Annotated in this window: 95 protein-coding genes, 8 tRNA genes and 7 pseudogenes (1 of these 110 running past the window's edge); 32 read left to right on the plus strand and 78 right to left on the minus strand. The window is 43.7% G+C overall.

Annotated elements, in window-relative coordinates; translation table 11 throughout:
- Positions 1–21 precede the first annotated feature (21 nt).
- The 4 genes from BAE46_RS09375 to gltX all read right to left on the minus strand — a co-directional run bounded on the left by BAE46_RS09375 (position 22) and on the right by gltX (position 1,940).
- A tRNA-Glu gene (locus BAE46_RS09375) sits at positions 22–97 on the minus strand.
- A gap of 152 nt (positions 98–249) precedes the next feature.
- Positions 250–325: transfer RNA gene (locus BAE46_RS09380), tRNA-Glu, on the minus strand.
- Positions 326–337: 12 nt separating this feature from the next.
- A tRNA-Ala gene (locus tag BAE46_RS09385) sits at positions 338–413 on the minus strand.
- A gap of 117 nt (positions 414–530) precedes the next feature.
- Positions 531–1,940 (minus strand): glutamate--tRNA ligase, encoded by a 1,410-nt coding sequence (gltX, locus tag BAE46_RS09390; RefSeq protein ID WP_070112525.1) that lies wholly within the window; start codon positions 1,938–1,940, stop codon positions 531–533.
- Positions 1,941–2,285: 345 nt separating this feature from the next.
- Between gltX and BAE46_RS09395 the strand changes: the two genes are divergently transcribed.
- Together BAE46_RS09395 and BAE46_RS09400 are read left to right on the plus strand one after the other, a co-directional pair.
- A tRNA-Val gene (locus BAE46_RS09395) sits at positions 2,286–2,361 on the plus strand.
- A 28-nt stretch (positions 2,362–2,389) separates the two neighbouring features.
- Positions 2,390–2,465: transfer RNA gene (locus tag BAE46_RS09400), tRNA-Val, on the plus strand.
- 374 nt (positions 2,466–2,839) lie between these two features.
- Here BAE46_RS09400 and BAE46_RS15215 read toward each other — a convergent pair.
- The 3 genes and pseudogenes from BAE46_RS15215 to BAE46_RS09415 all read right to left on the minus strand — a co-directional run bounded on the left by BAE46_RS15215 (position 2,840) and on the right by BAE46_RS09415 (position 4,749).
- Positions 2,840–3,504, minus strand: a pseudogene (locus BAE46_RS15215) (IS6 family transposase).
- A 105-nt stretch (positions 3,505–3,609) separates the two neighbouring features.
- The gene (gene ppnP, locus BAE46_RS09410) at positions 3,610–3,894 is read right to left on the minus strand and encodes a pyrimidine/purine nucleoside phosphorylase (protein ID WP_006005212.1); all 285 of its coding nucleotides are present in this window, start codon (positions 3,892–3,894) and stop codon (positions 3,610–3,612) included.
- A gap of 147 nt (positions 3,895–4,041) precedes the next feature.
- A pseudogene (locus BAE46_RS09415) lies at positions 4,042–4,749 on the minus strand (IS6 family transposase).
- Between the two features lie 372 nt (positions 4,750–5,121).
- On the opposite strand from BAE46_RS09415, the gene putA reads away from it, so the two are divergent.
- Together putA and BAE46_RS09425 are read left to right on the plus strand one after the other, a co-directional pair.
- Complete coding sequence (gene putA, locus BAE46_RS09420) at positions 5,122–8,952, plus strand: bifunctional proline dehydrogenase/L-glutamate gamma-semialdehyde dehydrogenase PutA (RefSeq protein ID WP_070112527.1); 3,831 nt, start codon at positions 5,122–5,124, stop codon at positions 8,950–8,952.
- Positions 8,953–9,110: 158 nt separating this feature from the next.
- Positions 9,111–9,590 carry a hypothetical protein gene (locus BAE46_RS09425; protein WP_070112529.1) on the plus strand — a complete coding sequence of 160 codons (480 nt, stop codon included), beginning with the start codon at positions 9,111–9,113 and terminating at the stop codon, positions 9,588–9,590.
- 159 nt (positions 9,591–9,749) lie between these two features.
- On the opposite strand, the gene BAE46_RS09430 is transcribed toward BAE46_RS09425, so the two are convergent.
- The 14 genes from BAE46_RS09430 to BAE46_RS09495 all read right to left on the minus strand — a co-directional run bounded on the left by BAE46_RS09430 (position 9,750) and on the right by BAE46_RS09495 (position 24,495).
- A complete protein-coding gene (locus tag BAE46_RS09430) occupies positions 9,750–10,436 on the minus strand; it encodes an NAD(P)-dependent oxidoreductase (protein ID WP_070112531.1) in 687 nt (228 codons plus the stop codon).
- A 197-nt stretch (positions 10,437–10,633) separates the two neighbouring features.
- Positions 10,634–11,926: an MFS transporter gene (locus BAE46_RS09435; protein WP_070112533.1), complete on the minus strand. Its 1,293-nt coding sequence runs from the start codon at positions 11,924–11,926 to the stop codon at positions 10,634–10,636.
- Positions 11,927–12,200: 274 nt separating this feature from the next.
- Positions 12,201–13,085, minus strand: a complete 885-nt coding sequence (locus tag BAE46_RS09440) for a ZIP family metal transporter (RefSeq protein WP_006005195.1) — start codon at positions 13,083–13,085, stop codon at positions 12,201–12,203.
- 9 nt (positions 13,086–13,094) lie between these two features.
- Positions 13,095–13,277 carry a hypothetical protein gene (locus BAE46_RS09445; RefSeq protein WP_006005193.1) on the minus strand — a complete coding sequence of 61 codons (183 nt, stop codon included), beginning with the start codon at positions 13,275–13,277 and terminating at the stop codon, positions 13,095–13,097.
- Positions 13,278–13,345: 68 nt separating this feature from the next.
- Complete coding sequence (locus tag BAE46_RS09450; RefSeq protein WP_238528948.1) at positions 13,346–15,619, minus strand: heavy metal translocating P-type ATPase; 2,274 nt, start codon at positions 15,617–15,619, stop codon at positions 13,346–13,348.
- Complete coding sequence (locus BAE46_RS09455; RefSeq protein WP_040520612.1) at positions 15,588–16,181, minus strand: c-type cytochrome; 594 nt, start codon at positions 16,179–16,181, stop codon at positions 15,588–15,590. The genes BAE46_RS09450 and BAE46_RS09455 overlap by 32 nt, the downstream gene beginning before the upstream one ends.
- Before the next feature lie 3 nt (positions 16,182–16,184).
- A complete protein-coding gene (locus BAE46_RS09460) occupies positions 16,185–16,790 on the minus strand; it encodes a cbb3-type cytochrome c oxidase subunit II (RefSeq protein ID WP_006005186.1) in 606 nt (201 codons plus the stop codon).
- Positions 16,787–18,403 (minus strand): cbb3-type cytochrome c oxidase subunit I, encoded by a 1,617-nt coding sequence (locus BAE46_RS09465; protein WP_006005184.1) that lies wholly within the window; start codon positions 18,401–18,403, stop codon positions 16,787–16,789. The genes BAE46_RS09460 and BAE46_RS09465 overlap by 4 nt, the downstream gene beginning before the upstream one ends.
- 321 nt (positions 18,404–18,724) lie before the next feature.
- Entirely contained in the window at positions 18,725–19,435 is a 711-nt protein-coding gene (locus tag BAE46_RS09470) for a Crp/Fnr family transcriptional regulator (protein ID WP_006005180.1), read from the minus strand.
- 159 nt (positions 19,436–19,594) lie between these two features.
- Positions 19,595–20,311: a Crp/Fnr family transcriptional regulator gene (locus tag BAE46_RS09475; protein ID WP_006005178.1), complete on the minus strand. Its 717-nt coding sequence runs from the start codon at positions 20,309–20,311 to the stop codon at positions 19,595–19,597.
- 37 nt (positions 20,312–20,348) lie between these two features.
- Positions 20,349–21,338 carry a protease modulator HflC gene (hflC, locus tag BAE46_RS09480; RefSeq protein ID WP_070112534.1) on the minus strand — a complete coding sequence of 330 codons (990 nt, stop codon included), beginning with the start codon at positions 21,336–21,338 and terminating at the stop codon, positions 20,349–20,351.
- Positions 21,335–22,330, minus strand: coding sequence for an FtsH protease activity modulator HflK (hflK, locus tag BAE46_RS09485; RefSeq protein ID WP_244885003.1), 996 nt, complete (start codon positions 22,328–22,330; stop codon positions 21,335–21,337). The genes hflC and hflK overlap by 4 nt, the downstream gene beginning before the upstream one ends.
- A gap of 890 nt (positions 22,331–23,220) precedes the next feature.
- Positions 23,221–24,174 (minus strand): patatin-like phospholipase family protein, encoded by a 954-nt coding sequence (locus BAE46_RS09490; RefSeq protein WP_006005169.1) that lies wholly within the window; start codon positions 24,172–24,174, stop codon positions 23,221–23,223.
- Positions 24,175–24,315: 141 nt separating this feature from the next.
- On the minus strand, positions 24,316–24,495 hold the full coding sequence (locus tag BAE46_RS09495) for a hypothetical protein (RefSeq protein ID WP_070112537.1): 180 nt from the start codon (positions 24,493–24,495) through the stop codon (positions 24,316–24,318).
- Between the two features lie 58 nt (positions 24,496–24,553).
- On the opposite strand from BAE46_RS09495, the gene BAE46_RS09500 reads away from it, so the two are divergent.
- Complete coding sequence (locus tag BAE46_RS09500; RefSeq protein WP_006005164.1) at positions 24,554–25,174, plus strand: SRPBCC family protein; 621 nt, start codon at positions 24,554–24,556, stop codon at positions 25,172–25,174.
- A 281-nt stretch (positions 25,175–25,455) separates the two neighbouring features.
- Here BAE46_RS09500 and nhaD read toward each other — a convergent pair.
- Positions 25,456–25,683, minus strand: a pseudogene (gene nhaD, locus BAE46_RS09505) (sodium:proton antiporter NhaD); the annotation flags it as partial.
- Between the two features lie 101 nt (positions 25,684–25,784).
- Here nhaD and BAE46_RS09510 point away from each other — a divergent pair.
- Both BAE46_RS09510 and BAE46_RS09515 read left to right on the plus strand, forming a co-directional pair.
- Positions 25,785–26,915, plus strand: a complete 1,131-nt coding sequence (locus BAE46_RS09510) for a DUF418 domain-containing protein (protein ID WP_070112652.1) — start codon at positions 25,785–25,787, stop codon at positions 26,913–26,915.
- Positions 26,916–27,291: 376 nt separating this feature from the next.
- Positions 27,292–29,124 carry an ABCB family ABC transporter ATP-binding protein/permease gene (locus BAE46_RS09515; RefSeq protein ID WP_006005155.1) on the plus strand — a complete coding sequence of 611 codons (1,833 nt, stop codon included), beginning with the start codon at positions 27,292–27,294 and terminating at the stop codon, positions 29,122–29,124.
- A 95-nt stretch (positions 29,125–29,219) separates the two neighbouring features.
- On the opposite strand, the gene BAE46_RS09520 is transcribed toward BAE46_RS09515, so the two are convergent.
- From BAE46_RS09520 to BAE46_RS09530, 3 genes and pseudogenes are all read right to left on the minus strand, one after another.
- Complete coding sequence (locus BAE46_RS09520; RefSeq protein WP_070112539.1) at positions 29,220–30,560, minus strand: class II 3-deoxy-7-phosphoheptulonate synthase; 1,341 nt, start codon at positions 30,558–30,560, stop codon at positions 29,220–29,222.
- A 107-nt stretch (positions 30,561–30,667) separates the two neighbouring features.
- Positions 30,668–31,447 (minus strand): ATP-binding cassette domain-containing protein, encoded by a 780-nt coding sequence (locus tag BAE46_RS09525; protein ID WP_070112541.1) that lies wholly within the window; start codon positions 31,445–31,447, stop codon positions 30,668–30,670.
- A gap of 59 nt (positions 31,448–31,506) precedes the next feature.
- Positions 31,507–31,689, minus strand: a pseudogene (locus BAE46_RS09530) (FAD-dependent oxidoreductase); the annotation flags it as partial.
- Between the two features lie 210 nt (positions 31,690–31,899).
- On the opposite strand from BAE46_RS09530, the gene glpK reads away from it, so the two are divergent.
- Positions 31,900–33,384, plus strand: coding sequence for a glycerol kinase GlpK (gene glpK / locus BAE46_RS09535; RefSeq protein WP_006005146.1), 1,485 nt, complete (start codon positions 31,900–31,902; stop codon positions 33,382–33,384).
- Positions 33,385–33,389: 5 nt separating this feature from the next.
- Here the strand turns inward: glpK and BAE46_RS09540 are convergent, their stop codons facing one another.
- Together BAE46_RS09540 and BAE46_RS09545 are read right to left on the minus strand one after the other, a co-directional pair.
- Complete coding sequence (locus BAE46_RS09540; RefSeq protein ID WP_006005144.1) at positions 33,390–34,352, minus strand: FecCD family ABC transporter permease; 963 nt, start codon at positions 34,350–34,352, stop codon at positions 33,390–33,392.
- The gene (locus BAE46_RS09545) at positions 34,337–34,696 is read right to left on the minus strand and encodes a low molecular weight protein-tyrosine-phosphatase (protein ID WP_070112543.1); all 360 of its coding nucleotides are present in this window, start codon (positions 34,694–34,696) and stop codon (positions 34,337–34,339) included. Before BAE46_RS09545 ends, BAE46_RS09540 begins: the two co-directional genes overlap by 16 nt.
- 27 nt (positions 34,697–34,723) lie before the next feature.
- On the opposite strand from BAE46_RS09545, the gene BAE46_RS14815 reads away from it, so the two are divergent.
- The 3 genes from BAE46_RS14815 (at position 34,724) to bioA (ending at position 37,054) form a co-directional block, all read left to right on the plus strand.
- A complete protein-coding gene (locus BAE46_RS14815) occupies positions 34,724–34,885 on the plus strand; it encodes a hypothetical protein (protein WP_158309264.1) in 162 nt (53 codons plus the stop codon).
- 79 nt (positions 34,886–34,964) lie between these two features.
- Complete coding sequence (pepE, locus tag BAE46_RS09550; RefSeq protein WP_070112545.1) at positions 34,965–35,657, plus strand: dipeptidase PepE; 693 nt, start codon at positions 34,965–34,967, stop codon at positions 35,655–35,657.
- A 122-nt stretch (positions 35,658–35,779) separates the two neighbouring features.
- Positions 35,780–37,054 carry an adenosylmethionine--8-amino-7-oxononanoate transaminase gene (bioA, locus tag BAE46_RS09555; protein ID WP_070112655.1) on the plus strand — a complete coding sequence of 425 codons (1,275 nt, stop codon included), beginning with the start codon at positions 35,780–35,782 and terminating at the stop codon, positions 37,052–37,054.
- Between the two features lie 107 nt (positions 37,055–37,161).
- Here bioA and BAE46_RS09560 read toward each other — a convergent pair whose 3' ends face one another.
- Positions 37,162–37,377, minus strand: a complete 216-nt coding sequence (locus BAE46_RS09560) for a hypothetical protein (RefSeq protein ID WP_070112547.1) — start codon at positions 37,375–37,377, stop codon at positions 37,162–37,164.
- A 169-nt stretch (positions 37,378–37,546) separates the two neighbouring features.
- On the opposite strand from BAE46_RS09560, the gene asnS reads away from it, so the two are divergent.
- From asnS to BAE46_RS09575, 3 genes are all read left to right on the plus strand, one after another.
- Positions 37,547–38,944, plus strand: coding sequence for an asparagine--tRNA ligase (gene asnS / locus BAE46_RS09565; RefSeq protein ID WP_006005129.1), 1,398 nt, complete (start codon positions 37,547–37,549; stop codon positions 38,942–38,944).
- A 236-nt stretch (positions 38,945–39,180) separates the two neighbouring features.
- Positions 39,181–40,374: an efflux RND transporter periplasmic adaptor subunit gene (locus BAE46_RS09570; protein ID WP_070112549.1), complete on the plus strand. Its 1,194-nt coding sequence runs from the start codon at positions 39,181–39,183 to the stop codon at positions 40,372–40,374.
- 11 nt (positions 40,375–40,385) lie between these two features.
- Positions 40,386–43,574: an efflux RND transporter permease subunit gene (locus tag BAE46_RS09575; protein ID WP_070112551.1), complete on the plus strand. Its 3,189-nt coding sequence runs from the start codon at positions 40,386–40,388 to the stop codon at positions 43,572–43,574.
- Positions 43,575–43,682: 108 nt separating this feature from the next.
- Here BAE46_RS09575 and BAE46_RS09580 read toward each other — a convergent pair whose 3' ends face one another.
- From BAE46_RS09580 to BAE46_RS09620, 9 genes are all read right to left on the minus strand, one after another.
- Positions 43,683–44,339 (minus strand): 3-oxoacid CoA-transferase subunit B, encoded by a 657-nt coding sequence (locus BAE46_RS09580; protein WP_006005123.1) that lies wholly within the window; start codon positions 44,337–44,339, stop codon positions 43,683–43,685.
- 10 nt (positions 44,340–44,349) lie between these two features.
- Positions 44,350–45,051 carry a CoA transferase subunit A gene (locus BAE46_RS09585; protein ID WP_006005121.1) on the minus strand — a complete coding sequence of 234 codons (702 nt, stop codon included), beginning with the start codon at positions 45,049–45,051 and terminating at the stop codon, positions 44,350–44,352.
- 239 nt (positions 45,052–45,290) lie between these two features.
- Positions 45,291–48,425 (minus strand): efflux RND transporter permease subunit, encoded by a 3,135-nt coding sequence (locus BAE46_RS09590; protein ID WP_006005116.1) that lies wholly within the window; start codon positions 48,423–48,425, stop codon positions 45,291–45,293.
- Positions 48,422–50,068 carry an efflux RND transporter periplasmic adaptor subunit gene (locus BAE46_RS09595; RefSeq protein WP_070112553.1) on the minus strand — a complete coding sequence of 549 codons (1,647 nt, stop codon included), beginning with the start codon at positions 50,066–50,068 and terminating at the stop codon, positions 48,422–48,424. The genes BAE46_RS09590 and BAE46_RS09595 overlap by 4 nt, the downstream gene beginning before the upstream one ends.
- A 1-nt stretch (position 50,069) precedes the next feature.
- Positions 50,070–51,548, minus strand: coding sequence for a TolC family protein (locus BAE46_RS09600; RefSeq protein ID WP_083256850.1), 1,479 nt, complete (start codon positions 51,546–51,548; stop codon positions 50,070–50,072).
- A 166-nt stretch (positions 51,549–51,714) separates the two neighbouring features.
- The gene (locus tag BAE46_RS09605; RefSeq protein ID WP_006005109.1) at positions 51,715–52,125 is read right to left on the minus strand and encodes a hypothetical protein; all 411 of its coding nucleotides are present in this window, start codon (positions 52,123–52,125) and stop codon (positions 51,715–51,717) included.
- Positions 52,126–52,332: 207 nt separating this feature from the next.
- Positions 52,333–52,983 (minus strand): DsbA family oxidoreductase, encoded by a 651-nt coding sequence (locus tag BAE46_RS09610; protein ID WP_006005107.1) that lies wholly within the window; start codon positions 52,981–52,983, stop codon positions 52,333–52,335.
- Positions 52,984–53,077: 94 nt separating this feature from the next.
- The gene (locus BAE46_RS09615) at positions 53,078–55,546 is read right to left on the minus strand and encodes a DUF305 domain-containing protein (protein WP_006005105.1); all 2,469 of its coding nucleotides are present in this window, start codon (positions 55,544–55,546) and stop codon (positions 53,078–53,080) included.
- A gap of 77 nt (positions 55,547–55,623) precedes the next feature.
- Positions 55,624–56,295 (minus strand): nitroreductase, encoded by a 672-nt coding sequence (locus tag BAE46_RS09620; protein ID WP_070112555.1) that lies wholly within the window; start codon positions 56,293–56,295, stop codon positions 55,624–55,626.
- A gap of 113 nt (positions 56,296–56,408) precedes the next feature.
- Here BAE46_RS09620 and BAE46_RS09625 point away from each other — a divergent pair, with 113 nt between their 5' ends.
- Positions 56,409–56,969, plus strand: a complete 561-nt coding sequence (locus BAE46_RS09625; RefSeq protein ID WP_006005102.1) for a CBS domain-containing protein — start codon at positions 56,409–56,411, stop codon at positions 56,967–56,969.
- 50 nt (positions 56,970–57,019) lie between these two features.
- Here the strand turns inward: BAE46_RS09625 and BAE46_RS09630 are convergent, their stop codons facing one another.
- The 6 genes from BAE46_RS09630 to BAE46_RS09655 all read right to left on the minus strand — a co-directional run bounded on the left by BAE46_RS09630 (position 57,020) and on the right by BAE46_RS09655 (position 64,004).
- A complete protein-coding gene (locus tag BAE46_RS09630) occupies positions 57,020–57,649 on the minus strand; it encodes an SOUL family heme-binding protein (RefSeq protein ID WP_006005100.1) in 630 nt (209 codons plus the stop codon).
- Between the two features lie 25 nt (positions 57,650–57,674).
- Positions 57,675–58,226: a cytochrome b gene (locus BAE46_RS09635; protein WP_006005098.1), complete on the minus strand. Its 552-nt coding sequence runs from the start codon at positions 58,224–58,226 to the stop codon at positions 57,675–57,677.
- A gap of 30 nt (positions 58,227–58,256) precedes the next feature.
- A complete protein-coding gene (locus BAE46_RS09640) occupies positions 58,257–59,300 on the minus strand; it encodes a catalase family peroxidase (RefSeq protein ID WP_070112557.1) in 1,044 nt (347 codons plus the stop codon).
- A gap of 225 nt (positions 59,301–59,525) precedes the next feature.
- A complete protein-coding gene (locus BAE46_RS09645; RefSeq protein ID WP_070112559.1) occupies positions 59,526–60,140 on the minus strand; it encodes a trimeric intracellular cation channel family protein in 615 nt (204 codons plus the stop codon).
- 4 nt (positions 60,141–60,144) lie between these two features.
- A complete protein-coding gene (locus BAE46_RS09650) occupies positions 60,145–60,441 on the minus strand; it encodes a hypothetical protein (protein WP_006005092.1) in 297 nt (98 codons plus the stop codon).
- A 329-nt stretch (positions 60,442–60,770) separates the two neighbouring features.
- Positions 60,771–64,004, minus strand: coding sequence for a DEAD/DEAH box helicase (locus BAE46_RS09655; protein WP_070112561.1), 3,234 nt, complete (start codon positions 64,002–64,004; stop codon positions 60,771–60,773).
- Positions 64,005–64,477: 473 nt separating this feature from the next.
- On the opposite strand from BAE46_RS09655, the gene BAE46_RS09660 reads away from it, so the two are divergent.
- From BAE46_RS09660 to BAE46_RS09690, 8 genes and pseudogenes are all read left to right on the plus strand, one after another.
- Positions 64,478–65,569: a sensor histidine kinase gene (locus BAE46_RS09660; protein ID WP_070112563.1), complete on the plus strand. Its 1,092-nt coding sequence runs from the start codon at positions 64,478–64,480 to the stop codon at positions 65,567–65,569.
- Positions 65,562–66,392 (plus strand): LytR/AlgR family response regulator transcription factor, encoded by an 831-nt coding sequence (locus BAE46_RS09665; RefSeq protein ID WP_141567245.1) that lies wholly within the window; start codon positions 65,562–65,564, stop codon positions 66,390–66,392. The genes BAE46_RS09660 and BAE46_RS09665 overlap by 8 nt, the downstream gene beginning before the upstream one ends.
- Positions 66,393–66,634: 242 nt before the next feature.
- Complete coding sequence (locus BAE46_RS09670; RefSeq protein WP_051987317.1) at positions 66,635–69,517, plus strand: glycoside hydrolase family 16 protein; 2,883 nt, start codon at positions 66,635–66,637, stop codon at positions 69,515–69,517.
- A 13-nt stretch (positions 69,518–69,530) separates the two neighbouring features.
- A complete protein-coding gene (locus tag BAE46_RS09675; RefSeq protein ID WP_070112565.1) occupies positions 69,531–72,515 on the plus strand; it encodes a TonB-dependent receptor in 2,985 nt (994 codons plus the stop codon).
- Positions 72,516–72,770: 255 nt separating this feature from the next.
- A complete protein-coding gene (locus BAE46_RS09680) occupies positions 72,771–74,036 on the plus strand; it encodes a sugar MFS transporter (protein WP_006005075.1) in 1,266 nt (421 codons plus the stop codon).
- Positions 74,037–74,046: 10 nt separating this feature from the next.
- Positions 74,047–76,617 carry a glycoside hydrolase family 3 protein gene (locus BAE46_RS09685; RefSeq protein ID WP_070112568.1) on the plus strand — a complete coding sequence of 857 codons (2,571 nt, stop codon included), beginning with the start codon at positions 74,047–74,049 and terminating at the stop codon, positions 76,615–76,617.
- 291 nt (positions 76,618–76,908) lie between these two features.
- Positions 76,909–77,019, plus strand: a pseudogene (locus BAE46_RS15025) (branched chain amino acid aminotransferase); the annotation flags it as partial.
- Between the two features lie 28 nt (positions 77,020–77,047).
- Complete coding sequence (locus BAE46_RS09690) at positions 77,048–77,656, plus strand: hypothetical protein (RefSeq protein WP_006005071.1); 609 nt, start codon at positions 77,048–77,050, stop codon at positions 77,654–77,656.
- A 221-nt stretch (positions 77,657–77,877) separates the two neighbouring features.
- Here the strand turns inward: BAE46_RS09690 and BAE46_RS15220 are convergent, their stop codons facing one another.
- The 3 genes from BAE46_RS15220 to BAE46_RS09700 all read right to left on the minus strand — a co-directional run bounded on the left by BAE46_RS15220 (position 77,878) and on the right by BAE46_RS09700 (position 81,564).
- Entirely contained in the window at positions 77,878–78,021 is a 144-nt protein-coding gene (locus BAE46_RS15220) for an IS66 family transposase (protein WP_081483924.1), read from the minus strand.
- A gap of 521 nt (positions 78,022–78,542) precedes the next feature.
- The gene (locus BAE46_RS09695; protein ID WP_070112570.1) at positions 78,543–79,979 is read right to left on the minus strand and encodes a GTPase/DUF3482 domain-containing protein; all 1,437 of its coding nucleotides are present in this window, start codon (positions 79,977–79,979) and stop codon (positions 78,543–78,545) included.
- Complete coding sequence (locus BAE46_RS09700) at positions 79,972–81,564, minus strand: DUF2868 domain-containing protein (RefSeq protein WP_070112572.1); 1,593 nt, start codon at positions 81,562–81,564, stop codon at positions 79,972–79,974. Before BAE46_RS09700 ends, BAE46_RS09695 begins: the two co-directional genes overlap by 8 nt.
- A gap of 52 nt (positions 81,565–81,616) precedes the next feature.
- On the opposite strand from BAE46_RS09700, the gene BAE46_RS09705 reads away from it, so the two are divergent.
- Together BAE46_RS09705 and BAE46_RS14820 are read left to right on the plus strand one after the other, a co-directional pair.
- Positions 81,617–81,949, plus strand: coding sequence for a hypothetical protein (locus BAE46_RS09705; protein WP_070112574.1), 333 nt, complete (start codon positions 81,617–81,619; stop codon positions 81,947–81,949).
- A gap of 9 nt (positions 81,950–81,958) precedes the next feature.
- Positions 81,959–82,123 carry a hypothetical protein gene (locus BAE46_RS14820; RefSeq protein WP_158309262.1) on the plus strand — a complete coding sequence of 55 codons (165 nt, stop codon included), beginning with the start codon at positions 81,959–81,961 and terminating at the stop codon, positions 82,121–82,123.
- A gap of 178 nt (positions 82,124–82,301) precedes the next feature.
- Here BAE46_RS14820 and bhcA read toward each other — a convergent pair whose 3' ends face one another.
- On the minus strand, positions 82,302–83,480 hold the full coding sequence (bhcA, locus tag BAE46_RS09710) for an L-aspartate--glyoxylate aminotransferase BhcA (protein WP_006005059.1): 1,179 nt from the start codon (positions 83,478–83,480) through the stop codon (positions 82,302–82,304).
- Between the two features lie 196 nt (positions 83,481–83,676).
- Here bhcA and bhcR point away from each other — a divergent pair, with 196 nt between their 5' ends.
- Positions 83,677–84,507: an HTH-type transcriptional regulator BhcR gene (gene bhcR, locus BAE46_RS09715; RefSeq protein ID WP_070112576.1), complete on the plus strand. Its 831-nt coding sequence runs from the start codon at positions 83,677–83,679 to the stop codon at positions 84,505–84,507.
- 182 nt (positions 84,508–84,689) lie between these two features.
- Here bhcR and dgt read toward each other — a convergent pair whose 3' ends face one another.
- The 5 genes and pseudogenes from dgt to BAE46_RS15105 all read right to left on the minus strand — a co-directional run bounded on the left by dgt (position 84,690) and on the right by BAE46_RS15105 (position 90,405).
- A complete protein-coding gene (gene dgt / locus BAE46_RS09720; RefSeq protein WP_070112579.1) occupies positions 84,690–86,165 on the minus strand; it encodes a dGTPase in 1,476 nt (491 codons plus the stop codon).
- 264 nt (positions 86,166–86,429) lie between these two features.
- Positions 86,430–86,531: pseudogene (locus BAE46_RS14640) on the minus strand (class II glutamine amidotransferase); the annotation flags it as partial.
- 171 nt (positions 86,532–86,702) lie between these two features.
- Complete coding sequence (locus tag BAE46_RS09725; protein WP_070112581.1) at positions 86,703–89,108, minus strand: TonB-dependent receptor; 2,406 nt, start codon at positions 89,106–89,108, stop codon at positions 86,703–86,705.
- Positions 89,109–89,257: 149 nt separating this feature from the next.
- Complete coding sequence (locus tag BAE46_RS09730; protein WP_070112583.1) at positions 89,258–89,851, minus strand: Z-ring associated ZapG family protein; 594 nt, start codon at positions 89,849–89,851, stop codon at positions 89,258–89,260.
- A 419-nt stretch (positions 89,852–90,270) separates the two neighbouring features.
- Positions 90,271–90,405 (minus strand): hypothetical protein, encoded by a 135-nt coding sequence (locus BAE46_RS15105; RefSeq protein WP_280513157.1) that lies wholly within the window; start codon positions 90,403–90,405, stop codon positions 90,271–90,273.
- A 392-nt stretch (positions 90,406–90,797) separates the two neighbouring features.
- Between BAE46_RS15105 and BAE46_RS09735 the strand changes: the two genes are divergently transcribed.
- Positions 90,798–91,091 (plus strand): hypothetical protein, encoded by a 294-nt coding sequence (locus BAE46_RS09735; RefSeq protein WP_070112585.1) that lies wholly within the window; start codon positions 90,798–90,800, stop codon positions 91,089–91,091.
- Positions 91,092–91,230: 139 nt separating this feature from the next.
- Positions 91,231–91,431 carry a DUF1289 domain-containing protein gene (locus BAE46_RS09740; RefSeq protein ID WP_006005044.1) on the plus strand — a complete coding sequence of 67 codons (201 nt, stop codon included), beginning with the start codon at positions 91,231–91,233 and terminating at the stop codon, positions 91,429–91,431.
- Between the two features lie 219 nt (positions 91,432–91,650).
- On the opposite strand, the pseudogene BAE46_RS14375 reads toward BAE46_RS09740, so the two are convergent.
- Positions 91,651–91,836, minus strand: a pseudogene (locus BAE46_RS14375) (ATP-binding cassette domain-containing protein); the annotation flags it as partial.
- A 138-nt stretch (positions 91,837–91,974) separates the two neighbouring features.
- On the opposite strand from BAE46_RS14375, the gene BAE46_RS09745 reads away from it, so the two are divergent.
- Entirely contained in the window at positions 91,975–92,658 is a 684-nt protein-coding gene (locus BAE46_RS09745; RefSeq protein ID WP_083256853.1) for a hypothetical protein, read from the plus strand.
- Positions 92,659–92,817: 159 nt separating this feature from the next.
- Here the strand turns inward: BAE46_RS09745 and BAE46_RS09750 are convergent, their stop codons facing one another.
- From BAE46_RS09750 to BAE46_RS09780, 7 genes are all read right to left on the minus strand, one after another.
- A complete protein-coding gene (locus BAE46_RS09750; RefSeq protein ID WP_070112589.1) occupies positions 92,818–93,051 on the minus strand; it encodes a hypothetical protein in 234 nt (77 codons plus the stop codon).
- A 146-nt stretch (positions 93,052–93,197) separates the two neighbouring features.
- Entirely contained in the window at positions 93,198–94,367 is a 1,170-nt protein-coding gene (locus BAE46_RS09755) for an aminotransferase class I/II-fold pyridoxal phosphate-dependent enzyme (protein ID WP_006005038.1), read from the minus strand.
- A 337-nt stretch (positions 94,368–94,704) separates the two neighbouring features.
- Positions 94,705–96,480, minus strand: coding sequence for an amidohydrolase (locus BAE46_RS09760; RefSeq protein WP_083256854.1), 1,776 nt, complete (start codon positions 96,478–96,480; stop codon positions 94,705–94,707).
- A gap of 328 nt (positions 96,481–96,808) precedes the next feature.
- Positions 96,809–97,330 (minus strand): rhodanese-like domain-containing protein, encoded by a 522-nt coding sequence (locus tag BAE46_RS09765; RefSeq protein WP_006005031.1) that lies wholly within the window; start codon positions 97,328–97,330, stop codon positions 96,809–96,811.
- Positions 97,327–97,638 (minus strand): ArsR/SmtB family transcription factor, encoded by a 312-nt coding sequence (locus tag BAE46_RS09770; protein WP_070112592.1) that lies wholly within the window; start codon positions 97,636–97,638, stop codon positions 97,327–97,329. The genes BAE46_RS09765 and BAE46_RS09770 overlap by 4 nt, the downstream gene beginning before the upstream one ends.
- A gap of 385 nt (positions 97,639–98,023) precedes the next feature.
- A complete protein-coding gene (locus BAE46_RS09775; RefSeq protein ID WP_006005027.1) occupies positions 98,024–98,491 on the minus strand; it encodes a DUF2721 domain-containing protein in 468 nt (155 codons plus the stop codon).
- A gap of 424 nt (positions 98,492–98,915) precedes the next feature.
- The gene (locus BAE46_RS09780; RefSeq protein ID WP_070112594.1) at positions 98,916–99,458 is read right to left on the minus strand and encodes a ZrgA family zinc uptake protein; all 543 of its coding nucleotides are present in this window, start codon (positions 99,456–99,458) and stop codon (positions 98,916–98,918) included.
- A 147-nt stretch (positions 99,459–99,605) separates the two neighbouring features.
- On the opposite strand from BAE46_RS09780, the gene BAE46_RS09785 reads away from it, so the two are divergent.
- Genes BAE46_RS09785 through BAE46_RS09795 form a run of 3 tightly spaced genes read left to right on the plus strand, consistent with a single transcriptional unit; the run spans position 99,606 to position 100,871 of the window.
- Positions 99,606–99,965, plus strand: a complete 360-nt coding sequence (locus tag BAE46_RS09785; RefSeq protein ID WP_070112596.1) for a MerC domain-containing protein — start codon at positions 99,606–99,608, stop codon at positions 99,963–99,965.
- 52 nt (positions 99,966–100,017) lie between these two features.
- Positions 100,018–100,245, plus strand: coding sequence for a hypothetical protein (locus tag BAE46_RS09790; RefSeq protein ID WP_070112597.1), 228 nt, complete (start codon positions 100,018–100,020; stop codon positions 100,243–100,245).
- The gene (locus BAE46_RS09795) at positions 100,242–100,871 is read left to right on the plus strand and encodes a DUF1826 domain-containing protein (RefSeq protein ID WP_070112599.1); all 630 of its coding nucleotides are present in this window, start codon (positions 100,242–100,244) and stop codon (positions 100,869–100,871) included. The genes BAE46_RS09790 and BAE46_RS09795 overlap by 4 nt, the downstream gene beginning before the upstream one ends.
- Before the next feature lie 311 nt (positions 100,872–101,182).
- Here BAE46_RS09795 and BAE46_RS09800 read toward each other — a convergent pair.
- From BAE46_RS09800 to BAE46_RS09885, 18 genes are all read right to left on the minus strand, one after another.
- Positions 101,183–101,272: transfer RNA gene (locus BAE46_RS09800), tRNA-Ser, on the minus strand.
- 136 nt (positions 101,273–101,408) lie between these two features.
- On the minus strand, positions 101,409–102,467 hold the full coding sequence (gene nadA / locus BAE46_RS09805) for a quinolinate synthase NadA (RefSeq protein ID WP_070112601.1): 1,059 nt from the start codon (positions 102,465–102,467) through the stop codon (positions 101,409–101,411).
- 156 nt (positions 102,468–102,623) lie between these two features.
- A tRNA-Lys gene (locus BAE46_RS09810) sits at positions 102,624–102,699 on the minus strand.
- Positions 102,700–102,725: 26 nt separating this feature from the next.
- Positions 102,726–102,801 (minus strand) — tRNA-Lys (locus BAE46_RS09815).
- A 166-nt stretch (positions 102,802–102,967) separates the two neighbouring features.
- Positions 102,968–103,810, minus strand: coding sequence for a tol-pal system protein YbgF (ybgF, locus tag BAE46_RS09820; RefSeq protein WP_070112603.1), 843 nt, complete (start codon positions 103,808–103,810; stop codon positions 102,968–102,970).
- 13 nt (positions 103,811–103,823) lie between these two features.
- Positions 103,824–104,402, minus strand: a complete 579-nt coding sequence (pal, locus tag BAE46_RS09825) for a peptidoglycan-associated lipoprotein Pal (RefSeq protein WP_006005020.1) — start codon at positions 104,400–104,402, stop codon at positions 103,824–103,826.
- A 73-nt stretch (positions 104,403–104,475) separates the two neighbouring features.
- Entirely contained in the window at positions 104,476–105,822 is a 1,347-nt protein-coding gene (tolB, locus tag BAE46_RS09830) for a Tol-Pal system beta propeller repeat protein TolB (protein WP_238528949.1), read from the minus strand.
- Between the two features lie 53 nt (positions 105,823–105,875).
- Positions 105,876–106,751: a cell envelope integrity protein TolA gene (gene tolA, locus BAE46_RS09835; RefSeq protein WP_070112604.1), complete on the minus strand. Its 876-nt coding sequence runs from the start codon at positions 106,749–106,751 to the stop codon at positions 105,876–105,878.
- On the minus strand, positions 106,741–107,163 hold the full coding sequence (tolR, locus tag BAE46_RS09840; RefSeq protein ID WP_006005017.1) for a protein TolR: 423 nt from the start codon (positions 107,161–107,163) through the stop codon (positions 106,741–106,743). The genes tolA and tolR overlap by 11 nt, the downstream gene beginning before the upstream one ends.
- On the minus strand, positions 107,164–107,859 hold the full coding sequence (tolQ, locus tag BAE46_RS09845; RefSeq protein WP_006005016.1) for a protein TolQ: 696 nt from the start codon (positions 107,857–107,859) through the stop codon (positions 107,164–107,166). It lies immediately after the preceding gene.
- Positions 107,860–107,870: 11 nt separating this feature from the next.
- Positions 107,871–108,263 (minus strand): tol-pal system-associated acyl-CoA thioesterase, encoded by a 393-nt coding sequence (gene ybgC / locus BAE46_RS09850; RefSeq protein ID WP_006005015.1) that lies wholly within the window; start codon positions 108,261–108,263, stop codon positions 107,871–107,873.
- 264 nt (positions 108,264–108,527) lie between these two features.
- Positions 108,528–109,532, minus strand: coding sequence for a Holliday junction branch migration DNA helicase RuvB (gene ruvB, locus BAE46_RS09855; protein WP_006005014.1), 1,005 nt, complete (start codon positions 109,530–109,532; stop codon positions 108,528–108,530).
- A gap of 62 nt (positions 109,533–109,594) precedes the next feature.
- A complete protein-coding gene (ruvA, locus tag BAE46_RS09860) occupies positions 109,595–110,218 on the minus strand; it encodes a Holliday junction branch migration protein RuvA (protein WP_006005013.1) in 624 nt (207 codons plus the stop codon).
- A gap of 45 nt (positions 110,219–110,263) precedes the next feature.
- A complete protein-coding gene (gene ruvC, locus BAE46_RS09865) occupies positions 110,264–110,785 on the minus strand; it encodes a crossover junction endodeoxyribonuclease RuvC (protein ID WP_006005012.1) in 522 nt (173 codons plus the stop codon).
- Positions 110,786–110,848: 63 nt separating this feature from the next.
- Positions 110,849–111,316 (minus strand): dihydroneopterin triphosphate diphosphatase, encoded by a 468-nt coding sequence (nudB, locus tag BAE46_RS09870; RefSeq protein WP_006005011.1) that lies wholly within the window; start codon positions 111,314–111,316, stop codon positions 110,849–110,851.
- A 52-nt stretch (positions 111,317–111,368) separates the two neighbouring features.
- Positions 111,369–113,147, minus strand: coding sequence for an aspartate--tRNA ligase (gene aspS, locus BAE46_RS09875; RefSeq protein ID WP_070112606.1), 1,779 nt, complete (start codon positions 113,145–113,147; stop codon positions 111,369–111,371).
- A gap of 245 nt (positions 113,148–113,392) precedes the next feature.
- Positions 113,393–114,457 (minus strand): ABC transporter ATP-binding protein, encoded by a 1,065-nt coding sequence (locus BAE46_RS09880; protein WP_006005009.1) that lies wholly within the window; start codon positions 114,455–114,457, stop codon positions 113,393–113,395.
- Positions 114,454–115,343: the 3' portion of an ABC transporter permease gene (locus tag BAE46_RS09885; protein ID WP_006005008.1), read on the minus strand. Its footprint extends 736 nt past the window's final position; the window shows 890 of its 1,626 coding nt (coding positions 737–1,626); the start codon falls outside the window, past its right edge — the gene reads right to left on this strand; it ends in the stop codon at positions 114,454–114,456. Before BAE46_RS09885 ends, BAE46_RS09880 begins: the two co-directional genes overlap by 4 nt.

A 115,343-nucleotide genomic window follows, 5' to 3' on the forward strand; every position in this document is an offset into this window, starting at 1 on the left:
GTGTTTTTTTGTTTATTAAAATGGCGTCCCCTAGGGGATTCGAACCCCTGTTACCGCCGTGAAAGGGCGGTGTCCTAGGCCTCTAGACGAAGGGGACAAAAAACGCTGTTCTTGCCGGTACGCAACATTTCAAACTGTTAGTGGATTTCAGTAATGCTGCTGATATTCACATAAACTTAACCTTGAGCCTAGTAACGGTTAAGTTATTAGATGCCATATTTTAAAAGCTGATTAACAACTCACAAAAAGTGGCGTCCCCTAGGGGATTCGAACCCCTGTTACCGCCGTGAAAGGGCGGTGTCCTAGGCCTCTAGACGAAGGGGACACAATATGTCCTTGGTGGAGCCAGGCGGGATCGAACCGCCGACCTCTTGCATGCCATGCAAGCGCTCTCCCAGCTGAGCTATGGCCCCATGCGTCGCCACATAATGCCAAATGCAAGCTCTACGCTAAGCGCTTCATTTAATACTATTCTTACGTGACAGCGGGGCGCATTTTAGGCATGGCGCGCCTTCATGTCAACGATTTTTTTAAGAATTTTCACGATTATTGATGAATTCAATCGCCTTGTTTATTCTTTGAACAACTTGGGTTTGCTTTAACAGCGCAAGGGTTACATCAAGCGCAGGTGAATTACCACTTCCGGTTACCGCAACACGCAGAGGCATACCAATTTTGCCCATGCCTATATCTAAATCGGCAGCGGTGTCGTTTATTGCTTGTCCAATAATGGCTGAATCCCATGATGTTAAAGCTTCTAATTTAGCCTGCACGGCAATTAAATTAGCTTTAGCCACTACTCGTAAATGCTTCTTTGCAGCGCTTGGGTCAAATTCAGCAAAATCTTCGTAAAAATAGCGACTCACGCTCGCAAGCTCTTTCAAGGTGTCAACCCTATCGGCCTGAACACGAATAAGATCGCTCAAGTCTGGGCCAGTGCTTGTATCAATGTTTTGGTCCTCAAAGTGCCATCGAGCATGCTCAGCCACTTCTGCTGGCGGCAATGTCTTTATATAATGCTGGTTAAGCCAAATCAGTTTTTCGGTATTAAATGCACTGGCCGACTTACTAATATGATCTAAGCTAAATAAGTTTATCATTTCGTCAACGCTAAATATTTCTTGATCGCCATGCGACCAGCCCAAACGCAATAAGTAATTAAGCACTGCTTGCGGAAGGTAGCCAGAGTCTCGGTATTGCATTACGCTAACCGCACCATGGCGCTTTGACAATTTCTTGCCATCATCACCCAAAATCATGCTTACATGTGCATACTCTGGCACTGGTGCACCAAGGGCTTTTAATATGTTAATTTGGCGTGGGGTATTATTGATATGATCTTCGCCCCTTACCACATGGCTTATACCCATTTCCCAGTCGTCAATCACCACACAAAAGTTGTATGTGGGCGCGCCATCGCTTCGACGAATAACCAGGTCGTCTAACTCTGTGTTTGAAATACAAATTTCGCCGCGTACGTGGTCGTCAAACACCACCTCGCCACTCTTAGGGTTTTTAAATCGTATAGCGTAAGGCTGGTTTTCAGGATGATCGTTGCGATCTCGCCACGTGCCTGGGTACCTAGGCTTTTCGCCCTGCTCTTCTTGTTGCGCGCGAATAGCATCTAATTCTCCACTGCTCATAAAACATTTGTAAGCATGACCTTGCTTGAGCAATTGATCTATAAATTTATTATACGTGTCAAATCTATCTGTTTGATAGTAAGGGCCTTTATCGTGATTGAGGCCTAGCCACTGCATGCCGTCAAGAATTGCCTGCTTTGCTTGGGGGCTTGAACGCTCAATATCGGTGTCTTCGATGCGTAATATAAATTCTCCCCCTAGGCTTTTAGCATATAACCATGAATAAAGTGCTGTGCGGGCTCCGCCCACGTGCAGGTAACCAGTTGGGCTTGGGGCAAATCGAGTAACTACAGACATGTTTTTTCCTGAATATGTATGATTAATAGCAATTCTATATTCTACAGCGTTGGATGCCGCTTCTAAAGGACTTCACTTAATTATTTACGATAAAAGATAGTAAACGTTTAGTCTATACTGATCTTAGTTACCCTATGGCACAAATGACGCTTATGACGGGCTTTGTAGCAGTGTTTTAAAGGAATTTGCGTTATTTTTGTGCAAACACACTTTTTTTTACAAAATCGGGTTGACAGTTATGAAGGCAACTCTATAATATCGCTCCTCTTGGTAAGTATTACTTTCTCTTTATAATGTGTATTACTAAATCATTAATAAAGGCAACATCAAGAGATTTTAGGAAATGGACGCTTAGCTCAGTTGGGAGAGCATCGCCCTTACAAGGCGAGGGTCACTGGTTCAAGCCCAGTAGCGTCCACCACTTCTTCTCTAATAAAATCAAGTACTTCGGACGCTTAGCTCAGTTGGGAGAGCATCGCCCTTACAAGGCGAGGGTCACTGGTTCAAGCCCAGTAGCGTCCACCACCTTACTTTTCAAGCACTTAGCTTCAATTCTCTGTTCAAATATTAAGCACGAAAAAGTCTGTGGGACGCCAGTGGGCCATTTGTGGGGCGCCAGTGGAACTTTTGTGGGACTATTGGAAATGACTAATCTTCTGTATCTCGCGTTATACGTGACCTAAAAAGAATCTCCCGTGGGGCAAAGCTGTTTTAGTTAATATCATCAGTTGGGCTAAAATAGTGCACAAGAGATTTTTATAATTTATGAGCTTACTCTATTATTGCACCCGTTATGGCATTGTCAACTTATCGAATTAAGATGGTAAGAACAAATTTTCGGTAGCTCATGCCAAATTCTGGACGCAACTAACCCCAGCCCATTCATTAAATGCTCGTTCTCACAGTATCCTGTCATTATTGGCTTGCATTTTATGGCGGCCATGCCTAAACAGATTATTTACAATGCCATGACACGCTAAAAATCGTTGTGCTTGGCCTTGGGATGTAAAACGCCGCATTTGCCGTTCTTGTTGTTTACCCGGATGATGAGACAATTCAAAGCGATTGTTTTCGTATTGTTGGCTTGAATGATCCACGCTGGGCATAATTTCCCTTCTCGCAGCCGAATAGCTGCGCAGTTTATCGGTGACTATCTTCAATGGCCTTGCCTGCTGGCCCTTCAATAACTTTTTAAAGAACTTCATGGCGGCCTTTTTGTTTCTGCGTTTTTGAACGAGAATATCTAGCTCATCGCCATCTTGATCGACAGCTCGTCAAAGGTAATGCAAAACACCATTGATCTTAATAAATACCTCATCCAAGTACCACATATCACCGAGTTGACCGCGCTTTTTCCTGATCTGACTACAATATTGATTGCCGTCTAATAGCCGAACTTTATGCACCAATTTCTAACGGTCTCGTAACTTACTCTGATCCCTCTGGCGGCCAATAACTCTTCAACATCTCGAAAGCTAAGTGTAAATCGATGGTACAGCAAAACTGCATGACTGATCACTTGAGGTGGGTAGCGATAACCCGCGTACATTTTAGTATTTTTCATACTCGAATTATCTCATCGTTACTGGTGTCTGCGATAACTTGACAGTACCAACTGTTGCGTTACTGTGTTGAGGCTGAGCAAAGACAAAAAGTTTTCCCCTAACAATCACTTACCATAAGTACAAAGATAAGCGGTATCAACAGTGGTTGTGACCTTAAACTTCTTATTGGCTTCAATCGTAAACACTTCTAAGGCTGTAAACGTTTTCCACTCTTGTTGTTCTGGTAGTAACACCGTTAATGCCCCGCTAACAACCGTCATAGTTTCAAACTCGCTAGTATCAAACTCATACTCGCCCGGAGCCATAACCCCAACCGTTGCAGACTGAACAGCAGTATTAAAGGCAATTGATGCTACCTTGCGCTCAAAATATTCGTTTACGTTAAACATATTTATCTTTCCAATTCAAAACTAAAGAAGCCAATAGTCTACATTTTTGCGACCTGACTGTAAGCAATGGCAATCAATTTAATTTATTCAGTACTCAGGCATTGTCAACTTATCGAATTAAGATGATAAGAACAAATTTTTAGTAGCTCATGCCAAATTCTGGACGCAACGAACCCTAGTCCATTCTCTAAATGCTCGTTCACGCAGTATCCTGTCATTATCGAATTGCATTTTATATCGGCCAAGCCTAAACAGATTATTAATAGTGCCATGACACGCTAAAAATCGTTGTGCTTGGCCTTGTGATGTAAACCGCCGCATTTGCCGTTCTTGTTGTTTACCCGGATGATGAGACAATTCACAGCGATTGTTTTCGTATTGTTGGCTTGAATGAGCAACGCTGGGCATAATTTTCCTTCTCGCAGTCGAATAGCTGCGCAATTTATCAGTGACTAACTTTAATAGCGTTGCCTGCTGGCCCTTCAATAACTTTTTAAAGAACTTCATTACGGCCTTTTTGTTTCTGCGTTTTTGAATGAGAATATCTAGCTCATCGCCATCTTGATCGACAGCACGCCAAAGGTAATGCAAAACACCATTTTTCTTAATAAATACCTCATCCAAGTACCACATATCACCGAGTTGACTTCGCTTTTTCCTGATCTGACTAGAATATTGGTTACCAAACTTTACGCACCAATTTCTCACCGTTTCGTTACTTACAATGATCCCTCTGGCAACAAATAACCCTTCAATATCTCAAAAGCTAAGTGTAAACCGATGGTAAAGCCAAACTGCATGACTTATTACCTGCGGTGGGTAGCGGTAACCCGCGTACATTTTAGTGTTTTTCATACTCGGATTGCCTCACAGACACTGGGGTCTGCGATAACTTGACACTACCTTAATTATATATATTAGTTTTAAGTCTAACGGTAATTATAGCTTAATTTTACATTTTAACTACCTCGGCTTAGTTTATTTTAGTTTTAAAACATATTAATTCATTCACTTAAAATTAATTTATGTTCAAGTAACAGTCTCCGACAATAAATTATTAGATTGAACTATAATTAACTTTAATTCATCTTGTTCTGGATTGAATAGGATGTGATATTCTCAAGTTTGGGATTAAATAACTTTTATATTCACTGGAAACAGTAAATTAAATTGTAATCGACTTATGTAATTCCAAAACACTATTTACATTTTTTTAAGGTGAAGTTTATGCTTTTTGACAATTCGAACATCGCAGAATCTCCTATTCGTCAAAAAATTCGTGAATTCTATCGTATTGATGAAAGTGTTGCTGTAGAGCATGTTTTACCGTTGGCAGAAGTTAACGATGATGCTGCAAGCAGAGCTTGGGAAAAAGCCCGTAAAATTTCCTTAAAAATACGTAGAGATGAATCGGGAAACGGTGCAGTAGATGCCTTATTGGCAGAATACACACTGTCTAGTGAAGAAGGTGTGGTACTGATGTGTCTGGCTGAAGCCTTACTGCGTGTGCCAGATAAACGTACTCAAGATGCCCTAATTGGTGACAAAATATCTAAAGGGCAGTGGAGCAAGCATATAGGCAGCAGTGATTCTCTGTTCGTTAATGCCTCATCGTGGGGCTTAATAGTGACCGGCACCATGGTTGACTACGCTGATGAACGCGAAAAAGATAGCTTTGGTCTATTGAAGAAAGTTATCGGTCGTTTAGGTGAGCCTGTCATTCGCAAAGCAATGAACTATGCCATGAAAATTATGGGCGAGCAATTTGTCATGGGTGAAACTATTCAAGCTGCAACTGAGTATGCCGCCACCATAGAGGTTAAGAATTTTGAGTATTCCTACGACATGCTTGGTGAGGGTGCGCGCACCATGAGTGATGCTGATAAGTATTTTAACGCTTATCAAGTTGGTATAGATGCTATTGGGGCAGTTGCTCGTGCGTCGGGTAAGAACGATCCTCGCAGAGTTCCTGGCATTTCAGTTAAGCTTTCTGCTATTCACCCTCGTCACGAGTTTGCACAAAAAGAACGGATAATGACTGAAGCGGTGCCTAGACTTAAAGCGCTTTGTTTGCAGGCCAAAAGCTATAATATTGGCTTAACTATAGATGCGGAAGAATCCGAGCGATTAGATATATCCCTTGATATTATTGAGGCGGTATTTAGTGATCATGCGTTAGCCGGTTGGAATGGCTTTTCAATGGCCCTGCAAGCTTATCAAAAACGCGCTATTTTTATCGTTGACTGGCTACGTGAACTAACCTTGCGTGTTGACCGAAAGATGATGGTGCGCTTAGTGAAAGGTGCTTATTGGGATACTCAGATTAAAATTAGCCAAAAAGGCGGTTATAAACATTTTCCCGTATTCACTCGCAAGGCTTCTACTGATGTATCTTACCTCGCTTGTGCAAAAAAATTATTAGAATATAGAGATACTATCTATCCACAGTTTGCTACGCACAATGCTTACACTGTTACCACTATTCTTGAACTCGCAGGCAATGACAAAACAAGCTTTGAATTTCAATGTCTATACGGCATGGGTGGTTCTTTATACGAGCAAATTGTTAAAAATGAAAATGTTCAATGTCGTGTTTACGCACCCGTTGGTCCTCACAAAGAGCTATTAGCCTATTTGGTGCGTCGTTTGTTAGAAAATGGCGCTAATTCTTCTTTTGTCAATGCCATTATTGATGAGTCACAACCGGTCGAATCTTTACTTGTCGACCCCGTTAAAAAAATGCAGCGCCTGAAAGACAAATATAATGGCCAGATAACCAAACCCATCGCGCTATACCATGATGAACACGGTATCGGTCGAGATAATTCTAAAGGCCTAGACTTGACAGATAGCAATACAGTAAGGTCTTTAAAAAAATCACTAGATCAATGGAATCAAGACAACTTGTTTTCTGAAAATGACGTGCCAGACGGGTCTATCGCCATTAGAAACCCAGCAAAGCATAGTGAAATTATTGGTTTTCAACGACATCACAGCAAGAATGAAATGCTCGCGATGATTGAAACGGCTCAACACGCATTTGCTTCATGGTCACAAACGCCTGTATCTGAACGCGCTGCCTTATTATGCCGTATAGCTGATGTTCTTGAACATCATATGGATGAGTTAATTGCCTTATGCATCAAGGAAGCAGGGAAAACGACTCAAGATGGTATTGATGAAGTCAGAGAGGCGGTCGACTTTTGTCGCTATTATGCACATCAAGCAATTGAACTTGCACAAGATGATCGTTTAGAAGCCCGTGGCGTGGTGTTATGTATCAGCCCATGGAACTTCCCATTAGCTATATTTATCGGACAAGTGACGGCTGCGATTGCTACTGGTAATACGGTATTAGCGAAACCAGCTGAGCAAACAAGTTTAATTGCACTGCGCGCTATTGAACTAATGACGTCTGTTGGATTACCACATGGCGTTGTACAAGCAGTTATTGCACAGGGTAGTGATGTTGGTACTATTATTATTCCTAATGCACGTATTCAAACGGTTATGTTTACTGGTTCTATTAAAACAGCCACTATAATTTCGCAAACATTGGCTGATAGAGGTGGCGATCAAGTGCCCTTTATTGCTGAAACGGGGGGCCAAAACTGCATGATAGTTGACTCTACCGCCCTACCTGAGCAAGTCGTTGATGATGTTATTTCCTCAGGTTTTCAATCTGCAGGTCAACGTTGTTCTGCGCTTCGCGTGTTATTTTTACAAGAAGATATTGCTGATAATGTTATTACAATGCTTAAAGGCGCATTAGCAGAATTGCATGTGGGTAACCCTGAAAAACTGCGTACTGACGTAGGTCCAGTCATTGATCAAAAAGCGCTAGATTCACTCAATGCTCATAGTGACTATATGAAAACCCATGGTCAACTATTATACCAATGCGCTATTTCTGATGAGATAACAAATGAAATAGCAGAGAAAGAACATTTCTTTTTTGCGCCGCGACTTTATGAAATAGAGAATATTAGCGCGCTGAAGCAAGAAGTATTTGGCCCCTGTGTCCATATTGTTCGCTTTAAAGGCGATGAAATAGAAAAAGCCATTGATGATATTAACGGCACAGGTTTCGGCTTAACCATGGGTATACACACTCGCATAGAGCAGCGAGCCATAAATTTGGCGAAGTTATCACGAGCAGGTAATGTATATATAAATCGCAATATAATTGGCGCTATTGTGGGTGTGCAACCTTTTGGTGGTCGTGGTCTTTCAGGTACTGGGCCAAAAGCGGGTGGTCCATATTATTTACCCCGTTTAGTTAAAGAAAAAACAACGCCCGGTGCCAAGGAACTTAATGTATTACCACGGCAAGTAGAAGACTTAAACGGCGATACAAAAGCGCAAGCAGTATTATTTATGGATAGAGCTAGTGCGGCAGAAAAAATCTGGCGCTTGACCAAGTTAAATACCCGGATATCTCTTGTTAGCGAAGTGTTAGCAAAAATTGCCCGTATCGATATTATTGATAATTTAGCAGACGATTTAACGCTCACTTTAACGGCGGCGCGTTCACAATTAATTGATATTGAAAAACACTTGAATGAGCCAACGGTTTTACCAGGTCCAACAGGTGAATCTAATATTCTCTATTTAGAAAATCGTGGCAACATCATCTGTTTTGCTGACGAAAATGTTACTTTTCACTTTTGGTTGCTTTCTGTTGTAACGGCGTTGGCAACCGGTAATACAGTTATTACCGTGGTATCTGATTTATTTTATGATGAAGCGATAGCCTTTAGAGATAAGTTTGTTACAAGCGGCGAAAACGAAAATGTTTTTCAAGTGGCCCGCTTATGTCATTTAACAAGTTTGCTGTCACACCCTGCATTATCGGGTGTTGTTGTTGATAGTCATTGTGACCGTAAACATTATATCAGTGAGATGTTGGCTAAACGTCAAGGCGCAATTTTACCGGTGATCAGTTCAAAGTATTTTGATAATTTAACTCAGCGTTTATTAACAGAAAAAACAATTAGCATTAATACCACTGCTTCTGGTGGTAATACATCACTCATGACCTTAGATGAAAAAGATTAGCTATTCAGGGGTGAGCTTACGGTGAGACAATGCGACTTTCTAAATTCCATGTCATTCGTGGCCTAAACACAACTGAGCCTAAGCACTCGGTCTATCATTAATCATAGAACGAGTGAATCTGCAGCCTCGTTATGCATTACTTAACGTTTGGAGTTTTTGTGACGGATAAGATAATTGTTCCGGTATCACTGCGCGTATTGAATAAAATAGCAAAGCACTATTTAGTGACTGTGATTAGTATCGTTTTATTTAATGTATGCTCTTTGTTTGCTTCAATAGTCCTAAAAGATTTTAATTGGTTAGCTGCATCCGGTGGTGTTACAACTATATTTGGTGTATTACTGACAGTTAGCCATTCAGTGCCAAAAAATGATGAAGAGGTTCAATATTATGTAGCTTCAATATTCCCAAAGTCCCGAGATGGGATAATGTCTGAGCTTCCAACAGCAAGAGGCGTTAATCTATCAATCCCTGAAGTTAGTGATGATGATGAAGCGCTAATGAAAAATACAGCCAAAAAAATCCTTAAAATTGAGTCCATCGGTGTAACGTTAACTATTATAGGTACTTTACTATGGGCATATTCTGGTTTTTTAACAAACTTTATATATCCGGTTAAATGTATAACAAGCTGTTAAGTAAGGACAAAAAATAATTTTGGTGGCTTACTGTTAAACGGAAAACAAGCCAAGCCTTAGAGCGTTTGTAGCCGATGCGACTGCACCTTGTAATAATATTAGTGTTTTCATGAAAGATACTTTCATTGTTGATTTATAGAAATAGTGGTGATAATTGGTTTAGCCCAAAATGTCTTTCACAACTGCAGATAACGATGTTGCTTCTGGCGCTTCTTTACGCGCCAGCGCTGGAGTCTGGCGAGACCATGCGCCTGTTTGCGCTAGCTGTAACATGAAATGCGCGACGTCGGCCATTCGGGTACGGATCAAATCCTGAGGGATCACATCTTCGGTGACCACATAGTCGCCAGTAATTTCTCCCTCCATTAGCCAACCCGGACGCACCGCAGTCCAATTTATCGCCGATGCTCGCAGCTGCGTTTCCATTTCTGCCATATCATCTAGCACATTGTGAAGGGCAGCCATCATAGGAAGTTTGAAGTATACTGGACCACGATTTTTGGCCTCAACAAAGCTAGCAGAAATCACTATCAATCTATCCACCTTTGCCTCGCGCATCCCCGTAATTATGTTTGTCGTCCCTTGCGTATATAACGGCGGCGGATCCAATAAAACTTTAGGCGCTTTGCCCACGCCAAGACACGACAGCACCGCATCGCATCCCGAAAATGCGTCTGATAGCTCATCTGTTAGCACATTGGCTTCGACCAATCTTATATTGCTTTGAAGCGCTGGCGCGTCTGACCAGTCTAATTCAATCGCAACAACATGGTGACCACCGTCCAGAGCCAATTTAACTAGATTTTGTCCAACCGCACCCTTGGCGCCCAAAATTGCAAGCTTCATCTGTTACTCCCGTTTTTTAGCTACTGATAAAAGAAATGTCACGCTTGAGACACGTAATAAGCATTGATTTGGTTGAATTTAATGTCATAAACTAAACGTTTGCTCAAAATCTTTATGCAATGCTCAATTAAGCTGCGTCAGAAACACACACCCTGATATTATTGCCTTGGTCTTGCCAGTCAGTTGTAAACTCTGATTTAACTTGCATTTGAAACATCCAGCAGCTTAAATGCGTAGAGTAAACCGGCTAAACTGGTGGCAAAGAAAAACCACAGCACTGCCAGTAGTGACCACCAAGCAATAGCGCTACTAACTGCGCCGACGATTAATAATAGCACGCCAATTACCGAGTTACTAACCGACACATAGTCGGTGCGTTTGTTACCCGACGCCATATCGAGCAAATAGGTTTTGCGGCCCACCCTAACACCAGCATGACCAATACTGAGCAGTAAAAACAGCAGCAAATAGACGACAAGCGTAACTTCTTGCAACATCATATGCAACACGGCCAATAAGCCACAGCCCAGTAATGCAAGACCAGCCGCAATAATAATAACGTTGCGGCTGCTGCGATCCGCGGCCTTGCCCCAAATAAAGGTACTAATCGCGCTGGCCAAGCTGGCGCTGGCTAAAAACCATCCAAGAGTTTGACCAGTGTTATGTTGTTGCTGGGCCAGCAAGACCAAAAAAGGCGTAACTAACGCCGAGCCCAACAGTAAAGCACGGCAAATTACAAACTGCCGAAAATGCAGGTCGGTTTTGAGCAGGCTTAAATTTTGCCATGCCTGCTGCAGCGCGTTAACACCACCGTCAGTTTCACCCGCCTTCTCCTGCACCTGGCTAAATAATGCCGCAGCACTAAACCACAACAATCCAGCGACAATCAGCAACACCAGATAAACCCACAAAATGTTTGGTTCCTGTGCCACCAGCCAAAATGACACCAGCAGAGTCAAAACGCCCGATACCGTGCCAGCAATGCCGATAAGCTGGCCACGTTGGCCTTTAGGGACTGTTTTGCCCTGCACATCTTTCATGGCAACTGAGCACAGACCACGCCCTAGGCTAAACAGTATGAGCAAACCAATGATAGCTGAGCCTGCAGCAGCGCCGCGCAAATGACTAACAGCAAATGCCATCGCTAGCACACAACTGCCCTGAATAATACTTCCGGTAATCCAAAAGGTTTTGCGGATCGCGTAGCGACGCACCCACGCACCAATTGCCAACTGCGGCAACATTGAACCTGATTCGCGAATAGGCACCAACAAAGCGACCATAGCAGGCGGCGCACCGACCACTGTCATCAACCAAGTTAACACCGTTTTGGGACTGGTAAGGGAATCCCCCAAGCTCAGCAATATCTGGCTAAATAGCACCACCATAAAGTTTTTGGGTACTTTAGTGCAGGCGCTATCTGGAATATCGCGGCAAGCACGGGCATCCTCTTCATTAATTAACAGTTGATATATTGTTTTAGCTGCCATTATTAATTCTCTTTGTTCTATCCAATAATGTCTACCTTAACCAACCACCAATCCTCCCGAAATTAACAATTTAAATACGGTAACAGTCGCTCGAATCGAAGTCCTTGTTAAACTTATTGTCAAGGTCGTCTGATCTAGCGGAATAGTGTTTCTAAGATCTCTGACTCATCAGCATTGGCATTGGCAAACTACTTTGCACAAAGTGCCTGCGTCAAACGAAAAACCAGAAGTATTAGCTAATTGACCATAGCAATGCAGCTCGAACACTTGGCACTCAAAGCGCTGTATCAAGAAGCATCATCAGCACAAACCCAATTATAAGCCCACCCGTTGCCCAGCTTTCATGCCCGGCGCGATGGGATTCAGGAATGATTTCATGGCTGATGACAAACAGCATAGCACCCGCCGCAATCGCCAGTCCCCAAGGCAGAAGGTGAACCGAAAGGCCGATCAATGCAACGCCCAACACGGCCGCAATAGGCTCCACCAGACCAGAAAAAATACCAACGCCAAGGGCTACACCTTTACTGTAACCAACGCTAATCAGGGCCAAAGCCACCACAAAGCCTTCGGGAATATCCTGTATCGCAATACCCACCGCTAGGGCTTTTGCACCCACCAGATCCGGCCCAGCAAATGAAACACCAATCGCCATGCCTTCAGGAAAGTTGTGCAACACGATTGCTGTGACAAAAAGCCAGACCCGCTTGAGCTTTGTTGCCTGCTCGATATTGATTTCAGATCGGGCGCCACCTTCAAGGCCTTTCACAAAATGCTCATGGGGCACAAGCCGCTCAATCATCAGCAGACCCAGAGCGCCCAATATGATGCCACCGCCAACAATGCCCCCGGCCAGCCAGGAACCTGCACCCTGATCAGCGGCAGTATCCAATGCCGGTATGATCAACGAAAACGACGTTGCTGCCAGCATCACTCCAGCACCAAACCCCATTAACGTATCGATAAAGCGCTGCGAAAGCTGCCCCGTTAAAACCGCGGGAATAGTACCCAGCGCAGTTGCCGCGGCGGCAATCATACCACCCATCAGCGCGCCCGTCATATGCGGGTCATTCGCCACCAAACGCAAATATATGCCGGGCAACAGCGCGATGAAGCCACCGATAAGGATCGTCAGAACTACCCAATACCGCAATGCCATAAACTCACCTTATGTTAGTAGTACCGCGACTATGAAGATAATAAGAATAAACCACATACCTGATCTATTCAACCGAGCCTGATTTTGCTGGGTTTTGCGCTCGAAAGTTGCTGTTATTTGCAAAGACACCCACTGACGAATCGCGTAGGCTTGTAATACATCATCAACCAATAATACCGCACTTTCCGCCATTCTTCTTGCACCAAACCTCGGTCTTAGAGACCGCGACTAAAAACCACGACATTCTCCCTAGACCTTATTTAGTCTGCGCTGGAAACATACGAATGATATCGCCTTTGCATTCTCATACTATTAAATAATACGCACAAGCTACTTAGCGACATGGCAAGCGCCGCAATGACCGGATGAACCCAGCCCCATACCGCTAATGGGATCAGCAGTACATTATAAGTCAAGGCCCAAAATAAGTTTTGATACATTAAAGTGCGCGCTTTTTGTGCCAACAAAAGTGTAGCAGGCACTCGATTTATGCTATTCGGCAAATACACCGCCGCTGCCATGGCAGTGGCCGACGAGGCCCGACCCACGGCAATACCCAGTCGGGCACCCGCCAAAGCTAATCCATCGTTCAGTCCATCCCCGACAAAAGCCACGCGGGCACTCTTTTCTAATGTCTCAACAAATTGATGCTTTTGCTCTGGCGTATGCTCAAAAAACACTTTTTGTTTGCTAATACTCATACGCTCAGCTAAGGCATAACAGGACTGTTGCGTATCACCGCTTAGCAGATATACATCAAGACCTTGTTGATGTAGCGCAGTAACCGTTTCTACCGCCCCTTCTCGCACGGTTTCTTGAAAATTAATACTACCGGCATAACGTCCTTGGTTTGCAAGGTGCAACTGCATACCGTTATCGATAATTGTGGGCAGGCTTACCCCTTGTTGCCGCAACCAACTAGCACGCCCGGCCAAGGCAACTCCATTAGTGCTTTTCCACACAGTGCCCTCACCGGCCTTACTTTCTCGATGGCCGTCGGTGACGGGGACCAGCGATTTTGCCACTGAAGCTTGCAGGCCTTTGGCAGTAGGGTGTAACGAATCATGCAAAATGTTCATAGCGAGTTGCAATAAATCGCTATTATTCCAACCCGGCGCAGGAAGCACAGTATGAATGCTTGGTTCGGCCGTGGTTAGTGTGCCCGTTTTATCAAACACCACAGCATTGATGTCAGCCGCCGCTTCCAACGCAGCCGGATCGCGTAGCACGATACCTTGCTGAAGCATGCCCGAATACCCCATAGTGATGACCATTGGAATAGCCAAACTTAACGCGCAGGGGCAACTGACAATGAGTACCGCTACACCAATACCAACTGCGACCATGATGGACTCGCCTTGCAAAGTGGCCAATACTACTGCCAATATAGCAGATACAACAATCACCGGTATAAGCCAACGCGCAATGCGATCGGTTAGCTGTTGCAACGCCATTTTTCGACTCAGCAAGCCGCTAATAGAATGAGATAAGCGGTCGATTCTCCGCTCACCGACCCCCGCCGTCACAATTAGCTGTAGCTCTCCTTCTAACAAGGTGCAGCCTGCCAAAAGTTCATTTCCAGGAATCATCGGCTGGGGAGCATGTTCACCAGTTAACAAAGACACATCTGCCTGTCCAGCACCGGATTTTACTACACCATCTAGTGCTAGCTTTTGACCTGCACTTAACACGATTATCTTGCCAAGCGTTAGCGTGTTAGCTGCTTTTTTACTGATTTCGCCAGCTTCATTAAAAACGTTTACCGTTTCTGGTATGGTGTGAAAATAACCTTGTACAATATCCGATGCACGTCGACGTACACTACTGTCCATTAATCGCGCAATTAACTGAAAAGTAATGAGCATAACGGCCGCATCAAAATACACATGATGCTGACCCATTTTCAACTGCCATACCGAAACAATACAAGCCGCCACTACTGCTAGCGTAATTAGTGTGTCTAAGCCAGGCGCCGCCGCTAACAAAGTACGCAAACCCACGCGATAAAAATGACTCCCAGAATACAACACTACTGGAATAGCAAACAGGCCACTGGCCAGCGCCAGTGGCCACATATATTCATGCTCAACCGCACCAAACGGCGCAAGATATAATAAAATCGCGGGCATCATACTCCACATCCCAAATACCACTGCCACCGCAAGGCGCATCTGCAGTAGCTTACGCGTCTTGTCGGCCTGCTCGGCACTGCGTTTGGGACAAATTGAAGTATGTAAGCTATACCCTAAGCGTTTCACTGCGCGTTCAAGTTGCAAAATATCGGGCTCAATCAGCTTCCAATGGATCATCGCGATGTCTGCCGAAAAATTAACTGTCGCCTCACTCACATTAGGCTGTTTATTTAACAATGCTTCTATTGCAATCGCGCAACTGCCACAACGCATACCTTCTATCATGAAGATCGCGCTATTTTTCTTTGCGTCACGCTCTGGTGCAGTATTATCATCAATGGCGTTACTAATGTTTGCGCTAGTATGCATATTAAGGCTTACCAAACTCTGCAATGAGCTCATCAGACGTCCAAGGGACACGTTCACCAAATCGTGTTTTATGTTCATCCACCATAATAGGGTCTATCCTATCTGCGTTATTACCCCATTCACTGCGGATATACGTTAATACCGCGGCAATTTCCGCGCTTGACAATTTACCGCGAAAATAAGGCATTACACCGTTGTAAGTATTGCCTGCTACGACAATTGGACCCTGTAAACCATCCTGTAAAATAGACACGAGAATTGCTGAGTCCGCAAGCACCCATTCACTGCCGGCTAGGGGAGGAAACGCACCAGGAATACCCTGTCCAGTTGCTTGATGACAGGCACTGCACTGGATGCTGTAGATTGCACCGCCATCAATAAGCGTTGCGACATTTTCGGAATTGATTGCCGGCTGGATTGCCACTGAGCGACTATCGCCACCCTGCATGGGTTTACCAATTTGCCAAGCGTAATAGCCCACACCCCATATTATAAGGATGAGTATATAAACGAAGACAAGTTTGGGGACTTCGCGGACTCCTTCTTCTGGCTCGGGACCCTCGCGTTGGTGCGCGCGATATTTTTTTTCACTCATCACTTACTCCTCATCTATTTTAGCTTGTGGCAAGGTAGGTGCAGGATAAGTATGATCAAGTGACAACAAATACGCCACCAATGCCATGCCTTCTTCAGTGACTATCAGCTGCCCCGATCCGGGACCATAAGGAGGCGGCATATTCACAACCTTATCATTGGGGCCCGCTTTTTCAACGTGACGGAATAAAAAGCGATAAGGTGGCATTATGCTGCCTTTCATTACTGCTTGAGGGTTATATAAATGAATTAAATGCCAGTCTTCGCTGGGCTGGCGCGCACCTATATTGAACAAATCGGGTCCCGTGCGCATAGTGCCCATTAAGTGTGGCCAATCATTCGCATAATCACCGGGTACCGAGGGTCGTCCCCAGCCGCGATCTCTATCACCCGAGGCAAAGCTAGGATCTCGCGGTTGCTGGCTATGGCAATACATACAACCATTGGCAATATACGTTTGACGACCCATTAATTCTTGCTGCGTGTAGGGTTTTAGGCCGGGAGGGACGGCTTCTGCCGACATTTGTAAATACGGCATTACCACCAAGGTTAATGTGGCCAGCAGCAAAATAAACGCGGCTCCCATCATAATAGCAAGAACACGTGTCATTGCGATATCTCCTTAGTGCGAACACGAAATAGAGTGGGTCCTTGTGTCATCGCACCGCGACGTGACAACATAAAAATGAAATGCACTACAAATACAATATGACCCGCCACCATTAGGCCCCCTCCTAGTGAACGTGCCTGTAGATACGGAATTGTCATTTGGACTATTTCTAAAAACGGTGTTTTAGCATCCAGTAGTGCAAGGCCCTGCAGCCAACCTGCCGTCGTCAGAGATACGAAGTATATTAAAATACCTATCGCTACTAACCAAAAATGCAGGCTGATCATTCGCCGCCACGGCCACTCTCTATCGGTTAGTCTCGGCATTATGAAATATATGGCACCAAACAAGATAAAACTTAAAAAGGCATACATACCCAAGTGGGCGTGAGCTATGGTGTAATGCGTGAAATGGGTAATAACGTTAACGCTACGCAATGCCATCAGTGAACCTTGCAACGAGGTTGCGGTATACATAAGCGCCCCTATCCATACAAAGCGTAAAGTAGGTGATTCTTTAATACGACCAAAACTGCCCCACATGGTACCGTGATGATTAATCGCGACGGTTATCACGGGAATTGACATCATGACGCTGTGCACGATAGACAGCGTCACGAGCCACGTTGGAATGGGCCCACCAATAAGATGATGAATGCCTACTTGACTGTAGAATAACGCCAACGACCAAAACCCAATCAATGATAATTTATAGGAAATAATTGGGCGCCCTAGTATTTTGGGAATTATATAGTAAGCAATACCAATGCCTAATGGGGTAACCCACAATCCCAGCACATTGTGCGCAAACCACCAATTAACAGTGGCACCCGTAGCACCCGGAAATACCTTAGGTACATTTGCAATGAAAAAAAGGAACGGAAACCAAACTAAGGCCGCCAAAAAGTACCAGCTTGACACATACAGGTGTTCTACCGTTCGCCGTGCACAGGTAAGTAGTAAAGGCACTGCACATAGGGCACCGCCCAATACAAATAAAAAGTCAACTTGCCAAGGAAACTCCAACCATTCCTGGCCATCGGATAATCCAAAGTTGATGGCCCCCAAGCCCAAAATAACGCCAATATTCCAAATAATAGCGCCAGTGACTGCATAGGGAGTGCCACGCAAAGGCGTTTTAAATAGTCGTGGGACCAAAAACAGCACCGCTCCAATACCTGCCATTGATGACCAGCCATACACGACTGCATTCAAATGCATGGGCCGTATACGCCCAAATGTCCACCACTGGCTGTCTGCCATAAATTCTGGATAATGCATTTTAATAGAGGCAAGTAGTCCGTAAAAAGAACCGATTAATAGCCAAAAAACGGCTGAAGAAAGCCAAATAAGAACAGCAGGCTTGGATGATTGGTCCTGCACCCTGCGAGCAGTAAAGGCTTCTTTTGCAGCTTTGCTGTCACCTTTATACGCTGAAGTATCTTCTCGCGCTGGATCTTCACTATGGCCTTCTTCACCGGGTGTAAAAATAGTACGAGCCGCGTTTTGGCTATTGCTGAATTGATTAGTAGAAATAGACCAGATGAGTACCAGCAAACCCACGGTAGACAGTAAGAATGTGATAATAAGTAAAAGTGCTATGGTTGGTGTCATAGTGAACCTTATTTATTGTTATATCTGCACTTTTGAGCGGAATATTCGAGCGAGCTTGTTTTTATTAAACCCTTTGTGGAACTAAGATGCAGCTAAGTAATATGATGACACAAATGAATTTCAGACGACCGCTGCGTAGTAAGCAATGGCAGGTATACTTTAGTATAAATAAAATAGCAGAGTTTTTAAACTTTATATGTGCGCTAGCGCACATATAAAAAGGAAGGCTGCATGGCCCCACAAGGCGTGTTTAATCAGATATGCGTTATGCACGGCACAGTCAAGTCGCTTTTTATGCTTGCAGATTAAGGGATAATTGGCTCATAGCGTGTTAGCATAAGTACTTAAACGATCTGTTTCCGTTTTCACCACGCTGTAGCACTCGCAGCACAAGCTTTCAAGTTTGGTTCTGTCTTTTATCGTGATGTGCCCACGCTTGTAATCAATTACGCCTAGTTTTTGCAGCTTTCCGGCGGCTTCAGTAACCCCCTCTCTTCTTACACCTAGCATATTTGCAATCAACTCTTGGGTCATCGTCAGATCATCCGTGGTCAGCCGGTCGAGTGACAATAGCAACCATCTACAAAGCTGTTGATCAATAGAATGATGGCGGTTGCAGACGGCCGTTTGCGCCATTTGTGCCATTAGTGACTGGGTATAACGTAACATTAAGGTACGCACCAAAAGTTCACTATTGAATTCGCTGCGTAGTGCAGCAGCAGGCAAGCTAAATGCATAACCTGCACTTTGCACAACCGCTTGATTTGGCGTACTCTCGCCCCCCATAAATACGGCAGTGCCAACTACGCCCTCATTACCTACCACAGATATTTCTGCTGATGAGCCATTTTCCATAACCGATAGCAAGGACACAATACTATTAGCCGGAAAATATACAGAAACAACATTCTGGCCCGATTCATATAAGACTTTACCTAAGGGCAATTTAACCAGCTTTAGTTGCGGGAAAAGTCGAGCTTTACTCTGCTCTGGAAATGCGCTTAGCAGTTTATTGTCGGTAGGTTTATTCATTAATTCCCTTTGTTGCATAAAATGTAAGCGAATTTTGGATGTGCTTTTTATAATAATAGCATAATAGGCATGCCTGTGGTATTGACAGCCTTTGGACAGTGCACTGTTTACAACGTTATTTGTTTAGCCCAAGTCACACCTTCAATAAAATTTACGTATTTAATTTTGGATAATTAGGTGTCTTTTGTAAGTGTTAATAGCCATGCGAAAACATTGACAAGACCGTTTTTCAAGGCCTGCTCTAGATAAAACTTGAATGTGTCCTCGTTTGTAAGTGATAAGACCCTCGTTTTGCAAAAAACCTGCCGCGATAGTAACCGCGCTGCGGCGTACGCCTAGCATTTTTGCTAAAAATTGATGGCTTAATTGGAGATCATTGCTTTGGGTGCGGTCTTGGGTCATTAATAGCCATTTTGCAAGGCGCTGCTTTACTTCATGAAAACTGTTGCAGGCAACGGTTTGAGACAGTTGTTGTATCAATACAAACAGATAGCGTTGGCTTAAGTCGCTCATCGTTTTACTACTATTCAAGCACTTAACAAACACGTCTGCATCCATTTGCAACGCGGTGCCCGTGCCCTGCACAATGGCCTTCATAGGTGCCTGCTTGCTGCCAAGGACAAGCGTTGCGCCCAGCATGCCTTCAGTACCAATTAAACCGATTTCTAAAAACTGCCCGTCAGAATTGTTAGCCAGAAGTGAAATAAAGCCTGTTATTGGAAAATAAACAAATTCTACTGTCTCATCGGCACAGCATAGCATTTCTCCAAACACTAAATCTACAAGCTTACATTGCTCTAAAACCCTCTGTTTATCACAATGCGGTAAGTTACTTAATAATTGATTGCTTATTTGTGTGCCGCGTGTTTCCGTCAATAGCTTCTCCAAATTCAAGATGCTTCGCTTGATCAACTCAAGGTTTACTTTTCAGTGGTGTTTGGCTGACTTGCGTATGCTGCAAATACCTAAACAACTCACTGTCGGTCGACAACACCAATGTTGTATTTTGACCCAGCGTTTGTTCGAAAGCCTGTAAAGAGCGCGTAAAGGAATAAAATGCGACGGCTTGTTCATTTTGATTGTAAGCAGAAGCATAAATAGCCGCGGCCTTGGCGTCAGCTTTACCTCGTATTTCGACTACCTCACGATAAGCTTCCGACTGAATTTTGTCCAAATCACGTTCTCGGTTGCCTCTTATGCGCGCTGCCTCGCCTTTGCCTTCTGACAAAAATCGCTCTGCTATTTGACGACGTTCACTTATCATCCGCTCGTATATTTTTGGCCTTACACTCTCATTATAATTAATACGCTTGAAGCGAATATCCATAAGTTCAATACCAAACACTTTGACTTTTTCTGCCGCTGCATCAAATATATCTTGCTCCACTACTAAGCGACCCTTGGTAATAGGTACCAAGCTACCAATATTCTGTTCTTTTTCAGCTTGCGTGAGTGATGCGTCTCGCAAAGGTTGGCGGTCTTTCATTGTGCGAATAATTTCAATTAACTCGTGCGTGGCTACCGCATTTCTGGTCTCACTACCAAAAATATCATCCAGTCTGGATTGGGCGCTACGCTCATCACCCAAGCGTAAAAAGTATTGTAATGGGTCGGTTACCTGCCAGCGTGCATAAAGACTTACCGAAATATATAACTTGTCTTTAGTTGGCATATCTGAGGGTGTGCCTTCCCATTCTAATACGCGCTTGTCTATAGAATTAACGTTTTGAATGAAGGGGACTTTAAGTTTAATGCCAGCATCTCTAATTGGTTCGCCTACAGGCTTGCCAAACTGCGTAATAACCACCTGCTCTACTTCATTTACGGTATACAAAGCGCTATATAATGTTAGTACCCCAAGTGCTGCTAAAATGCTGCTGCCTACTACTAAATAAGATTTCATGGTTTTTGACCTTCTATTTGTTGGCCTGCTAATGGTTGATTTTTGTTGGGTGTTAAATTTAATAACGGTAAAACCCCCATCGCTTGACTATCAATAATAATTTTTTCTTTAATGCTTGGCATAACCTCTGTCATTGTCTCTAGATATATTCGCCTACGAGTAACCTGGGGCGCCTTTTGATACTCATCAAATAAGGCATTGAAGCGCAATGCATCACCTTGGGCTTCATTAATACGCTTAATGCGATAGCCGTCGGCTTCCCTTATGCGTTGGTCGCGCTCGCCCTCTGCCAGCGGTATAATGCGGTTGTAATCTCGCCGTGCCTCGTTAATCAGCTTCTCTTTTTCCTGCTGAGCTTGGTTGACTTCATTAAAAGAAGCCTGCACCGGTACTGGCGGGTTAATATTTTTTAGCTGTACTTGGTCAATACTTATTCCCATTACATATTGACTAGAAAGCGCCTGCATCTTACGTAAGGCTTCAACTTCAATTTCTTGCCTACCGATGGTGATCACTTCATCGACGGTTCTATCCCCGACTACTTCTCGCATAACGGATTCAGATACATAGCGTAAGGTGCCTGCAGGATCGCGCACCTCAAATAAGTAATTTTTAGGGTCGGCTATGCGATATTGAATCACCCATTCCACCAGCGCGGTGTTTAAATCACCCGTTACCATTTGTGTTTCCTGTAACTGGTTTTCTCTTGGTGAAATATTTGGCGCAAATGAACGGATATTATTGTTAGGGTTAATATTTTGATAAGGATCTTCAGCCCCTGGGGTAGAAAAACCAAACTCTTGCTTTAGCTGGCGCTTAATGGGCACTGTAGTAACATGGTCAACCCCTAAGGGTATTTTCACATGCAAGCCAGGTGGCAAGATTTCTTGAAACTTACCAAACCTTAATACCACCGCAACTGAATCGCTGGGCACTGTGTATACGGCGGTGTAGCCTGTAATAAGCAGCACTAACAAGACTGCAACTGTCAAGATAGTGCTAAATTTGCCACCCGGCAGCTTTTTATATTTTTGTAAGAGATTACTCGCGACTTTATCTATGTCAGCCGGAGTGTCTCTATCTTGGGATTTTTTGCTATTTTCATTTTGAGTGGAAATGATGTTCTCCTTTTCAAAAAATTAACACTATGGCAACACTGTTGCGCTACATAAGTGCGTTACGAACAAACAGATCCTAGCGTGATTACATGGACAGGTCTGTGCGGTACAACACCTAGTGTTTTTTAACTGAAATGTTGTGGTGGAATAATGGGAGACTTCAATAAAGGCTGTTCAGCAACATTTACACAGTAAAGTAAGTGATATTGTGGGTAATTTCTAGCGTTCAGATGCAAATTTCAATGACTCAATGATTCAGATCAAGTTGGCATGAACAATTAAGCCTAAAATAAGGCAGTCCTTAGACTAATCATCAAGTTATACGAAAATGGATACAAAAATGAGGGTTTCTCTTATTAACACAGAAATTCAGACTTCACTTGGCAGCGCGTTTTTCAAACCCGCAATACAACGAGGTTATCACTATTTTTAGCGATCAAAACGCGCTAGAAAAAATGCTCGTAAACCACTTTATAGACTTATTTGTCGCTGCTTAAATGCCCGGCATGACTTAGAAGTTAAATTGAGACTTCACATAATTATGAAATATAGAAAGCATTTAAGTGATAGCCACTCAAAACATTCCCTAAAGCCGAGTTTACTTCCGATCGCATAAAATGCGTCACCTACTCGATGTTAGCCGAAGCGCTCTGGCACTCTAGCGACGCGCAAAGCCGTTAAAAGGCCACTAGCTAAGCCAATAATTAAGGAGATTTACCAAACCGATTTCTTCACTTATAAAGAGCCGGTGTCGTAGAAAGTATTTATTGAGTATGCAAAAAAGCGTTGCCCGCATCGATACCCGCTCTATAATCATGCTGTAAATCAATATCGGAACTGCCTAATAACTTACTTTGAAGAGTATCTTTGGCAAAAATTTGAAGGATCTCTACGTCGCTTGGAGGATCTTTAATAAAGGCGAGCTCTTTGTTATAAGCTTGCTCATGCTGAACAAGGTAATCAATGCTTTTCGGGCAATGCCCAGACATGTATATCCATGACTTTAATTTCTGTATCCAAGCAGACTGAGAGTGAATATCTGTATTCACTGTGCGAATAACGACAATTTTTCGCGCGCCACGGCGATAGGCTTCACTCACCGGCAAAGGCGCAGAAAGCCCGCCATCTAGGTAAAAGTCGGCTTGAGGATAATCATCGATTATACCGCAATTAGCCGATCTGTTAGTTAATCTAGGAGTCAGTTTAACCCCTTGCTTATATAAAAAAGGTAGTGCACTTGACGCTTTTAGCAGTTGGCGCCAGTGATCGCTATTGCCGTTTGGACGCAAGAAATAACCCTGCCTGTTGCGTGAGTTTGTTGTGGTAATGAATAGCTCTCGTTGCCCCAATGATTTCGTTGCTGCCGTAAAATCCAAGGCAAACTTGCCTTCAGTGGTTTTATCAAAGTACCAATCCAAATCGACAACATTACCCCCTGCTAAACCTCGACTCAGTTGGAAAAAACGCTTACGCCGCGATAATCCGCCAATTGCCCGTTTAGCATAGCCTTTTTGATGAGATAAAAAACTGGTTATATTTTGCGAACCCGCAGACGTACCAATAAATAAATCAAAAGGGTCGTAATCATTCTCTAACCACGCATCTAAAACACCCGCTGTGAATATTCCTCGCTGACCACCACCTTCAGCAACAAGCGCCATTTTACCATGTGCGGCTTCACAAGAAAAAATGGATGGTCTTGATGCTAAAGCGTTCATAGTGTTTGTCCTTCGTCGAGCTGAAAGCCACTTTTATATTAACCAATGGTGGCATTAATAATATAAGTTGGTCTGTACGCTAGAGCACCTACGGCGTTTTAATACACCACAGCTTAAGAAAGTCACATCTGAGGCATTATTTCAAGCACTTGCACTAAGCACAGTTTTAGCGTAAAAATATTCGCCAATATTGGCATCAGGTTTAGTTGCGGCATCCGTTTTAATAGCAGCATCAATACTGACGTCTACATCAATCACGTCGCTTGCATTTGGTATAAGCTGACGACCTGATGCACTTTGTGCAGTAGCAAACTCAAGCATTAAAATAAGTGTCGTAAGCTTAATTAAATATTCTTATAAATGAGTATGATAAAAAGATATGAAGTTAATATATGCAGCAAGGCTTTACCTGTGTTGCCTAATACTGTGCGCAGCAGTAGCCGTAAATTCCCCCTCGTTGAGCGCAGCAAACACCGCTGAGTCAAACAAACAGGAAATAGAGGTAAGCACCTATGAAGCTGATGGGGCAACACATGTAGTGGTAAAAACTCTTGTTCAGTTTTCCCCGCAGTACTTTCTAGCCTTAATGTCACATTCGAATGAAAATTGTTCGTGGATAGACAAATGTGTGTCGGTGACTATTTTTGATAATAAACATGCGGCAAAGAGAGTAATTCAAACCCACATCAATGCTCCGTGGCCATTTAAAGATCGTGACATGGTCGTCACAAGTCGCAGCGAATACGATGAGACAAGCAACACATTAACTATTTTCATAGAGGATGCCAGTAACAATATACCTCATCATCCAAATAGAATTCGGATGACAAACGTATACGGACAGTGGCAAATGAAGCCTTACAACGCGTTATTCGAGCTCAGCTACACTGGCACCGCTAGTCCCAATGGCAACATACCACAGTCATTTGCTTTGCGTTTTCTAAAAGAATCTACTCAACAAACGTTTGAAAACTTACAAGCGCTTGATCAAAAAAATTAAACAAATAAATCGTCAAAACAAAATAAGGAATATTTATATTAAAAATTATTTTGTGTCAAGCTGCACAAAAACTTGCCTATCAGGCAATTAAGCCCCTTGCATAATTGACACTGGCCGCTCTGGATTTAAAACTGAAACCATATTGCTTTTAACATTGAGGCTGTGTGATGCAGTCCGTCATAGCGCTGAACGCTTTGCTGGCTGAACAGGCTGTTGATATTACTTTGGGTATTGTTCATTTCGCGGCGTACGAGCCCTAAAACCTTCGTACGCTGAAAATATTAAAAATAATGCGCATTCAAAGTCAAATGTGTAACTATTCTCGCAGCGTAACCCAGTAAAATAACCGGTGTCCATTTCAAATGGCCAGCAAAGGTATAGTATCCGCTAGCTTGACCCATTAATGCTACACCTGCTGCAGATCCAATTAAGAGAAAACTACCTCCAATCCCTGCGGTAAGCGTTATAAGCAAGCACTGCCCGTGCGACATTTCAGGTATCATCGTCAGCCGCTGTTCAATCACGACTTTAGTCTCATCTTAATAATGGGAAAGTTCAATCAAGGCTTTTCATGCTACATTAGCTAATTATGCACAAGCAGGATATTTTAATGCGCTCAACCTCAATTGATGCCCTACGCGGTATCGCGATTTTGGGTATCTTATTCATGAATATTCCCTTTCACGCAAATATGTTGCTTGGCTATGTCTCATTCGAACCTATGCTTACAAGCGATAAATTGATTACCCTACTGTATAGCATATTTGCAGATGGCCGATTTAGAACTCTTTTTTGTTTGTTGTTTGGCGCAGGCTTGGCTATTCAATATGAATCCTGTATCACAAAAGGAATCGATACCACTGTCTTCTTAAAATCCAGGCTACATTGGCTAATGTTTTTTGGCCTTATCCACGGTGTATTTATCTTCGGTGGAGACATCCTAATGCTCTATAGCCTATCGGGTCTTCTTTTAATTAGGGGTCTGACATTAGACACTGAAGCGTTATTGCAAAAAGCACGTAAATTTTTAATTATTGGCTGCACAATAATATTACTGATAGCCGCAGCCACTCTTATTTTTGCCGATATGAGTGAACAGGTGTTAAGAGGTACACAAGAATACAAGGAGTCTGTAGCGCTTTGGCAGGGCAATTATTGGTATCAAACGATGATTCACGCTGGTTTTTCTTTAGGAATAGTGATTGCATCCCCTTTGTTTATTTTGTGGCAAACACTGGGGCTTATGTATTTAGGTTGCTATCTCTACCGAGTAGGATTTTTTACACAAGGTTTTAGCCAACCTGCCTTCATAAAAGTGGCTAGCCTTGCGCTTATTAGTACTGCCTTATGTATTGCGCCTCAGATTTTAATGGACAATATCGCCTCTGAAATTATACCGTTAATATCAAGTCTCTCTGCAGTATTTATGGCTTTAGTGTACGCGCACGTTGTTGTTAAACTTTGTCAAACAAAGAGTACCGCTGTAAATGCCTTAGCCGCTATAGGCAAAGTCGCCTTTAGCTTGTACATTATGCAATCTATCTTTATGGGTCTTTTACTGCGCTGGATAATGCCTGAGTTTAGTATTACTGCTAGTCATGTTGATTATTTGCTACTAGTGTTAGTCTATGCAGTTATTCAGATATTGATGGCGACGCTCTACTTGCGCAAATATGAACAAGGACCTTTAGAACTACTTTGGCGTATGCTCTATAACAAAGGTTTTAAAAAAAAGCGTTAAGCCCAATGATGAGCTGAAGAATTGACGCCAGCCAAGTAATTATATTCGCCCAAGCAATCACTCCTTTGGAGGGTATACAGGGATCATCTAGTAATCCCAAGTCATTGGAAAATAGTACGCTTTACCCACTTTTTCATCAAAGACAATGTACCAAAAGCTTTGTCAACGCACTACAACAACGCAAAAGGCGTGATTAGCCAAATATGCGTTATATGCGAAATGCGTAAAATTGCGACCGAGCTTACACTACAATTTATTGCACCTGTGCATTAACAATTTTTCATGTAAATACTAGGCTTAAACAGATATCATAGAGACACCGTTTTACATATATCTATATGTATGAATTCTCATTTTTAGCCAATAGGTCGTGCTTGTGCGTTCATCTAAGTCTCCTGCCAATGAAGAACTTGGTTTTAATTTTCGTGTATTAAAAAAATTGTGGCCTTTTATAACAGAATTTAAAGGTCGAGTGTGGCTCGCCATAAGCTGCTTAATTGGGGCTAAAATAGCCAGTGTTATTCTTCCTTTCACCCTTAAACATATTGTAGACAACCTCAATTTAGACACCCCTAGTGCGGCAATATTGGCTGTGGTTTTGTCGCTTATTATCGCTTATGGCGCACTGCGCTTAGCCAACGTGCTATTTGGTGAAATTAGAGATACGCTGTTTGGTCGTGTTACCGAGCGTGCCATGCGGCGTGTAGGCCTTAAAGTCTTTAACCACTTGCATAAGCTTGATTTGAACTTTCACTTATCGCGCCAGACGGGTGGCTTATCAAGAGACATTGAACGCGGCACCAGCGGCGTGAGTTTTTTAATGCGCTTTATGGTATTTAACATTGTCCCTACTCTGCTGGAAATATCTATGGTGGTAGGTATTTTGTTCTACAACTACGGCTTTACTTTTGCCGGCGTTATTGTGATAGCGGTAGTTACCTACGTTGGCTTTTCGGTTAAGGCTACCGACTGGCGCACTAAGTACGTAAAAGAGCTTAATCAGGCCGACAACACCTCTACTACGCGCGCCGTAGACAGCTTGCTTAACTTTGAAACGGTGAAATACTTCAACAACGAGAAGTACGAAGCAGACCGTTACGACACTGGCCTGGCGAATTGGGAAAACGCACGACGTAAAAATCGTTTATCGCTGTTTGCGCTAAACGGCGGCCAAGCGCTTATTATTGCTATTGCCATGACCAGCATGCTGGCGCTGGCCTCAATTGAAGTAAGCAGAGGCAATATGACCATAGGCGACTTTGTGCTGGTAAACGCGTTTACTATGCAAATATTTATGCCGCTTAACTTTTTAGGTTTTGTATACCGTGAAATCAGAGGTTCATTAACCAACATAGAAAACTTATTCACACTGCTTGAACAAGCGCCTTTAATTGTAGATGCCGACAATGCTAATGAACTGGTGGTGACGCACGGCGAAATCAGATTTGAAAATGTGTGCTTTTCGTATCACCCCGAACGTATTATTATTGAAGACTTATCATTTACGATTAAGCCCGGTACTAAAGTGGCCGTGGTAGGGGAAAGTGGGGCTGGCAAATCAACCTTGGTGAAACTTTTATTTCGCTTCTATGACCCTACCAAAGGTGCAATATACATTGACGACCAGCAAATTAACGGTGTTACCCAAGATTCGTTACGCAAGCATATTGGCATTGTGCCACAAGACACAGTTTTGTTTAATGACACCCTGTATGAAAATATTAAGTATGGCCGCCCCGATGCCACTGAAGCAGAAATAAATCAGGCAATAAAACTTGCGCATTTGCACGACTTTATTGCACGACTGCCCGACAAGGAGCAAACGCAGGTGGGCGAACGCGGTTTAAAGCTCAGCGGTGGCGAAAAACAAAGAGTGGCGATAGCCCGGACTATTTTAAAACGCCCGCCTATTATGGTCTTTGATGAGGCTACGTCCTCTTTAGACTCGCAGTCTGAGCAAGCTATTTTAGGTGCTCTGCAGGAAATATCAAAAGGCCACACAAGCTTTGTGGTCGCTCACAGACTATCGACTATTATGGATGCAGACAACATTTTAGTCATGTCGCAGGGGCGTATTCATGAACAAGGGAGCCATGACGAACTGCTGGCTAAAAATGGCTTTTATAAACGTTTATGGACGGCGCAGCAGCAAAAGTTGAGCACACACGAACAGCTCTTACTTGATCGTCAGGCCAGCTTAAGCACCTAGCCACAATAAGCTAAGCGAACCCGTGCATAAAAAAAGGAAGTAAGCGATAAAGTTTTAATACACCTTATCACTTACTTCCTTTTTAAATAGCTAGCTTATTTCTTAAGATGATCAGCCACTAAAAACGCCATCTCAAGTACTTGATCTGCATTTAAGCGCGGATCGCACTGAGTTTTATAGGCCTGAGCTAAGTCGGCATCGCTAATTTGGTATGCACCGCCGGTACATTCGGTGACATGTTGTCCCGTCATTTCTAAATGGATCCCGCCGGCGTGAGTGCCTTCGGCTTTATGCGCATCAAAAAACTGCTTTATTTCGCTCAAAATAGCATCAAAATTACGCGTTTTATACCCGCTTGAGGCTTTAATGGTATTGCCATGCATTGGATCTGAACTCCACACAACGTGGCGACCTTCTTGCTTTACGCGGCGCAGTAAACGCGGTAAGTTTTTACCTAACATGCCAGCGCCCATGCGCGTGATTAACGTTAAACGACCCGGGATGTTGTTAGGATTTAGCGCGTCGATAAGCTTTATTAGCTCATCTTCTTGCATAGTAGTTCCTATTTTCACCCCAATAGGATTGTTTATACCGCTAAAAAACTCCACATGAGCATGGTCTAGCTGGCGCGTTCGCTCGCCTATCCATAGCATGTGGGCTGAGCAGTTATAAGGCTTACCGGTTAGCGTATCGATCCGCGTAAGCGCCTGTTCATAGTTCAATAACAAGGCTTCGTGCGAGGTATACAAGCTAGTTTCATGTAGGGCTGCGTTTGACTCCTTATTAATACCAATGACGTCCATGAAAGAAAGCGTGTCTTGAATACGATCTGCAATGTCTTGATAGCGCTCTTTCAAGGGATTATTTTCTAAAAAGGCCATGTTCCAGCGGTTAACTTGATGCAGGTCGGCAAGGCCGCCTTGTGCAAACGCGCGTAATAAGTTAAGCGTAGATGCGCTTCTAAAGTAAGCATCTAGCAATCTATTAGGATCAGGCTCTCGCGCTTGGGCAGTAAACGCCATGCCATTTATAATATCGCCGCGATAACTAGGCAGCTCAACCCCGTTTATTACTTCGGTGTCGGTCGAGCGAGGCTTGGCATACTGGCCAGCCATTCTAGCCACTTTAGTCACCGGACATCTACCAGCAAAGGTAAGCACAATAGCCATTTGCAGAATGACTTTAAAGGTGTCGCGGATCTTCGGCGCATTAAAATCATCAAACGATTCTGCGCAGTCGCCGCCCTGCAGTAAAAACCCTTTGCCTTGCGATACGTCGCCTAGCTGCTTATATAACTGACGGGTTTCTTCGGCGAAAACTAAGGGCGGGTAACTTGCTAATTTCTGCTCTACGTCTTTAACTAATGCTTTATCTTGGTAATTCGGTTGCTGTAGTATTGGCTTGTTGCGCCAACTATCCATACTCCACTGACTCACGATTATTTATTCCTTCATAGGGTAGATTTATGCCAAAGCGCGGGTAAACACACTGTTAGGCTATTGGTAATATACTAAAAAACGCTAAATAGTATCACATTCATTCATTAAATGGATTGATTAGGCGCGCTTACAATATATTTTTGAGTGTTATGCTCGTTAACAATTTGCACAAAGCTATGATCGAAAATTGTTTGTAAATTATCTAAGCGCATCACCTCGTTTGTAAGGCCCTGAAATACAAGTTGCTGTTCTTTTAACAGGCCTATGTGACTTGCATACTGCTGGCTAAGATTAAGATCGTGACTGGTCATAATAACCGTATTGCCCATTTCACACACGTGCTGCAGTAATGACAATATTGCGCACTGATACTTTACATCAAGGTGGCTTATAGGCTCATCTAACAGAATAAGGCCTTCGCCTTTTACTATAGCGGACCAAATTTGACATAAATTACGCGCAATATGGAAACGTTGCTGCTGCCCACCTGAGAGGGTAGAAAGTGGTTTATGCAATAAAGATGCAATGTGTAAGTGCTCTTCTATTTTTCTGGGTATATGCGTACTATTTGTATAAAAATGCAGTAATTGAAACAGCGGAATATCAAACTCACTTTGCTGTTGTTGATGCAAGAAACAGCGGATTGTGGCCAGTTGCGCTAAAGAATGTTCAGCCAGCGGAATGTCGCCTAGTGTCAACACGCCATGTGTGGGTGTTTCGATGCCAGATAGAAGTAAAAGTAAACTGGATTTGCCGGCCCCGTTTGGACCAAGTAGATGCCAGCACTGACCTTTATTAATGCACATACTGACTGTTTTAACTCGCGCCTGCAAAGTCACGTTTTTAAGCTCATACGACGAGCCAATAGTAGAATTTATTAACACATTAGCTGCCTATTTTCCTGAATATTTGCATTGTTTTCGAAATGTTTTATGCCACCCTAGGCTAAACTAGATAAATTTGAAGAGGTTTCGTCAGCAAAATTGCCTTTATCTATGAGCGCTACCTTAAGTCCCTTGCGTGCAAGACTAGCCGCTGACACAGCGCCATTTATGCCCGCACCTAAGATAAGTGCGTCAAATCCATGTTTAGCTAGTTTTTTAATATTTGTTTGCCGCTGTAGCATTTAAAGTGGTACCTCGTTAATTTGTATGATAGTAATCATTTCGTTTAGTATAGTATCGAAGATTCTACATGCAACTTATAAGAGTATAAAATGAAGGATTAGTGTTGCGCGCTAATCACAATATCTAGCTTCGTGCTATAAAAGATTAATTAATTAATGAGACGCTAAAAATTCAGTCCTAAAAATAGAATAATAAAATGAGATTAAGATATGAGTAATACTGGCATATTATCAATAGATCAAGGCACCACCTCGAGCCGCGCCATTGTGTTTGCGCTAAATGGCCATCAAATTGCCAATGCTCAGCAAGAGTTTACTCAGCATTATCCCGCCAATGGTTGGGTGGAACACGACGTTGAGGAAATTTGGTCTACTACCCTAGACAGTTGTAAAACCGTGATTTCTCAGGCCACTAATAAAGGTGTTGATATTGCCTGTATTGGTATCACTAATCAGCGTGAAACCACTGTAGTGTGGAACAAAGACACTGGCAAAGCTATACACCCTGCTATTGTTTGGCAAGACCGACGAACCGCTGGGTATTGCGAATCGATAAAAGATAGAGAAGCCATGGTTAATTCAAAAACGGGCTTGCTCTTAGACCCTTATTTTTCAGCTAGCAAAATAAAATGGATCTTAGATGAAGTACAAGGTGCGCGGCGTTTAGCTATTAAAGGCAAGCTTGCTTTTGGTACCATCGATAGCTTTTTAATTTGGCGTTTAACCAATGGTAAAGCTCACGTCACCGACGCTACTAACGCTAGTAGAACTAACTTATTCAACATTCATACTCAACAATGGGATGAAGATTTACTTACATTATTTGATATTCCACCTTGTATACTGCCTGAAGTGCTCGACTGCGCAGCTGAGTTTGGTACCTGCGACCCAAGTATATTAGGCAAAGACTATCGTATAACCGGCGTGGCGGGCGACCAGCAGGCAGCGCTTGTTGGCCAGTCGTGCTTTTCTCCAGGGGATTTAAAAAGTACCTATGGCACGGGCTGCTTTGCTTTACTAAACACCGGTGACACGCCCGTTTCGTCAAGCCACAAATTACTCACCACCGTAGGATACAGACTTAATGGCAAAACAACATATGCGCTAGAAGGCGCTATTTTTACAGCTGGCGCTAATATTCAGTGGCTACGCGACGGCATTGGCGTGCTGCAACATGCTAAACAAAGCCAAGTATTGGCAGAGTCACTCGACTACGATCACGGCGTATTTTTAGTGCCAGGCTTTGCTGGACTAGGCGCACCGCACTGGAATCCAAATGCAAGAGCAAGTCTTTTTGGTATGACACGAGCAACCGGCCCCGCTCACTTCGCGCGCGCTGCTCTTGAAGCGGTATGTTACCAATCCCACGAACTACAAACCGCCATGAGAAAAGACGGCGTGAGCTCAAATAACGTCTGGGTAGACGGCGGCATGGTGGCCAATGATTGGCTCTGTCAATTCTTATGCGACATATTACAAGTAGAAGTGCAACGACCCAAAATAATGGAGTCGACCGCTTTAGGCGCCGCATTCTTAGCCGGACTGCAAGCAGGCATCTATGAGTCTTTAGACGAGATTAGCGCTGTGAAAACCGTCGATAGAGTATTCATCCCAGAGCTAGGCGATAAAACCCGTCAACGCTTGCTGAAAAAGTGGGCACTGGCGGTTAAAGCAACTCTGGCCTTTGCTGAATAAGCCCATTAGTTTTTCTTCCCAAACAGCACATAAATAAACATTGGGGCACCTATGCTTGCGGTTAGCATAGACAACGGCACCGAAGTGGTAAAGGCGTATTCGTTTATAAGCGCGCACAGCGTAATTACGATAGCACCTAGCAAACCCGAATATAAAAACACCTGTGAATTGTCATAGCCGTGAAGCCTTCGCACAGCGTGGGGTACAAGCAGACCTAAAAAGGCAATAGAGCCGGCAATTGACACGCTCAAGCCCACCAGCAGTGCTACTAAAATGAATACTTTGGTCTGTAAGGCTTTCGCCTTTACGCCTGCCGTAAGCGCAGCATGTTCTCCTAAATATAAGGCATTTAGCTTAGGTGCACTTTTTGCCAACATGAACAGTCCAAATGCCATAATAGGCAGCACCAAACTTAAGCTTTTATAGTTGGTATACTGCAGTGACCCCATAAGCCAGAAGGTTAAACTTTGCAGAGCTTGAGGCGGTGCAACTAAGTAAATCCAGCCGACTAGCGCACTGAACGTGGTCGAGATAGCAATACCCGCTAAAATGAAACTCGACACGCTATGACCAATTTTTTTAGCCACCGCATATATTAATGCTCCTGATAAACAAGCCCCTACGAAACACAAGGCAGGTAATAAGTAAATACTGTGGGTATAGAGAGTTTGGTTTGGTATAACGCCCAAGCTACTAACAAACACCAAAAATAGCGCCGCCATCAAGCTAGCACCACTTGAAATACCAATAATACCAGGGTCTGCTAGGGGGTTGTTAAGATTAACTTGAAGCGCAGCCGACGCCACTGAGATTGAGGTGCCTACCGCAATGGCCGTTAGCAATATAGGCAATTTAATGTGGAATACGATATACCACTCAAGCTGCGTGTTGCCAGTGACTAAGGCGGGCACCAAGTACAAGGCTGCGACTATTACCAGCGCTAGGCTATACTTTAACCATGCAGGCAAAGACAATACTTCTTAACTTTATGCTGATGCTCTTCGGGGGATTTACGCTTTAATTCTCTAACATTAGACTTGCCCATGGCAATAATGTAGTCAAGTTTCCCGAAATCCTCTACACTCACCCGGCGACACTTCAACGAGCTTAGGGCATAATTACGCCGCTGAGCAAGCTGCTGAGAACGCTTGTCTGGCGCCACCCCGTTTTGGAAACCGGCGGTACCAGCAGAGTCAAGGTGCACGTTAAAACCCTGGCGCTTGGCTTTGTCGCCAAACATACCTTCGGCGGTAGGAAAACGACAAATATTACCCAAACAAACGAATAAAACCGAGACAGTAGAGTGAAGCACTAAAAAGATCCGTCTATGCAATAATTAATGACCAAAAGTATACTAGAGATCACCATGGCTTGCATTAGTCTGCATATTGTTATTTTTTTGTCGTTTTTCTTTTACGCGCTTTTCGTTAACGTGTTTATCGTGAACGTTGTCGACCGCGTTGCCCATATAAACGCCTTAATTGAGCGCTTGAAAAAGTAGTGTAAAGCTACATATATACTATAGCGGTAAAGATGGTAAGCCTGATTAATATAAATCATTATTTGGAGAGTTTAGTTTCATGAATGTATTAATGCTAAGTAGTTCACGCTTTGGTGAATATGATTATTTAGCCTACGCCGAGTCGTGGATAAACGAGCATTTAGGCGCTGTAAAAAATGTTCTTTTTATTCCATATGCGGGGATAACCATGGGCTGGGACGCCTATACTGTTGCAGTACAAAGCGCGCTTCAGCATTTGAAGGTGACTGGCATTCACGAAAGTGATAATCCTAAAATGGCGATTCAAAATGCCGAGGCAATATTAGTGGGCGGTGGTAATACCTTCAACCTGCTGCACTTGCTGTATGAGCATGACTTAATTGACGCCATAAAACACAAGGTTGAACAAGGTACGCCTTATATAGGCTGGAGCGCAGGCAGTAATATTTGTGGCTTGAGCATTCGTACCACAAACGATATGCCCATTATTGAACCAAAGTCGTTTGACGCCCTACACTTTGTAAATGCGCAGTTAAATCCTCATTATACCGACTATGTTGCGCCTAACTTTCATGGTGAAACGCGTGACCAGCGTTTAGCTGAATTTTGTACACTACAACCAACAGTGCCGGTGTTAGCTATTCGCGAGGGCAGTGCCCTGCTTATTAGAGATAACAAATTAAGGCTGCTTGGTGAGCTAAATGGCTTTGTGTTTGCTTCACAAGAAAAAATTTCGTTCGATAACACGCAGGACTTAACGGAATACCTTTAAAAATGAGTCTATCAGCTTAGTACATTGTCAACATAAATGGCTATATAATCTGCACTATAGGGTAAATATTGAACACACCAAAGCATAAGCAAATCACTAACCAGAGCGCAAAAACCACATCAATGTCTAATATAGAGTTTGATAAGCGTCATATTTGGCATCCTTATACCTCATCTAATAATCCTTTACCTTGCTATGAGGTGGTAGGCGCAAGTGGCGTGCATATTGAGCTTAGCACAGGCGAAAAAATAGTAGACGGCATGTCTTCTTGGTGGGGTGCTATTCATGGCTATAATCACCCCGTATTAAACCAAGCCGCTAAAAATCAGCTCGATAAATTTTCTCATGTCATGTTTGGCGGACTTACCCATCAGCCTGCGGTCGACTTATGTAAAACCCTTATTGATATTACACCGCTAGGTTTGAATCGCGTATTTTTGGCCGACTCAGACTCGGTGGCGGTTGAAGTGGCGATTAAAATGGCCATGCAGTACTGGGCCTGTCAGGGTCGTGAAACTAAGAATAAGGTATTAGCTTTGCGAAATGGCTATCATGGCGATACTTTTACCGCAATGTCGGTGTCGGACCCTATAAGCAACATGCATTCTTTATTTAAAAATAGCCTTATAGAACACTATTTTGCGCCTGCACCACAAACGCAATTTAATCAACGTTGGAACCCAGATGAGATAGCGCCGCTGCGCGATATTTTAGATGAACACCACGCCAGCATCGCCGCGCTTATTTTAGAGCCTATTGTGCAAGGCTCTGGCGGCATGCGCTTTTATCACCCAGAGTATTTAAAAGCCTGTCGTCAGCTGTGTGACCAGTACGACGTCTTGCTAATTTGCGATGAAACAGCCACAGGCTTTGGGCGCACAGGCAAATTATTTGCCTGTGATCACGTTAACGTTACACCTGACATTATGTGTTTGGGCAGCGCCATTACTGGCGGCTATATGGCGCTAGCAGCAACCTTATGCACTAACGATGTTGCCCAAGGTGTGTGTGAAGGAAGTCCCGGAGTATTTATGCATGGGCCTACCTGTATGGGCAATCCATTAGCCTGTGCTGTTGCAAATGCGAGCATCGCGTTTTTGTTAAACGCTGATTGGGAATTACGTGTAAACAACATATTTGAGCAACTTAGCGAAGAGTTGATGCCGCTAAAACAACACATCGCCGTGTATGACGTGCGGACATTAGGTGCAATCGGTGTGGTTGAAATGAAGCAATCAGTAGATGTTGCCGCCATTCAAAAAGTATGTATACAGCATGGTGCTTGGATAAAACCGTTTGGCAAACTTGTGTATCTTATACCGCCATTTATATGCAGCAAAACGGATGTTACCACCCTCACAAATGCGCTTAAAAAAGGCATTGAAGCGGCTTGTTAACAACGTCGGTACCTTTTGAAGTGAATTCGCTTCACAATGCGCTATGTTTCGCTGAACTGGGACGCACTTAGATGGCTTAAAGATTTCAGCACGCGAAGCTATTGGGATTACGCTGTCTTTATTCCGGTGATAAATTCGGGCCTAGCGTAATGAAATAAAATAAGCGAGCCGGCTAACAAAGCCCATGCAAATACATTAATCCCCAACACTGCTCGATAAAAAGTATCGTTACTACGGTTCATCTTGCGTCTGTCTTCGAAGCTGTCAAGCATACGCAAACTGCTTTCACCTATAAGCTTGGACGCATCATTTCTATTCGGCATTTTTATTCAGCATATTGTTTATACGGTAGTGTCAACAACGATTGAGTACAGTATACTATTAGTAATAAGGAGAACGGCAACTATATTACGCAAAGCGTTTGTTGCTTATATAACTTACCTTGTCTTTCGGCAAAAAATCAATAGCTTGAGTAAATCTATGGAGAATAATATGAGTAAAGCCCCAGTCGCCGACGTACTGGCTGGTAAATTTGAGGTTGGCAGTACTATCAGCGTACAGGGATGGGTGCGTACCAAACGTGATTCTAAAGCCGGTCTTTCTTTTATTGCCGTGCACGACGGCAGTTGTTTTGACCCCGTACAAGTAGTCGCATTAAATAGCCTTAGTAACTATGAAGACATCCTTAAACTCACCACAGGCTGCTCGCTTGTCGCCACGGGTATTGTTAAGCAGTCCGAAGGTAAAGGCCAAGCAATAGAAATTGAAGCAAGTGACATGCAAATAGTCGGTTGGGTAGAAAATCCAGACACCTATCCTATGGCCGCCAAGCGCCACAGTATTGAGTATTTGCGCGAACACGCTCATCTGCGCGCACGCACCAACCTTATTGGCGCGGTTACACGCGTTAGAAACTCACTGTCTCAAGCAGTACACCGCTTCTTTCACGAGCGTGGCTATCTGTGGATAAGCACACCCATTCTAACCGCTTCTGACACAGAAGGCGCAGGAGAAATGTTTAGAGTCTCCACGCTTGACATGCAAAACTTACCCTTGACCGACAAAGGCCAAGTAGACTACAGCCAAGATTTTTTTGGTAAAGAAACGTTTTTAACCGTGTCGGGCCAATTAAACCTTGAAACCTACTGCACCGCCATGTCAAAAGTATATACCTTCGGACCTACTTTCAGAGCTGAGAATTCTAACACCAGCCGTCATTTAGCTGAATTTTGGATGATAGAGCCAGAAGTGGCTTTTGCCGATTTAGCCACTGTTGCCCAATTAGCCGAAGATTTACTAAAGTATGTGGTAAACGCGGTGCTTGAAGAGCGCGCTGATGATATGGCCTTTTTCCAGCAGCGGGTCGACAAAGACGTACTAAAGCGCTTAACCGCCCTGACTTCTTCTGAATTTGTGCGCATGGACTATACGCATGCCATTGAAATACTGCAAAACTGCGGCAAAAAATTCGAATACCCAGTGCAGTGGGGCGTTGATTTGCAATCTGAGCATGAACGCTACTTGGCCGAAGAACATGTTGGCGCACCTATTATTATGCAAAACTACCCGAAAGACATTAAAGCCTTTTACATGCGCATAAACGATGACGGTAAAACAGTTGCTGCGATGGACGTCTTAGCACCTGGCATTGGTGAAATCATTGGTGGCTCGCAGCGTGAAGAACGCCTTGATGTATTTGATCAGCGCCTTAAAGAAATGAATTTAAATGCCGATGATTATGCATGGTACAGAGATTTACGCCGCTACGGCACCGTGCCTCATGCTGGCTTTGGTTTAGGCTTTGAACGTTTGGTGGCCTATGTTACTGGCGTACAAAACGTGCGCGATGTCATTCCTTTTCCAAGAACGCCAGGTAATGCAAATTATTGATTAGCGCTGGTAGTTAGCTGCTTATTGCAGATACCCTTGGTTTATAACGTGAGTAAACAACTAAAGAAGCTTAGCCAAGAGGCGTAGATAATTTCTACGCCTTTTTCATGTATAAAACAGACCGTTTGAAATAATAAATATTTCGTTACATTTGGCACATAAATTAGACACACATTGCGCGTACACTAGGCCATAGTATAAAAATTATCTTATTATGCGCTACAGGAAACATAAAAATGAAATCCGTGTTGATAAAAATAGCAGTACTTCTTGCCATGTTAGCCATTGGCTTTGGCATTATGGGCCTGATTCATGTAGTCGCCGAAGAGACTGAGGAGAAAAAACCGGTAGATAGCCGACCTGTCGTCAGCGTAGAATTATTGACGCCCATAGACCATCAGGTTGAAATAACCAGTTTTGGTGAACTGACGCCGCTAGAGAGTACTCAGCTTTCAGCGCAAGTAAGCGGCGAAGTGCTCAGCTGGAACGAAAACTTTATAGCCGGCGGTGTGGTAAAGCGCAATGAAATTTTATTTACCATAGAGCCAGATACATACGCAGCTGCGGTGCTGCAAGCTGAAGCGCAAATTTCCTTAGCGCAAGCCACACTCACCGAAGAACTCGCCCGCCAGCAGGTAGCAAAACGTGAAGCGCGTAGTTTGCAGCAAAGCCAAGTAAGCGATCTTTACCTGCGCAAGCCCCAAGTTATGAGCGCCCAAGCTCAGTTGAAATCGGCACAAGCCTCTTTATCCATCGCCAAACGCAACTTAGCCAAGACACAAGTACGTGCACCCTACGACGCCCTCATCATTTCTAGAGACATCGGCACCGGCCAGTTTGTGAGCGCAGGCACGCAGGTTGCGTATCTTAATAATGTTGAAACCGCCGAGGTAATTATTCCCATTGCAGGTTTTGACAGTGCGTTTATTCAAGACGATTTAAAAGACACTTCAGCCACCATAAGTACGCAGGGTCGCAGCAGTATAATTCGTGAAGGTATGGTGAACCGTAATTTAGGCGTGGTTGATCAAAACACTCGCATGCAGCACTTAGTGATCCGCATAGAAGACCCTTACGGCTTAGAAAATAATTTACCCAGCATTAAATTTGGCACCTATGTTCAAGTACGCTTTGCTGGAAAAACCTTGAAAGACGTCTTTAAAGTGCCTCAGTCTTTGGTCAATAAACGTAAAATTTGGCTGGTAGACAGCAATAACAAGCTAGAATCTCATAGCGTAGAAGTTATCCGCGAAGAAGGCACATTTTTCTTTATAAGCAGCGGTGTAAACGAGCGCGACCGCTTAGTTAAAAACTTACCTGAATATCCGCAAAACGGCATGGAAGTAAAAATAATCGAAGTCCCAAGCGCGCTAAATGCCAGCCTTGTGTTACATAATGGCAGCTTTGACCCTGCCACAACGGCACAATAAGGGGCACTAATATGAATTCAAACACACCATTACCTCAAGCGGATTATTCTAAAACGGGCGGTGGCATAATAGGCTACTTTGCACGAAACCCGGTCGCGGCAAACCTAATGATGCTGATGATCATTTTGCTAGGTACTTTCAGCTACTTCACTATTCAAAAACAGATGTTTCCGAGTATTGAAATTAATTATATAAATGCCTTTATCAGCTACCCAGGCGCTTCTCCAAAAGAAATAGAAGAATCTATCACCATAAAGATTGAAGAAGCCACCAAAGATTTAACCGAAATTAAAAAGAGCGTCGGCCGTTCCTTTCGCGGTGGTGGCCGCGTTACCATGGAAATTAATCCAGATGAAAACCTGACTGACGTGCTCAACAAAATACAGGCCAGAATAGACAGCATTGCCACCTTTCCTGCGGCTATGGAGCCTATCACAGTTTCGCAAGTGCAGTTCGAGCAGCCCGTTATGGAACTGTCTCTTGTTGGCGATATTCCCCTTACTGATTTAAAACCCTTAGCCAAGCAAGTAGAAGATGAATTACTCGCGCTAGCCAACGTGCAACTAGCCAGCGCAAACACCCCAGCGGATGAAATTGCAGTAGAGATTCAACCTGAAATGCTGCGCAAATACGATTTGAGCATTAGCGATATAACGCAGGCAATAGCGCGCTATTCAGCCAATTATTCTGCTGGGCAAATAAATACAGACTCGGGCACTATTGCGGTACGGGTAGAAAATCAATTCTACAATGGCGAAGAATTTGCCGATATTCCAGTAAAAATAGGCGCTAATGGCGCTCGAGTATTACTCAAAGACGTGGCCACTATTTACGATGGTTTTGAAGAAGGTGAGCGCTACTTCAAATTTAATGGCATGAACGCGATGTCTATTCAGGTAAATGCTACGCGCTCGCAAAACATAATCCCGGTGGCAAATTCGGTCCAGGCGTATATCGAAGCGCGCAATAAAACATTGCCCAACGGCGTGGAAATAAAAGTCGTCGTGGATTTCACCTATTACTTAAACGGTCGTTTAGACATGATGCTAAACAACTTAACCCAAGGCGCTTTTTTAGTCTTTATTATGCTGGCGATTTTCTTGCGCTTTAAGCTGGCTTTTTGGGTCATGATTGGCCTACCTGTTTGCTTTTTAGGCGCTATGGCGCTAATGCCGATGATAGGTGTCACTATCAATATTTTATCACTTTTTGCCTTTATAATGGTACTTGGAATAGTGGTAGACGATGCCATTGTAATAGGTGAAAGCGCCTACACCGAAATAGAAAGTAAAGGCAACAGCGTACACAACGTTATTATGGGCGCTAGGCGCGTTGCCACACCCGCAACGTTTGGGGTACTTACCACCATGGCGGTATTTGTTCCGGTGCTGTTTAGCTCAGGCCCTTCCGCTGACTTTTTCTACAATATTTCAGCGGTAGTGATTTTATGCTTGGCTTTTTCGTTAGTAGAATCAAAACTCATTTTGCCTGCGCACATCGCCTCCTCAACCTTCAAACCCCTACCTGAAAATAGCTGGCGCACAAGGTTAAATAAGCGATTTTTCGGTTTTATAAACGGCCCCTATAAAAACTTTGTAAAATATTGCACTGAATATCGCTGGTTCACACTGGTATTTTTCATGCTTATGCTGGCGATTGCTTATCAGTTAATTGCCACAAACGTAGTGCGCGTGGTGCCCGAGCCTAGCGTACCTCACGATTTCCCCAGTATTAGTATTGAAATGAGTGAAACTATTTCAGATACCGAGACCATTGAAGCACTACAGACCATAGAGCGGGTTATTTTAGAGGTGGAAGCAGAAATAATTGAAGAGTTCGGCAGTCCCATGGTGCGCGACCTTATGGTATATAATCAGGGCCGCAACGAAGGCCAAATACTGGCGCCGCTGGTAGATGAAGATCTTCGTCACTTTAACACCTTTGAGCTGGCACGCAGATGGCGCGAGCGTATTCCCGAGATTTCTGGCATGAAGTCGTTCACGATTCAAGATGATTTAAACGGCGGCGGAGATGGCGGCGAGTTTGGCTATTTAATATTTGGCTCCGACATCGCCACCTTAAACGAGGCCGGCCGCTATCTTATTCAAAAATTGCAGGGTCAAAGAGGCGTGTTTGACGTTAGTTCAACCATCGATCCCGACAGTAAAGAAGTACAGATATCGCTTAAAGCCGTGGCCTACGATTTAGGCTTAAATTTATCCACCATTGCAAGTCAAGTGGGTGCCAGTTTTTACGGTGGCGAAGCCCAACGCGTGCTGCGAAACGGCGAAGAAGTGCGCGTAATGGTGCGCTATCCTAAGCTCACCAGAGAGCGCTTTGCCGATTTAAAATACACGGTTATACGCACCCCCACAGGCCAAAAAGTAATGTTAGGCGATGTAGTTGCGCTGAATGAAGCACCAGGCATTAGCTATATTCGACGCGAAGGTGGTTTTAGAAGCGTTTATGTATGGGGCTCTATAGATGAAGAATTGATTGAACCTAGTGAAGTCGTTGACAACATAAAGGAAAACTTGCTGCCCGATATGCAAAAAGCTTTCCCCAGCGTAAAAACTGAGCTTGGCGGCAAAATAGAAGAGCTGCAAAGCCAAAACTTAGAACAAATAAAGTTTTTCGTCACAGGATTAGCGTTTGTCTATTTACTGCTGGCTATCCCTCTAAAAAGCTACGCCCAACCGCTGATTATCATGGCGGTTATTCCCTTTAGTTTTACCGGCGCTATTTGGGGTCATGCACTGTTTGGCTTGGATTTGAGTTTATTCTCGTTCTTTGGTCTTATTGCGGCCGCCGGCGTGGTAGTGAATGACTCTCTGGTAATGACCGACTACATCAATACTCGGCGAAAGGAAGGCTATGGCATAAAAGACGCAGTGATAGAAGCAGGCTGCGCACGTTTTAGAGCAATCACGTTAACCTCAATCACTACATTTGTGGGTGTTTTGCCTATTATGTTTGAAACAAGCTTACAGGCAGGCTTTGTTATCCCTATGGCGGTAGGCCTTGGCTTTGCTGTTATGTACGCTACTTTAGTAACGCTTATACTGGTGCCCAGTTTATGTATTATTGGCGATGACATTGGCCAATTTTTTAAATTTATCGGGCGCAGTATTGCGATGGCGTTTAGATGGCTATTGGGTGCGTTTAAATCTAAAAAAGCTGTAGATACACCTAATACGTAAGCTACTTTATTAGAAAAATGCAGTAAGTAAACAAGAATAAAGGAGCGAAATGGAGCGACGCATATTGCGCCTAACTTTCAAATAGCGTCTTTGCTTTTTTATGTTGTACTAAAAGATCATTTCAGGAACATGCTCAGGCACCACTAAGGCCCCAGATGTTAAGCGCTTTATTTCTTCAACGCTGACTCCAGGCGCACGCTCACGCAAAATAAACTTGCCATCTTCAATGTCCATCAAAGCAAGATCCGTTAACACTCGCTTAATGCAGCCTTTACCCGTTAACGGCAATGTACATTCACTCAGTAATTTCGACTCACCTGTTTTAGACGCGTGGGTCATAGTCACAATAATATTGTCTGCACCTGCGACTAAATCCATCGCCCCGCCCATGCCTTTAATTAGCTTACCGGGTATCATGTAAGAAGCAATATTACCTTGGCAGTCTACTTCAAACGCGCCTAGTACCGTTAAGTCAACGTGACCGCCTCTGATCATGGCAAATGACTCAGCCGATGAGAATAACGACGCGCCTTTTACCATCGTCACGGTTTGCTTGCCGGCGTTAATAAGGTCTGCGTCTACTTCGTCTTCAGTAGGAAACTGCCCCATGCCTAGCAAGCCATTTTCAGACTGCAGCATTACCTGCATACCCTGTGGAATAAAGTTAGCCGCCAGCGTGGGTATGCCAATGCCAAGATTTACGTAAAAGCCGTCTTGAAATTCTTGAGCAACACGTTGTGCAAGTTGTTCGCGAGTTAAAGCCATATTAATTCTCCTAGGCGCTGCGCACAGTGCGCTGTTCTATTGTTTTCTCGAAAGTACCTAAAATAAGGCGATTCACGTATATACCTGGCAAATGTATTTCATCAGGATCAAGCTCGCCAACTTCTACAATTTCTTCCACTTCCACTACCGCTATTTTACCAGCGGTTATAGCCATTGGGTTAAAGTTACGCGCGGTTTTGCGAAAAATGAGGTTACCGTAGCGATCTGCCTTCCATGCTTTTGCGATTGAAAAATCACCCACTATAGCCTCTTCTAAAATATAGTGACGGCCATTGAATTCACGTACTTCTTTACCCTCACCTACCGGTGTGCCATAGCCTGTAGCGGTGTAAAAGGCGGGAATACCCGCACCGCCTGCGCGCATTTTTTCTGCTAAGGTGCCCTGTGGCGTAAGCTCTACTTCTAACTCGCCGCTCATCATTTGCTTTTCAAACAGGGCATTCTCACCCACATAAGACGCTATCATTTTTTTAATTTGTTTATCTTGTAGAAGCAAACCTAAGCCGGCGCCGTCAACCCCAGCATTATTAGACGCAATAGTAAGGCCTTTGGTGCCTTTTCGCTTAATTTCTTTAATGAGGTTTTCAGGAATACCGCACAGGCCAAAGCCACCTGCCACTACGGTCATATTATCTTCTAAGCCTTCAAGAGCTTGCGCATAGCTTGTTATTACTTTGTCAAATCCAGACACGCTGTCCACCTTAATAAGAATTGAAATGTATGTTCGGTATTTACTCAGCATGCAAGAAATGCTTATATTAATCAAATTGTATTTTTTTATAGATTAATAAGTTTTCTTCATTAGTGAACATTACAGTTGATCTGCACTGCACCCTCAGTCATTCCCGCGCAAGCGGGAACCCTCTTGGGCTGCAGGTAAGTGCAAATTTGCCGTGTAATATTGGAGATTCCCACCTGCGGGGGAATGCCCTAGGAGTTAAGGCTGCGTTTTTTCCATAGCAAATAAATTGCCGGTAAAATAAGCAGCGTAAGCACAAGTGCGCTGATCATGCCGCCCACCATAGGCGCCGCAATGCGGCTCATTATTTCACTGCCCGTGCCGGTGCCGTACAGCACGGGTAACAAGCCTAATATGATAGACGCCGACGTCATCATAACCGGGCGCACACGCATAACCGCGCCTTCTAATACCGCCTGTTGCAGCGTGGCAAGGCTAATGGGCTTTGCACTAGTACTTGCGCTACTGGTATGCTCTTGTAGCATCCGTTTATAAGCCTGATCTAAATAAACGAGCATAATCACCCCAATCTCAACCGCCACTCCCGCCAGCGCGATAAAACCAACGCCTACTGCGACCGAAAAGTTAAAACCCTGTAAATACAGTAGCCATATGCCACCTATCATTGCAAAAGGCAAGGTACCCATAATAATGCCCACCTCCACCATGTTGCGAAAATTTAAATAGAGCAAAATAACAATGATTGCGAGCGTTAGTGGAACTACATACATCAGCTTATCTTTAGCGCGCTGCATGTATTCGTATTGTCCTGCCCACGCAATAGAGTAGCCTGGCGGTAACACCAAATTGTCGGCAACAACTTGCATCGCGTTTCTAACGTAGTGGCCAATATCAATATTTTCAATATCGATATACACCCAACCATTTGGCCGCGCATTTTCACTTTTGATACCCGGCGGCCCATCTTCAATACTAATATTAGCAACATCGCCTAGGGCTATATGTGCACCTTGAGGTGTAATAATAGTTAGCAATAGTAGAGCCTCAGGCGATGAACGATAGTCCTGCAAATAACGCACATTAATGGGGAATCGCTTACGCCCCTCTATACTTTGTGACACGTTCACGCCGCCCACAGCGCCGGCTATGGTTTCTTGAATGTCGGCAATATTGAGGCCGTATCGGGCAGCGGCTTCGCGTTTAATGTCGATTTTGATATAGCGACCGTTTGCAACACGCTCTGAATAAACAGACGCGGTACCTTCAACTTTACTCAAAATACTTTCAAGCTGCTGGCCAATTTGCTGTATTTGAGCCAAATCAGGGCCACCGATTTTTATGCCAACGGGCGTTTTAATCCCCGTAGCAAGCATGTCTATTCGGGTTTTTATGGGCATTACCCATGCGTTTGTCAAGCCCGGAAAGTCCACAAGCTGATCGAGCTCTTTAATTAAAGACTCGGTATCTAGACCTTCTCGCCATTGAGCTTTCGGCTTTAACTGAATAAAGGTTTCAATCATGGTTAGGGGCGCAGGATCAGTCGCAGTTTCAGCGCGGCCTACTTTGCCAAACACTGTTTCTACCTCAGGAATGGTTTTAATCAGCTTGTTAGTTTGCTGCAGTAGTTCTCTTGCTTTGCCTATTGAAATACCCGCATAGGTGGTCGGCATATACATAAGATCGCCTTCATCTAGCGGCGGCATAAATTCACTGCCTATTTTATTCACGGGCAAAAAACCAATAACCAGTATGAACAAAGCCGCGACTATTGCCGACTTTGGGTAAACCAGAACGCATTTTAGCAGGGGTTTATAGACGCTAGTAATGGCTTTGTTTAATGGATTTTTTTGCTCGCTGCGCACTTTCCCGCGAATAAAATAACCCATTAGCACCGGCACTAAGGTAATGGCAAGTACCGCCGCTGCCGCCATGGCGTAGGTTTTCGTGTAGGCAAGAGGCGAAAACATCCGGCCCTCTTGCGCTTCAAGGGTGAATACCGGCATGAAGCTAACGGTAATAATCAGCAAACTGAAAAACAGCGCAGGCCCCACTTCTGTGGCCGAATTAATCACTATCTGCCAGCGATTTTCCTTCGTAAGTGGTGTACGCTCCATATGCTTGTGCATGTTTTCGGTCATCACAATAGCGCCGTCTACCATTGCCCCAATAGCAATAGCAATGCCGCCTAAAGACATAATATTGGCGTTTATGCCCTGTGCATACATAATAATAAAGGCGATTAACATGCCTATTGGCAAGCTTACAATAGCCACTAAGGACGAGCGTATATGAAACAAAAACGCCATGCACACCAGTGCTACAATAATAAATTCGGCCACCAGTTTATAGCGTAAATTATCAAGGGCGCTTTTTATTAAAGTCGAGCGGTCATACACCGTGATAACTTCAACGCCATCGGGGAGTCCTTGTTTTAAGACTTCTAGCTTAGCTTTTACGCCGGCAATGGTTTGCTGCGCGTTTTCACCCGCGCGCATTACCACAATCCCGCCTACGGCCTCACCTTCTCCGTTTAGCTCGCCTATACCACGGCGCATCTGCGGGCCTAAGGTTACGCTCGCAATGTCGCGTATTAACAAAGGCGTGCCTTGATTATTCACGCCCAATGGGATTGTCTCAATATCTTGAATACTTTGAATATAGCCCGTGGTGCGCAGCATATATTCAGCTTCTGCCATTTCTACACTTGAAGCCCCTACTTCCTGATTGCCGCGCTTAATGGCCATTTGCACCGCACTAATTGGAATGTTAAACGCGCGCAGCTTAAGCGGATCTAGCTGCACCTGATACTGCTTAACCATGCCGCCAATAGCCGCCACTTCAGATACACCCGGCACCATTTGCAGCTCAAATTTTAAGAACCAGTCTTGAATAGCGCGAAGTTCGCTAATATCGTGCTGGCCAGTTTTGTCCACAAGCGCATATAGGTAGACCCAGCCAACGCCTGTTGCGTCGGGGCCTAGCTGCGGCCTTACATTGTCTGGCAAGCTTGGTGCAACCTGCGACAAGTATTCTAACACGCGGCTTCTGGCCCAGTATAGGTCGGTTGAATCATCAAAAATAACATACACGTAGGAGTCACCGAAGAACGAAAATCCCCTCACGGTTTTTGCACCGGGCACCGACAGCATCGCGCTGGTTAAGGGAAAAGTAACTTGATCTTCAACGACTTGAGGCGCTTGGCCTGGATAGCTTGTTTTAATGATTACCTGCACGTCAGACAAATCGGGAATGGCGTCTACAGGCGTATTTTTAAGCGTATAAATACCAGCGCCTATTATCATAAGCGTGGTGAGCAGCACAAAAAAACGGTTGTGCACAGACCATCTAATAATTGCGTTAATCATTGTGCGTGACCTTTGTGATCAGATGTTGCTGACATATTTTCATCAACGGGCTTTGGTAAATGGGAACCCGCTGACGGGTTCGGTGTTGGTTTAGCATCAGCGTCGTCGTTTGTCATGATATGCACGGTATTCACGGTGTACATAGGTATGTCTGTTTTAACAACTTGAATATGTATCTGCATGTTTTCACGTAACGTCAACATGTCGATGTGGCTGGCCACCATAAAGTCCATGGTCATGCCGGGCATGCCCCACTTTCTTAATTCGCCATGATTTAAGGTGAGCTTTCGTTCATCTAACATGACTTTTACTATGGTAGCGTGCGTCCAATCGCCTCCCGACATGTCCATGTCCATGTCCATTTTGATTCCTTTGCGTTCAGTCATATCGCCTGTCTTTTGCTGACCTTGGTCGCCAGTATCAGCGCTAATGCGCATAAAATCAGAACTTACACTGCTTTCTGAATCAAGTAAAAATTGCGCTGACACCACCACTTCATCTAAGGCTTCAAGGCCTTGCGTAATTTCAATATACTCAGAAAAAACGCTGCCCAACGTGACTTCAACAGACTTAAACTTGCCATCTCCTAGGGCCAACACAACGCGATTTTGCTTACCCGTGCGTATAACCGACTCAAGCGGCACCACAAGTAATTCATGCTTGTTTTCAACATCGCTGGTATCAATGTTCACTTTTGCATACATATTGGGTTTGAGCAGGTAGTCAGGATTCGCCACTCGCACTCTAGCGCGTAAAGTACGATTACCTGCATCTAAGGTAGGGTAGATGTAGTCAATTTTACCGCTAAACACCTCATTAGGTAAATACTCTAGGCTTATGCTAACCGGCATATCTAGCTTTACACTGCCTGACTGCCTTGCCATTATTTGCGTATTTATCCATACCTCGCTTAGCGCTCCAATCGACATAAGGGTGTTGCTAGGCGTCACAAAAAAACCTTCTCGAATATTTAAGTTATCGATAAAGCCCGATTGAGGCGCATAAAACACCACGTTCTGCTGTATTTTGCGGTTTTTGGCAAGCTCAGCAATAGCTTTTTCAGGCATTTGCAGAGCACTAAGACGCGATTTTGCAGCGTCACCTAAGCTTTTATTTGCGCGATTTAAGGCTAACAAATATTCTTCTTGGGCATTCACGAGTTCAGGAGAATACAGGGCATATAAAGGCTCACCTTTTTCCACATACTCGCCTTGGGCCTTTACATACAGTGACTCAATCCAGCCTTCAACGCGCGGGTGAATGTTCACCAGCGTGTCTTGACTATATTCAACAATGCCTAAGGCCGAAATAGGCTCGTTTATCGCTCTTTTTTGCGCGATGCCAGTACGTACGCCCAAATTGTTTATCACATTTGGGTGAATACTAATGGTGCCGGGAGAGTCGCCTTGCTGATCATTGGCATATACTGGTACTAAATACATGCCCATGGGTGACTTGCCCGGCTTGTCGCGGCGAAAATTAGCATCCATGGGCGCCACCCAATATAGCGGCTGTGCGATGTCGTTTTTGTTACTATCAAGCTCACCGTTTTGGGTGTGAACAAGATTAAAATAGGCAATAGTGGCTAAAATGCCAACGCTTAAGCCTAATGAGGCGCTAACAAATATGTTCTTGATATTCATTTTATAAACCTTTTTGGGAGGTAGAAGTCATGTAATAGCTAAGTTGGCTATGCGTCTTGTGCAGTTCTACTTGTATATCAAGTAAACTAAGCTTTGCGTTAAGCTGAGTGATTTGCGCGTTTAGCACGTCATCAAAATCACCGTCATTGTTGGTAAATGCGCTTACCACTATTTGCACTTTCTCTAAAGTTTGCGGCAGTATTTGTGTTTCATACAGGTCCATTCGCGCTTGTAAGTGCTGATATAAAGTGTAGCTAGCCGTTAGCTGCGACATTAGCTGGCGCAGCGCTAAACGTTTATCTGTTTTTATCGATTCTGAGGCATACACCCTCGCTGACACTTCATTGTCTTGCTTTTGGCTGGTGTACAAAGGCACATCGAAGCTGATACCTATGGACAAAAAATCGGCGCGGCTTGCGCCAAGCTGATCGTCATCTCTATAAGCGTAGCTTGCATTTAAGCCCCACTGTGGGTAATACTTTTGTTTGGCTAAGGCAATTGCGCTCGCACTGGCGCTTACGCGCTGCTCTATCGCTTGAATAACAGGGTGCTGGTTTAGCATGTTGGCGAGTGTTTGCCGGTTATTGCTGTTTAACGCAAATTGAGTAACAGCAGGAATAGGCTCTAGCGGCACCAGTGTATTAGGCAGGGTGAATGACGAAAATTGAGTCGCATCAATTTGCAGCCATTCGTTGAGCCGCTGTATTGACGCCGTTTTTTGCGCCCTGGCTTGAATTAGTCTGTCTTCAATCTTGTTAACTTCAAGACTCGCATTAACTACGTCTTGCTGGCGTGTGCTACCGATACCCCAGGCATAGTTTTTCTTGGCTATATCCCCTAGTTGACTTAGCAATATTTGATTTTCTTCAATGAGAGTAATTTTGGCCTGCGCTTTATACACTTCCAACCACAGTGCGCTTACTTGCACCGAAGACTCAGCTATTCTTTGCGCTCTTAAAAATGGCTGTTCTAATGCAAGCTCCTGTTGATACTGGCTTTGAATTTGCCTTGAATTGCCTCGCGGTAACATTTGGCTCACCCCCGCTTTAAGCTGAGTCATGGGTTCTTGATTAAGACGAAAACCGTTGGTAGGCACATTCGCAATAGACAATGAGACCACCGGATCTGGCAAAGCCAGTGAAGCTTCACTTTGCGCCATTATTGCGCGCTCTTTAAATTTGCTGCTGGTTAACCATGGGTCACGCTCGTGCGCTAAGGCTATTGCATCATTTAGTAAGAAAAATTTATGCGGCGAAATACTTGCTTGTTGATCAGCCCAGGCGTTAGTGATTGTAAAAGCCAAGCTCAACGCAAACATCGTGGCTATTTTCGCATTTATAAAATAGTGCCGCTTACTCGCAATTAACATAAGATTAAGTGAAAAGGCTCTTATCAAAAATGCGCTGCTTGTTGCTGTAGACAAAGCGTAATAAGCATGCGATTGAGGCAAACTTAGCCTACGTTTGATTGAAATACTCATGATGAAAAATCTCTTATTTTGTGCTAGCGCAGATAAATAAAGGTGATTAGCGACAAGGGCTAGCAAAATGCAATAAAGGATAAATACAGAGCACAAAATAGTAGTGTGTTGTGCGTTTTTGTATTTACTTTATAAATTAAAGGCAGTACTAGACTGCTTAAGAGATTTAGGTTTTGGGTGGGCGCTGTGGATGCGGCAAAACAAGATTGATGTTGTTTAGACCAGTGCTAATAATGCGAGATGAGCGTTGAGTGTGATAATGTAAAGATGATTGATTAATGGCCATTGCAATGGTTAATAGACCAGCTGAACAGCCGCATTCATGCTCACAGCAGTCGCCAAGCATGCCGTTTGTTGCATTGTCACCTGCAGCGGGCACCATATCGCTGCCATGCACGAGCTTGTTAAAGGGCGCACCATCATTTAGCGTCATGTTCTTTTGCGCCATTTCCATTTGCGCCATATGTTCGCTGCCCATTTGTTCACATGGGTTTTGTTCAGGCACTGCAAAGGTACTGCCAACCTGCGCTGTCAGTATGCATAATACGATAATGGCGTGAAACACTGCTTTAAACAAAAATACCCTATAAGTGTATTATGGCTCGATGCAAAACCTTAGTGACTACAAGTTATTGTGAGCGTGGCTGGCAACCATGCTGGACTTCACCAAATTTTAATCAACTAAACTACCATATAAATTATAGCGAATTAGCAATGAACTGCAAGTTTTATCCAAAATATCGAGAAAGCCAGTGAGCAGGGCGAAATGAAGTCAACGGGTAATTCACGCAGTTTGCTCTTGACTAATCTTACGCAGCGCATTTTCAAAGACATCGGTAGGCTGACCGCCACTAATCAAATGCTTGTTATTCACAATAACTGCAGGTACCGATGAAATCCCTAAGCCTTGGAAATGCTGCTGCTCTTTACGTACGTCTGCAGCGTATGTGTCGGTGCTAAGAATGTGCTTGGCGGTTTGGGTATCTAGGCCAACGTTAGTAGCGACCTTTAAAAGTTGCTGATGGTCGCTGGGATCGCCCGATTCTTGAAAGTACAAATCAAACAGGGCAAGTTTGAGCGCTGTTTGCTTGTTTTCTTGCTTTGCCCAGTGCAGTAGACGATGTGCATCAAAAGTATTGTAAATTCTGCCGCCGCCACGATTGCCAAATTCGTAGCCGACGCTTACACCACGCTGCTTAATAGCCTCTCTATTTTCTTCAATTTGCGCCCGATTTATGCCGTATTTTTGGCCAAGGTGCTCACTAATCTCTTGTCCCTGGGGCGGCATACTTGGGTTAAGTTCAAAAGGATGCCAAGTGATATTCGCACTAAGATCTTTGCTCAAGTTTGCCAGTGCCTGCTGCAAACTTTGATACCCTATGATGCACCAAGGGCAAGATACATCTGACACAATATCAATTTGTAGCTGTTTCATATGCTCCACCTTTAACCAATTCTCAAAATCTATACACTAGCTAGTCAGCCGACTACAGCATCACCCTTAGCGAATTCAAAGCTCACCTTCTTGCTCAGCGCAGACGTTTAGCAATTGCCTGCATAGTGTCGCTAAGCGCATCCACGCGGTTTTGAGCATTTGTGTTATCACCATTAGGTTTTAATGACTTCGCTAACTTACTAAGAGCGCGAGAAAACTTGCGGCTAGTTTCGCCCTCGTCAAGCATCTTTTGCGCGCCAGTCATCATATTCGTCACTTCCTCATGTGCTTGTGTTTCTAGTCCGCCGTCGCGGGCAAATTGATCTAAATAAGCTAATGCAATCACAGGCTCAGCAGGCCACGTCACCCTAAACTGCTGCTGCGGATTGAATCTATCGCCCATATCTGCAAGAAGCGCTGCCGCTAGCTCGTTTTCAGTCAAGAACTCACTTGGTTCAAGTGCTAATACGTCAAGGCCGCGAATAATTTCAGTGCCGTAAATTTTACCGTTGTACCAGTAAGTAGACCAGTAGCCACCCACTATTAAACGCTCATCATGAATAGGCCCACGGTCAAAAAATGCTATTTCTTGCGGCTCGCGGGTATCAGTAAAGTCAATTACCGAAATACCGCCTTGATACCACGCTTGCACAAAAATATCGCGTCCAGGCACCGGCACCATTGAACCGTTATGGGCTACGCAGTTTTCTTGTTCACTTTGCGGCGCGTCAATTTTAAAGTAACTTTCAAAGTTGAGCTTACCGTCGTCAATAGAATAGAACGCATTTGCACCCCAAGTCATTGGGTCAGACGCTCTGCAGCGAGCCTGCGTGCCGCCGCCCCACTCATCGGTGAACAGTACCTTAGTGCCATCATTGTTAAAAGTCGCTGAATGCCAATAGGCAAACCCCGGATCGGCTACATCGTCAATCCGTTTGGGCTTCATAGGATTAGAAATGTCTAACAATATGCCATTGCCTGAACATGCACCAGCCGCTAATTTTAGCTCTGGAAACACAGTAATATCATGGCATTCGTCTGTTCTGCGGGTTTTTTGGGTACCATCACCGTGATCGCCGCCGGGCCATAGTCCAGCCACTCGTCCTTCGTCATCGGCAAATACCGCGGGGCTTGAGGTAATACGAGCTTCGCTAGGGTTACGCAGCGGAATTTCAATCACGTCGATACGGAACAGCGCCGTGCGCTCGTCTCCTGGTACCTCGCCAACGCAGCCTTCAAGCTCATCACCATCGCGCACGCCAGCGGTGCCAGAATTATAGACCACAATGCGCTTGTCATCGGCCGATACCACAGAATGAGTGTGTGAACCGCGGCAGGTTTGCACTAGGCCCACTTGCTTAGGGGCGCTTAGGTCTGAAATATCAAAAATGCGTAAACCTCTAAAACGCTCATCCGACACGTCTTCACTTATACCTTGGAGGCCGCAGTCGATGCGTCCACGCGTTTGTTCTACCGACATAATAAGCAAATCATCCACAATTGAAATGTCCCCTTGACCGCCGGGACAAACGATAGAGCTTGTTAGGCTTGGCAAGCCTTCGTTGTCGAGTTTATATATGTTAAAACCGTGATAGTTTCCAGCCACTAATATATCTTTAGAAAACGCCATGTCGGTGTTCCAAAAGCTCAACAATGGCCCGCGTTCGCCCCACTGCGTTTTAATATCACCTTCGTCACCGCTGCGCTTTGCGTCTTGGTCAGATGCATCATCAATAAGCTCATCGGTATCTTCATCTGCCGGTCTTATTGGCGGTAAATTAGCCTCATTCTCTGGGTCAAAAAAGCCACTGGGACGAGGCTGTGTCGACACTAAGCTTAGGTTTAACGATGCTTCTCCTGCATCTCGCAGACCAGCGCTGAGGCCTACTCGCGGATCGCTCGACAAACCTGCCAATAATCCATCCATACGCGTAATTTCAGCGTTTTGGTCACTCACAATATCGTTGACAAAATCGTACAGGACAGGGTCGTAGGCCGAGCCGCTTTGGGCTAAAAGATCATCTACCATGCGCACGGCCCCTTCATGATGGGGGATCATTAAGCTTAAAAAGATGCGATCAAATTCACTGCCCTTTGCTGCGCTCAACGACTGTATTTGAGCAGCCGTTGCCATGCCCATCATGCTGTGGTCCATGTGCATTGAATGGTCTATATGCACTTTTTGCTCACGTGCTTCAAGCCACTGACTCATAAAAGCAATTTCGTCGGCTTGAGATTTACGAATACGACCGGCAATATCAATAATGGCTTCATTGTTAGTGCGGTCTTCTACTAGCACCGCCATCTCAACCGCTTGTGAGTGATGCGGGATCATGTTTTGCATAAACATTACATCGTTGCGAGTGAAGCTCACGTTCGCAATATCAATAGCCTGTTGAGGACTTAGCGTTTGTGACGCCTGCCCTGGGGCGCCAGGCTGAACAATGGGAACACTTTGGGCATGCGCAACGGCCGTTAAGGAAGCAATACTGGCAACACTGGCAACACTGAATAAAGAAGCTAAGCTTAATTTCTGGCAGCGACGAAAAGTAGATGATTTCATAATGGTAATCCTGTCGGTCTTTATTATCCTGATATATAAAGGTTAATTGGATTTAGCTAAGGTGTAAAGGACTAGTGTTAAAATCCATGATAAGTCACAAATTCTTCATTACTGGCGCGCACCGAGCGCACATCGTTAGCTTTAAAGTTTTCATCGGGGTAACCCAGTGCTATACAAATCATTATGGCTTCATCATCGGGTATTTGCGCGTGCTTGTGCACCACATCTGACTGCATAATGCCTTGACCATTGATAACACAGCCTAAGCCTAAATCCCAGGCCGCAAGCACAATACCATAGGCCAGTGAGCCTAAGCCGAACTGCGTTATACCAGCAGGCTCAAGTGTTTTATCATAGGTGAGCACTAAAGACACCGGCGCGTCAAACTGTCGAAAACCGCGCATCATCCACTCCATGCGCTTTTTTTTATCTTCTTTTGCGATACCCATTACTTCAAACAGCTGTATGGCGACGTCTATTTGACGTTTGCGATGGATGCCTTGATAGTCTTCTTTATAAGGAAAATCACGCACGTGAGGCTTGCCCGCTAAGGTATTTCTAGTGTTGCCGTCTCGAATTTTATCAAGCACGTCACCGGTAACTGCGTGAATACGCCAGGTCTGTGTATTGTAAGAGGAAGGTGCCCATTTAGCTGCGTTAATGATGCGCTCAACAAGCTCTTTAGATACCGGCTTATTGGAAAACCCCCGAACGCTTTTTCGAGACGCCGCAAATTCTGCAAAATTCATATTATTTACCCTACGTCTTTTAATTTTTTTATTAAGAGACTTAGAGTAAACACTATGACAATTTGATGCAATAAACTATAGTGCTCTCAGTTAAAATTGTTAGGTAGTAAAATATGAAAAATCTTGAACTGTACGAAACCGAAAGCTTGGATCACCTTGTATGGCCAGACGACAAACAAGTATTATCTTCATCTACTTCAGCCTTAACGGTATTCACAGATTTCACCATGTATCGGCCTTTAATAATCGACAGTTCGGTGAAAGCAGTACTGCTTGAGGAACTAATGAAAAAAGCGCAGGTGCGCATGAAATTAGTGTTAGACAAAGACCGAAAGTTTATTGGTATAGTAAGCCACAACGATCTAAGTGAGCAGCACATACTTAAAAAAGTTGCTCATGGCAACAGCCGCGAAGAGTTACTAGTAACTGATTTCATGACACCTAAATCCAAACTAAAGTCTTTTGATTATCAGCAGCTTAGTCAAGCTAGCGTGGGTGATGTAATTCGTACCTTGCAGCACAATGGTCAGCAGCACTGTTTAGTGATTGACCACAATACTCACGAAATACGTGGACTCATATCGTCAACCGAAATTGCGCGTAAGTTAGGTATGCCGCTAAAAATTAATAGTCAGCCTTCTTTTATGCAGTTGTTTAATGAAATAGAAGGCTAAATATAAGTTTTAGCGCAAAAGTTTCAGCAAAACCTATAGTTGTTAAAGACTTAGCGGATAGGAATCAACACTTCATTGCGGCGAAACATGGGCAATGTAAAAGGACTATTGTAACCTGCTTTTACGGGGCTATCGCTAGCAACATAGCCATTTTCAGTTATCCATTTTTCTAATATTTCGGTATGCTTTTGCACATTGCTGTCGCTCAAAGTCCAGCTAAACCTTATAGCGGCTACTTTATACTCTGTTACTTCACTCACTCTTACTTCTGGGTTAGTAGGCTTGGGCGTATTTGCTAAGGTAAAGTCTTTTGGCATAACAAATGACATAACCGGCGTGCTTGAATTTTCGTCCATAAATACAGGTGCGGTCATGGCGATTTCAGCGCCCTTACCAGTATTCTCTTGGTCCATGATTACTGGTGCAGTCATGGCAATTTTGCTTGCGCCTTCATTTGCACCAGTGATATATTTAAATAACCTTCTAAATGCGCTTTTACCAACTTCACCAGACATGTTGGTAGACACCAATATCATAGGAGCGTACTGGCGTACTTCTATTTTGTGATCGCCTGATGTCGACTTAACAACGGTATAAGGCGCAGTTTCTAGGTTATTCTCGCCAATTACTGAACATCCCGCGACCAAAATTGATGTAAATACGGTTAATAATGCTTTCACGATACTTCCTTAGCTTATTTTTAGCTTATTTCGGCTTTTTACTATACAGCATAGATGTGAGAACACGATCTTGTCTAATCAGTCCGTGATAGAGGGCAGCCAGCACATGCATAACAATCATAATAATTAGCAGCCATGCCATGTAGCCATGAAACTCTCGGAAAAAAGCATAGGCTTTAATATTTGCATCAATAAGATGCGGTAAATTAAAGGTGTTGAATACTGTAATGGTGCGACCGTCGGCACTTTGCATTAGCCAGCCCGACAGAGGCATTAGCAGCATCGCCGCGTAAAGAGCCGTATGGGTTATTTTTGCAGCCAGCACTTGATAAGCAGGAAGTTTCTTAGGTAGCCTTGGACGCGGCGTTAAATATTTATTAATCAGCCTGACAATCACCATTACTAACAGTAAAAATCCAAAAGACCTATGCAGGTCAAGCGCGACCGGCTGCCAAACGGCTAAACTTTCAACCATAGACAAACCTACTAATAACATTGATATTATTAATATTGCCATAGACCAGTGCAGAAGCCTGCTGCGCGCTGGATAATATTTAATTGCTTTGCGCTTATTCATGGGCACACCCTTTTGTCATCATCGTCAACATTATTCATTCTCTCCTAGCAGAACTTCCAGCGCTCTGCGTCTGAAAGATTCAGCATAGACAGAGCCCCTGGCTCTTAATATTGGGTCGGCTGTAGCCTCTACACCTTTTGGCAACACTAGGGGATCAAAGTTAATGTTGGCACACTCACCGACTGTTTGTGCAGTATATTGTTGAATACTAATGGTGCCTGCGGTAATAGTCTCGCGCGTGCTGGGCCATAACACCGTTGGATTGGTTTCGTCATCTTCTGGCAAGGCCAGAGTAAAAACCAAATCAAATTTTATCGGTGCCACTTCAAGCATCTGTGCAAGCTGGTCTTGAAGAGCATCAGGGTTTTCTTGGTTAAGCTGAGGAATAATCGAGCTTTCAAGAGAAGGAACTGCTTGCCAACGAACCGCTTGCTCGTTATGCGCCTCGTCTAGCAAATAAAACGCATTAATACTGTGGTAGGTTTCACCCGCCAAGCTTGAAGCTGGGGTATAGCCGTCTTTCCACTCTAGAAACGTCTTGCTTTCAGGATGATTAGCAAAGAAAGCTTCAATTTTAGAAGGATCGCGCTGTTTAGTGTCAGGATCTGGAGCCAGTGCTTGCAGTTGAGCATAAAAAGCCTCAGGCGTAGCAACTGCCATAACCGGCGGAGTATTCATGGCTATTCGCCATTCGCTGTTGGTAGAACTTTCGTCTTTAATTGACAGCGCAAGGCCTCGAACTGGCGCTTTTAAATCAGGTGCCGTGGGGCTGTTACCTGCAATTGAAAATCTGCCAATAAAGTTGAATTCTCCGGCCTGTAATACACTGGCGGTAGAATACTGACCAAGCGCACCGTTAGATTCAAATATACCTGCTAGGCAGATACCTTTGGCATGTGCACGGCGAAAACTAGGAAAGTTTGAATCGCCCTGCTGTAAATCAACAAACTGCTGCGCGGTGACAGAATCCTTATTGACATATGCTAGTATTTTGCTAAAAAGCACAAAAGCTACCGGTAAAATGATAATGAAAACGATAAGGCGCGCTTGCTTTACGGTTATTTTACTTTTCATTTGCTTTTTAAAGCGTTTGTAATTTGAATCCTTTATCAAGCGTAACTGCCCTCATTGTTAATGTGTCTGCTTATGCGTTTTTTGACACTTGTAAGGAGATTTTATACTCATAATCTTATTTACTGTATTTAAATAACGCTTATTTTTGAAGTATACGCCAACTCCGCGCAATTTGCTCACAACAAATATGACTAACTTACACCTTTTATTAACGCCATAATGCCTTTACTGTAGGCCCTCATGAGCCGGCATGCTCAAGTTACGAGTAATGGCTAAGGCCCTAATCACGAAGGCTACAGTGCCGCCGATAATTAAGGCAATACCTTCCGCCACGGGGGTGTAAGTATGCAGTACACAATACGTGGAAGCGCCTAGCAAAGATGCTGTTATATAAATTTCGCGTCTAAATACGACAGGCACGTCATTTACAATGACGTCTCTTATGATCCCGCCAAGACAAGCACTAAATACGCCCATAATAATCGACACTGGGATATTCATTCCCAAGGCCATTGCTTTTTGTGCACCTAATGCGGTAAACAAAGCCATACCTAAGGCATCTGCCCAGAGCAAAGCCTTTGAACGTTTCGAAATATGCTGGGTAGCGAAATAGGTAACAATGGCCGACACACTGCACACTATTATCGTGTGATAATCGTTTATCCAAAATACCGGCACGTCTAGAATGGTATCGCGCAGCGTTCCCCCTCCAATGCCGGTAATACAGGCCATGAATACGAACCCTACCCAGTCGAGGCGATGGCGCGCTGCAACTAAAGCACCCGAAATTGCAAACGCAATTGTAGCAGCAATGTTAGTAATGAATAATAAGGTGAGCAATTGACTATGTACCTATGAGAAAAAATGGCGCTGTATTATGCTTTAAATTTGAACAAAACCCAATCACTATCATGTAAAGTTCTGCATAAGGGATTTCGTCTACCACCACTACCACTTTTTTAGCTGTCATACTGCGGGTACACTGGGTTGAGTTATACTCTACTTTATTAGCGAAACCTTGAATACCGTCTAAAATAGTGGTGGCTGAAACGTAGCTATGAGTTTTACCTTGCCAATGAATAGACCAGCCGCCGTTTGGTAAGGGGGTAAATATCGCGACGTTGACCACCCCAACAAGCAAGGAGATGCCTAACCTTGTGCTTAAGGCGTGACATTATTATGTTACACAGACTGTGTCATTGACCCTATTTTCTCATCTGGGGCCATCTCATCGACTAAGACTGATACTATTTCTTCTTTCTTATTGAAACGACAAATATAAAATTGGGAAGTTCCCCATAAACACTTTACGTCTATGGGGTTTTGGGCGTTAAGGAAGCCGGCTGAGTGACGAGATTTGTTGTGCAGGCGCTAAGCGCAAACATCGCAATTACGGCTAAAGAAAGTGTAGAGAAGTGTTTTTGGGCCATACGCATTTTACTCATCGTTATATTGTCAACACACTGGTTTTTACACCAGCGGTGCTAACAGCGTCTTTAATATATCATCAGTTAAACTCAACTTACCCTGATTAACTTCTTCTGATAAAAGTGCATTTGCCAATTCAGCTTTGTTGATCTGAATTTGCTGAATACGCTCTTCAATAGAGTTTTCAATGATTAGTTTATACACGAACACAGGCTTGTCTTGACCAATACGATAGGCACGGTCAGTGGCCTGATTTTCCACTGCGGGGTTCCACCATGGATCAAAATGAATGACTGTGTCGGCCGCCGTCAGGTTAAGACCAACGCCGCCTGCGCGCAAACTGATTAAGAAAACTGGGGTGTCACCGCGTTGAAATTTATCGACTAGTTCTTGACGATTTCTGGTTTCGCCAGTGAGTTTAACAAAACTAATTCGCTCTTTTATAAGCTCTGCCTCTATAAGACTTAACATACTGGTAAATTGTGAAAATACCAGCACCCTGCGGCCCTCTTCAATCATTTCAGGCAGAGTTTCCATTAAGAATTCAAGCTTAGCCGACTGTTTTATGGCCTTAGCGCTTTGCATCGGCAACAGCTGCGGGTGGTTGCACACTTGGCGTAATTTCAGCAACGCATCCAGAATTTCAATTTGACTGCGCTGCAGACCCTTAGTGGCAATAATTTCTTTTAGGCGGGTGTCCATGGCTAAACGAACTGTTTCATATAGCTCGGCCTGTTTGCCTTCGATTCTGAGCATTTGCACTATGGTTGTTTTACCGGGCAGTTCTTTGGCAATTTTCTCTTTAGTACGACGCAGTAAAAAAGGCTTTATGCGCTGGTTAAGCATCACTTTTCTGTCGATATCTTGATGTTTTTCAATGGGCGTTCTAAATAATTTAGTAAACTGTTTGTGGCCTGATAAAAATCCTGGTAGTAAAAAATTAAACTGTGCCCAAAACTCGCCTAAATGATTCTCCATCGGCGTACCGGTCAAACACAGTTTATGCTGCGCTTGTATAGTCAAAACCGCCTGATACACACTGGTTCTAGGGTTTTTAATATAGTGTGCTTCATCTAATATTAAGTAATAATAATCGGTATTCTGATGCAGCTCAATGTCTTTCAAAATAAGCGCATAGCTTGTGATCACAAGATCGTAATGTTGTAAATCTTCAAAATCTTGCTGACGCTTAGAGCCATGTAAAACGATATACGACAAGTCGGGGGTAAACTTCTTCACTTCGTTCGCCCAATTGTACAACACACTTGTAGGAGCCACAATTAAGCAAGGTCTTGTTAAGCGCCCCTGCTCTTTTTCAATCAATAAATGAGCAAGTGCTTGGATGGTTTTACCCAAGCCCATGTCATCCGCTAAAATCCCTGCCAGCTCATATTCGCGCAAAAACTGTAGCCAATTCACGCCTTGGTGCTGATATTCTCTTAGCTCTGCGTGTAGATTACTTGGAAGCTCCACCGCTTGAATTTCTTCAAAGTTTTGTAGTTTTGCACTCAGCTCTCTTAGCTTGTTTTCGCCTGTAGTGATAATGCCTTGGTCGTCTAACAAACTCAAGGTCTGGTGGCCTTGAAACTTCGACAGCTTCATTGACCCATCATGTTGTAGCGCACCTGGCATAAATAATTCAATGAACTGCTGCAGTAAAGGCTGAATACTTTTATACGATAGCGCAATAAATTCGCCGTCATCAAGCTCTACAAATAGGGGTTCTGCAGGATCAAACCCTTCCATTTTATTCATAAACGCTGAATTCGTTAACACCGTTTTAGGCAATTGCTCAAGCGCGCTTTGCAAAATGGGAAACGCGGGTATCTTTTTACCGTTTATTTCTAAGTTAAGCCCTATTGAGAAGAAATCACCGCTGTCTTGCTCTATAATTTCAGCGTCAAACACGTTGTCGGTACTGAGTTCTTTATAGTAAAAATTTTTGTCAAACTCAATTTGCCAACCATTTTTACGCATTTTTGGCAGTTCATTGTGAATAAAAGCTAAGCACACCTGTCTTCCTTGTAAAGACATGGTGAAAACAGGCGCATGTTCTTCATATTCATAGTATTGCCTGTTGAGCAAGGCCTTGCAGCCATGCGATTTGAGAAGTTCAATAACGCGCTCCTCAAGCAACAAATTACGGTAAATAGTGACATCGTTATGCGGGTTTTTAATCATCGCCTCACGATTATTTGGGTTAACGAAAATACCCTCATATTCAAAATTTACGCTGACATTAGTACTGGTTGGCTGGTTTTCAAACGGGGTGCTTAGGTGTAAATGTACGTTGGGCTTGCTAACGCTAAGCTGCTTATTCAGCTTGGGCTTGGGCAACTTTTCAATGGTGTCGCCTAAGCTCACTTCAAGTTTATTTAATACCCAAGGGAGTTTTTCTTCGTCAATCACCGGACTGTTGAGCAAGCGCGCTTCATACTCACTAGCGGTATTAGTTTGTACCATGCCAATAACATTGAACTCTTTATGGTAATAGCTCAGTGGCTGCGATTTAACAATAATAATATCTTGCGACGGTTCATCTAGTTGCAAGACTAATTTTTGCGCATTGTTCATCAACTTGTGCCATTGCCATGTGGCTTGAACTGTCTCTCCGGTGCCGATGGGTCGGTCTAAATGGGCGTTTTCTGACCAGTAGCAGCGGCCTGTGTTGACTAACTGCTCTAATAAGGCATGGGTGGTGACGCTGTCGCGGTAGTCTCGGTTACTCGTTATGGAGGAAATAATGCGCACATCTTCTTCAAGCACAAAGCTTTTGTCTATCAGTTGACTCGATAAGTGCTCAGTGCCGAGCGTTTTACTCCAGCCACCCGACAGTTTTTGCCCGGCTGTTTTTACACTAAGCTGCAAATAATCTTGTGGCGAAAACGGGTTGGTTTGTAAAAAATAGAGCAGGCTTTTGACATTGACAGAATCAATAGCCGGCTCGGAGCTAAACGTGTTTAGCCACTTATCAATAGTAAAGTTTGAAGCGGTTGTAGCATGTATTTTTTTCAAGTAATAATGCGCTAGCGCCGCGGCGTGCTTGCAGCCTCTTCCAACATAGCAGTTGCAGTAAGATTTTGCCTGTTTGCTGACTTTGTCATACTCAATACGGGTTAAATATATCTCGCCTTTATGCGATTCACTTTTAACTGAACCTCGTAAAACACTGCCATCAACAACGCCGTTTAAGACGCTATTTTGCTCGAAGACTCGCTGCCCTTTAAGCCATTCTTTACTGTGAAATGATGATTCTAATACAACTTTTGTGAACATATGTTGAGATAATTTCCTGAAAATACGAGCCTACGGATGAAAAAATAAATGACTTGTGGATTACCGCAATCGTCTACGTTACCACATAGCGACAAAGCATTCGCTAAATTGCTTAACATTCTTGGCATATCCACGTAATAAATATCTTTACAAGCGCTATGCATGCACGCCTTGTGAAATTTTTTATTAGAGACATTATTTATATGTCCGCGGTGTTCTTAGGCCTTATCAGCTCGCCACTTTTCATAGACCGCAAGACATTCTTGTAAGGCTTCTGTGAACCGCTGCTGTAGGCTTTCGTCTACCGACTTTAAGTTCGGCAATGGACTCAAAATGTTTCTAATATAACAAAACGATAATAGTGATTCGGATGAAAAGTTGCTTGATTGTTATTTGTTTTACTAGCACAGTAAGCTCATCAACGAAATTATATAAACCTAATCCTTATGCTGACTGTCCAAAGCACGCCATTTTTGACTAATAACACTCAATTCTCAAAGCCTGAAAATCAGTTTTGGACGCTGCAAATTGGCGGTTGGACAGGCTATTGCATTGTCGTCTTTCTGGCGATAATTCGCCCGCAGTTTGACCAAGCCGATTTTAATTTAGGTGGTCAAATAATTAATTTAGCAATAGAAACTTCAACCGGGTTTTTCTTGTCTAGCTTGCTTTGGCTGATGATACGCAGAATTGTGCACTTATCATTACGCGTCACGTTAATAATAAGCTTTACAAGTGCCGCACTGTTAGGTTGCATACTCAATGTCATTAAACTTGCCTCTTATAAAGCAATTATTCATCAACAAGTATGGTACGAACAGTTAAATATGCTCGAATTTGGCGGTTGGCTGCTTTTTTCAGTCGCCACCATGTTCATTTTTACTGCCATATTTTTTATAATGCTTTATAACAATCGTTTACAAAATGAACACGAAATGCTCTTGCGCGCGCAAAATTCAGCAAAAGAGGCGCAGTTAGAAATGCTGCGCTATCAATTAAATCCTCATTTCATGTTTAACACCTTAAATGCAATTTCTACGCTTATTTACAAACATGAAAATGATAAAGCTAATGAAATGCTCGATAAATTGTGTTCTTTTCTTCGTTATTCATTGGTGCAAAAAAACGATCAAATTAGTACTTTAAAAGAAGAACTTGAATTGTTAGAGCTGTACTTGTCGATTGAAAAGGTGCGATTTGCGGAACGTCTTAACGTGTCTCTGGCCATTCAAGCCAATACAAATTGCGCCAAAGTACCCACATTACTGCTACAGCCATTGGTTGAAAATGCCGTGAAATTTGGCATTGAATCTAGTAAGGGCACGGGTAATATTGTGATTAGCGCAAAGCGCATAAAAGATACTTTAGTTGTGGATGTTTTTAATGATGCGTCAAGCACTTCACAGGAAAAACAAAAGGGTTTTGGCATTGGTCTGAATAATACTAGGGAACGTTTAAATACAATGTTTAATGAAGCATGCAAAGTTGAATTAGTCTCCAGTGGCAGCAATGGCACAAAAGTAACCATAGAAATGCCATTCTTATGTGATGAAAGATATGCCTGATAGAAAAATTACTGCCGTAATAGTTGACGATGAACCTCTTGCGATTGAGGGTTTAAGGCTTCGTTTGCACAAAATAGAAGATATGCACGTAGTGGGTGAAGCAGTTGACGGCGACAACGCCATTGCGATTTGCCACGCCTTACAGCCCGATGTCTTGTTTCTCGATTTAAATCTGCCGGGAATTAATGGGCTTGAAGTGGTGCAGTCTTTGCAATCAGACAACATGCCTTTGGTGGTGTTTGTAAGTGCCTACAGTGAGTATGCACTTGACGCTTTTGAGTTGAACGCTATTGATTACCTATTGAAACCTGTGAATTTAGGTCGTTTGCAGCAAACAATGAAACGCATTCGTGAACGATTGACACCCGTGGAGCGTGACCAAGAAAAGTTTAAACTGCTGCGAGCGCTCGAAGAAGTTTCTGGCTTACATATTTCTGAACTTCAGGAATGGCTGAGCAACGAAAGCCCGCTGCCCAATTCAAGCAACCAAGAGTTAGTAATAAAAAATGCCAAAAACGAAAAGGTGTTTGTCCCCGTTGCTGATATTGAATGGATTGACGCGGCTGGCGATTATATGTGCATTCACACACCCGCAGAAAATTTCATTTTACGTATCACAATGAAAAAGTTAACAAGCCAATTGGATGCGCGCATTTTTCAGCGTATTCATAAATCTACAGTGGTTAATATTAACCGCATAAAAAGTATTCAGCCACTGCGAAATAGCGAAAGCATTCTTGATTTAGGCGACGGCGTAAAACTTAAAGTTAGCCGAAACTATAGTTGTGCAGTTAAAACAATTATAGATAACCGCGTACGCTAGTTTTCATATCATTATATTTTTTTAAACAAGCTATGCGCTTGGTCGTGATTCTGTGTCAGCTTAACTCACTATCCAATTAGTTCTCTTATTAAACGCAAATTAAAATCACTATGTCGCATTTGAATTGTATCTGCATTTGACATATCGCACTATCCTCAATTAAATGTTACCAGCGTGTTAAATTAATGTTTAAAAAATATACTAAGATTCTCCCACTGGGGTTTAACAATATGAGTATTAAAATGAATAAAATCACAAAATTGGCAGGTGCTGCTTCGGTTTTGTTTTTAACAGCTTGCGGCGGCGATATAAAAACCGACACTAATTTACAAGCTGTAGATCCAAGCAAACCCAACGTGCAGGCTGTCGATGAAAAATATAAAGATAGCGATTGGCGCTTAGTATGGAACGATGAGTTTAATGGCACCGAAGTTGACACCAACAATTGGAACTTTGAAGTAAACTGTGAGGGTGGTGGCAACCAAGAACTTCAGTGTTATACCGACTCGCCAAACAATGCGCTTGTGTCTGACGGCACATTGAAAATAATCGCTAAACTAAACGATGGTGCAGTTGGTGAAGATGATGACTTTACGTCTGCGCGTTTAACCACTCAGAACAAGGGAGACTTTCAATATGGCCGCATTGAAATGCGCGCCAAACTGCCAATGGGCCAAGGTTCATGGCCCGCATTTTGGATGATGCCAACAGATTCTGTTTACGGAGGCTGGCCAAAGTCGGGAGAAATTGACATTATGGAAGCGGTAAACCTTGGCGCGTTGCGCGAAGATGGAACCGCTGAAACCAATATTTACGGCACTCTTCACTACGGCGCTGGACCAGGTAGCAATTCATCAGGGGCCGCTTATTCTTCAGAAATTAATCCCGCCACGCAGTTCAATAACTACGCGGTTGAATGGCAAGAAGGTGAAATTCGTTGGTATTTTAACGATATACTTTTCGCAACTCAAAGACAGTCTAAATTAAGCCTCAGCTCAACCGGTGAAACTGTGGGTTTGTCGCACCGTGGTTGGTATGCTGAGCTGTATGACATTGTTACAGGAGAATTGAAGACCAATTATTCTGCCGCTCCTTTTGATCAAGATTTTTTCATCATTCTCAACTTAGCCGTTGGCGGCGCTTGGCCCGTCTCGTTTAATGAAGGTGGTGTTGATACAAGCGCATTTGCAGATGCAGGGCAAACGTTTGAAGTTGACTATGTTCGCGTTTATGAGTGTAGCGCTAATCGGGCAACCGGTCGTGGATGCGAAACAATAGCACCTGGCTATGCAACCGACGTCGCCGATGGCGGTTTATTGGTAGAAGGACAAGCTCCTTCACCTAGCCTAAATCCAGGTGAAGCAAACCCCATTACTATTTTTGATGATGTATTAAATAAAAACTGGGCGGCATGGGACTGCTGCGGTGGTTCAATTCCGGCCTTAGTAGCTGATGATGAAGACCATGGTGATGTATATCAGTTTGAAGTGCAAAATGGCAACGAGGGAACCGTCTTTGGTTTTATCACACGTTCGCTATTTCTTTCTCAAGATCCCACTGTTGGCGCGAGCGCATCACCACACAATGCTTTAGGTATGATTGAAAACGGTTATATTACCTTTGATCTAAAAGTGACTTCTCCACCCTTAAATTCTGATTCAATTTGGAAATTTAAAGTGGAAGCCGACGAGGCAAATGGCGGTGAATGGGAGGCTGATTTAATTGAATTTGGTCCAGCGCCCATTGTCGATGTGTGGGCAACTTATCAAGTTCCACTGCAAGAAGTTGCTAACGCCGGCGTTGACTTGACCTTACTTGACGTTCTTATGGTATTTCCCACATGGCAAACTGGCGATGGCGCCGTATTTCGTATGGACAATGTTGCTATCCAAAGCGGTGAAGAAGCGTCAGGGCCTGTATTTGCAGAATTTACAGAAGGTTTTGGTGGCGCAAGTATAGCTGGCGACACTTACACTTACCCACTTGGCTCAGAAGTATGGGGCGGTTTTGCAAACACGAACGCAAGTATTTATCCGCTAAACCTTACCCATGGCGGTACTTTAACGTTTACCGCATCTATTCCACAAGGTGACACTGATACCAGTATACGATTTGTCTTTGAAAACGCGCCCTTCCCAGACGTAGAGCCAAACTTTACGACCGCGAACGTGAATATCTCGGGTAACCAAGCCCGTACATACACTGTTGCTATAAGGCCACAGGATACTGACAATACCTACAGTTCATTCTTAATGTACATAAACGCCGCGGGCAATTCAGTCAACATTAAAGATATAATGATTGAAACGAACAATCACGCAGCAATGGAAGCGTTTGGCAACAGCACACTTGATGCGAGCACGAGCACTTTCACACATCCGTCTAATGCTGAAGTATGGGCTGGTTTTGCTAACACCAACGCTGAGTTATATCCGTTTAACTTCGCCTTGGGCGGTAAAATTACATTTACCGGTGCAATCCCGTCTGGAGGCTCTTCCGTTGCGGTTAATTTCCGTTTTGAGAAAAACCCATTTCCCGATGTAGACCCAGCTTTTTCTACTAAAAATGTGACAGTGTCTGGATTAACAGAAACAACGTATACCGTATATATCCCGCCCCAGGATGCAACAAATACATTCAGTTCACTTTTGTTATATTTAGTTGAGCGTGACTCTGGGGTCATTATCAAAAACATTATAGTGACACAAAATGAGCATGTCGCAGTTTGGGAAGGCTTTGGTGGCGCAAGTATTGATAGCGACTCTAGCACGTTTAATTTCCCTGCTAATTCAGAGGTATGGGGTGGTTTTGCCAATACGAATACTAGTTTTTATCCTTTGAATTTTGCAGCGGGTGGGCGTATTGAGTTTAGCGCGGCTCTTCCAGTAGGTGCACTGAACACAAGTGTCAGGTTTTTATTAGAAAAAAATCCTTTCCCTGATGTTGAGCCTAGTTACGCTACCGATTCTGTGACCATTTCAGGCACAAACTTCAGTTCTTACGTTGTTGATATTCCACCACAATCTGCTCAGAACACCTTCAGTTCTTTCTTGTTGTATCTCAATGACAACGATTCACCTGTAATTATTAAAGACCTTGTGATTACAGCTGATCGCGTGCAATAAGAGAGTATATAAAATGAAAAATACAATTTTCCAAAAAACAAAATTAGCCATTACTATATCATTGATAATAGGACTTGGCGCTACCGTGCCCGTCGTTGCTCAAGAAGCATTGCAGGCAAAAGACGATGTTGAAGTGATTGCGGTGAGCGGCATTCGTGGCTCATTAATGAAATCAAGTGATATTAAGCGCAGTAACCAAGGCGTAGTTGATTCAATTGTCGCTGAAGAAATGGGTAAATTCCCTGATACTAACTTAGCTGAATCATTGCAACGTATTACGGGCGTATCGGTAAGTAGAGCAAATGGTGAAGGCAGTCAAATAACGGTGCGTGGTTTTGGTCCAGAATTTAATATGGTAACGTTAAACGGTCGTCAAATGCCATCAACAGGTTTCTCGCGGTCATTTAATTTTGAGAACTTTGCATCCGAAGGTGTTAGTGCATTAGAGGTTTACAAAACCTCACGTGCCGATATTCCAACGGGTGGTTTAGGAGCATCTGTTAATATTGTGACTGCTCGTCCTTTGTCACAGCCCGGACAGCAATTCTCATTTACGGCCAAAGCTAATCTAGATACTTCAAACGTGGAAGGTGAAGATGTCACGCCAGAAATTGCAGGCTTAGCAAGTAAAACATTTTTAGATGAACGCCTTGGTGTTTCTGTTACTGGTTCGTATCAGCGACGTGATTTCCAAAAACAATCGGCCAATATTCAAGGTTGGCAGGCAAATGTTGCGCTACCTAGTTTATCTTCATCAAAATTTTCTGACTTACGTCCATTAGATGCAAACGGTGAGCTACTCGCTAACTTCCTAGCCCCTAATGCTAGTGGCGAACTAGAAGCGAGCACTGCACATTTCTTCCCTAAAGATATGAACTACGGCATAGAAGACGTGCAGCGTGAAAGAAAAAATGCTCAGGCGACGGTTCAATTTGCGGTAAACGATCGTTTAACCCTAACGGCCGACTACACAATGAGTAATGTAGTTGCCGGTAGCAATAGCATTGGTTGGGGAATTTGGAATAACTTCGGTGCTAACATAAACACGTATCAACTCGATGAAAATGGTACCACCTTATACGCCAATATTTCAGGTGATGACGCTTCATTTACCGCATCAAGAAGCACAACTGAATTTGATATGAAATCGCTTGGTTTAAACATTGAGTTTGAGGCTCGTGATGACCTAAAGTTAACCTTCGACTATCACGATTCTAATGCAACGATTGACAACGGCATAGATCCTGGCTTACGCAGTGCAGGTCAAGTTATATTGGGTTCCTCTGCTTTAGACTTTAAAGAATACTCTTATCTATCTGGTGATGTACCCCAATTCTCAATTAACTGGAATAATGGCACCAATCAACTGAGCGCTGGTGAAATTGATTCTAACTTCAGTCAGTTCATTCATTCACCTGGTGAATCTGATATTCAGCAGGCTCAATTAGATGTCGAATACTTACCTGAATTTGATAGCTTACGTTCTTTAGTCAAACTTTCAGCCGGATTAAGTAATACTAAACAAACGCTGATTGGCACTAACGGATGGTCGGGTTTGCGCGGTGGTCCTGGTTTCAACCCTAGCTTTAGCGCAATATTTCCTGACAACATGTTTACATTTAATGATACGGGGAACTTTTTAGACCAGTTCGACGGTGGCGGTGCAGCTTTGAGTCCAAACTACTATTGGACCTACGATTTTGATGAAGCCGTTACTCGCCAAGCTGCCTACTTAACATCAGATGTGGTTGGTAGTAATGAATATGTTGTTGATCCTTACTATACTACTAACACAACCTCTAGCGTTGAAGAAACGACAAAGTCTATCTACATCAATTCACTTTGGGAATTTGATATAAAAGATAAGTACGTGGAAATTAATGCGGGTATTCGCTATGAAGAAACCGATGTTATTAGTCCTTCACAAAGTAATATTGCAGAACAGGTAAACTGGGTTGCAGCATCGGAATGGATAACCTCATTCTCTGGTGTGCAAAACGTGTCTAACGATGGTGGATACGATCTACTATTACCAATGATAGATATTCGGGTCGATTTAAGCGATGATTTGGTCTCACGAGTTTCGGTTGGCAAAAGTATTACACGTGCTCCTTTAGGCAACTTACTAGGCGGTTTAGCGCTATCAGGAAGTCCTAAGATTGGCGCTCGTACAGGCTCGAGAGGTAACACTAACCTGAAGCCTTACCAGTCAACCAACATAGACATTTCTGTAGAATATTATTATGAGGAAGGAAGCTATGCAGCTGTAGGCTTATTCTGGAAAAAAGTTGATGACTGGATTGAAACATCAACTGTAGACCTCACATTTGATGGTCTGTATGACATATATCTTGGTCCACGCTGGAACGAAGCTGCTACCAACATTACTACACGAGGAGGGCAAGCCACCGATACTGCCATTTTTGATGAGATGGTTGCTTTAGGTTACGCTAATAGCGATGGTCAGATTGAGCCAGATCCAAGCGGCGACTCCCTCATTTCGTGGCGTTTGAGCTCTCCAGAAAACGTTGAAGAACGCAAAACGAATGGCTTAGAAGTAGCATTTCAGCATATCTTTCAAGAGACTGGTTTTGGTTTAGCTGCTAACGCAACTTTTGTTGATGGTGATGTTGATTATAATCCCTACGTGTTAGCGTCACAAAAGGCGCTGTCTGGACTATCAGACTCTGCTAACTTTCAAGCGTTTTATGAAGATGATAAATTATCAGTAAGATTGACCTACGCATGGCGCGATAGTTATTTAATTGGGCAGGGTCAAGGACAAGGTACATCTGACAACCCGCCACAATTCGCCAAAGAATATGGACAGTGGGACATGAGTGTTAATTATGACATTAATGAAAACCTGACTGTTTTTGTTGAAGGCATCAACTTAAATAACGCCACAGAGCAACACTACGGTCGATTTGAAGAGCAATTTCTATTTGCTGGTCAATATGGCCCACGTTATTCTGTTGGCGTAAGAGTCAGTTTATAGTATTTAGCGTATGCGTAAAAAGCCGCTATTTTTTGCGGCTTCTTACTGTCTAATCATGCGCCTGATAACAACCTCACCCGCTTAGCGGATGAAAGTGTCGTTTTAACGCGCACTCGCTCAATTGACCTATTGTGTCGCAGCCGTTTTTCATTATATCGCATTTGCGTTGCTAAGCTTTATGCCATGCGACACTATGAAAATCTAAAAAAATTAAACATAAATATAACAATATTTACATAATGGAGTGATGCAAACATGGCGTCCAATATCCCAATAGCAGACCCCTCGGTTATACCATCGAACAGTGCTAGTGAACCACAAAATCATTTGTTTTCATTAGTTTCGCTAACGTCATTATTTTTTATGTGGGGGTTTATCACCTGCTTAAATGATATTTTAATTCCGTACTTGAAAAATGCATTTGATTTAAGTTATACCCAAGCCATGCTGGTACAATTTTGTTTCTTTGGAGCCTATTTTGTTGTAGCTATTCCAGCAGGTTGGTTAGTGGGTAAAATTGGCTATAAAAAAGGCATAGTGGCCGGCTTATTAATCGCTAGCCTAGGCTGCGTGCTTTTTTATCCAGCATCAGCACTGCACGTTTATGCTATTTTCTTGTTTGCCTTATTTGTTTTAGCCTCCGGCATAACCATTCTACAAGTAGCAGCCAATCCTTTTGTTACCGCGCTAGGCAGCCCACACACCGCTTCATCTCGCTTAACAATGACTCAAGCATTTAATGCTTTAGGCACCACGGTTGCCCCATTTTTTGGCGCATATCTAATTTTTGGTGGCGGCAATGGTGTTGACACACATATAAGCGGCGACTCTTCTAGTTTAGTGCAATTACCCTATCTAATCCTTGCGGCGGCTTTACTTGGTTTGGCCGCTATTTTCAGCTATCTCAAACTACCTGATTTAGGCCGTAAACAAACAGCAACCGTTATAGAGGGGTCGGCTTGGCAACATCGTCACCTTCGTTTAGGCGTGGTGGGGATCTTTTTATATGTAGGCGCTGAAGTAGCAATTGGAAGCTTTCTAGTCAATTTTCTAAGTCAGCCCGACATAGCTGGTTTAAACGAAGCTCAAGCGTCAAAGTTTATTGCATATTATTGGGGCGGCGCTATGGTAGGCCGCTTTATTGGTGCCTTTGTTATGCAAAAAATAGCGCCAGGCAAAGTATTAGCGTTCAATTCAGCTATGGTCATTATACTTATCAGTAGTGCTGTTTTATTTGATGGTTCTCTAGCAATGTGGTCACTGCTGGCAGTAGGTCTATTCAATTCCATCATGTTCCCCACTATTTTCAGCTTAGCACTGAACGGCCTTGGCACAAGCGCCGCACAAGGTTCAGGCTTACTGTGTTTAGCTATTGTTGGCGGCGCATTATTACCCCTTATTCAAGGTATGCTTGCCGATAGCGTTGGTCTGCAAATCTCATTTGTACTGCCTATGCTGTGCTACATTTTTATTGCTTATTACGGTTTGATAGGTTCAAAACCAACTAAAGCTCTCAGTTAGAGGTATAATTTTGAAAAGAACAAAATCACTTATAGCCGCCATTGTCTTCACCTTTGCTAGTGTTGCATGTACTCAAATTAGCGTAAAGGAAGTACAAGAACGAAACAGTAAGACTTTACCTGACATTGAAATTTGGCCGCAACTAGATATTGCTGTTAAAAAATCTGATGACGTAGAAGCGAGAGTTGCTGCTGTTTTGACAGGCATGACATTAGAGCAAAAAATTGCGCAAATGATCCAGCCTGAAATTAGAGATATTAGCGTTGAGGATATGCGTAAATATGGCTTTGGTTCATACTTAAATGGTGGTGGAGCTTTTCCAAATGATAATAAACACGCCACACCGCAAGACTGGATACAGCTAGCCGAGAACATGTATCAAGCGTCTGTTGATGCAAGCCTAGATGGTTCAACTATCCCAACTATGTGGGGAACCGATGCAGTACACGGTCATAACAATGTAATTGGGGCTACTTTATTTCCACATAATATTGGCTTAGGTGCTACTAACAACCCAAAATTAATTGAAAACATAGCCACAGCAACCGCTACCGAGGTAATGGTAACAGGTATTGATTGGGTATTCGCTCCAACAGTTGCCACTGTAAGGGATGACCGCTGGGGCCGAACATACGAAAGCTATTCCGAAGACCCAGCGATTGTATATGAATACTCAAAAGCGATAGTACGAGGTTTACAAGGTAAACCTGGCAAAAATTTTTTAGGCGACAGCCAAGTTATAAGCACTGTTAAGCACTTTATTGGTGATGGCGGCACCGTTGGGGGTGACGACCAAGGCAATAATATTGCCAGCGAAAGCGATTTATTTAGACTTCATGCGCAGGGTTACGTGGGAGGTTTAACGGCTGGAGCACAATCAGTTATGGCTTCATTTAACAGTTGGCATGGCAAAAAACTACATGGCCACAAATATCTACTAACCGACGTATTGAAAGATAAAATGGGTTTTGACGGCTTTGTAGTAGGCGATTGGAATGGTCATGGCCAAATAGCCGGTTGTACTAATGACAACTGTCCGCAAGCTACAAACGCAGGTTTAGATATTTACATGGTGCCAACAGCGGCTTGGAAGCCTTTGTATGAGAATTTGCTGCAACAAGTCAAAGACAACACTATTGCCTTGAGTAGAATTGACGATGCGGTGACACGCATACTGCGTGTGAAAATACGTGCAGGTTTGTTTGAAAAGCCCAGTCCCGCTAATCGTATTTTGTCGGGCAAAACCCAGCTTATTGGTCAACAAAGCCATCGAGACATAGCAAAACAGGCTGTGCGTGAATCACTCGTATTACTAAAGAATAAAAATAACATCTTACCGCTGAGTCCTAACATGAGTGTACTGGTGGCCGGCGATGCAGCTCACAACATCGGTAAGCAGTCGGGTGGTTGGACTATTACGTGGCAAGGTACCAACAATACTAATGAAGATTTCCCCGGTGGAAGCTCGATTTATGATGGCATAAAGCAGCGCATAGAGGCTGCAAATGGCACGGTAGAATTAAGTGAAACGGGTCAATATAAAACCAAGCCCGACGTGGCCATAGTGGTCTTTGGTGAAGAGCCTTATGCTGAGGGTCATGGCGATGTGGAGCACTTAGATTATCAACGCGGCCTAAAATCTGATTTAGCCTTATTACATAGGCTAAAAGCAGACGGGATCTCCGTTGTATCTATATTTATTAGCGGTAGACCCTTATGGATGAATGCTGAAATTAACGCAAGTGATGCTTTTGTTGCGGCTTGGTTACCTGGTTCGCAAGGAAGCGCTGTTGCCGATGTGTTATTTACCGACGCGCTGGGTAGCATGCAATATAATTTTTCCGGACGTTTGTCATTCTCATGGCCTGCGGATCCTAATCAAGCAACAGTTAACGTCTACGATTTTGAGTATAATCCCTTACTTCCCTATGGTTTTGGCCTGTCCTACGGTGATGAAAACGTATTGCCCGACAACTTATCTGAAACATATGAAAAGAGTATTACGCAAACAAGCGGTGCGACATTATTCACCGGCACTATGCAGAAGCCGTGGGAATTGCGAGTTTTCTCGGGTCATAATTTACAAGATATTACGGCAAGTACTGCCACTGTCGATAATGTATATTACAGAACCGTTGATAGAGTGGTACAAGAAGATGCATTCAGATTAGCAATTACTGCTAGTAACAACAATAGTGGCGTACAAATAGCGAGTAAAAACTATTTTAGGGAAGACATGTCGGCCCAAGCACAAAGTAACGCCGTGTTGTCATTCATGCTAAAGCCCGAATCGGCTATTCCAAATGAAGTATTACTGTCTATGAATTGCGAAACTGTCAGTGACACAGCCGGTAGTTGCGCAGCAGACCTGAATATTGCTGAAGCATTGTTGGCTTTGCCTAAAAATGAATGGAGTGTTTTTACTGTTGACGTGCAATGCTTTGTTCAAAAAGGTGTCACGTTTGAAAATATGGTAGTGCCCTTCCAACTGGGGTCAAAGGAAGCATTTACCGTAAGTCTAAGTGAAATATCGTTTACGTTTAATCAAGCTCACGAAGCTAATCTGAGCTGTGCAGACTGAACTCCTTCGATGTGCAGTGCTCTTGGTATAACTTGTATAAAAACGTTACTTACTTTTCAATTTAGCAGAAGCTAAGGGAATAAAAATATGAATTTTTTGGTAATAAACTTAAATTTAGCCAAGCAAAGAATGGCGTTTCAGTTGAATCAATTAAGCCTAAATTTTGAACGCCTACCTGCCTGTTAAATCAGCCGCTGAGCAATTAGTGAGCAGCGTTTAAGTATGACGCAACATGGAAAAGTGCTATATGAATTGAGGACGCCATACAGAGATGGTACGACCGGTGACCGGCGCGCCAGTAAACCAGATACGGAAGCTACGCTTTCTGGCACCGCGGCGGTACTAAACACGATAGGTACATTTATTCACAACGGCAACAATAGCTACAAAGCCTATAATGGCTACAAGGCGCATTACAAAAAGGAATACCATGATGAAAAGAAGATTAGCGGCAATTATTGGGCTGGTGAGTTTACTCGGTATCAACCACTTCGTGCTAGCACGCCCTGCTCTTGTGGTGTCAATAGATACCCATGACGCATTTTTTGAGGCTATTGCCAAACACTGCGGTAAAGCATTTGAGGGCAAAGTTGTGATTGATAACGATCCAAGTCCGGCCTTTAACAATACGTTAGTAATGCACGTGCGTACTTGCACAAGCACCCAACTACAAGTTCCTTTTCATGTGGGAGATGACGCCTCGCGCACTTGGATTATTACCAAGACAGGCAGTGGTTTGAGCTTAAAGCACGACCATAGGAAACAAGACGGACTTGATGACGAACTCAGTATGTATGGCGGTCACACGGTTGATGCAGGCTATAACAACGTGCAGTCCTTTCCTGCTGATGCTTATTCAAAGCAATTATTTGTAGACCAAGGCATTGCGCAATCTGTTGGAAACACGTGGCAAATATTTGTGTATGACAACACCTTTAGCTACCGCTTAATTCGCCAAGGCAGGGAGTTCAGAGTAGAATTTGACTTAACCAAGCCAGTAGCATTACCTGCAACACCTTGGGGCTATAACGACAAGTAAAAGTTTATCAAAAAATATTATCAATGACCTATAGCCTTAGCCGGAAGCCACTTTTTTAAAATCGCAGCAAGGTGACCTTCAGCAACTAATAGGTCCGCATAAGCCCCCATATAGAAGCCCAAAGGGCCGGTACACATCCGCGTTATTGTTTTTTACACTTAAAGAATGCTGAAACACTCATAGTCCTTCTCCACAAATTAATTATCGGGAGTCAGATCAAACTATACCGAAGCGGTAACATGCAAATATCTTTGTAATACAGGATTTACGCTAATCGCAAATGGCTTTATAGCTCGCTCTGCGTAGTTGTTATCTATTTTGAGCCTGCCATCATCTAGGTAACGGCGGTATTTTTTTAAACTGATTTATCGAGTAATTGATGGCTTTACCAAGCGCTATTTTCGGTGGTACTTTATCTTTATACTTAATCAGCCATTGATAAAATCATCAACTATCGGTTTGGCTTTTTGCTGTCTTGCGTTGAAGTTTTCATCGCGCGTTTTATCTTTAATGGCTTACTCGCTTTTATGCGATTCGCTCTTAACTGAACCTCGTAAAACACTGCCATCAACAAGGCCGTTTAAGACGCTATTTTGCTCGAAGACTCGCTGCCCTTTAAGCCATTCTTTACTGTGAAATGATGATTCTAATACAACTTTTGTGAACATATGTTGAGATAATTTCCTGAAAATACGAGCCTACGGATGAAAAAATAAATGACTTGTGGATTACCGCAATCGCATTTGTTACCACATAGCGACAAAGCATTCGCTAAATTGCTTAACATTCTTGGCATATCCGCGTAATAAATATCTTTACAAGCGCTATGCATGCACGCCTTGTGAAATATTTTATTAGAGACATTATTTATATGTCTGCGGTATTTTTAGGCCTTATCAGCTCGCCACTTTTCATAGACCGCAAGACATTCTTGAACGGCTTCTGTGAATCGCTGCTGCAGGCTTTCATCTGTGGGTTGCTGCTTGCGGATTTTATCTAAAGTTCTTTGGATAGATCTGCGGCTGTCTTTATCAAGGCCCTCAATCCAGTGATTATCGCCCTGCACGAGGTCAAGCAAGTCTCGTCCAGCGTGATTACGATGGCTTATATGCCACCAGTGATCAACGGCTCTGCCAAGCACAATGTAAGCAAACTGACTGTCTTGCACGGGACCAAACGTGGCGGTTGTAAGACCCTTGCCAAACGAGGCTATTTTTAGCGCCGGTGACAACAATTTAGCGCCATAGTAATAGCTTCCAGCAGCCCCCATAAAGCCACCTAAAAGTGCGCCGGTGCCAAGGGATGCACCAAAGGTAAGTGCATCTATTGAAACACCGCCTATAGCACCTGCACCAAAACCAGCGGTAACTAAATAACGCCGGCTTACGGCCCATTGCTGTCGACTGTCTTGGGAAAATAAGTCTTGGGCACTGTGCCAATTAAGTTCGGTTTCTTGGCGGCGAATGCGCTGATGTTGGTATAAATGCTCAATACTTTTACGCAAGCTTTGTTCGCGTTCACGCTGATGTTCATACCAGCATTTACTGAGCTTGCCTGCCAATTCACCTTGGTCGGAATCGCTGCTCACGTTTTCATGTTGCGCGAAAGTGCGTTTTTCTTGATACGACATCATGTCACTTAAGGCTTTGGCAACAATACTGGCTGACTGACTGCGTCTTTGCTGACGCTGCTTTGACAAGTATTGCGTGGCTTGGTTTAAGGTTTTTTCCCACTGTGGCTCAAGCTGGCCGAAGGCTCGCAGCAGGCTTAAGTGCTGTTCAAAAGGTGCTCGCACTGCGTTAAATTTACGCACAACTTGAAAGAATTGGCCTAATGCTGCCTGCCACGTATCGCTGTAGTCTTCAAGGCCTATGGTATTGATTAAGGCTAGGCTAGGTCGACCCGTCCAGCGTAATATGGTCATCTCAGCCTCGTGCTGCGCGCTGTAAGGCACCGAGCCGTCTACCACATAAATGATCCCGGCACCTTCAATTAAGGGCTGGAGTAATTCGCATTCATCGGTAAAACGCTCGTCATCTTTATGCTGCCCTACGAAGGCTTTAAGCGTATCGCTGTGGTCAGAAGCCGATACACTATGCGCTTCGAGCCATTCCAGCACTTTTCTAGGACGTTGAAAGCCCGGGGTGTCTACCAATGTATAGAGTATTTTACCGTCTACGCTTAAGGGATAAGACTGGCTTGAGCGCGTGGTGCCAGGCTCTAGTGCAATGGCAATAGCATCGTTTTGCGATAAGGTGGCCACAATGCTCGATTTACCTTTATTGGGATGGCCTACAACAGCAAAGTTGGGCGCGCTATTCATGCTGTGTGTCCTGTAAAGTAGAGCTTACTTCATCTGTGGGTAGCAGACTTACCGACACAAAATCTGGCAAAGTACGATTGGCAAACCGTAACCACTGCTGCACATGATGCGGCTGGGGTTCGCGCTGCAGGTTGGTAGCCACAGGCACTATCACTATATGCGCAGTTTTTGGCCAGTTTTTGTATGCATTGGCAATGAAGTCTTCTAGCTCACCCGTGGGTGGCTCCCAACTGTGAGTTACTAACAAAACGTTATGATCATCTGCTTTAAGTGATGTTTTTAAGATAGTGGAAGTTGTTGCTGAAGGCTTGTAAGCTGCTGACTCTTGGGCTTCTTGACCACTTGCTTGGGCTTTTTTATCCTCTGACTTAGGCGTTTTTACTGTGTACTCATATGGCTTTTGCGCTTTTGTTTTGGGCTTTGTATCGCTTATGGATGAGGATTTTTTGCTCAAGGCACTCGCGACTTTAGCCACGGTATTGCGATCATCAACAAGTGTCATACTTCCGCCTACCTTCGCCACCACCATTTTATCAGCGTTAAGCGTTTGAGGAAGTGCAGTATCATGGGCACCTGCCCATGTTAATAGAACGCGCGCGTTTGGCAGCGGCGACAGCGCAAACTGCTGGCTAATATCAGGTAAATCTACAGAATCGTTATGCTCATTGCCCGTTTCCAGCGTGGGCGTTTGCATACGATATTGAAGTGCGGCTGCAGCCGGGTGCGTAGCCAATAAGCGGCGGGCTTTACGCTCAACAATAAGGCCTGCTGTAAAGTATAAAATTGCACGCGGCAGCAGCGTCCACGTTGTCCATAACATGGCAATAAAGGGCCACCATTGACCCCATAAGGCTGGGTTTATATTAGTGTCTGGTGAGCTTGCTCGAAAAAACCGTGTGGCTTCTACTAGCGCAAGATCGGGCGCGGCCAGAGGCCATAACCAAGCCCAAGGCGCTGCAACTATACCAATAAATCTATGATAGGCTTGCGCATCAGTTTCAAGGGTAGTGCTCCAACCAAAGGCTAGGTCTTGCAGCAGCACCATGGTTAATAGTGTTAGCAGCCCGGCAAAGGCAAAGCACAGGCCGCCAAGTTGCGCTGCTTTCGCCATTAATACCGGCTGAAGCTTTGTTTTAATGTCATTGGGTGCATTTTTTTGAAAACGGCGAAGCACTAGCCGCCAAGGTTGCCAGCCCGCTAGTGACTGCACAGTAGTAAATAGCGCCAGTAAAAGTTGAAACGCCACAAAAGCTATAATAACCGTAATATTGATTCGCTGGCCACCATCGTAAAACAACAGTCCCAGCATGCTTAAAATCCCAAACAACGTACCAAACGCAACAAAGCTACTGTTGATACGTCGCCAACTACGCAACGTTTGCAAAGCCTGACGAGACTCAGCTTCAGCATCGTTAAACCTATTGATATAAGCCATCCAGCGTTTTGACGTTGGCTTTTCGCCTTGCTCTTCACAGGTAAGCGCAAACTTGCGGTCACGCCTATGTAAAAATACTGAATCTTGGCCACTGTCTCTTTGAGCGCAGGCGTCAAAATCTAGCAGCAGGCGAACACAGCGATTGGTCATTAATATTTCCGTTGATAAGTGAGGCATAAACAGCACCGCATAAGAGTAAACTATGTACTTAGGGTATTCAACCAGTGTTGATTACTTGTCAGGTGAAGCGGCTATTACTCGTAGCATCCTTCAAAATCCGTTTGAGAAGTTTGAGAAGTTTGAGCGTAAATGTTTTATGTATCATACGAAATATTTGAATAAAATAGCGTTTGACCCAGTGCTGTTGGATAGCTTTAAACCTGATGATTTTGATTTAATTAGAAAGCAGATGCTAAGTGACAAGAAGGACTATTTTATTAAGCACTTAGGCGTGGATGCTTTCTCAAGCAATGCACCTGTGACGAACTCACAAGGCCATACCGGTGCGGTCAAAACCAGACTTAAAACCATATAGGGTATCAGCATGTCCAATCGCTTCGCGAATAAAAGGGAAGTTATAAGCATCGCCATTCGCCATAGCCGCAAAGACTTTTTCAACCGCGCTGAAAGCAGACGCTCTACCAATGACTTCTTGGCACACTTTTTAAGAGACGATAACCAAGCCTTCTTGAAGGCGCCCGCTTTTTGAAAGTTTTCACATTTAAAAAATAACGGCGCACCGGTGAACGCATTTAGAAAGCTTGAGGTTAATATTGGCGTACAATGAATGTAAGGGGCAATACGCTTTTGAACGGCCAGAAAATTGTCAAACGTAGGGATATAAAAACCTTAATTGTTAGCCATAATAGTCAGCTTCCTTTAATCGTTTATGCCTTAGCAGTGCTAGTTGAGCGCAAGTATTCTTGTGCAGCAGCCACACCAACACCCAGTTCTATAGGATAATCAAGATCTTTCATAGCCATCTCTATGGTGGCAATACCCGACAGCACGAGCACATCTGTCAGCGCACCTAAGTGACCGATACGGAAGGCCTTGCCCGCCATTTCACCTAGACCAACGCCGAACGAAACACCGTATTTATGATATGCATGGTCGGTAAGTTCATTACTGTTGAATCCTTCAGGCACGTAGATTGCGCTAACTGAATGTGAGTAAAGCTCTGGTGTTTGGGCACATAGCCGCAAACCCCAAGCAGCCACCGCTTTGCGAACACCTTCGGCTAAGCGAAAATGCCGGTCAAAGACATTATCAAGGCCTTCTTTAAACAACATTTCAAGACTGGCTTTAAGCCCGTTTATTAATTGAATGGGTGGTGTGTATGGATAAGCGCCATTTTTATTTGTATTACCCATGTCGCGAAAATCGAAGTAACAGCGTGTACAACGTGCACCTTCTAAAGCGGCGAGCGCTTTGGGGCTAGCCGCTACAATGGCCAAACCGGTGGCCAACATAAAGCCCTTTTGCGATCCAGAAACGGCGAGATCGACACCCCAGGCATCCATCTGGAAATCCATACTGCCTAAAGAACTCACGCAATCCACATACAGCATTGCCGGGTGTGCGCTTTTATCCATCGCCAAACGGACCGCGGCAATATCACTAAGCACGCCTGTGGCGGTTTCGTTGTGGGTCACTAGTACGGCTTTAATACTGTGTTGGGCATCTGTGGCTAAACGCTGAGCAAAAAGATCGGCCGGCGCGCCTGTACCCCACTCACATTCAATAACCTCAACATCTAATCCGTGACGCTGGCACATGTCAATCCAACGATGAGAGAACATGCCATAGCAAGCCACTAATACTTTGTCACCCGGCGACAGGGTATTGGTAATTGAGGCTTCCCACCCGCCGGTTCCGCTACCCGGAAAAATAAACACCTGTCCGTGTTGAGTTTTAAACACTTTCTTAAGGTCTTCAAGCATAGGCTGCAAGGATTCAGCGAAATCTGGTGAGCGATGATCGATTGTTTGTATGTTCATCGCAGCACGTAAGCGATCTGGCATATTAGTGGGGCCGGGAATAAAGACCGGATTTAAATCGCGCATAATGTGTTCCAAGATTTATTGATTTAACAAAACTATAATCGAACGAGATATTAAAGCAACTTTTATTGGAAACTATTTTCGTTTTAATGATTAAATATTTTTACTCATGTTCTGTGGAGGTTAATATGTTTTTATTGACAACTAAATCAATAAATGGAAACATCTTTAAAACAACAAAAAATAAAATTGTAACCCCATGGCCGAACAACCAGCAAGCAAAAAACCACGCGGAAGACCAAAGTCTCAATTCAGCGACCTGTCTGGTGGCACTATCCAGGCACTTGATCGCGGCATTAGTCTATTAGTCACGCTGTCAAAGGAAGGCGAACTCAGCCTTACCGATCTTGCATTAAGTGTCGGTATGCCCCCTTCCACCGCGCACCGTATGTTGAGCACTCTCCAAAAACATGGGTTTGTAGAGCTTGACGCTGCTTCGCAGCACTGGGCGGTCGGTCTTGAAGCATTTCGAGTGGGAAGCTCCTACCTTGAGCGCACGAATTTAGTCGATTCTGCACGCGCCGTTATGCGTGATCTTGCCCAGCAAAGCGGCGAAACCACTAACCTAGCGATTGCCGATAATGGGGATGTCGTATTTATCAGCCAGATCGAGTCTCACAAACCTATCAGAGCCTTCTTTCTGCCCGGAACACGCGGCTTTATGCATGCCTCAGGGATTGGCAAGGCACTTTTGGCCAATTTCTCCAGAGCTGAAGTTGAGAAAATTTTGCAAAAGAAAGGATGTCCCGAATTTACAGCGAAAACGATTACTACACCAAGCGCACTTTTTGCCGAGCTTGAGATAATCAAACAGCGTGGCTGGGCACTTGATGATGAGGAACGCTTTTTGGGCATGCAGTGTATAGCAGCGCCTATCTACAATTCTTTTTCAGAAGCCATTGCCGGTGTTTCTGTATCTGGGCCAACAGTTAGTTTTCTCAACAATTCTATTGCTGAAATTGGCCACCGGGTAAAACAAGCCGCCGCCAAAATTACGGACAGTATAGGAGGCGTCACCCCCAAGCGTTAAAGCCTAAGGGTTTGGCCGCGAAGCCGTCCACCATGTTTTAACAATTAAGCAAAGAGTTATGTAAAATGAAATATCAAATGAAATCTCGTAAAATATTAACATTGGACGAAGCCAAAATTATCGCCACCGCGGCTGAAACCGAAGCCATAGATGCTGATTTCGAATTTAAAGTATAAGTATACTCAACTAATAGCCGTAAGCTCACGATACTCACTTAGCGCAAAATGATCGGTCATGCCGCTGACATAATCAATAACGATGCGGGCACGATAGTACAACTCTAATAGTTCCAAGTTGTCATTAAGCTCGCTGCGCTGCGTTAGCTGATCCATACACAAATGGTAACGGCGAATATTGGTGCCCGGCAGATCTTGAAATAAGCGGCTTTCTAATGGCGCGCCCTTTATCGATTTATTGGCGATTAGCGTGCGAAAGTCAGCGCCGCTTAGGTTAAGCAGTGGCGTATAAATGTTCAACAGGCCAACAATGATGTTGAAGCCTTTTACTTCTAAGCGCTGCACTTCTTTGGTTGAAAAAACACGTTCTACCGCAATATTCTTGAGAGTTTTAGTGGCCCATGCAAACTCATTATTTCCTTTGAGTAAAGGCTCGTCAAAACGCCCGTCAAAGATTGCCGCATGATTATCGATATAGCGCGCTGTGGCATATTCAGACAAGTCGTTGATTAAGCGGGTTCGCAATGAAAGAATATACTGGTGGCTCTTATTGAATTCAGCCTTATGGTATTTCTCAAGCGCGCTTTGCGAAATATCGAGCAAATAAGCGTTACTGCGCGCGCTGTTATCATTAAAGTGTGCTTCGCAATGCTTTTCCCACTTGTGTTTAATTAAGCCATGCAGCTCTGGTACGCTTATAAGACCTTTGTCAAGCGCATCGTCTAAATCTGCAATGCAATAGGCTATATCGTCTGCAGCTTCCATAATGTATGTGAGTGGGAAACGACACCCCGGCGCTATATCCAAAGCCTCATTTATACTGTCTACTATTTCTTTCTCAGACAGGTAATACCCTGGCTTTTTTTGACGATAGGCGAATTCACTGCCTTGTTCTGGCTTTGTGTCGCACGCCGGGCCTGTATATTTTAACAAGCAGGCTAATTGAGAATAGGTAAGATTAAGACTTTGCAGGCTGTGCAGTACCCGCAAGCCTTGCGCATTACCTTCAAAGGTTTTAATATCGCGCACATATGCGTTGTCAATACAGGCGTCGCCAAAGTTTTGCACGAAAATTGGCACAACAGAGGATATAGCCCACTTATTAATCGCCTCTTCACCTAAGTGACCAAAAGGAGGATTGCCTACGTCGTGCAGCAAACAGGCAATTTCTACTGCACTAATGAAACCATCAAACTTACCTTTAAGTCCGTATTGTTCGGCCAAATTTTGCTTGTCAATGACCTTAAGCACTTGCTTGGCAATATAGCGGCCCACCTGCTGCACTTCCATAGAGTGGGTGAGCCTGCTTCTGACCGCGGCGTTAGTTTCAAGGGGAAACACTTGCGTTTTTTGCTGCAGGCGACGCAGTGCTGGCGAATGAATGGCGCGGCCTCTGTCGCTTTCCATTTCTTCGTTAAAGTCGCGCCCTGCTACTGATGAGCTGCTAAAGCGTTGCGTTTGAAGTTTGCTTTTATAATTCATGTGACTGTTTTATTGCGTGTTTATAAATATTATCCTAGACTATTCGTGGGTATTGTAAAGAGAAGCATCTTGCTGCTTCGCGCTGCACAATGTGGTATTTTCCATTTCCAGTGATTAACACTATTTTATTCTACGTGCACACCACAATTGAACTAGAATTTGTTGATGAGTCTTGCCGAGATGTTGTTACCCCTGCAAGTGCAGATACTTAAGGATCAAAAAATAAATGCACAGTAATCACTTAACTGACCATTATGCGCATGGGTCCAGTTGCGGGCACGTTCGGCCACCGCGCTCTAAAAGCCCAGCAAAGCTAAAACAAATATCGGTGGGGACATTGGCTGACATGCCGAGTAATTCATACAAATGTAGCTTCCTTTGGTTAAATAGGCCCGTGATGCGCAAGCGATAAGACATGTACTTATGCCCATGTAGTTGCGTCATAAGACCTCACTTATACGAAAAAAGGAGCGTGATTAAACGCTCCTTTTGATATTTCATGTAACGGTATTTACGTTTAGTCTAGTAATCAGTTTCCTATTGAAAGAACATTCTAAAGGTCGCACCAATAGTACGCGGCTCACCAATACGGTAACCCAAACGAGCTCTGCCGCCACGTTCACGGTCAAAGGATAACAGCGCGTTTTCATCAAATACGTTGTTAACATAAAACAGTAGTTCGAATTCGTCATACACCAAGCCCGTACTTAAATTAAGCGTATCGTATTGGTCTAACATCAAATCAACTTCAGTGGTTTCATTACCTGTGGCACCGCCAAAAGCAAGACCCGATTGGAAGTTGCCCGCGCCTGCTATTTGGTCACTTGGCTGCGTAATACGATCACCCACAAACTGGTACGAACCCTGAATGTAGGTTGCACTAGAGCCAAACAAAGGCTCATCAAACTCATACGTGCTTGAAATAGCAAATGACGTTTCTGGTACTGACGCTAAGCGGTTACCGTCCGCGACGCCGCCTAGCACATCGCCGTTACTGTCAAATACGGTGCTGCCAAATTCTGCCTGTATAAAGCTACCGGCAAACGACACAAATAAGTTCTTAGTCGCCTGACGGGTCAATTCAAATTCAATACCTTGGCTAGTCGATTTTGGCACGTTAAAGGATATGCGCGAAGAGCAAGAACCTGCGTCTAGCGTAACCTGAAGATCTTCAATGTCAGCATAAAAAGCCGACACGTTCGCGCCCCAGCCGCGCCCTGATGACTTCATTCCTATCTCGTAGTTGGTGAGTGTCTCATCCTTATACTCTTGGAAGCCACCAAACACGTCTAAGTCTTGAGTGTTACATAAGCTTCTGTTTAGAGGGTCGTTCACGCCGCCTAAACGAAAACCTTGTGACACTTGTGCATTCAAGTTTACGGTATCGTTAAGCTCATATTGTGCAATAACACGTGAAGTAAAGCCGTCGGATGTAGTTGAATCAGTTTGGTCATCGCTATTTGAGAACAAGCCCCCGGTAGTGAAACGACGCGTTTCTTCAAAATCGTACCAGCGACTGCCTAAGGTAACTATTAGTTTGTCAGTAAATGCATAATTCAACTCACCAAATACAGCGGTTTGCGATAAATCATAGGGTAAAGACGCATTATAGGGTGAGTTAGCTTCAAAACCATTCGCGACGGACGCTGCTGTTCCGGCGCCTAATGTGGCATCGGTGAAGGCATCATATCCCGGTGTGGGCAAAGTTTGCTGGTAATTGCGTTCGGTATCAGACGTAAATATACCCGCCACCCACGTTAAGTCACTTTCATCGTTAGATGCGGCCCGCAGCTCAAAGGTGTCTTGGGTAACTTGAGTTTGATCGCGCAGATTTGAGGGTAAAAGAACCGCTTCGTCAGGAAAACCTAAATCGATACTAACACTGCCAGAAAGTGAGCTAGCATCTCGGCTCATTAAAATATCGCGGTCTGTGTAGCTGTAAACAAAGGTGAAATTGGCAAAGTTACTGGCGTACTCAGCGGTTAAATCAGCAATGAGCGTTTCGTCTTTAAAGTCTTCTTGAAGCAGCAAATACTGCTGTCTTTCACCCAAGCTTATGGCTGGTCTAGTGGTGGTGTTCGGGTTGGCAAATAAGTTAAACACCTCTTGACGATTTGAGCCATTAACACTGATGTCTTGTAAGATGATTCTGGGGGTAATGGTGATATTTTCAGTTGGCGTGTACTTAAACGCAACACGACCGCCTAGTCTGAAGCCGTCGTTAACATCTTCTTCTAGCACCCCATTTTCACCCAGTGCATCAATAAAGCCAGCGTAGCCCGTACGATACACCACTGCGCGCATGGCCAAGGTGTCGTCAACTAGGGGCACGTTCACCATCGCTTTTACATGGTTGCCATTACCGCCGTCGGTTTTAGTGTTAACGTTGACTTCCACTTTAGCATCGAAACTGTTTATTTCGGGTTGATTGGTAATATAACGTAAAGTACCGCCAATGGAGCCTGATCCAAAAAGAGTGCCCTGCGGCCCGCGCAGAGTTTCCACTCGGCTAAGGTCAAAAAAGTCTAAATCAGGAGTGAATAAAGAAAGTGAAATGACACTTTCATCTAAATAAACGCCTACCTGCTCTTTTACGCCAGGCTGGTCACGCACAATTTGTCCTGCTGAAACGCCGCGCATAGATACTTGGCTTTGACCAGGACCGAGGTTTTGAATAGATATACTCGCTATGTTTCGCGAAATATCCTCTAAGCTGTTTGCACCTGAACGCTCTATGTCTTTTTGCGTTTGGGCATTAATAGAAAATGGTACATCTTCAATTGCAAGGCTGCGCTTGGTGGCGGTAACCATAATTTTTTCAACGGCTTCATCTTCTTGCATCTGACTTTGTGCTTGCTGCGCCGAAAGGGGAGCACATAGCACCGCTGCAAGGGCTACACTGATTAAGCTTGGTTTAAACAAGTGCTGATATGTGGGTCTCATGTAAGTCCTTTTTGGTATGTGTTTTACGTTCACGCATAGAATCGTAATAAATTGATTTTTATTCTAGTTTTTTAGATAAAAATGCAAAATTTTATTATTTGCTGTATGTCGTTTACGCTTTACTCTAGAAAAGGGATTACACAGGCAAACTATTTCTTTTCTTCGGGGGGAGCGCTAGCGCCCCCTTTTTTATCACTTGTATCGAGTGTGTTATCGATGCCATCTACTGTATCTTCATTGGCATGTGCTGCTTTTTCGCGGGTATCTAGGTGTTTTTCTTGGCTGTTTGCTGCTTCGTTGTTAACATCCGATGCGGGCGCATCGCTAGGGGATGCTTCAACGCTAGTATCGGCATCCTGAGGAGTGTTTTCTTTCACCACCGGCACTGACTGTTCGGTATCATCGTCACTATTAGTCAGGACCGTTTTTTCTTGGCTTTCCTGCGGAATTTCGTTTAAACGTGGAAAGCGCACCGTGTCGTTGTCATTAAGCAGCGACTGTGATTGGGTCGCCATATGGTTGTGAAGCGCTTGATAACTGCTAGCAACCCCCTGCATGAGGTTAGCACTATTCATGAAATGATCGTTTACTTTAGACTTATATTGCTCTAATTCGGCTTTACTTTGCGCTAATTCTTGCTGCTGCTTACTGGCCTTTTTTTTACCAAAGCTTATGTGATAAATGGCAAAGCCAATTGCGCCACCGGCTATAAAAATTCCTAAAAACACTAAAATATTGCTCATGTTGACTACTCTCTATATTAAAAATATATTGATTCATGTATTGGTAATAAGCATAAGCATAATTATTAACTACGAAATTAACTACAAAGATGAGCTTACCTCAAAGGTTATGCTAAAGGAATACGATGCGTCAAATACTTTATAAAACGCAGTAGATTTGATAGCGGTAACTTGCGTATTATTTGCGACAAAGAGTGCAAGAGTCTGGCGACTTAATGTAATGCTGCATAAGTGTGATACCGTATACGGGTTCGTTAAAATTGGGGCCGTATACACCGTCATCAAGTGTGTTTTTTTAAATGAAATAGCTGAACGCTCTAGTCTGCTCTTACACTAAGTTAGTTCGCATAAGCGCACTTGTTATAAAAGCGCACGTGTGGTGAATGCACAAATCTTGACTATTCTTTTTGATAATAAACTTAACTATTTGCTGTGAAAATAAGTTTTGCTATAAAAATTAAGTAGGGCGACAAACACATTACCACCAGCGTGCCAACAATACCTAACATATACCACCAGTTGAAAGAATCACTCACTTGCGTTTCTGCGCTCATATCCACCACCTTATTCATTTACGATATATTTAATAGAAGCTTTTATCAAGGCTTGTTAATTTGACTTACGTCACGTTCACAGCCCCCGGCTTCACCAACACATTTTACTATGATGAAGTATATGTAAAATTCTTCTTCACACTCTTGATATTGATCAATAAAGTAATGGAGTCACTTAATAACTAAATTTCCACCCAGTGGCATTTTACTACAAAGATCAAAAACTCTAAGTGTTAACCGAGCTAAACTACACTAAGGTATTAATTTGTGAACCATAAAAATAGCCTAAGCATTCGAATATTACAAAATGTTTTGGTATATTCACTATCGATAAGCGACAAAGTTAGTCAATTAGCGCATTAACGCCACTTTAATTAAACGGATTACTATTAATGATCAGGGCTATTACGTTTTTATTTTTCTTTGTCGCAACCAGTTTTATATCTAGCAGTATCGTTTTAGCCGCAGCACTGCCCTCACAAATTCCCTTAATCGACTTCGTTAAACACGGTGATTATCCCGACAGCGAAGACGAGTTAACGACCATTACATGGATAAACAACGAAAGAGTGGTATACCAATTTGCAGAGGCAAATGACGAATTTGATGCACCGTCGTATACAGGCGTGCTTTTTGCCACAAACATAGGTGGCATAGACGACATAGATGCTAATATTGGACAGTAAGGTATAGGAAAACTAGACCAAAGGTCTGTTAAACAAAGCTGTGGAAGACTTTATGAGCAGTAGTGCTGAGCACAAAGCCTTCCTCTTATTATTTTTTTGCGTCTGTTTAGAGTATGGCGCACATAATTGTCGTGGCGCCATGAATGAAAAAACTGTAGTTACATCCCCTTGTATTGGACACTGCAAGCTAGATCCGCAGGATGTCTGCGAAGGCTGTTTTCGCTCTATCCAAGGTATACTCGCGTGGAGAGACGCAAGTAATGACAAGCGCTTGGAAATAAATAAACAAGCCTTGCAGCGGCGCAAGATTTTTAAGGCAACACAAACCCCGAGCCAGTGAGGTCAATAACGTTTTGGTCTTGCTAAACTTTTAGTTCTTCATATTCAAGCAGTAAGCGATCAAGGTTCTCTTCATTGGCAATAAGCTGGGCCTGCAAAGCCGCGCCACCAAACAGCACCACCGAGTTGCCCTGCTCTGCTATGTTACCCCTCTTATTCCATCCATTGAATTTGTAATTACTACGTGCCCAACATTTCTTAGGGCCTATGGTGTTTTCTATAACTCATTGTCAGACGTGCTGGCCACGTCTTTACTGTCGAGTTTGTAAGCGCCACTGTTAGGCGTGTCTAAGCAGCCAAGCACATTCATTAAGGTCGGTTTTCCTGAGCCTGAGCCGCCCTTAATGGCGACGAACTCGGTTTCTTTCGGATCGGACGAATTTCCAGCATCCCAAAAGCCACCTATTCGGTGACTAAATCAAAGACGATCATCACCAATGTTATGATCAAAACGATCTAAATGAACTCGAGCAAGATATAAATATTTTAGACATAACTTCAATAGAAAATGAATTTAAGATCAAGATCCCTAATATTCCTTGTTGTGATTTTATTAGCTCCGCAACTTAGTGCAGATTATAAACTTGGCTGCGACGACCCAGACTACGACCAATATATGGCTAGCCGCTTTGCTCATTTCACTTCCAGCAGTTCACGCCTATATTCACAAACATTAACACAATACAAAAGTAGTTTTGAAAATAATACAAACCCCTTTCGAGCTATTAGCGATTTATCAAGGCATTTAAAATATAGTGCACAATTTGATCCTGTCGATGTAGTGCAAACTAATATAGAGCGTTTGTTAGCTCATGGTGACGAGTTGCGCGTTGACCAAAAAGTTGCTGTGTCTATATTTGATGGATTTAGCGACGAAGACCACGCCATTGCAATCGCACGAGCATGGATTGCATACCGACAAGGCGACACAAAAACTGCGTTTTCAGAAATGTTAGCATCGATTGACGGAGCAGACTCGGCCACACTAAGTTCTTTTGGCCCAGACATTTATTTTATCAGACATATTTTAAGGGATGGTTATACCGAACCCGTTTTAAATTACTTGAAACTAAGCGAGCAATTTTGGTTAGGCGAAAATCCTGACAATATGCGTTATATTTGGCGCACGATGATTAACAATAATTGCGCCGTTGCGTTTGAATCTTTTGATGCAATAAAGGCCCTAGAGCTTGGAATTCAAGTAAGAGATATTTTCAGACCCAGGTAAGTTTTTGTTTTGAAATAAGGCCTTTAACTTGGCTACTACTATGAATTTGACGGTATGAAGGTCCTTTTATCGGTATACAGTTGCCTCTAAAAAACTACTGATTGCGCTCTATTGCAGGAATATCGAAATAATTATCCAATGACATATCTTTCAATTTCGCTAATGTAGCCTTACGCGCTTGTCGTTGCTCCACACTTTCCCCAAAAAAGCTTGATGTTGGGTTGCAATCATATGGCTTACTTGTTGAACTGACATAAGTCCCATCAGTCTAGCGGCATGTAAAAGCCCTTCAGTACGGTATTTTTGTTTGTCGTCTGGCTTTCGTAATTTCGTATTGTGTAAACTGTTTGTTAGCTCACTTTTACAATAGTCTAAAAATTCATTATTCGTCATTCATCATTGCGGCGCCGTTTTTTCGAATAAAGTTAACCTTAGATTAAACAAGTTACGCATACCATGCCATCAGTGACGCTGATTTTTATAAACAACTATTTAGATCATTAGTCATTCTACGCTTTTCAAAAAAGTGATCAGTTCACTTACACAGGCGATGCTAAAAACCGGCTAATACGCTTAATCGCCTCGTGCAATCTATCAACACTCGCGGTATAAGCGAAGCGAACATATTTTTCAGATTCATGATAACCAAAGTCTGCACCGGGCGTTAATGCTACTTTTTCAGCCTCTAATAATGCTAAACACCACACCTTGGCGTCGCTGGTAATATGCGACACATCGACATAAACATAAAACGCACCTTGAGCAGGCACCGCGGCGGGAAGTCCAATATTAGCTAGGCCTTCAAGCAGGGCCTTTCGGCGCTCATTAAGCTCACAGCGCCTGTGTTCATATTGCGCCATGGCGTCATCGCTAAAGGCCTGAAGCGCGGCGTATTGAGAAACGGTAGGCGCGGAAATAAAGAAGTTTTGAGCCAGTTTTGTCGCTGCTTCAATTGCCCATTCAGGCACCACTATCCATCCTAAGCGCCAGCCGGTCATGGCGAAAAATTTGGAGAAACTATTGATCACAAAAATGTCATCTGCTATGGACAGCGCACTGAAATCTTCCCCTTCAAACACTAAGCCCTGATAAATTTCATCTACCATTAAATGACCGCCAAGCGCACTTACCTTTTGGTAAGCTTTGGCAATGTAGTCTTTCGATAAAACACAGCCACTTGGGTTAGCTGGCGACGCTAGCCACAAACCCGTCGTTGAGCCTTGCCAGTGATTGGCTAAGGTCTGTAAATCAATTGCAAAGGCATCTTCAACCTTAGTAGTGATGAGCTGCGCTTTTGCCCCAACTTGAATTAAAAAGTGACGATTACACGGATAACATGGGTCGGGCATCATTACCTGCTCTCCCGCATTCACCATTAAAGAGGCCAATAGTGAAAGTGCACCCGAAGCGCCTGGCGTTACAATAATACGCTGGGGGTTAAGCGCTACTTGGTATTTTTTAAGATAATGAGTGGCTATGGCTTGCTTTAGTTCTGCCAAGCCAGTCGCGGACGTGTACCCTGTTTGGCGTGATTGGATCGCATCCATGCCTGCATTGGCTACAGAATTTACTGCGGTAAAGTCAGGCTCACCGACTTCTAAATGAATCACATCTTCACCAGATGCATCAAGCTCCTTTGCCCTCGCCAGTATTTCCATTACCTGAAAGGGGGCAATTTGTGCAACGCGATGCGCCAACTTATTTGTCATATAACTATTTCCTTTACAATAGGTATAGCGTTAACCACGGGTGTCGATATTTTTAGATGCTGCAGTGATTTGCACATTTTCTCTTGAGAAATTTAGATGATGACGAACTTTCAAAAATGCAGTCACTATTTATGCTTTGTATTTTGCTCTTAAATAATGTTCACAAATTTATTAAAACTAAACCTTTATTACTGTTAACTTTAGCATAGCACGCACTCGTAAATGTAGGATGAATATAAACCCTGGCGACAAGCATGTGTCAGCATGGCAATATCGACAAAAATAGCCGGCAAAAATTGTGCCTTTGGCCTCTAAAAATGTAAAATGCTTGGGTATTTTATAGCGCCTCGTCACTGGCCAAGTAGCGCACTTCACCACCCACTAACGTCATTTCAACTTCAAGTGCAGACAGTTGTTCTTCACTCACCGTCAGTGGATTGGCGTTAAGCACGACAATATCGGCGCGTTTGCCTGGCGTGAGGCTGCCAAGTTCATCATCATCAAAGACAGCTTTTGCACAACCCATAGTGTATGAATACAGTGCTTCCATTCGACCCATGGATTGCTCTGGGAAAAATTGCTCGCCGTTGGACATGCGCCGAGTAACGGACGAAATGTAGGAGGCTATTGGCGAGATTGCTTCAACCGGCACATCAGTACCGTTGCAGATGGTTGCTCCAGCGTCAAGCAGCGAACGCCAGATATAGGCTCTGTTTTGGGCGCGATCTTCACCTAGTCGTTGTTCAACCCACGGACCGTCTGAAGTTGCATGCACGCCTTGCATGGAGGCAATAACACCAAGCTTAGCAAAGCGCGGCGCTTCGTCAGGGTGCAGAGTTTGGGCATGTTCAACTCGCCAGCGCAGGTCTTCGTTTGGGCGCGTGCTTAATAAGGCTTCGTATAAATCCATTACTTCGCGGTTGCCGCGATCACCTATTGCATGAGTATTAAGCTGAAAGCCGTTTTCCAGCGCTATTTCTGCGGTTTCGCGCAAGTTAGCTAAAGATGTTTGTGGTAGTCCGGAGGTTTCAGGCTTGTCGGCATAAGGCTCTAACAACCATGCCCCGTGGGTGCCAAGCGCGCCATCGATATTGCGCTTGAGCGCCCGCACCGTTAGAAAACCGTTGGCATGACCAATCATACGCACGTCGGCAACGCGTGCGCGTAATGCATCGTTGGTTTCATGACGCACGGCAACATGCAAACGAACCGGCAGTTGCCCAGCTTCAGCCATCAATTTCAATCGTTGGATGTCGGCAAAGTTCGTTCCCATATCGTGAAAGCTGGTGACACCGTGACGCAGTGATTCTTGACCCGCCAATTCAACTTGACTCTCAAACTGCGCTTGGAGCTCGTCCTCACTTAGGCTTGCTTGTGCTTGGGTTAGCAGCGCACGAATAGGCACCTGCGCGGCTTGACGCAAAAAGCCTGTGGCATCTAAGTTATTGTCTCGCACAATAGTACCGCCCTCTATGTTGGGCGTGTCGTCTTCAATTGCGCCCAACGCTAAGGCCATTGCGTTAGCATAGGCAGCGTGACCACTGGCATGAAATAAAATCACCGGGTTGTCTGGACTGACCCCACTTAAGCTTCGATGATGAGGAACACCGTCATATAGTGGTTCATCTGTCTTGCCCCAACGCTCTTGATGCCAGCCGCGCCCAACAATCCATTCGCCAGGCTCAGCATTAGCGGCAGCGTCTGCCACAATGGTGACAATCTCTTCAAAACTGCGGGTTGGCATTAGGTCTAGTATCATTAGCGCTTGGCCCAAGCCCAGGAAATGTCCGTGCCCTTCAATAAATCCCGGCATGGCCACGCGGCCATCCAGATCAATTACATCGGTAGACTTACCAATGAAGTTTGCGATCTCATCAATGCTGCCGACGGCAAGAATACGGCCATCTTTAACGGCAATCGCTTCGGCTTCAGGCTGATTGGTATCAACAGTGAGCACAGTACCGCCCGTTAGAACGAGGTCGGCAATTTGATTCGCTGAAGACTGCAGGCCCTCATCTAAAGCATCTGTGGATTGATTATCTGCTGGCTGGCATCCCGCCAAGGCCAAAAAGAGTAATAGTAATGAAAATACGCGAACAAAATTCAAGGTCATGCGCCAGCCTGTTGGATAATAGATGTAGGATATACAGAAAATAAACGATAAGCTTGCCATATGCAACAGGCATTAAATTCATTGTTTTTATACTAGCTTTGCGATGACTAATCCAAAGAACATATAAATAACGAACTAGAATAAAGCGAGCAAAGAAATATTCTTAAGCAGAGTGAATAGGCAATGCTTGCGATTAAGTTTCTTGGTTTTGTGGGTCCAATTAAATTTAGCGTTTAGCGCAGCACCGATAGTAATACCAATTTAAGTCCAAGCAAAACGGTGCGCGGCTGCGACCACTTTTGGCGCTAATAAAAAAATAATTGACGTGTTAAACTCTTTGATTCCAAGGCATCATTGCAACCACTCTAGCTAATCCACAAAACCCAGTACTGCCTGCGATAAATAAGCCCATGCCGATAAAGGTAACTGCCCATACAAAAGCCGGCGCGACTGCTAGCGTTAGAATACTAAACATCAGCAGCATAGTGCCAATACTTAGCTGAACCTGTCGGTCAAGCGGCAGCACATTGCTGGTGCCTTTTTGTGTGTCAAAGCCAGACTCCTGCCAATGTTCAATACCGCCCGTGATGTTATAAACTTTAAGGCTAGGATTTTCACTTAGCAGCTTTTCACACGCACTTTTACCACGGCCGCCTTTTTGGCAGTAAATAATCAGCGCTTGTTCAGGATCTTCAATGCCTTTGGCACTGATACGCCCGCCTGGATAAAGTTTGGCGTTAGGTATATGCAAATTAGCATGTTCAGCCGGCTCTCTAACATCGATAAGCTGCGCTTTTTCTTGTTCAATAATCTCTTTAGCTTGCTTCGCTGAAATTTCACGAACGCTCATAGTAAATCCTCTTCATTTCTACAGTAAATTAATTGGATAACTGCCATTAGGGCCGTTACCTCTGCGCTGTCGATACGATACCAAGCGTGTTTACCCTTAGACTCCACCAACACGATATCACTTTGTTTTAGTCTCAGCAGGTGCTGCGACACAGCCGACTGTGACAAGGCTAAAGATTCGCTTAAGCCTGAGACGGTCATAGGCCCTTTTATCAAGTAGCACAAAATCATCAACCTATTAGAGTTTGCTAATGTCTTTAGAAGTGACTCAGCCTCTTTTGAGCTATTTTCTAGCTTTTTTAGGTCCATTTAAATAATTACCCATTAGATATTACTAATGGGTAATTATGCTTGCAAATGATATACATTGCAACTGCACGTTTAAAACATTTAGATATTGTAGGGGTTTTTGGTAAACAAAACGCATTAGATAACAAACTATTAAGCGACAATAGGGAGAGGAAAATAGCGCTTTTAGACCGGTGTTTACACTGATCGGCTTTACATGTTGATTAGATAAATCTGTTTACGTTTATTCTGTGCCATCACCTTTTAAAAAGAGCATGTGAAAATCCAGCTCTTTTCAAAATGTGTGTGGATAAAGCGTCAAAACTAGCACTCTACAAATTTACGTAATTGTTTACCCTGTTCGGATAAGATCTCTTGCATCGTACATCAATAGTAAACCACTCGCCTAAAGCTTATCGTTTTTAAACTGGCTTAAATCCACGGCTCTTATTTTCAACGTTGCTGTTGCCAAGCTAACTTCAAGAAAAAAGGCAATCAAGCCCCCTGTTAGGAATAACAGACAGGTCATAAAGGTGATAATAACTAGAAGATCTAGATTAACGCTAATCAATCCGTTAACCATTATAAGCATAACGCTTAAACAGGTGATTACTGCTGACCCAATCAAAAAATTTATTGACCAATTGGCAAACGTCATGCGCTTGTTTAACGATCGGATTTCAAGTATTGCTTTCTCATTTATCCGCTCTGGCTGCTCTCTTGCCAAATTGCCAAACCATCTTGCTCTATCTATTATCCTCGACACGCGGCCAGTAGCAACGTTGACCAAATTGCCAATACCAACAATTAGGAAAATAGGCGCTAAGGCCAGCTGGATTATTTCAACTACGCTAGGGTTTAGAACTGTTTCCACTTAAAGTCTCTTTGTAGATTTACATTGTTAAATATGTACTATACACGCTTATTTTTTGCAATCGCAGCATAAATAATTTTAAAATAAGAAGATTTGAGGTGTGACAAAGGATGCTAACTTTAACAACTGCGCTTTATTATTTAGTGCATGACACTTTTCATTCAAGTTAAACAGCCTATCAATAGAGAGTCATAGCGCGGCAGTCAACTTGAACAGTCATTCAAATTGACTGTCACTTAGTAGGTGTGCACACAAAGTAGTGTTAAAATCGCACGGGTAATTCTTATTTGTGCACGTTTCGGCTGAAATCGATCACCCATTTCCCCTCTATGTCACGATTGTTTTCACCGAAATACGCAATTTGTACGTTTAGTCATTTTTACACCTCAATAAGTTGGAGTTTATCCTTTATTGAAGCGTCATGCTAATTCAACCACAACACATGTATTTGCCTAACCGCATTTGTTAATACTTGACTACCCTGCGAACACTCGTTAATCCATATGCTATTAATGCGTAATATTGCGGGAAACATATCAAAAAAGTTTATCTCTATTTTCGATAATTCTTCTAGGCTTACACATTGAAAGTCGTAACTAGCAACAATATTATTATGCACAGCGTGATACTCATGTGCATCATATTGTGCGTCTACTGCGCCTGGCATATTAATTTCCACATCAAATAACTCACAGCGACCACCCGTCATCACAAACAATCCAGCTACCTGCGATAAAGCGTCTTTTGCATCGGCAAAGCTTTTTAGCTCTTTGGAAGTCGTAGGCTGGTGCTCAAACCCAACAACATCGGAAGCTGGCGCAATTAATTGTATTTGTAAGCTGGTATTTTCCATCGCGATGGTAAGCTGCGCTTCACCATGTACATGAGGCCCAGCTTGCAAAGCCACTGTTTGAAATGCAATAGCTGCCGTAATTAAAGCCCGCGTTAATCGCGTCATTTTTTTCATATTCATATCAACCTTTTCAGCTCTATGATGAACCTTTTCCAAAAATATCAAGGGCTCTGTGTTTTGAATTATCTTGTGTTGTATTGCCTTTAAAAGTAATGTTATATTATAACAATTATTCAATCAACATAAGAATACTCATTATTTATGAAAGACAAACTTGGTATTTTTTTCTCGTCCTTGTGCCTTTGTCATTGCTTGCTAACGCCAATACTCATCTTGTTGATGGGCACAAATATGTTTTTAGGCGCCTTAGAAGCAGAATGGGTACATAAACTGCTGTTACTTCCGGTGCTTATAATTGCGCTAAGCAGTATACCCAAGCGATGGCTAGCTACGCGAAATCAATGGCTACTCATACTGGCTAGTGCCGGTTTTATCACAATCGTTATTGCACAATTTCATCATGGTGTTAATGAAGTTTGGTTGACGATGCTAGGTTCGACTAGTCTTATCGCCGCGCATGTGCTTAGTCTAAACCTAACAAAGCCTGAAGCGACTTCTTAAGTAAATGTGCTATTGGGCTATCTTGTAATGAATATGATCAACTGGAATATCTATGAACGAAACTATACACACATCTATCGATGACAATCGCTTACCGGTTACCTTGCTGTCTGGATATTTAATTCGTCAGGAATTGGTGTTTGTTGGTCAAGGTTTGAATCAATCAGAAACGCAAAAGGCGCTAGATGAATGCTTATTAACGGAAGAAGAAATGTTAGAAGGCCCGAAGGGTTGGCGGAGTTTACCCGACCCATTTCCATTATGGGAGATTGCCGGATGATTGCGGCTCAAATCGAAAAACACTCAAGCACTTGCATGTCGCATCATCACGATATTTTTACGAATTTCTTTGCCGAAGAGGTCAATGTGTGTGGATGGCAACGCAAGCTTTCTGAGCCTGTATATAAGTATTCTGCATTACTTGCTGAACATCAAATAAAAATAATCCGTGCAATGTCGCCTGACGAGGTTGTTTCTATACTGAACAATTTATTGCCCGACTCACAGTACAAGCCAGCCTTCCTTGCGGACGTGCATTTATTGACAGATATGATGTGCTGCATATTTGACTGCTCGTCTGTGGGTTTAAGATTGGCAACGCTTGACCATGCAATGTGCCCGAGGTTTCATACAGATAAAATAAGCGGCCGACTCATCTGCACTTACGTTGGTAAAGGAACCGAGTGGCTGCCCCATAATACTTTATCTGATATTGAATCTTCACATCAAACACAGAAGTACGGCAAAGGAACGAGCGAGCATGAAATCATAAGCGCTAAACAAGGTGATGTGATTTTGCTGAAAGGGGACGCATGGCCGAAAAATGAAGGCAGAGGGGCAGTACATCGCTCACCGCAAGATTCATTAGAACAACGGCGATTCCTGTTAACTTTAGATCCAATGTAAAGCATTTGATAATGCTTATACTGTGCGAGTCAAAAAATTTCAGATAAGAAAACGCAAGCAAAACTTTTCAGCGGCTGTGAGATGCTAATATCAACCACAACACTATGACTACAGTAGCCCATCTTATTAAAAACACCCGTGCTGATCTGAAAAAATAAATTTGCTTAATTTTTGTACTAATAAAGATATGAGAAGTTTCGCTTTTGCATGCTGCTCTGCCCTTAATATGACAGAGTTCTGTGGCAGAGTTTTTACTCTTCACCAGATAATAAACGCAAAAAGCCCCGAAAAACCGGGCTTCTGTGATTATCTGGCGGAGAGAGAGGGATTCGAACCCTCGTTAGGTTTAACCCTAAACACACTTTCCAGGCGTGCGCCTTCAGCCACTCAGCCACCTCTCCAAATTTTTAAGCACGGGCTTTATAAGCCCGCGGCGCGTATGTTAGGTAAAACCAATGTTGGTTGCAAGTAAAGATTGTAAATCATCCATAAAACAATCTTTTCACCTGTTTTTAATCAAAAAATCGTCACCTGCTACTAAGCATTACCCTTAACCTGCATTTTCAACTTCGCCGCAAAATCTAACATTCTATTTAAAGGCACCATAGCACGCTCAGCTAAAGTAGGATCTACAAAGACTTCCTTGCCAACTCGGCTTATTAAGGACTCTTTTAAGGCCTGCAAGCCGTTCATTGCCATCCATGGGCAGTTAGCACAGCTTTTGCACGTTGCGCCCGCTCCAGCGGTTGGAGCCTCAATAAAGGTCTTACCCGGCGCCATTTGCTGCATTTTGTAAAAAATGCCTTTGTCAGTTGCCACTATAAAGGTTTGGTTTGGCATATCAGACGCGGCTTTTATCAACTGTGAGGTTGAACCAACTGCGTCTGCTAGGTCTATCACGCTAGCGGGTGACTCTGGGTGAACCAGTATGCCGGCGTCAGGGTAAAGGTATTTAGCTTTTAACAGTGCTTTAGCTGAAAACTCGTCGTGCACTATGCACTCCCCGTTCCACATAAGCATATCAGCGCCGGTTTGTTTTTGAATATAAGCGCCTAAGTGGCGATCGGGTGCCCACAGTATCTTTTTGCCTTGGCTATCGAGGTGTTCTACTATTTCAAGCGCGATACTTGAAGTAACCACCCAGTCAGCGCGCGCTTTTACGGCGGCAGAAGTGTTAGCATATACCACAACCGTGCGGTCAGGATGCTGATCGCAAAAGGCACTGAACTCGTCTATTGGGCAGCCCAAATCAAGCGAACAGGTCGCGTCTAGCGTGGGCATTACTACCGATTTTTCTGGGCTCAATATTTTTGCGGTTTCACCCATAAACTTAACGCCGGCAACCACAAGGTTTTGCGCTTTATGATCGCGGCCAAAACGCGCCATTTCTAATGAGTCAGATACACATCCACCGGTGCTGTCGGCTAAAGCTTGAATAACGGGACTAGTATAATAATGCGCTACTAATACCGCGTTATTGGCGATTAGCAACTGTTTAATGTCAGCAATTAATAAGCTTTCCTCATCATCTTTAAGCTTCGCTGGCAACTTTGGAAAGGGATAGTCTACTGGCGCTATTCTTTTAGCAAGAGTCATAACAATAATGGAGTAGTCAAAACGTTCGAATATTATACCCCTTAGTCCTGAAAAAATCACTTCAATGACCACAAAATAAAGGATGTTTAATGTAAATGGGGATAAGTTATATAAGCGGGCTATTTATACCATGGCGGTAGGCTTATCTCTTGAAGATGGTGGGTCGTGCTGGATTCGAACCAGCGACCAATTGATTAAAAGTCAACTGCTCTACCAGCTGAGCTAACGACCCTTCAAGAGTGCTTGTTGTTTTGATAATGGTGGGTCGTGCTGGATTCGAACCAGCGACCAATTGATTAAAAGTCAACTGCTCTACCAGCTGAGCTAACGACCCACAAAATCAAACAAACAATTTAGACTGTATCTCGTTGCAGCTAAGTTACCTCTGCAACGGGCGCATATAATACTTAACTGAGCACAGGGTGCAACCTAAAAATGTCTTTTTTTCTTTTTTTTGTATAATTGAATGTAAAGTAAGCAATCACCATAGCAACTGGCTATTAATTAGCCAGTTGCTGTGATGCAAGTCTTGCAGGTGTACTGTCAGGGTACTCATTAATCACTTGTTGAAAGAAACTATTCGCTTCTTGAACATTACCAGTCGATTTTTCAATTAAGCCTAATTTCAATAATGAATCACTGCGTTTAGGCGAGTTAGTGAAGCGATTGGCTACTTGCGTAAACTGCACTTTAGCTTCGCTGTAATTTTGTTGATTGTACAGTAGTTGTCCCAGCCAATAATGTGCATTTGGAGTTGAGTCACTATTAGGAAACTGCGCTAAAAAAGCTTGAAAAGCAGGTACCGCTTTTACATAGTCTCTATCTTTGAGTATTAAATTAACCGCATTTTGGTAACTTTCTTGCTCACCAGCACTGTTAACAGCATCTAGCGGTGAAGTTGCGCGTGAAGCAACAGACGCTGATGGCTGTGTGCTTCTAGCAATGTTATCGCCTAGCTCAGAAGTAGACTGCTGTGTACTATTAAAACCTTTGTCTATTTCAAGAAACAGATCGCGCTGTCGCTCTAGCAGCTTTTCAAGTTGATGAGTATGCAGCTCGATGGAGCCACGCATTTCGTCTATGTCGCGTTGTAGCTGATTAACTTGGGCTTGAAGACGCTGCTGAGACTCTGTTCTTGAGCCCACAATACGTTCTAGGGACGCTAAACGCTGTTCAAGCACTACCGACATACCACCAATTTCGGCGTTAGCGGTTTGTGCGGGCGTCCTTAAAGAAGACGTTTGCGCTGAAACAGTGTTTTGCGCTTCCACAACAGGCGCTTGCGCGAGGCAAGCTCCTGTTGCTAGAAAACAACTGAGACTAATAACTAATTTAGTATTCATTGTGTTTACTCATTTACTCGTATACTACTACACCACGGCGGTTCTGTGCCATTGCATACTCAGAGGTCCCCATAACCGCAGGCTTTTCTTCACCGTAAGAAACGACAGTGATTTGTGACATACTTACGCCTTCATTACTAAAGTATGTTTCTATTGATTGGCCACGGCGTTCACCTAGCGCTATGTTGTATTCTGGTGTACCGCGTTGGTCACCATGACCTTCAATAACGATGGTTTGGCTGGGGTTAGCAACTAGGAAATCAGCGTGCTTTTTAAGTACACTAATAAACTCTGGCTTTATAGAAGACACGTCAAAGTCAAAATAGATAATATTCTGATTTACCAGCGTGGCTTTTTGATCTTCTGCAGCAGCCCTGAGGCGTGTCATTTCGTCGGCGCGAGCAGCTTCAGCGCGAGCAACAGTTGCCGTTTCTCGTTCCATGCGAGACTTTTCTGCTTCGGCCTGCTCTACCGCTGCTTGGCGGTTTGCCTCTGCAAGTATTTCTTCTTCACTTGGTCCAGAACTACATGCCATTAAACTGGTGGCTGCTAGCGCAACTAAAGCTATTCTAAATTTATTATTGGTAAGCATACTAAATCCTTAATGTAAAAAAACTAAAGTATAAAACTGCTGAATAAAGACGCGTATTGTATATGTCTTTTCATCACAGTAAAAATGGCGACCAACTGGGCGATTTAACTTGCCCGTCGGTTGCCGGTAATAACGCTTTGAAGCGCCCATCTAGAGATACCAAAGATAGCACTTGTTGTCCTTCATGAAGAGTACTATATATGATCATACTCCCATTAGGTGCAATACTTGGTGATTCGTCCAAAAAGGTTTTCGTGAGTACCAGCATGTCGCCAGTTTCTCGGTCTTGTCTAGCGATATGATAGTCGCCCTGAGTGCGGTTTACGACAATTAAATGTTTGTTGTCTGGGGTAATCGCCGCACCTAAATTCATCTCACCATCAAACGTGATTCTTTTTGAACGCTTTGTGGCTAGGTTCACTTCATAAATTTGTGGCCTGCCGCCTCTTTCCGACGTGTATACAATACTTTTACCATCGGGCGTCCATTCAGGTTCGGTGTCTATTGCTCTGTTTTGTGTAATGCGCTCTAATTCTTTCGTGGCTAAATCCATTACGTAAATTTCGGGGTTTCCGTCTTTCGATAGCACCATGACTAACTTGGTGCCGTCAGGTGAAAACGCGGGCGAGCTGTTAATGCCGGGAAAATTTGTAATACGCGTACGCTGACTAGTATAAATATCTTGGATGAATATTTGTGGCCGTTTGCCCTCAAAGCTAACATAGGCCAATTTATTGCCGTCAGGGGACCATGAGGGTGACATAAGCGGCTCTGGAGACGACAGCAAACGCGTTTCATTCGCGCCGTCGTAATCGGCAATAACTAGTTGATAAGGCAGTGGGTCAGTGTCACGATCGCGCACCACAATGTAGGCAATACGGGTTAAAAACGCGCCTTTTTCACCCGTGAGCGCTTCATAGGCAATATCGCTAATAATATGCGCGTATTGCCTGAAGTCTTCCGCTAGTATGATTTTTTCACGACTTACAATAATGTGGTCTTTAGCCATCACCAAATTACCGTCTATAAGGGTTTTTGATTCGCCGCCGGTCAGCTGGGCGCGCAGAACGTCTATTAACTCAAACTTAACCAAATATTGGCCATTTTGCACAGCGCTTATACTGCCTGTTAATACAGTATCTATACCTTTTTGCGCCCATGCAGAATAATCCATCTCGGTATCTGATGATGGAAATTGCGGCATGTTCGACAAACTCACAGGACTAAATTTACCGCTTCGCTGTAAGTTATTGCCAATTACATCGGCTAGACTCTCTGGCAGTATGCTTGCACCGTCCCACTTAAACGGCACCACCGCAATAGGGCGAGCGTTGTTCATGCCCTCAGTTATCACTATGCGTAAATTAGACTGTGCTTTAGCCCATTGGCTATGCGCAGCTAGGCCTATGGCACATAGCATCAGTAGCATTAATTTTGTGGGCACCACGCGCACTAGCCGCTTCATTGTACTCATTATCTCTCCGGTGAAACTTCAATATCAAATTGTCTAAATTGGGCCATTACGTCTGGATCTTTCGACATAGGTAAAGTCCCTGCGCGTAATATAGCAGCTTTGGCAATGCGGCAAAGCGCTGGCTTGCCCGATACAGCCTCTACTCTTAACACTAGGCCGTCGGGAGCGAGGCGGACATTAACCAAACAGGTCTCGCCAATAAAGCCGCCGTCGGTTTCTAAAAATTGCTGCACTTTAGAATGCACCAAGGCTTTATACTTTTCGACTTCGCTTAATACTCTTCGCTGATTTGCTTGCGACATACTCGCCTGCTCTTCTTGTAACTGCTTAGCAAGCGCCTTATCCAACGCTTCTTGTCGCTTTTTTTGCTGCGCTTCTAAGGCGGCTTTTTCTTGTTCTTGCTTTATAAGCTGTTGTGCGATGGCGCGTTCTTTTTCTTGTTCTCTTTTTAATTTATCTTGTTGTTCTATTTTTTGTAGCTCTTGCTTTTTGCGCGTCTCATCAACCTGCTTCTTACGTAACGCTTCTTTTCTTTGTGCTTCTTGGCGCTGCATATCTTGTTGACGCTTTTGCGCCGATGCTTCGGCTTGCGCGATTTCACGTTTTTGTTGTTCAATCACATTACTGTCGATAAACGTGGCTTTTACAATATCTGGCTGCAATGCAGATGCACTCGCCTGGGGTGCTACAAACTTTAATGGTTTTGCCGAAAAATTAAAACTGACTAATAAACTAATCAGTATTGCACCGTGCAGCGCCACCGACTTAAACACGGGCGATCGCAGCACTTTTTTAACACTGCTATATCTAGAAAGCATGCTACCTGCTTCGGTATTATCAACCTTAGCGTCTTTCGTCATAGCGTTAAGACTCATCCGGATCGGTCATTAGCCCAACGGAGGGCACGCCGGCGCGCTGCAACATTACCATCAGATCGATGACTTTTTCATATCGAACATTGCCATCGCCGTTCACCACTACAGGTGTGGTTGGCGCGACTAGCAGCCGAGTTCTCACGAGCTCTGCTACCGCCGCACCGCTCATAGCGTTAGCGGGCTCATCTCCCACGTTTAAGTAATACAACCCGTCGGCATCTACCGATACGATCATCATCGGTTCGTCTTCGGTCTGGATCGTTTGTGCTTCTGCTTTAGGTAAATCGACCTGTACGCCTTGAGTCACTGCGGTTGCGGTAGCCATAAAAATAACCAGCAGCACCAGCATAACATCTATGTAGGGTACAACGTTTATTTCAGAAACAGGTTTGCGGCGTTTACGAACGTACATTTACTTCTCCGCTACTTCGCTTTTGCTGGCCAAACTCTGGCGATGCAATATGGCCGAAAATTCTTCCATAAAGTTACCATAGGTGTTTTCAATCTTTTCCACTTTGCTGCTAAAGCGATTATAAGCAATGACTGCAGGGATAGCCGCAAACAGCCCAATGGCGGTGGCAATGAGTGCTTCGGCAATGCCCGGCGCAACCATTTGTAAGGTGGCCTGTCTGACTTGGCCAAGTGCAATAAACGCCGTCATAATGCCCCACACAGTGCCTAGCAAACCGATATAAGGTGAAATTGACCCAACCGTGGCTAAAAACGGCAGACGCTGTTCTAAATCATCTACTTGTCTAGACATGGCAACTCGCATTGCTCTGTATGTGCCTTCATTAATTGATTCGGGTGAGCTAGACGCAGTCTTGCGCATTCGTACATACTCTTTAAATCCCGAGCAGAATATTAATGCACAACCACTCAAATCGTCTTTTTGTGTTAAATCGGCATACAGCTTGTTTAAATCGGCGCCCGACCAAAACAACTCTTCAAACTCCTTCACTTCGTTAGTTGCTTTTCGTAATGCCGCGCCTCTTTGAAATATGTAGGTCCAGCTAACGATTGAGGCAGCAATTAACAGCAGCATAATAAATTTAACAACAAAACTGGCTTCTAAAAATAGATATAATACTGACATTTCAGAATTCACTGCGTACTTCCCTAATTAATTGCGTTATATAGTTCTTTAGGTATGGCTGTTGGCCGTGAGCGCTGTGTGTTGACACAAGCTACTTTTACCTGTGCACTAACCAACAGGACATCATTTTTTCTTATTTCTTGAACAAAGCTCAAGCTCGCCCCTTTTTTTTGCACCACTTGGCAGCTTACGCTAAGTACGTCATCAAGCTTTGCGCTTTGGATAAACGCAATTTTCATATCTATGACGACAAAACCTAAAGATTGTTCCAATAAATTCTGTTGCGAAATATCAAGCGACCTAAGCCACTCGGTTCGGGCTCTCTCCATATATTTCAAATAGTTAGCATGATACACAATACCGCCTGCGTCGGTATCTTCATAATACACTCGTGATTGTATATCAAACTTATTCATGTATGCACTTAATATCGATGGACTTATCATGTTAACAGAGTGATAAAACTTATGCTTTATAATAACTTATGATTTTACAAATAAATACAACCATGAATTAATCTAATCCAAAATGTAAATTTTATTATCTTGTCTGGAGTGTAAATTTATTTATAATAACCACATAATAAATTCTAGCGATTATTTAAGCTTTTATTTTTTTATGCACTTCCTTCCAGTAAATAGTACTTTTGCCTGCACTATGAAAATATGTGCGGGCTTTTTTTATTCTTTTATATCAAAACCTAAATGCAAATAAGCGCTGTCGGTAGCAATTCTACCTCGAGGAGTACGCTGCAGGTAACCTTGTTGAATCAAAAAAGGTTCAATCACATCTTCTATTGTTTCTTTTTCTTCGCCTATTGCCGCTGCTACATTGTCTAAACCCACAGGCCCACCGTTGAATTTATCAATAATAGCCAGTAACAACTTTCTATCCATAAGATCAAAGCCTAACTTGTCTACATCTAGCATATTCAACGCTAAGGCAGCAACTTCGTCGGTTACGGTGCCATTGCTTTTCACTTGCGCGTAGTCACGCACTCGCCGCAGTAGACGATTTGCAATACGCGGCGTACCGCGGGAGCGTTTAGCAATTTCAAGCGCGCCTTCTTGGGTCATGTCCATGTTTAAATGTTTGGCACTGCGCGTGATGATACTGGTTAAGTCGACTATTTTATAGAACTCTAAGCGCTGTGTAATGCCGAAACGATCGCGCAGCGGCGACGTAAGCGAGCCTGCTCGGGTGGTCGCGCCTATTAGAGTAAAGGGTGGCAACTCTAATTTGATTGAACGCGCCGAGGGTCCCTCTCCTATCATTATATCAAGCTGATAATCTTCCATCGCCGGATACAAAATTTCTTCTACCACGGGACTCAAGCGGTGGATTTCATCAATAAACAACACATCGTTTTCTTCTAAATTAGTCAACAGCGCGGCTAAATCGCCAGCTTTTTCTAATACCGGACCCGATGTGGTCTTAATATTCACGTTCATTTCATTGGCAACAATATACGCAAGCGTTGTTTTACCTAGTCCCGGTGGCCCAAAAATTAGAACATGATCGAGTGCGTCTTTGCGCGCTCGGGCCGCTTCGATAAATATTTCCATTTGGTCGCAGACCGGTTTTTGGCCCACGTAATCAATCAGCATTTTAGGCCGTATGGCCCGGTCAATAGCAACATCGTCTGATTGTTCTTGGGGTCGTAAAATACTGTCGGCTTCAATCATATGTTTGTTCTCATGTGGCCTTGATCGTATATGGGTAAATCAATTGTGTGATTTTTTATCACTTACACCATCGATTTAAGTGAATCGCGAATAAGCTTTTCGCTGCTCGCATCTTCGCTTGCAATCTTTCTAACGGCGGTTTCAGCTTGGTTTCGCTTATAACCTAAGGCTATAAGAGCACTCACCGCTTCATCTATCGCACTTACTTTTGCAACCAGCAACTGCGACTCCGACCCGCCCGTTGCCATTGGCTTATGAATGCTCAAGTTAGGCAAGGTTTCTAAATCGTTAAGCTTGTCTTTTAGTTCAACCACCAAACGCTCAGCTGTTTTTTTACCCACGCCCGGCATTTTAACCAGAGCAGTAATATCTTCATGCATTACTGCGCTTACAAATTGATTGGCCGACATGCCCGACAGTATTGTACAGGCAAGTTTAGGCCCCACGCCGTTTGCTTTTATCAACACTCTAAACAAAGTTCGTTCTACGCGATCGACAAAACCAAATAATAGCTGAGCGTCTTCACGTACCACAAAGTGAGTATACAAGGTAACTTGCATAGCAATGTCTGGAAGCTGATAGAAGCTGGTCATGGGCAACTGAATTTCGTAACCTACCCCGCCCACGTCTAATACGATTTCAGGGGGTATTTTTTCAACAATAATGCCGGTGAGTTGCGCTATCATAATGTGGCTTTTATCTTCTTATAGTAAAGCTTTTGAATGTGATGATTATTGTAAACGTCGCCGAACTGTTTTAGTAGCACTACCCGCCATTTTAATCATACTTTGTTGGGTGTGTAAGTGACATAAAGCAACCGCAAGCGCATCGGCAGCATCAGCTTGAGGCGTTTTACCTAGCTTGAGCAAATGGGTAACCATATGCTGAACTTGGATTTTATCGGCGCTGCCTTTGCCTACCACCGATTGTTTTATTTGTCTGGCTGAATATTCAAATACAGGCAAGTCAACACAGGTCGCTGCAACAATAGCAGCGCCTCTGGCTTGGCCAAGCTTGAGCGCCGAATCGGGGTTTTTAGCCATAAACACTTGCTCGATGGCAAACTCGGTAGGCTTGAACTGTTTTATTATTTCACTGACCCCGTCATATACATTTTTAAGACGTTTGGGCAGGCTTTCATCCATTACTTTTATACAGCCGCTGCCTAAGTACTCAGCTTTATTGCCTCTTATGCCAATAATACCGTAGCCGGTGATACGCGATCCTGGATCTATCCCAAGTATTATATGCATATGCAATGCCCTAGCCTTATGTATTGAACCAACGTCAAGAGTATTATTGGAGCCAGCTGTAGATTAAGCATCAATCGTTTTTGGTACAAACTGACTTATAGCCCACTTATTCGTGCTTGACCACACTTTTGCCATGGCGTCTTGTTTGTTTAACCACTCGTAAGCCGTATGCTCAGTTAAGATAATTGTCGAATTTGCAGGCACCTGGGCGCAGAACACATATTCGAAGTTTTTGGTCACGCCTTTCGGGTATCGGTACAGCCAGTCTTCTCGAATAAGATATTGATTTACCAGCCTGCAGTCCATTAAGTGATGTAAAAACCCCGCTTCGTTTGTGTGCGCAAAGCTCAAATTTATACCGGTTTCTTCTAACACTTCTCGCGCTGCAGTTTGAATGGGCACCTCGCCCACTTCCATGGTACCGGTAACCGACTGCCAAAAGTTGGCGTCGTCTATGCGCTGCAGCACTAGCACTTTGTTATACTCGTTATACAGCACTATTAGCACCGATTCGGGTCGCTTTAGTATCATTACTACCTTTGGTCGTGGTTATTGCTATTGTTTATATTGGTGCAAACAATCACTATTCACTCCCAGCGTCTTTGCTAGGGTCGATTAAGGTTGCAATAGACAGCTCTTTTAACTGCTGAGGGTTAGCTCTACCCGGTGCACCCGTTAACGGACAGGCCGCGGTATTTGTTTTAGGAAACGCCATAACGTCTCGAATAGAGTCCGCGCCAACCATTAGCATTACTAAACGATCTAAACCAAAGGCTAAGCCAGCATGCGGGGGAGTGCCGTACTTTAAGGCTTCCAGTAAAAAACCAAATTTTTCTTGTGCTTCTTCACTCTCAATTCCCAGTAGTTCAAATACCTTAGCCTGCATTTCCATAGTATGAATACGCACTGAACCGCCGCCTAATTCAACCCCATTGAGTACCATATCGTAAGCATTTGACAGCGCTTCTTTAGGATTATTACTTAGTTTCTCTATGCTGCTGTCACTCGGGGCAGTAAAAGGATGATGCAGCGCATGTAGGCGACCGTCGGCCTCTTCAAACATGGGGAAATCTACAACCCAAAGCGGTTTCCACTGGCCTTGCAACAGCGATAAATCTTCGCCTAACTTAATTCGAAGCGCCCCTAATGCCTCGGTCACGGTGGTATAATCCCCCGCGCCAAAGAGCAAAATATCGCCGTCTTCGGCTTTTGTGGCACTCAAAATGGCGTCAATTGCGACGGCATCTAAGAATTTAAGAATGGGGCTTTGTAAGCCTTCTAGGCCTTTTGCTAATTCGTTTACTTTAATCCACGCCAGACCTTTTGCGCCATAAACGCCCACAAAACTGCCGTATTGATCAATTTGTTTGCGCGAAAGTGAGGCGCCGCCGGGCACGCATATAGCCGCCACGCGGCCGTTTGCGTCGTTAGCTGGCCCACTAAATACTTTAAATTCTATGTGCGTTAATGCACTGGCCACATCGGTAAGTTCTAGTGGATTGCGAAGATCAGGTTTGTCACTGCCGAAGCGGCGCATAGCCTCTGCAAAGCTCATATGCGGGAAGTTACCTAAGTCTACCTTGAGTAATTTTTGAAATAATTCTTTGACTAAGCGCTCGGTAATTTCCATTACACCGCCAGCATCTAAAAACGACGTTTCTATATCTATTTGAGTAAACTCTGGCTGCCGATCGGCGCGTAGGTCTTCGTCACGAAAACACTTAACTATTTGGTAGTACTTATCCATGCCGCTCATCATAAGCAGTTGCTTAAATAGCTGAGGGGATTGCGGCAGCGCAAAAAACTCGCCTTTATGCGTGCGGCTTGGAACTAAATAATCACGCGCACCCTCGGGCGTTGCTTTGGTTAGAATAGGCGTTTCTATATCTAAAAAATCGTTGTCTTCTAAAAAACGACGGACAATAGAGGTAACTTTTGAACGAAATATTAAACGATTAGTCATTAGCGGGCGGCGCAAATCAAGATAGCGATATTTTAAGCGCTGCTCTTCACTATTTTCTTGGTTCCAATCAAGCGGTAAGGCCGGCGCCTTATTAATTATCGTGACTTCTTTGGCCAGTATTTCAATAGCGCCGGTGCTCATATCTTTATTTACTTGTGCATTAGGACGGGCTCGCACGATGCCTGCAACAGACAAACAAAATTCGCTGCGCACGCTTGAGGCAGTCTCAAATGCGCTGGCGGTATCTGGGTCAACCACCACTTGTACAATACCTTCACGGTCGCGTAAATCGATAAATACTACGCCGCCTAAATCGCGACGTTTATTTACCCAACCGAACAAGGTAACTGTTTGATCAAGATATTTTGTGTCTATTTTTCCGCAATAATTAGTGCGCATTAATACAACCTTTCCCTATAAATATTGATGTGAAACTCAGTAGATGTTAATTGGTAAGCTCTACTTGAGCCCTAACTGTAAACGATTCGTTAGCTAAAGTATTATAAACTAAAGATGAAACAGACTAAACGAATCAAAAGAATTAATTAACCTTGATACCCATGCGTAAGCAAATTTACGCAATCTACAGTACAAAACTGATTTTGCGTGATATAGCTCACTTAGGAGCTTTTCAAAAATCACTTTTAAAAACTGATCACATGCTCAACTTCTGCGCGTATGCCAAAGCTTGAACCAATGCTATGATCGTGATGACTAGGCGCAAAACACAACACTTTTTCATTTGATGGCGAAAGACTTAATTCGTAGCGAATAAAAGCGCCTCTAAAATGCTTCTCTTTTATAATCGCTTTGGTGGGGCTAGCATCATCGTGTATTACATCGTCTGGCCGCAGCAATATTTTGACCGTGGGAGTGTGCGAATAATCATCGCCGCTTAAGCGCATTTCACCTAGTGCTGTTTTTGCAAACCACCCTTTTGCACGCTCTACTGTTTGGCCCTCTATAAAGGCACCCTCACCTATAAACTTAGCCACAAAGTAGCTTGTCGGTTCGTGATATAGGTTATAGGCCGATGAAAACTGCTGTAAGAAACCATTCGCCACCACCGCTATTTTGTCGGCAAAAGCAAAGGCTTCTTGCTGGTCGTGAGTAACTAAAATAGCGGTCAAACCAAGCTGTTGTATGATCTCGCGTACATCGCGTGCAACTTGCTCACGTAAGGTAGGATCGAGGCTTGAAAAGGCTTCATCCATTAATAAAATATCTGGCTGTGGGGCTACCGCTCGCGCAATCGCTACTCGCTGCTGCTGTCCACCTGACAGATCTGCTGGGTATTTATGCGCAAGAGCTGCAATACCCATTATGTGCATGTACTTCATGGCGGTGGCTTGCTTATCATCGCGACTTAACTTGCCTAAACCAAATTCGATATTCTGTTGCACGGTTAAATGCGGAAACAGCGCAAAGTCTTGAAAGACCACACCAACTGAGCGTTTGTTAGGCGGTTTAATACTGTTTGAGTCGCTCATGCGTTGCCCATTAATATCAATGCTGCCGTTTGCCACTTCAATAAAGCCAGCAATAGCGCGCAGCAAGCTTGTCTTACCGCTGCCTGATGGCCCCAAAACACAGGCAATATCGGCCTTTTGAATGGCTAAATTAATATTGCTCAAGACCGGCTCAGCGCCATACGATATGCTTAAGTCCTGTATAGACAAAACAGGTAAATTGACTTGGTTAGTATTCACTTTCTGCGTTTCTCAAGGCTCATGGTTAAAAAGATAACAGGCAATAAACCCGCAATGACGATGCTTACGGCCGGAAGCGCAGCGTCTATCAAACGTTCGTCAGACGCCAACTCGAATGTTTTAACGGCCAGCGTGTTCACATTAAACGGGCGCAAAATTAATGTTGCGGGCAGCTCTTTTAGTACATCGACAAAGACTAAAATAAACGCACTGACTAAACTCGCTCGCAATAAGGGGATATGCACTCTTTGCAAGGTTTGAGCGGTATTTACGCCCAAACTTGCAGATACTTCATCTACATTTGGTTTAATACGCTCAAGCCCGGTGTCGGTATTGTGCATGGCAACACTTAAGTATCTTACCGCATAGGCAAAAATGAGGATGGCGATACTGCCAGACATTATTAGCCCGGGTTGCCAGTCAAAAAAAGCGAGTGTAAAACGATTAATATTAATGTCTACCGCGCCTGAAACCTGCACTACTCCAACCGCAATGACCACACCGGGCAAAGCATAGCCTAAACCTACAAATTGACTCGCCAAGGCTATTTTTCGACTCGCGAAACGGCGTTTGCAATAGCTGATCACTAAGGCCAGCGACACAATAAGCGCTGCGCTTATAAAAGCTAACTTCAAAGACGTGCCCAGTAAAGGCAAATAATCGATAAAGACGCCTTTGTCAAAATACTGTGCAGACCACCACATAAGCTGAATGAAGGGAATAATAAAGCCAAACACAGCCGGTATTACGCACAAAACAAACAAGCCTGCAGACTTCAATGGTGTCGTTGTTTTTGCCTTTATGCTGCCGGCGTGCCTAGATTGGTAGCGACTGTGGTGCTTGCGGCTGCTTTTTTCTATCCATAGTAAAACAAATACCACCAAGC

Source organism: Glaciecola punicea, from assembly GCF_001756615.1.
Lineage (GTDB): Bacteria > Pseudomonadota > Gammaproteobacteria > Enterobacterales > Alteromonadaceae > Glaciecola > Glaciecola punicea.

Excerpts from the sequence above, each read along its gene's own strand:
- gltX (WP_070112525.1), bottom strand. The coding sequence starts at position 1,940 with ATGTCTGTAGTTACTCGATTTGCCCCAAGCCCAACTGGTTACCTGCAC.
- ppnP (WP_006005212.1), bottom strand. The coding sequence starts at position 3,894 with ATGTTTAACGTAAACGAATATTTTGAGCGCAAGGTAGCATCAATTGCC.
- putA (WP_070112527.1), top strand. The coding sequence starts at position 5,122 with ATGCTTTTTGACAATTCGAACATCGCAGAATCTCCTATTCGTCAAAAA.
- BAE46_RS09430 (WP_070112531.1), bottom strand. The coding sequence starts at position 10,436 with ATGAAGCTTGCAATTTTGGGCGCCAAGGGTGCGGTTGGACAAAATCTA.
- BAE46_RS09435 (WP_070112533.1), bottom strand. The coding sequence starts at position 11,926 with ATGGCAGCTAAAACAATATATCAACTGTTAATTAATGAAGAGGATGCC.
- BAE46_RS09440 (WP_006005195.1), bottom strand. The coding sequence starts at position 13,085 with ATGGCATTGCGGTATTGGGTAGTTCTGACGATCCTTATCGGTGGCTTC.
- BAE46_RS09445 (WP_006005193.1), bottom strand. The coding sequence starts at position 13,277 with ATGGCGGAAAGTGCGGTATTATTGGTTGATGATGTATTACAAGCCTAC.
- BAE46_RS09450 (WP_238528948.1), bottom strand. The coding sequence starts at position 15,619 with ATGAGCTCATTGCAGAGTTTGGTAAGCCTTAATATGCATACTAGCGCA.
- BAE46_RS09455 (WP_040520612.1), bottom strand. The coding sequence starts at position 16,181 with ATGAGTGAAAAAAAATATCGCGCGCACCAACGCGAGGGTCCCGAGCCA.
- BAE46_RS09460 (WP_006005186.1), bottom strand. The coding sequence starts at position 16,790 with ATGACACGTGTTCTTGCTATTATGATGGGAGCCGCGTTTATTTTGCTG.
- BAE46_RS09465 (WP_006005184.1), bottom strand. The coding sequence starts at position 18,403 with ATGACACCAACCATAGCACTTTTACTTATTATCACATTCTTACTGTCT.
- BAE46_RS09470 (WP_006005180.1), bottom strand. The coding sequence starts at position 19,435 with ATGAATAAACCTACCGACAATAAACTGCTAAGCGCATTTCCAGAGCAG.
- hflC (WP_070112534.1), bottom strand. The coding sequence starts at position 21,338 with ATGAAATCTTATTTAGTAGTAGGCAGCAGCATTTTAGCAGCACTTGGG.
- BAE46_RS09490 (WP_006005169.1), bottom strand. The coding sequence starts at position 24,174 with ATGAACGCTTTAGCATCAAGACCATCCATTTTTTCTTGTGAAGCCGCA.
- BAE46_RS09495 (WP_070112537.1), bottom strand. The coding sequence starts at position 24,495 with ATGCTTGAGTTTGCTACTGCACAAAGTGCATCAGGTCGTCAGCTTATA.
- BAE46_RS09500 (WP_006005164.1), top strand. The coding sequence starts at position 24,554 with ATGAAGTTAATATATGCAGCAAGGCTTTACCTGTGTTGCCTAATACTG.
- BAE46_RS09510 (WP_070112652.1), top strand. The coding sequence starts at position 25,785 with ATGCGCTCAACCTCAATTGATGCCCTACGCGGTATCGCGATTTTGGGT.
- glpK (WP_006005146.1), top strand. The coding sequence starts at position 31,900 with ATGAGTAATACTGGCATATTATCAATAGATCAAGGCACCACCTCGAGC.
- BAE46_RS14815 (WP_158309264.1), top strand. The coding sequence starts at position 34,724 with ATGACCAAAAGTATACTAGAGATCACCATGGCTTGCATTAGTCTGCAT.
- pepE (WP_070112545.1), top strand. The coding sequence starts at position 34,965 with ATGAATGTATTAATGCTAAGTAGTTCACGCTTTGGTGAATATGATTAT.
- bioA (WP_070112655.1), top strand. The coding sequence starts at position 35,780 with ATGTCTAATATAGAGTTTGATAAGCGTCATATTTGGCATCCTTATACC.
- BAE46_RS09560 (WP_070112547.1), bottom strand. The coding sequence starts at position 37,377 with ATGCCGAATAGAAATGATGCGTCCAAGCTTATAGGTGAAAGCAGTTTG.
- asnS (WP_006005129.1), top strand. The coding sequence starts at position 37,547 with ATGAGTAAAGCCCCAGTCGCCGACGTACTGGCTGGTAAATTTGAGGTT.
- BAE46_RS09570 (WP_070112549.1), top strand. The coding sequence starts at position 39,181 with ATGAAATCCGTGTTGATAAAAATAGCAGTACTTCTTGCCATGTTAGCC.
- BAE46_RS09575 (WP_070112551.1), top strand. The coding sequence starts at position 40,386 with ATGAATTCAAACACACCATTACCTCAAGCGGATTATTCTAAAACGGGC.
- BAE46_RS09580 (WP_006005123.1), bottom strand. The coding sequence starts at position 44,339 with ATGGCTTTAACTCGCGAACAACTTGCACAACGTGTTGCTCAAGAATTT.
- BAE46_RS09590 (WP_006005116.1), bottom strand. The coding sequence starts at position 48,425 with ATGATTAACGCAATTATTAGATGGTCTGTGCACAACCGTTTTTTTGTG.
- BAE46_RS09595 (WP_070112553.1), bottom strand. The coding sequence starts at position 50,068 with ATGAATATCAAGAACATATTTGTTAGCGCCTCATTAGGCTTAAGCGTT.
- BAE46_RS09600 (WP_083256850.1), bottom strand. The coding sequence starts at position 51,548 with ATGAGTATTTCAATCAAACGTAGGCTAAGTTTGCCTCAATCGCATGCT.
- BAE46_RS09610 (WP_006005107.1), bottom strand. The coding sequence starts at position 52,983 with ATGAAACAGCTACAAATTGATATTGTGTCAGATGTATCTTGCCCTTGG.
- BAE46_RS09615 (WP_006005105.1), bottom strand. The coding sequence starts at position 55,546 with ATGAAATCATCTACTTTTCGTCGCTGCCAGAAATTAAGCTTAGCTTCT.
- BAE46_RS09620 (WP_070112555.1), bottom strand. The coding sequence starts at position 56,295 with ATGAATTTTGCAGAATTTGCGGCGTCTCGAAAAAGCGTTCGGGGGTTT.
- BAE46_RS09625 (WP_006005102.1), top strand. The coding sequence starts at position 56,409 with ATGAAAAATCTTGAACTGTACGAAACCGAAAGCTTGGATCACCTTGTA.
- BAE46_RS09635 (WP_006005098.1), bottom strand. The coding sequence starts at position 58,226 with ATGAATAAGCGCAAAGCAATTAAATATTATCCAGCGCGCAGCAGGCTT.
- BAE46_RS09640 (WP_070112557.1), bottom strand. The coding sequence starts at position 59,300 with ATGAAAAGTAAAATAACCGTAAAGCAAGCGCGCCTTATCGTTTTCATT.
- BAE46_RS09655 (WP_070112561.1), bottom strand. The coding sequence starts at position 64,004 with ATGTTCACAAAAGTTGTATTAGAATCATCATTTCACAGTAAAGAATGG.
- BAE46_RS09665 (WP_141567245.1), top strand. The coding sequence starts at position 65,562 with ATGCCTGATAGAAAAATTACTGCCGTAATAGTTGACGATGAACCTCTT.
- BAE46_RS09670 (WP_051987317.1), top strand. The coding sequence starts at position 66,635 with ATGAATAAAATCACAAAATTGGCAGGTGCTGCTTCGGTTTTGTTTTTA.
- BAE46_RS09675 (WP_070112565.1), top strand. The coding sequence starts at position 69,531 with ATGAAAAATACAATTTTCCAAAAAACAAAATTAGCCATTACTATATCA.
- BAE46_RS09680 (WP_006005075.1), top strand. The coding sequence starts at position 72,771 with ATGGCGTCCAATATCCCAATAGCAGACCCCTCGGTTATACCATCGAAC.
- BAE46_RS09690 (WP_006005071.1), top strand. The coding sequence starts at position 77,048 with ATGATGAAAAGAAGATTAGCGGCAATTATTGGGCTGGTGAGTTTACTC.
- BAE46_RS09695 (WP_070112570.1), bottom strand. The coding sequence starts at position 79,979 with ATGAATAGCGCGCCCAACTTTGCTGTTGTAGGCCATCCCAATAAAGGT.
- BAE46_RS09700 (WP_070112572.1), bottom strand. The coding sequence starts at position 81,564 with ATGACCAATCGCTGTGTTCGCCTGCTGCTAGATTTTGACGCCTGCGCT.
- BAE46_RS09705 (WP_070112574.1), top strand. The coding sequence starts at position 81,617 with ATGTACTTAGGGTATTCAACCAGTGTTGATTACTTGTCAGGTGAAGCG.
- BAE46_RS14820 (WP_158309262.1), top strand. The coding sequence starts at position 81,959 with ATGTCCAATCGCTTCGCGAATAAAAGGGAAGTTATAAGCATCGCCATT.
- bhcA (WP_006005059.1), bottom strand. The coding sequence starts at position 83,480 with ATGCGCGATTTAAATCCGGTCTTTATTCCCGGCCCCACTAATATGCCA.
- bhcR (WP_070112576.1), top strand. The coding sequence starts at position 83,677 with ATGGCCGAACAACCAGCAAGCAAAAAACCACGCGGAAGACCAAAGTCT.
- dgt (WP_070112579.1), bottom strand. The coding sequence starts at position 86,165 with ATGAATTATAAAAGCAAACTTCAAACGCAACGCTTTAGCAGCTCATCA.
- BAE46_RS09725 (WP_070112581.1), bottom strand. The coding sequence starts at position 89,108 with ATGAGACCCACATATCAGCACTTGTTTAAACCAAGCTTAATCAGTGTA.
- BAE46_RS09730 (WP_070112583.1), bottom strand. The coding sequence starts at position 89,851 with ATGAGCAATATTTTAGTGTTTTTAGGAATTTTTATAGCCGGTGGCGCA.
- BAE46_RS15105 (WP_280513157.1), bottom strand. The coding sequence starts at position 90,405 with ATGAGCGCAGAAACGCAAGTGAGTGATTCTTTCAACTGGTGGTATATG.
- BAE46_RS09735 (WP_070112585.1), top strand. The coding sequence starts at position 90,798 with ATGATCAGGGCTATTACGTTTTTATTTTTCTTTGTCGCAACCAGTTTT.
- BAE46_RS09740 (WP_006005044.1), top strand. The coding sequence starts at position 91,231 with ATGAATGAAAAAACTGTAGTTACATCCCCTTGTATTGGACACTGCAAG.
- BAE46_RS09750 (WP_070112589.1), bottom strand. The coding sequence starts at position 93,051 with ATGACGAATAATGAATTTTTAGACTATTGTAAAAGTGAGCTAACAAAC.
- BAE46_RS09755 (WP_006005038.1), bottom strand. The coding sequence starts at position 94,367 with ATGACAAATAAGTTGGCGCATCGCGTTGCACAAATTGCCCCCTTTCAG.
- BAE46_RS09760 (WP_083256854.1), bottom strand. The coding sequence starts at position 96,480 with ATGACCTTGAATTTTGTTCGCGTATTTTCATTACTATTACTCTTTTTG.
- BAE46_RS09765 (WP_006005031.1), bottom strand. The coding sequence starts at position 97,330 with ATGAGCGTTCGTGAAATTTCAGCGAAGCAAGCTAAAGAGATTATTGAA.
- BAE46_RS09770 (WP_070112592.1), bottom strand. The coding sequence starts at position 97,638 with ATGGACCTAAAAAAGCTAGAAAATAGCTCAAAAGAGGCTGAGTCACTT.
- BAE46_RS09780 (WP_070112594.1), bottom strand. The coding sequence starts at position 99,458 with ATGAAAAAAATGACGCGATTAACGCGGGCTTTAATTACGGCAGCTATT.
- BAE46_RS09785 (WP_070112596.1), top strand. The coding sequence starts at position 99,606 with ATGAAAGACAAACTTGGTATTTTTTTCTCGTCCTTGTGCCTTTGTCAT.
- BAE46_RS09790 (WP_070112597.1), top strand. The coding sequence starts at position 100,018 with ATGAACGAAACTATACACACATCTATCGATGACAATCGCTTACCGGTT.
- BAE46_RS09795 (WP_070112599.1), top strand. The coding sequence starts at position 100,242 with ATGATTGCGGCTCAAATCGAAAAACACTCAAGCACTTGCATGTCGCAT.
- nadA (WP_070112601.1), bottom strand. The coding sequence starts at position 102,467 with ATGACTCTTGCTAAAAGAATAGCGCCAGTAGACTATCCCTTTCCAAAG.
- ybgF (WP_070112603.1), bottom strand. The coding sequence starts at position 103,810 with ATGAATACTAAATTAGTTATTAGTCTCAGTTGTTTTCTAGCAACAGGA.
- pal (WP_006005020.1), bottom strand. The coding sequence starts at position 104,402 with ATGCTTACCAATAATAAATTTAGAATAGCTTTAGTTGCGCTAGCAGCC.
- tolB (WP_238528949.1), bottom strand. The coding sequence starts at position 105,822 with ATGCTATGTGCCATAGGCCTAGCTGCGCATAGCCAATGGGCTAAAGCA.
- tolA (WP_070112604.1), bottom strand. The coding sequence starts at position 106,751 with ATGAGTCTTAACGCTATGACGAAAGACGCTAAGGTTGATAATACCGAA.
- tolR (WP_006005017.1), bottom strand. The coding sequence starts at position 107,163 with ATGTACGTTCGTAAACGCCGCAAACCTGTTTCTGAAATAAACGTTGTA.
- ybgC (WP_006005015.1), bottom strand. The coding sequence starts at position 108,263 with ATGAATAAGTTTGATATACAATCACGAGTGTATTATGAAGATACCGAC.
- ruvB (WP_006005014.1), bottom strand. The coding sequence starts at position 109,532 with ATGATTGAAGCCGACAGTATTTTACGACCCCAAGAACAATCAGACGAT.
- ruvA (WP_006005013.1), bottom strand. The coding sequence starts at position 110,218 with ATGATAGCGCAACTCACCGGCATTATTGTTGAAAAAATACCCCCTGAA.
- ruvC (WP_006005012.1), bottom strand. The coding sequence starts at position 110,785 with ATGCATATAATACTTGGGATAGATCCAGGATCGCGTATCACCGGCTAC.
- nudB (WP_006005011.1), bottom strand. The coding sequence starts at position 111,316 with ATGATACTAAAGCGACCCGAATCGGTGCTAATAGTGCTGTATAACGAG.
- aspS (WP_070112606.1), bottom strand. The coding sequence starts at position 113,147 with ATGCGCACTAATTATTGCGGAAAAATAGACACAAAATATCTTGATCAA.